Raw genomic sequence first — 88,769 nt, 5'->3', positions numbered from 1 at the left:
CGGCTTGGCCGCGCTGGACGCCATGGGTGCCGCCGCGCTGCTGCTCGACGAACACCTGCGCGTGCTGTTCGCCAGCGCCGCCGGCCACGCCTTGCTCGACGCGCCCCTGCGGCTGGGGCCGCCGCCCGCCCTGATGCGCGCCGTGCGCCTGGTCATTGCCAGCATGCACGGCGCGCCGCAATGCCAGTCGCTGCGCCTGCCGCGCGGCCAGGCCCCGGCGCTGGTGCTGACGGTAGCGCCCTTCCCCGCCTGGCGCACGCCGTGCGCCCTCGTCATCGCGCGCGATCCGGCCCTGTCGAACATGTCGATACCCGCGCTGCGCCAGCTGTTTGACTTGACGCAAGCCGAAGCGCAAGTGGGCCAGGCCCTGGCGCAAGGGGCCACCATCGAGGAAATCTCGGCCCGCTGCGGCATCAGCGTCAACACCGTCAAGACGCACCTGCACCACGCCTACCTGAAGACGGATACGCGGCGCCAGGGCGAACTGATCGCCCTGTTCCACGGCACGACGGCGCACCTGGCCGCCTTCAACGCCTGAGGCTGTGTCATCCGATCGGATGATGCGCGCCGCATCTTGCCTGCCTACACTTACAAGACCGGATGGCCGCGCCTTGCCAATGTGACAGCAGCGCACGCGGGCAAGCCGGTTCGATTTCCCTGGCACCCACATCAACATCGCCGCGCCGTCAGCGCACGGCGCCAAATTTCAAGGATGGGCTGGAAAATGAAAACATGGATCCTGGCCGGCACCCTGGGCGCATGCGCCCTGCTGGCAAATGCACAATCGCTCCCCGACAGCCAGACCGTCGTCATTCCGGGCGGACGCCTGCAGACGATAGAACTGCCGGCACACAGATACTTCATGAGTGCGGAAACGTTTTCCCCGTTCCGCGGCGGCTATGAGCTGTCCAACGGCCAGGTGCTCCACCTGCGCAATATGAGCAGCATCGGCGCCCTCATGTACGCGCGCATCGACAACCAGGAAGAACACCGCATCGTCGCCACCGGCAGCAACAGCTTCGTGGCGCTCGACCAGCAGCTGGCCATGCGCATCGACCTGCGCGACGATGGCAGCGTGGGCGGCGAAGTGCTGATGATGGTACCGGCCGAGAACCTGGCCAGCGGCGAGGTCGTGCCGGCCCACGTGCAAAACATGAGCCTGGCGTCGCGCTAAGCGGCAGGCGCCGGGCCGGTGCAGGCAGCACCAGCCCGCAGCGCATTCCGCATGGGTGGCAGCCATGAGCAGACAGTATTCTGTGCAACAGCAAAACGCGCTGACCCTCGCTGCCATCCGACAGACGGCGGCCTGGTGGCGCGCGCGGCCCCTGCCGGACGCCTTGCGCCAGTGCGCGGCCAGCCATGGCGTGGCGCTGGACACGGCCCTCATGCTCGACCTGCAACTGGCCTGGCCCGGCATGCCCGCCGTGTACGGCAAGCTGCTGAGCGCCGACGGCCGCTTCATTCATTTCGAGATGGATCTGGACGACAAGCTGCGCCCCCTGCCCGGCAGCGTGGCGTGGGACGACATCAGCCCCGGCTACGACCTGGCCGCGCACAAGCGCGGCACGGGCGTGGGCTATGGGATGTTGTGCAAGAAAGTACTGCAGGAATTGAATCGCGGCGCGTCCTAGCGGAACCGCCGCCTTCGCATGCTATGATCGGCGCCCCGATCATGAGACAAATGGCAACGCCACATGCAGCATCCATCCGGCAGTCAATCCCGATCCCTGCTGCGCCGCGGCCTGCGCCTGCTGGCCTGGCCCCTGCTGGCCCTGGTCAGCGCCGCCTGCACCAGCACCACGCGCCATCCTGCCAGCGAGCCCACGCCAGTCATCCTGCGCTTTACCTATGACGATGGCAAGCCGATGCGGCATGACGATTACCTGGCCCAGGCGCGCCAGGAAACGTATATCAAGTACTGCAGCAAGATAGGCAGCACCAGTGTCTGCGACATCGGCTCGGATCCACTCTTCACGGGCGGCGACGCCCCGCTGGACGCCAACGGCGAAGTGCGCGTCACCCTGCACTCGACCGGTCCCATCGGTAACAATCCGACCAGTCTTTGCATCAAGGGCAAAGGCTACGTCTTTGATTCCGGCGACTGGAAACGCGGTCCCTTCAGCCCCGGCCAGGTGATCGAGATCCGCTACAGGATACGCGAAGTGGACATGGCGTGCCCCTGGTCGTCGGGCACGCCGCCGTGGTGGGACAAGAGTTAAGCCAGCCGGAGCCGGCTGGCCCGGCTTTACTGCAACTCGAACTCCGCCGGAGTCAAGCCCAGCTCGCGCGCGATCTTGCTGGCCACGCGCTGCTCGTTGGCGTCGAAATTACCGTCCGACGAAGCGACGGCGATGATCATGCGCACCAGCAGGCGCGACGCCTCCACATTCGACTTCATCTTGCCCAGCGCCTGATAGGCCTTGGCTTCACCGATATCCTTGTCGAACTCCAGCTGGCCGACATACTCCTGGAAAGCCTTGATGACATCGCTGGTGGTAAACACGGATAGCGCGTCATTGCTTTCAATAAACTTCACCATCTTCTGCTTCTCTTCCGCACTGACGCTGCCGTCGGCCATGGCGATCAGGGCCGAGCCCGCCATCGCGGCGTTGAGGAAATCCTTGTTCTTGTACTTCAAGGCCTCGGTTTTCAGTTCGCTTGCCTTGGTCTTCAGTTTGGACAGAAAGGAATCGAAACTCATGGTGTACCTCCGGGTTGGTTGATTCATATCGAGCGGCAAGTCTTGCCGCCACCAGGGATAGTTGAGGGTGCAAGCTTGAAATACAAGCAAGGGATAAGCTTAAGTGAGCCAACGGTATTGACCTCACCCACAGGCAAAAAGCCGGGGTCAGTCACTTCGTGATCGTAATGCCCCCCATTGGGGGACATTACCCCTGTAGGGTCTGACCCCAGTTTCTGCCTTGGGGTGAAATTCAGTCAACGCCACACAAACCAGCACAAACCACCACAAAACCCCAATCACATAAAATTAGCTTATTTGCAGTTGAAAAATATGTAACTTCATGGCAGCATGGAATTACATTTTCTTTACTGCAAGGTTGTGATGGACAAGCAATTGCTGCTGATTTGCGCGCTGACGTTCATCATCCACCTCATCGGCACCCTCGCCTACTCCGTGCGCATCGCCGGCATCCGCACGCGACGCATCGCCGTCTCGCTGGCCCTGTTCAGCATTCTGATGCTGCTGTCGCGCACGTCGAACTCTTTCCTGGGGCCATTCCTGGCCAAGCGCGTGGAAACGGGCATCGACCAGCACGTGGCCGCCAGCACCCTGCTGGCCGACTTCCGCTGGCTGCTGTTTTCCGCCAGCCTGGCGACGATACTGGGCGCAATCCTGATCCCCACCTTCCAGCGCGCCTTCTGCCGCGCCGTCGAACACTTCCAGGTGCACAGATCGGTACCGAAACTGCTGCTGCACGCCGTTTTCAAGGGCGGCTTGTCCTACCTCAAGACCTCCGCCAGCCTGCCCAAACCCGCCAACGTCACGGGCCTGCGCCAAAAATCCGGCGTCTCTATATCCATGACAGCCATGAACGTCATCGCCACGGCCCTGTGGACGGTGGGCGTCTTCGCGGCGTTGTATGCCGGCGTGCTCGACCCCAGCGTGCGCGTCACCTCCAGCACCCTGTCATCGATCATCAACGGCGGCGCCACTATCATGATGGCCGTCTTCATCGACCCGCACATGTCGGGCATGACGGATGACGTTATCGAAGGAAGGATCGAAGAATCGCAGTTCAGGCGGGCGGTGGTATGGCTGGTGGGAAGCCGATTGGCGGGCACGCTGATCGCGCAGTTTTTGCTGGTGCCGTCGGCGGTGGTGATTGTGGGGGTGGCGAAGGGACTATAAGCCTATGAAATAATTCAAAATATATTTTAAATAAAATGAAGAAAATAGAAGCAAAAAAAACACCTTAATAATCCAACTACCAAATAAAAATACAAATCAAACAAAGGTACGTCATGAGAATTAATATAAAAAATTGCAACAATATAGATGAAGCAAATATATCCGTAGAAATTGGAAGACTAAATATAAAATACGGCGCAAACGGAACAGGAAAAAGCACTATTGCAAAAGCCATTGAATTAACATCAAAAAAACCTATCGATCTAAGTTCTTTAATACAATTCAAATTCAGAAGCCTCCCAGAAGAAGAAAGAAAAATCCCCTCAATTGAAGGAATCGAGGCCTTTAAATCAATTTCAGTCTTCAATGAAGATTATGTTAGCCAATTTGTATTTAAGCAAGATGAAGTTTTAAAAAATAGTTTCGACATATTTATAAAAAATCAAAACTACAAAGATAAGATGTTAGAAATACAAAATATAGTTTCCGAAATAAAAGAAACTTACGAAAATGATTCTAACATTGATGATGCAATTAAAGATCTATCCGATTTAGAGGACAGTTTTGGGAAGTCACAAACAGGATACTCAAAGGCAGGTCGAATCGGCAAAGGCGTTGGCGGCGGCAATAAGATAGAAAATATTCCTGCAGCAGTCGAACATTACAAGAATTACATAAAGAGTGAGTGCAATGTAAAATGGATAAAATGGCAAATAGAAGGCAATGAATTCTTAGAAATATCCACAGAATGTCCTTACTGCGTCGCACCAACAGATAAAAAGAAAGAAAGCATTCTTGCAATTAGCAAAGAATATGATGCAAAATCAATTGAACACCTTGTAGCCCTTCAAGGAATTATTTCAAGACTCGGAAAATACCTTAGCGAGGAAACCATTCGTCTATTGACCCCAATAATTAATAACAAAGATGGTTTAACAAAAGAAGAAATTGGCTACCTTACAGGACTGAAAAATCAAGTAACAATTCTAAAGGAAAAATTGAGAGATATAAAATCCATCTCATTCTTCTCTCTAAGGGATTCAGGAAAAGTGCAAGAACATCTAGAAAATTTAAAAATAAATATAGAATTGCTTCCATTATTAAATTCGGAAGAGTCGAGAAAAATCATTGAAGAGGTCAATGCCTCATTAAATATTGTCACTATCAAAGCAGGAAAACTGCAAGGCGAAGTAAATAAGCAAAAGAATGGAATTGAGACAGCAATATTAAAATACAAATCAGAGATAAATTCATTTTTGCGATATGCTGGGTATAAATATGTTGTTGAAATACAAGCAGAAAATGAAGAATACAAAATGAAACTTCGACACGTTGATTTTTCCGAAAATATTCAAAATGGAAATCTTCATTTAAGTTACGGAGAAAGAAACGCATTTTCAATTGTGCTTTTTATGTATGAATGTCTAACGAGAAACCCTGACCTAATTATTCTTGACGATCCAATTTCATCGTTTGATAAGAGTAAAAAATTTGCAATTCTAGAAATGCTATTCAGGGGAAAGGATAGCTTTCGAGGAAAAACGACGATCATGCTTACCCATGATATTGAACCAATAATTGATATGGTAAAAAGCTTAAGCCACACTTTTCAGCCAAGCCCATTAGCTTGTTTTCTAAAAACAAAAAAAGGCATTATCGAAGAACTAATTATAGAGAAAAACGATGTGACAAGTTTCGGTCAAATATGTGACGAAAATATGGCACTTTTAGACAGCGATATCATTAAAATAATATACTTAAGGCGACAGCAAGAGATACTCAACGATAAAGGGATTCAGTACCAACTACTATCAAATTTATTGCATAAAAGGCAGGTTCCCATGCTTAAAGAAGATGGTACAGAAAGGATTATGAGTGAACAAGAAATCGATTGTGCGACAATCAAAATTCGAGAAAAAATCATCTCCTTTGACTACGAAAAAATACTTGCCGAAATAACAAACAATGACAAAATGACGTTCGCATACGAGAATGCGCGCAACAGTTATGAAAAATTACAAATTTTCAGAATAATAAATAATGAAAACCACGAAAATGATGTTGTCAAAAAGTACATAAATGAATCATTCCACATTGAGAATGACTACATCATGCAGTTAAATCCACATAAATATGATTTCATTCCAGAGCATATTATCTCTGAATGCGACCTGTCATTTAAATAAATTTCGCCCATAAAAAAGCCGCTGTCTCCCGACAGCGGCTTTCTCATTCCTACTCCAGCAGCAGCGCCTTGAACCAAGACGCCGCGCTGAAAGCGAACTAATTACCCCACAAACTTCCGTGCATTCCTGAACATGCGCATCCACGGCGAGTCCTCGCCCCATGCTTCAGGGTGGTAGGACTGCTGGACGCTGCGGAACACGCGCTCCGCGTGCGGCATTAACACTGTAAAGCGGCCGTCCGGCGTAGTGACGGAGGTGATGCCTTCCGGCGAGCCGTTCGGGTTGTACGGGTACGCTTCCGTGGCGGCGCCCTTGTTGTCGACGAAGCGCATGGCTTTGGTGACCTGGGTGATGTCGCCCGTTTGCGAGAAGTCGGCGTAGCCTTCGCCGTGGGCGATGGCGATGCCGGCCTGCGTGCCGGCCATGCCGTTGAAGAAGATCGATGGGGAATCCATCACTTCGACCATGGCAAAGCGGCCTTCGAATTTCTCCGACTTGTTGCGCGTGAACTTAGGCCAGGCGTGGGCGCCGGGGATGATCGACTTCAAATTGCTCATCATCTGGCAGCCGTTGCAGATGCCGAGGCCGAAGCTGTCCGTGCGGTTGAAGAAGCGCGCGAACTGTTCCGCCAGGCTGGCGTTGAACAGAATCGTCTTCGCCCAGCCTTCGCCCGCGCCCAGCACGTCGCCGTACGAAAAGCCGCCCACGGCGATGACGCCCTGGAAGTCGTCCAGTTTCACTCTGCCCGCGATCAGGTCGCTCATGTGCACGTCGACAGCCGTAAAACCTGCCTGGTGCATCACGTAAGCCGTCTCGATATGCGAGTTGACGCCCTGCTCGCGCAGGATGGCGACACGGGGACGCACGCCGGTGGCGATGAATGGCGCGGCGATGTTGTCGTTCTGGTCAAACGTGACGATAGGCGACATGCCCGGATCCTGCACGTCCAGCAGGCGGTCGTATTCGGCGTCCGCGCAGGCCGGGTTGTCGCGCAGGCGGGCGATGCGCCAGCTCGTTTCGCTCCACAGGCGGTGCAGGTCCGCGCGCGGCTGGGTGTAAATGAGCTTGGCGTCGCGCGTGAATTCGATCACGTCGCGGTCATTCAGTTTGCCGATGATATGGCTGCAGGCGCCCAGGTTGAAGGTGCGCAGCACGTCCATGACGAGCGACTTTTCTTCCGCGCGCACCTGGATCACGGCGCCCAGCTCTTCGCTGAACAGGGCGCGCAGGGTCAGTTCGTTGCGGCGTTCCGCCACCTGGCCGGCCCAGTTCTTGGCGTCGCCCCAGTCGCTGGCATGCTCGCCTTCCATGGTCAGCATGTCGAGGTTGACGGACATGCCCGTGTGGCCGGCGAAGGCCATTTCCGTCAGGGTGGCGTACAGGCCGCCGTCCGAACGGTCATGGTAGGCCAGCAGCTTGTCGTCGCTGTTGAGCTTCTGGATGGCGGCGAAGAAGCCTTTCAGGTCTTCCGCGCTGTCCACGTCCGGCGTTTCATTACCCAACTGCTGCAACACTTGCGCCAGCGCCGAGGCGCCCAGGCGGTTCTTGCCGCGACCGAGGTCGATCAGGATCAATGACGTGTCGCCCTGGTCCGTTTTCAGCTGCGGCGTGAGCGACTTGCGCACGTCCGTTACCGGCGCGAACGAGGAGACGATCAGGGAGACCGGCGACGTGACGGATTTCGCCGCGCCCGTGTTCTCGTCTTTCCACGTCGTGCGCATCGACAGCGAATCCTTGCCGACGGGGATGCTGATGCCCAGCGCCGGGCACAGGTCCATGCCGACGGCCTTGACCGTGTCGTACAGGGCCGCGTCCTGGCCAGGCTGGCCGCAGGCGGCCATCCAGTTGGCGGACAGCTTGATGTCGGAAATATCGGCAATCGCGGCGGCGGCGATGTTGGTGACGGCTTCGCCCACGGCCATGCGGCCCGAAGCTGCCGCGTCGATGACGGCCAGCGGCGTGCGTTCGCCCATGGCCATCGCTTCGCCCAGGTAGCCCTCGAAGCTCATGGTGGTGACGGCGCAATCGGCCACCGGCACCTGCCACGGTCCCACCATCTGGTCGCGCACGGTCATGCCGCCCACGCTGCGGTCGCCGATGGTGATCAGGAACGATTTGTCGGCCACGGTCGGCAGCAGCAGCACTTTTTGCGCTACATCAACCAGGTCCATGCCCGTCAGGTCAATCGCCGGGAAGTCGTTGGCCACGTGGACCACGTCGCGCTGCATCTTCGGCGGCTTGCCCAGCAAGACATCCATCGGCATGTCGACCGGTTCATTGCCCAGTTCCGGGTCGATCAGTTTGAGCTGGCGTTCTTCGGTGGCCACACCCACGGCGGCGAACAGGCAGCGTTCGCGTTCGCACATGGCTTTGAACAGGGGCAGGCTTTCCGGCGCAATGGCGAGGACGTAGCGTTCCTGCGATTCATTGCTCCAGATTTCCTTCGGCGCCATGCCCGATTCTTCCAGCGGGATCTTGCGCAGGTCGAAAATCGCGCCGCGCTTGGCGTCGTTGGTGATTTCCGGGAAAGCGTTCGACAAGCCGCCCGCACCCACGTCGTGGATGGAGATGATCGGGTTGTCCGCGCCCATTTGCCAGCAGGCGTTGATGACTTCCTGGGCGCGGCGTTCCATTTCCGGATTGCCGCGCTGGACGGAGTCGAAGTCCAGGTCGGCCGTGTTGCTGCCGGTTGTCATCGACGAGGCGGCGCTGCCGCCCATGCCGATGCGCATGCCCGGGCCACCCAGCTGCACCAGCAGGCTGCCGACGGGGATGTCGTTCTTGTGCGTGTGCTGCGCCGAGATATTGCCGATGCCGCCCGCGATCATGATGGGCTTGTGGTAGCCGAACACGGCATCTTTGTCTGCGCCGACGTTCTGTTCATAGGTGCGGAAGTAGCCGCCCAGGACAGGACGGCCGAATTCGTTCGAGAACGCGGCGCCGCCCAGCGGGCCTTCGATCATGATCTGCAGGGGCGAAGCGATGCGTTCCGGCTTGCCGTATTGATCCGCCTCAGTACGCGCGGCCAATGGCGCCGTCACGGAAGCGGCCGTTTCCCAGCTGCGCACGGCGTCCGGCAGCGACAGGTTCGATACCGTAAAACCCGTCAAACCGGCCTTCGGCTTGGCGCCGCGGCCCGTCGCGCCTTCGTCGCGGATCTCGCCGCCCGCGCCCGTGGAGGCGCCAGGGAAAGGAGAGATGGCCGTCGGGTGGTTATGCGTTTCCACCTTCATCAGCGTGTGCGTCAGTTCCGTGGAAGCCGCGTATTCGTGGCTGGCGCCGCGCGGGTAGAAGCGCGAGACCGTGGCGCCTTCCATGATGGACGAGTTGTCGCTGTAGGCGACGATGGTGCCCTTCGGCTGCAGTTCGTGCGTGTTCTTGATCATGCCGAACAGCGACTTGGGCTGCGCCACGCCGTCGATGGTCCAGTCGGCGTTGAAGATCTTGTGGCGGCAATGCTCGCTGTTCGCCTGCGCAAACATCATCAGTTCCACGTCCGTCGGGTTGCGGCCGGCCTTGGTGAAGGCGGCGTCCAGGTAGTCGATTTCGTCTTCCGACATCGCCAGGCCCAGCTCGACGTTCGCCGTTTCCAGCGCGGCCTTGCCCTGCCCCAGCAAGTCGATCGATTCGAGCGGACGCGCTTCCAGCGTGCGGAACAGGTCCCTGGCGTCGTCGGCGCTGCGCAGCACGGATTCCGTCATGCGGTCGTGCAGCAGGTCGGCCACGGCCTGTACCTGCTCGTCCGTCAGTTTGCCGGCGCCGATGGCGCTGCCCAGGATGCCCGATTTCAGGTTGATGCGGAAGGCGATGCCGCGTTCGACGCGCTTGATGTGCGCCATGCCGCAGTTGTGCGCGATGTCGGTGGCTTTCGAGGCCCACGGCGAAATCGTGCCGAAACGGGGGATGACGAAGAATTCTTCGGCAGCGCCTTCCGTATTGTCAGCGTGGGCCGGCTCGCCGTATGTCAGCAAGGCGCCAAGGCGCGTGCTGTCGTCGGCCGTGAGGGGCGCGCTGGCATCGATGAAATGGACATAGCGTGCTTGTACGGCAACGATCGCAGGCGAGACGGCTTGCAGTTGGCTTAACAGACGGTGGCTACGGAAATGGGACAGGGCATTGGAACCCGGCAGTATCAACATGGTTGGAAGGTGGTTGATGCAGCGTGGCTGCGGGTTAAAGGTAGGTATGACAATATCTTTCGTACGGCAAATTTCCTTTGCGCGCATTATACCCGTTTTACCCCTGCTTTATTACCGGAACTTATGGCTTTGCGGCCATTTTGCCCCTGAAACCGGCAGTTTTTGCCAACTTGCAACATCCCCGCTCCGGTTCGGCCACGCCCTTGCCGATCGACACCAATACAGGCGTGCTGCCGTGCGCTGTCGCCGCCAGGCGCGAGGGGCATGGCGGCGGCGCTGGCGCAAAGATCAGCAACGCGCATGACGGGTATCAACACCGGACAGAGACAAGCCGCCCGCTACGGCCTTGCGCATCCTGGCCGCGGCATGGCGCGGCAGCCAACGATAGTTGCTTTTAGAATACTATCACGCTAGTCAACTGCGCGCCGAACGAGAGGCGCAGCGCCCTTGCGACAGCTGCCCATGTCGTGAAATACAACGCCGGACGCCGCCGGGCACGCCTGCCCCCGCGCCCGATGCCCGATTGCATGCATTTTGCTGGCAAGGCCGGGCGGCTTTGCAGTATGCTGACAAAAAACAATTCTGCCAGGCACATACAAGAATGGCGCCGCGGATGACCACACAGATGAACGAGAGCTGAACAATGCCAGAACATAGCGACTTATCTGTCCTGATCGTCGACCCGAACCCCAGCATGCGGGGCAATCTGCACAATATGCTGAACCAGGCGGCCATCACCAAGGTGGAATACGCGATCAATTCCGGCACGGCCATCCGCCTGCTGACGAAGAAGCCGTTCGACATCATCCTGTGCGAATACGACCTGGGCAGCGGCACGGACGGCCAGGATGGACAGCAATTGCTGGAAGACTTGCGCCATCACAAACTGATCGGCCTGTGGACGATCTTCATCATGCTCACGTCGGAAGCCATCCACAGCAAGGTGATCAGCGCGGCCGAGCTGACCCCGTCCGACTATATATTGAAGCCGTTTACCGTCGATGTGCTGAGCGGGCGCATCGCGCGCGCCATCGAACGGCGCGCCCTCTTCCTGCCCACCTACCAGCTGATCGACAAGGGCGATTTGCGCGAAGCCGTGAAGAGCTGCCGCGCGGCCGAATTGCAGCACCCGCGCCTGGCGGCCGATTTCGCCCGCCTGCGCGCCGAGCTGCATTTGTCGCTCGGCGAATGGACGGAAGCGGAACAGATCTACGCCGACATGCTGGCCTCGCGCCCCATGGCCTGGGCCCACCTGGGACTGGCGCGCACCCTGTTCGAACAGCAGCGCCACGAAGAGGCGCAGGACGCGCTGCTGGAACTGGTGGAAGTCAATCCCCGCTACATGGCCGCCTACGACTTGCTGGCGAAAAACCACGAAGCCATGGGCCAGCAGATACAGGCGAAGAAAATCCTTGAGGACGCGGTGGCCATTTCGCCGCACATGGTGCGCCGCCTGCGCCACCTGGGCGGCATCGCCTTCGACACGGGCGACATAGGCGCGGCCGAGCGGGCCTACAAGCAGGTGGTCACCAAAGCCAAGTATTCGGAGTTCCGCGACCCGGAAGACCACGTCAACCTGGTGAAAACGCTGGTCAAGAAGGGCGACGCGCCACAGGCCAGCGGCGTGCTGCGCGACATGGAGCGCTCGCTGCGCGGCGACGCCAACGTGGAAGCGTGCCGCGCCATCTCGGCCGCCATGCTGCATGAATTGTCGGGCAACGACATCGCCGCCGCCAACGAACTGCAGCTGGCCGCCGCCGCCCTCGACGGCGCGCACGGCCTGTCGACCCAGCTGAAGGTGGGCCTCGTGCAGAGCTGCCTGAAGAACAACCTGGAGCAGGCGGCGTCCGAGGTCATGATGAAACTCGTCAATGAAGCGGACAGCGACGTGACGATGGAAGCGGCCGTGGACGTGTTTGAGAAAGCGGGCCGGCATGACCTGGCGCAAGGCATGGGCCAGCAAATCACGCACCAGGTGCAGGAACTGATGCAGGACGCGGCCAGCAAGGCGGAAAGCGGAGAGCTCAAGGGCGCCGTCTTCGTGCTGCGCCAGGCCCTGCGCAAGACGCCTGGCAACCTGCCCGTGCTGTTCGCTTCCGTCGACGCCATCTTGCGCCAGCTCAATATGCTGGGCTGGGAAGCGCCGCTGGCCGAACAGGCGCAGCACCAGATGCAGATGATCCGCAAGATCGACCCCAGGCATCCGCAGCTGGAGTCGCTCCGGCAGCAGTATGCGGCCACGCAGCACAAGTACGGTATTGCGACCTGACTGGCGCCTGCTCGCTGGCCTGTTTATCTTCCGGGGGGCGGCCCTGGAGGTCAGCCCCCACCCCCTGCTTTCGGGTTGAGCGCGCCTGACAACACCTTTTCATTAATCGAAAAGCAACAATCGCATGCGCCGGCCTGTGCCGAGCCTGGGCTGGCGCCCATGCGCACCCATGTGACAATGTGTGAATTTTTCCTCTTGGCAATTTGTTACCCTGCTGCTCGCAACCACGAGCCGCCCGGGCATGACGCGACGCTGTCGCAGTGCGTCTGGCTGTTTATGAAAATTAGCAATGAACAATCAATCGAAGGCTCTGCATGTATATTGTCACTCCCTTATTCTTTGTCGCAGGTGCTGCCCTGCTCATTTTCGGCTTCAGGAAAAACGATCGAAAACTGCTTGCCTTCGCAGCTTGTCTGTGGCTGGTCTGCGGCGCATGGGATGAATTTTCTGAAGGCTTTATCGATGGCGTGAACGCCAGCGCCCCGGCAGTGTCATCTTCGCCTGCGCCTTAGCAGGCACCACTTTTTAGCCAGGCTGGGCATGTAGCTTGCTTGGAGCCCGTTTGCGGCCAATAACAGACATAGCCGCATTGCGGACCAATGTCATAATCATTATTTTATAGTCCATATTCATGAGAATAATTTCCGCTGCGCTACTGCTATCGACCTCCTTGCTGAATACTCAAGCTCAAGCGGGACATAACGAGGACTGTGATCGCCCCGAATTCGCACAGCAGTATGCTGCAGGCTTTAAGGGCGAATTGAATGGCGCGCTAGAAAAATTCAAAAACCAGGATAAGTACTACCGCGCCAAGCTGAATGGGATGAAAGCTGTGCTGATTAAAGCAGGTACATGGACAGAGGTGGAGGCTTCAGTCTTTATGGTCAAGGCCAGCATTACCGATGACGACGCCAGAGCGCTGGAGGCCGAACGCAAGAAAGCTGCCAGCGATTTCAAGGTACAACTATTGTCATTGGACGGTATTCCTTTCATGGCTGGTGGCAACAAATCTGCTGAAATACGTGCCAACTGTTTGCTTGGACCAACTACCATCAGTAAAGCCGATGTTTTATATGCTGCGTTAGAACGAGCGTGGAAACTGCTCGAATCCAAGATCGCAACAGAGGCGCAAGCGAAAAATGTCACCTTGCCATAAGTTATATTGGTTCGGATATATCACTAGCGGAGGTTCGGTGGGCGAACTATACAAGTGACGAGCTTCCGTCAGTCGTGGCACGCGTGGTCAATGCCCTTATTCATTCCGGCTGCAAGGTCGGATTCGGTAATCCGGACGATAAAGAGTGGCAATCCGACATAGCCGTACTGAACGTAGAAAATCCCGGCGCCGAAATCGCAGCAAGGTGGCTTGCGGAACCAGAAAATGTTGAGTTTCTGATGTTTTCATGTCAACGTGGCAAGCGAGCATAGACATATTCAGTACCTGCCGCTTTGGGGCATATAGTCGCTAGCGACCGAAGTCGGCCAGAAGCGGCCAGAAGCGCCATTGGACCGCAATCAGAGCAAAGAATGGAAAGAATTGATGGTTCGACTTGACTGTTCTGGTATCACCTTCGCCTCGCAACTTGACGAACGACATTTGTTCGAGTGGGGCATGCAAATTTCGGGCACGCTTCGCTGGGAGCAGGATGCTCTTGTGATGAAATCTTCGAACCTCAGTCAAGCGTCCTTGCGGGACTTGCTAGCGCTTTTTGCCCGGTATCAAATACCCATGAAACAGCTGGCTCAGTTTAGAAATGCCAGGAATGAAAGTTGGTTTGCTGCTCCGAAAATGTATTGGTATATACAGGTTTTCGGCTAGGCGGTAATCGGCCAAAAACGGACTTTGAAGCATCAACCGAAACCGACCTTTTAACTCGGTATAACGAACGATCACACTAAATTATGGGACTACTCCGTCAATCAGCAGCAAGCCTAAGAATTTTTGGTGACAAACTCCAGCCGGCGGAAATCTCGCGCATGTTGAAATGCGAACCAACCCAAGCAAGAGTAAAGGGAGAAGTGATCAAGTATCCTTCTGGAAGGGAGCGAACAATGACCTGCAGGAGTTGCTTTCTTACGGCTGATAGGACGGAGCCGGAAGACCTTGATGGTCAGATCAAATGGTTGATGGCCAAAATGACTGACGATCTCATGGTCTGGCAGGCCCTGACCTCTTCCTGTGACGTAGACATGTTTTGTGGCGCGTTCATGCAGAGCACGAACGACGGCCTCTCCCTCAGTCCGGAAACCATGCTTGCGCTTGGTTCACGCGGAATCAAGTTCGATCTCGACATCTATGGTCCTCATGACGTTAGCGATGGCGACGATTAGCTGAACAACGACTTTGAACTTGAGAAGTCGATCTGTAAACGTCCGCTTTGGGGTCCAAACCGCCGTACATGACGGCCTTCGAGGACGATAAAGCCGGCGCTGACGTCACGTGCTGCACGCACGCCGTGAGCACCCAGCGGGCCTTGTATCTGGCCATGTGCGCATTCCAGGTCGCCTGACCGGGCGCAGTGCCCAGCGTATCGGCGCCGCGCCGGCTTGGCCGTGGGTGTGCGCCGGTCACCGTCGTACCCGGCGCGCAGGGCCGGCACTTCCCGCCCGCGCAGCGGTTAGATCAACGCTCGCCCCTGAGCGTGTAGACAGGCTTGTCGGACTCCCCCTTCTCGGCCATCGCCAGCACGCGCTGCAGTTCCTTGCGCTCGTCGCCGTCCTTTTCGGACGACACCAAGTTGCGCAGGATGGCGACATGCGCCGTCTGCAGCGCCTGCGCCGCGGGCACGGCGATGTCCGGTTTGACGCCGACGTGCTCCCAATTGGTCTTGGTGACGAAATTGGTCGTGCGCGAGGTGGGAATCACGACCACGATGCCCTGCCCCACGCTGAACCGGCCCACGGGATTGGAGCCGCCGCCCGTGGTTTCCCCGACCACCGTGCCGCGCTTCTGCGCCTGGAAGCTGTAGGCGCAGTCTTCCCCGCCCGAAAACGTGCGGGCCGACGTCAGCACGTACACGGGCTTGTCGTAACGCTGGGCGACCGTCGCCACGGTAAAGATCTGCCGTGTCGTATCGCTCGGGCGATTGTATATGTCGATCAGGTGACGCTCGTCGCCGAGCGGGAAGAAATGGCTGATCAGGTAAGCCACGCTGGACGGGCTGCCGCCGCCGTTGCGGCGCAGGTCGAGGATCAGCGCCTCCGTTCCCGCCATCAGCGACATGGCCGCCGAGTAGGCCGGGCCGACGAATTCCGTGCGCCCGAAGCCGCGCAGCTCGATGTAGCCGACGTTGCCGGGAAGGCGTTCGACCTTCTCGATGCCATAGCCCCAACGCCCGGCCTGCTCGCGCGCTTCGTCCATCCTGGCGCGCGCGGGCACCTCGGCGGCGTTGCCGCGCTCGCGGAAACCTTGGTCAAGCATGGCGCCGAAATGCAGGTCGCCGCTCAATGCGCGCAAGTCCTGCGCCAAGGCCGCACTGAACGCCTGCGCGCTGGCGGCGCTCGCATAGCCCCCTTCGGCATTTTTCCTGGCGATCGCGCTGCCGACCCGTTCGGCCACGGCGGGATCGATGTAATTCGCGTTCATTTTCTCCGCCAGCGCCTGCACGACCGCGGCGCGATCGGCTGCTTTCAAGGCGGCGTCCTGCGCCGCGAAGGCGGGCAACGACAACAGGGCACCCAATACGACGCCTGCGACAAACTTCCTTTTGCCTGACATATCTTTCCTCCAAGTTGGACTACGAATCGTCTTATCGTTGTGTGAAAAAGTGCGCACGACGATGGTGTGCACAGTCACGATTGCATGCAGCCATGGTAGCATGATTTACATAAGCACTTATATATAATGTTGATTAATTGAACATGCTGCGGCCACTCAGAATTGAACTGACTGCCGCTGCGCTGTCAAATGAGGTACAGTCGTGACGGACCGTAGCCGCAGGAATGAGGCGCCGCCTGCCCATTCCCCCTGGTCCGCCCTATTCCACCCTGGCAAGGAGGCACCATGAACAAACAGATCATCCTCAACCTGCCCGTGAAGGACCTGGACAAATCCCGGGCCTTCTTTTCCGCTCTCGGCTTTGCCTTCAATCCCCGCTTCAGCGCAGAGAACGCGGCGTTCATGCACATCGTCGGCGATACCATCCAGGCCATGCTGACGACCGAACCCTTCTTCCAGTCCCTGATCGACAAGCCGGTGGCGAATGCAAGGCAAGCCAATGAAGTCGTCATTTGCCTCAATTGCGAAAGCCGGGAAGAGGTGGACAGCCTGATCGCCAGGGCCGCTGCCGCCGGCGGCCGCATACCGCATCCGCCCGAGGACCATGGCTTCATGTATGACCAGGGCTTCGAGGATATCGATGGCCACCTGTGGAACCTGGTCTGGACGGCGCCGGAAGCGGCACGCTGAGCAAGTTGCGGGCATTGCCTTGATCAGCGGCCGCGCTGCCGCGCCAGCAGGCGCAGGATCAGTGCATGCCACAGTTGATCCGCATGGCGGGCGCTGCTGACGACGCCAATTGACGCGGGAACCTGATTTTTGGCGGGGATGAAGCGATGGCGGGGACCAAGGGAGACAGGCCCGGCGGGCCTGCCCCCTTGTCAAATTACTCAGCCAACGACGCCATGTCGATGACGAAACGATATCTGACGTCGCTTTTGACGACGCGCTCGAACGCCTCATTGATATCCTGGATGCGGATGATCTCGATGTCCGAGACAATATTGTGCTTGCCGCAGAAATCCAGCATTTCCTGGGTTTCCTTGATCGAACCGATCATGGAGCCGGACAGGCTGCGGCGCGCGCCCACCAGGCCGAAGGCGCTGATCGGCGGCACGGCGCCGTCGGGGATGCCGACGATGACCATGTTGCCGTCCACTTTCAGCAGGTTGATGTACTGGTTCCAGTCGATGGCCGCGCCCACGGTGCAGATGATCAAATCAAACGTGCCGGCCAGCTTGCTGAACGTTTGCGCGTCGTTGGTGGCGTAGTAGTGGTCGGCGCCCAGGCGCAGGCCGTCTTCGCGCTTCGACAGGGTCTGGCTCAGCACCGTCACTTCGGCGCCCATGGCGTGGGCGATTTTCACGCCCATGTGGCCCAGGCCGCCCATGCCCAGGATGGCCACCTGCTTGCCAGGGCCGGCCTTCCAGTGGTTCAGCGGCGAGTACAGGGTGATGCCGGCGCACAGCAGGGGCGCGGCCGCGTCCAATGGCAGGTTGTCGGGAATCGACAGCACATAGCCTTCCTTGACGACGATGCTGTCCGAATAGCCGCCCTGCGTGGCCGTCTTGCCGTCCGCTTCGACGCCGTTGTAGGTCTGGATCAGGCCCGGCATGTACTGTTCCAGGTCCACGTTGCGCGTCTTGCAGGTGGTGCAGGAATCGACGAAGCAGCCCACGCCCACGTGGTCGCCCACCTTGAACTTGCTCACATTGGCGCCGACAGCCGTGACGACGCCGGCGATTTCATGGCCGGGCACCATGGGAAAGGCGGAACCGCCCCATTCGTCGCGCGCCTGGTGGATGTCGGAATGGCACACGCCGCAATATTTGATCGAGATGGCCACGTCGTCTTCGCGCGGGGCGCGGCGCTCGAACGTGAACGGTTGCAGTGCGGAGGCGGGGCCCAGTGCGGCGTAGCCTTTGGCGATGGTGCTCATGAAAACTCCTGTATCTGTAATGTGTGACGAGGGGAACGCGTGCCATGCATGCGATTGCACAAGTGTGCCCGAGATGCCGGTCCGCCGTTACCGCGATCCTGCAAGACCTTTGCACGATCCTCCAAATCTGCGTAAGATCAAGCCCCGCCCTCCCCGCCTGACGCATACTGCCCCCATGTCCGCACAGATCCTCCCGCAAGATGAAATCGCCGCCCTGATCAGCCGCCATGCGCCGCGCAACGGCGACTACGCGACGGCCATCGCCAACCTGACGTTCCACCGCCAGTCCTCGGTCACGGAGTCGCTGTTCCACGCGGCGCGCCCCAGCGTGGCCATCATCGCGCAGGGCGCGAAGGACGTCACCCTGGGCAGCGACACCTTCCACTACAGCCGCATGCAGTATCTGCTGACGTCCGTCGACCTGCCCGTGCAGGTGCGCGTGGCGCAGGCAAGCGAGGAACAGCCGCATCTGTGCGTGGTGCTGGGCATCGACATCGCCGACGTGGCGGCCCTGCTCGACAGCGAAAGCGCCGGCGGCGCGGTTGGCAGCGCGCAGCAGAAGATCCTGCCCGCCACGCGCGGCATTTCCGTCAGCGACGTCTCGCCCGAGCTGCTCGACGCCATGCTGCGCCTCGTGCGCCTGCTCGACAAACCGGGCGAAATCGCCGCCCTGGCGCCCTTGATCCGCCGTGAACTGACCTACCGCCTGCTCAACGGCCCCGTGGGCGCGCGTTTGCGCCACATGGCGCTGGCCAGCAGCCAGTCGCACCAGGTGGCGCAAGCCATCGACTGGATCAAACACCATTACGCGCAGCCGCTGCGCATCGAGCACCTGGCCGGCATGGCGAACATGAGCATGTCCTCGCTGCACCACCACTTCAAGGCGATTACGGCCATGACGCCGATGCAGTACCAGAAGCTGCTGCGCCTGCAGGAGGCGCGGCGCCTCATGCTGGTCGAGCAGATCGACGCCGGCACGGCCGGCTACCGCGTCGGCTACGCCAGCGAATCGCAGTTCAGCCGCGAATACAGCCGCCAGTTCGGCCGCGCGCCCATGCGCGACGTGGGCCTGGTGCGCGCGCAGCTGAGCGGGGCCAACGCCGGCGCCGGTACCGCCTATTCCGGCTTGCCGTAGCCGCCGCCGCCCGGCGTCTCGATGACGAACACGTCGCCGGGGTGCATGGCGGTCTTGCCGATATGCGCCAGCTGCTCCACCGTGCCGTCCACGCGCTCGACGTAGTTGCGCCCCAGCGCGCCCGGCGCGCCGCCGTCCATGCCGAACGGCGCAATAATCCGGTTGTTCGACAGGATGGCGGCCGTCATCGGTTCCAGAAAGCGCACCCGGCGCACGCCGCCGTTGCCGCCCTGCCAGCGCCCCGCCCCGCCCGAACCGGCGCGGATGCTGTAGCTGTCGAGGCGCACGGGGAAGCGCCATTCCAGGATTTCCGGGTCCGTCAGGCGCGAATTGGTCATGTTAGTCTGCACCACGTCCGTGCCGTCGAAGCCGGGGCCGGCGCCCGAGCCGCCCGATATCGTCTCGTAATACTGATATTTCTCGCTGCCGAACGTGAAATTGTTCATCGTGCCCTGCGAGGCGGCCATGGCCCCCAGCGCGCCGTACAGGGCGTTGGTGATGCAGGTCGAGGTTTCCACGTTGCCCGAGACGACGGAGGCCGGGTACTGCGGATTGAGCATGGAGCCGGGCGGGATGATGACGGTCAAGGGCTTCAGGCAGCCCGCGTTCAAGGGAATGTCGTCGTCGACGAGGGTGCGGAACACGTACAGCACGGCCGCCATGCAGACGGCGGACGGCGCATTGAAGTTGTTCGGCAGCTGGGCGGAGGTGCCCGTGAAGTCGATGACGGCGCTGCGCCGGGCCGCGTCGACCGTGATCGCCACCTTGATCTGCGCGCCGTTGTCCAGCGCCAAAGCATAGCTGCCGTCCTTAAGGGTGGTGATGACCCGGCGCACGGCTTCCTCCGCATTGTCCTGCACGTGGCCCATATAGGCTTGCACGACTGGCAAGCCGAAATGCGCGACCATGCCATGCAGCTCCTCGGCTCCCTTCTGGTTGGCCGCCACCTGGGCGCGCAGGTCGGCCAGGTTTTGCCGGGGATTGCGGGCCGGCCAGCTGGCGCCCGCCAGCAGGGCCAGGGTTTCCGCTTCGCGCATCGCCCCCGTGGCGCCGTCGACCAGCTTGAAATTGTCGATCAACACGCCCTCTTGCTCGATGCGCGTGGAGTCGGGCGGCATGGAGCCTGGCGTGGTGCCGCCGATGTCCGCATGGTGGCCGCGCGAGCCGACATAGAACAGGATGGCCTCGCCGTTTTCATCGAACACGGGGGAAATCACCGTCACGTCGGGCAGGTGCGTGCCGCCGTGGTACGGGTCGTTCAGCATGAAGACGTCGCCGGGCCGCATGGCGCCCGCATTGCGCGTCATCACGGTGCGGATGCTCTCGCCCATGGAACCGAGGTGCACGGGCATGTGCGGCGCGTTGGCGATCAGCTGGCCTTGGGCGTCGAAGATGGCGCAGCTGAAGTCCAGGCGCTCCTTGATGTTGACGGAATGGGCCGTATTCTGCAGGCGCAGGCCCATCTGCTCGGCGATCGACATGAACAGATTATTGAAAATTTCCAGCATCACGGGGTCGGCCTGCGTCGCTGTTGGCAAACCCTTGGCGACGCGCGCGGGCAAGGCCTCCACTCTGCGCAGGATCAAATGGCCGTGCGCCGTCACCTCGGCGCGCCAGCCCGGCTCGATCACGGTGGTGGCGTTGGCGTCGCTGACGATGGCCGGACCGTCGATGGCGTCGCCGGGACGCAGGCTGTCCGCCGCATACAGGCCGCTGTCGCGCCAGGCGCCGGCGCAGTACATGGCCACCGTTTCCATGGGCGCCAGCGCGCCTGCGCGGGGCGCATGGGCCGGCGCGGCCATTGGCGGCGCATCGGACGCGCCGATGGCTTCCACGGAAATGGCTTCGACGACCAGCGCGCGCGCCGGCATGAGGAAGGAAAAGCGCTTTTTGTACGCCGCTTCGAACTGCGCCTGCATGCCAGGCACCGTATCGAACGGCACGACGAGGGCCGTATCCGTGCCTTCGTAGCGCAGGTGCACGCGCGGCACGAGCGCGATGCGGTCAAGCGCCACGCCCTGGCGCAGCAAATCGCCGCGCGCCAGTTCACCCAGGGCCGCGACATCGCGCGCCAGGGCCGGATATGCGCCCAATGCCGCTTCGACGGCCTGTTCGCGCATGGCGCTCTGGTCGGCCAGGCCCATGCCGTAGGCCGACATCACCCCCGCCAGGCTGTGGATGAAGACGGTGCGCATGCCCAGCGCATCGGCCACCAGGCAGGCGTGCTGGCCGCCCGCGCCGCCAAAGCTGGTCAAGGTATATTCGGTGACGTCGTGGCCGCGCTGCACGGAAATCTGCTTGATGGCGTTGGCCATATTGCCCACGGCGATGGCGATATAGCCTTCGGCCACCTGTTCCGCGGTGGTCGCCGCGCCGCCGCTGGCGCTCGCCGCGCGCGCCAGCGCTTCGAACTGGGCGCGCACGGTGGCCGCATCCAGCGCTTCGTCGGCATCGGGGCCGAAAACGCGGGGGAAGAAGGCCGGCTGCAGCTTGCCCAGCATGACGTTGCAGTCGGTGACGGCCAGCGGGCCGCCGCGCCGGTAGCTGGCCGGGCCGGGATTGGCGCCCGCGCTGTCCGGCCCCACCTTGTAGCGGGCGCCGTCGAAATGCAGGATGGAGCCGCCGCCCGCCGCCACCGTGTGGATGCTCATCATCGGTGCGCGCATGCGCACGCCGGCGATCTGCGTCTCGAACACGCGTTCGAACTCGCCCGCGTAATGCGACACGTCGGTGGACGTGCCGCCCATGTCGAAGCCGATGACCTTGTCGAAGCCGGCCAGCGCGCTGGCGCGCACCATGCCGACGATGCCGCCGGCGGGGCCGGACAGGATGCTGTCCTTGCCCTGGAAGGCGCGCGCATCCGTCAAGCCGCCGTTCGACTGCATGAATTGCAGGTGCACGCCGGGCAGCTCCATCGCCAGCTGATTGACGTAGCGGCGCAGGATGGGCGACAGATAGGCGTCGACGACGGTGGTGTCGCCGCGCGCCACCAGTTTCATCATGGGGCTGACCTCGTGCGACACGGACACCTGCGTAAAGCCCGCCTCGCGCGCCAGCTGCGCCAGGCGCGCCTCGTGCGCGTGGTAGCGGTAGCCGTGCATCAGCACGATGGCGATGGCGCGCGCGCCGCGCGCATGCGCGCGCCGCAGCGCCGCGCTGGCCGCATCCTCGTCGAGCGGCATGACGACGTCGCCGTGGGCGCCCATGCGTTCATTGATCTCGATCACTGCGCCGTACAGCAGTTCGGGCAAGATGATCTGGCGCGCAAACAGCTGCGGGCGGTTCTGGTAGGCGATGCGCAGCGCGTCGCGGAACCCCCGCGTGATGGCCAGCACGGTCGGCTCGCCCTTGCGTTCGAGCAGCGCGTTCGTCGCCACGGTCGTGCCCATCTTGATGGCACCCAGCCGCTCCACGGGCAGCGGCGCGCCCGGCGCAAGGCCCATCAGCTGGCGCATGCCGGCCAGCGCCGCGTCGCGGTACTGGCCAGGGTTTTCCGACAGCAGCTTGCAGGTGGCCAGGCTGCCGTCAGGACGGCGCGCCACGATGTCCGTAAAGGTGCCGCCCCGGTCGATCCAGAATTGCCAGTCCATCGTCCTGCCTCCCGCGCTATGTGAGATGGCTATTGTAGCCGCACAATTTGCGGCACGCGGCAGGCGTGCGCGCCTTGCCTTCCGCGCCGATCAGCCTTATGTTGAAGGAATACTGACTAATGGAAGACGCCATGACCCTGATCGACTCCGCCACCCCGCTGTACACCATCGCCGACATCCGCGCCATCGAACAGGCGGCAGCGCAGGCCTTGCCGCAGGGCGCCCTGATGCAGCGCGCCGGGCAGGCCGCCGCCAGCACCGCCCTGAAGCTGCTGCACGGGCAGGAAGACCGCGCCAGCGCGGGCCACATGCGCGCGCTCGTGCTGGCCGGCCCCGGCGACAACGGCGGCGACGCGCTCGAAGCTGCCGCCCACCTGGCCGGCAGCGGCATCGAAGTGCTCTTCTGGCTGGCGCCCGCGGCGCACGCCACCTCGCCCGAACGCGAAGTGGCGCTGAGCCGCGCCCGCAACAGCGCCGCGCGCTGCATGGAGGCGGCCACCAGCACGGCTGCGGCCGCCGTGGCCGCGGCGCCATGGAACCTCGTCATCGACGGCCTGTTCGGCATCGGCGCTACGCGCCCCCTGGACGGCGAATGCCGCGACATGGCGCAACTGGTCAACAAGCTCGATTGCCCCGTGCTGGCGCTCGACGTGCCCAGCGGCCTGCACGCGGACACGGGCGCCGTCGACGGCGTGGCCATCCGCGCCACGCACACGCTGACCTTCATCGGCGACAAGCCGGGCCTGCACACGGCGCATGGCCGCGACCATGCGGGCGAAGTGGAAGTGGCGGCGCTGGCGATCGATCCCGCCCTGCTGCCGGAAGCCAGGGCGCAGCTGGGCGGCCTGCACCTGTTTGCGCGCCATTTGCTGCCACGGCGCCAGAACACCCACAAGGGCAGCTACGGCAGCGTGGCCGTCATCGGCGGCGCGCAAGGCATGGCCGGCGCGCCCATCCTGGCGGCACGCGCGGCCCTGCATGCGGGCGCGGGAAGAGTGTACATCGCCTTTCCCGACGCACCGCCCGCGTTTGACAGCGGCCAGCCGGAACTGATGTGCCGCCGTGCGCAGGACGTGGATTTCTCGGGCCTGCACTTTGCCGCGCTGGTGGCGGGACCGGGCCTGGGCGACGACGCCGATACGGTGGAGCTGCTGCAGCGTGCCATTGACAGCGACAGCCCGCTGCTGCTGGACGCGGACGCGCTGAACCTGATGGCGGCCGAGCCGGAGCTGCAATCGGCGCTGGCCGTGCGCACGGGCGCGGGCGCGACGATATTGACGCCGCATCCGCTGGAGGCGGCGCGCCTGCTCGACCTGACGGTGGCCGAGGTGCAGGCCGACCGCCCGGGCGCGGCGCGCCAGCTGGCGGCGCAGCTGGGCGTGATCGTCGTCCTGAAAGGATCGGGCACGGTAATCGCCGCGCCCGATGGCGGCATCGTCATCAACAACACGGGCGGCCCCGCGCTGGCGACGGCCGGCACGGGCGACGTGCTGTCCGGCCTGTGCGGCAGCCTGCTGGCGCAGGGCTGGCCGGAATGGGAAGCGGCGCTTGGCGCCGTATGGCTGCACGGCGCGGCCGCCGATGCGCTGGTGGCGGCGGGCAACGGCCCCATCGGCCTGACGGCCGGGGAACTGATCCCGGCCATCCGCAAGCTGATCAATGCCTTGTCGGCATGATCACTGCTCTAGATCAAACGGCCTGCTGAGATCGTAATCGTCCGGCCGCAGCGGGCCGCAATCGAATTGTCATGCGTGACCAGCACCAGGGTCGAACCCCGTTCACGGTTCAGCTCGAACATCAGCTGGATCACGGCTTCGCCGGTGGCGGCGTCCAGGCTGCCCGTCGGCTCGTCGGCGAACAGCAGCGGCGGCTCCGTCACGAACGCGCGCGCCAGCGCCACGCGCTGCTGCTCGCCGCCGGACAGGTATTTCGGATAATGCTTCAGGCGGCTGCCCAGGTGCACTCTGCCCAGCATGGCTTGCGCCTTTTCCTTCGCATCGGGGTCGCCGCGCAATTCCAGCGGCAGCATGACGTTTTCCAGCGCCGTCAGGTGGGCCAGCAGCTGGAAGGACTGGAACACGAAACCGAGCTTGTCCTTGCGGAAACCGGCGCGGCCGTCTTCATCGAGGGCGAAGATATCGGTGCCGTCGAGCACCACCTTGCCTGCGCTGGGCGTGTCCAGCCCCGCCAGCAGGCCGAGCAAGGTCGACTTGCCGGAACCGGAGGCGCCGACGATGGCCAGCGTCTCGGCCGTTTGCACGGTAAAATCGACTTGATGCAGGATGGTCAGCTCGCCATCGGCATCGGGTACGCGCTTGGCCAGCTGGACCACTTCGATGGCCGGCCGGGCATTTTGGCCGTTTTGGCTGTTGCTTGCGGCGGGCTGCTGGGCGGCCCGCCGTGCTGCTGTCTCGGACGGGAGAAAACTGGTGGAAGTCGCTTTAGGGAATTCGGGCATGCTGATCTATCTTAAGAAATTTCGTGAACAAATAAGTGTCAAGGGCGGCAACCGCCTGCGGCGGCGCACCCTGTCCTTGCTTCCTGCGGCAGCCCTGCTCCTGGCGTCAGGCATGACGAACGCCTATTCTGCACCAAAAACGCTGCTGGTGCTCGGCGATAGTCTCTCGGCCGAGTACGGGCTGGCGCGGGGCACGGGCTGGGTGGCGCTGCTGGAACAGCGGCTGCAAGCGCAAAAGAACGACACGCGCATCGTCAACGCCAGCATCAGCGGCGAGACCACCAGCGGCGGCCGCGCGCGCCTGCCCGCCCTGCTGGCCAGGCACCGGCCGGACGTGGTGCTGATCGAGCTGGGCGCCAACGACGGCTTGCGCGGCTTGCCCGTGGCGGCCGCCGAAGCGAACCTGCGCGCCATGGGCGACGCGGCCAGGAAAACAGGCGCGCAGGTGGTGCTGGTGGGCATGCGCATGCCGCCCAACTACGGCCGCGCCTATGGCGAGCAATTTTATGGCGTGTACGGCAAGCTGGCAAAGGAATGGAAGGCGCCGCTCGTACCCTTCATGTTCGAAGGCATCGCCGACCAGCCGCAGCTGTTCCAGGCCGACCGCATGCACCCGAATGCCAAGGCGCATCCGGCGATCCTGAAAAATATCTGGCCACAACTGGCGCCGTTGCTGGGGGCGAAGTAAGCCGGTTCATAAGTTCACTCAATTTTCACCCCGAAGACCGAACTGCCGGGGTCGGACCCTGAGTGGCAAGACGCTCCAATGGAGCGTCTTGCCACCGCGAAGCGGCCGACCCCAGTCTTACGCCGGTGGCTTATATAAAGTTCCCGACTCGCAGACAAAAAAATAGCCGCTCAAGAGCGGCTATTTTTATGCGTGGAAACTAAATCTTACGGCGCTTCCGACGCTGGGGCGGCTGGTGCGGTGACCGGCTTGACGATCTTCACCTTGGCCTTGGCTTTCAGGTACTCAACGTAATCGAACATTTCCTGTTGCGCCAGGATGCCGCTGATCTGGTCTTTCTCTTGCTGGCGGCGCGCCGCATCGACTTGCGCCGGCTGCTGCACCTTGCCGATGCGGTAGATGCCGTAGCCCAGGGCTGGCAAGTCCACGCCCACGTAGGCTGGCAGCTTGCTCGTGTCGGCCTTCATTACTTGCGCGATGGCGGCGCGGTTGATGCCGTCAAGCTTGCTGCGCGACACCCATTGCGCCGCACCGAAACCGGTGGCGTCGCCCGACGCCTTCAGGGCCGCCAGTTTGGTTTCGCCGGCCTTCTTCGCCAGCTTTTCCGCTTCTTCCATGGTCACGCGCTGACGGATCATCGCTTCGACTTCGGCCAGCGGACGCTTCGTTGCCGGCTTGAACTCCACCACGCGGCCGGAAATGAGCACGTTCGGCGCCACGGTGACGGCTTCCGTGTTGCGCTTGTCCTTCAGCGAATCATTCGAGAAGATGGCGGCGAGGAACTTGGCGTTGTTGAACGGCGCCTTGCCCAGTGCCGGCGACGGCGTGCGCGACAGGTTGGCGACGCTTTCCACTTTCAGTTTCAGCTTGTCGGCCACCGGCTTGAGGCTGTCCGATTGCTCGTACACGGTATTGGTAAAGGTTTCCGCCATTTCCGAATATTTCTTGGCTGCAAATTGCTTGCGCAGGTCAGCCGTGATTTCGCCCCGTACTTCGTCCAGCGCCTTGACGTGCTGCGGCTTGAGCGAGGTGACGGTCAGGATGTGGTAGCCGAAATCGGAAGCGACGACGTCGCTGATCTCACCTTGCTTGAGCTGGTTGACAGCGCTCAGCAGCGGCGCCGGCAGGCCATCCTTGCCGATCACGCCCAGGTCGCCGCCCTGCTCGGCGGACGCCGGGTCTTCGGACTTGGCCCTGGCCACGGCGGCAAAGCTGGCAGGCGTCTTGCGCACGTCCGCGAGGATGGCTTCGGCCTTGGCCTTGGCGGCGGCCTTGTCGGCGGCCGATGCGTCTTTCTTGACTGCAACCAGGATATGGCTGGCCTGGCGCGCTTCCGGCGTCGTATAAGCTTTCTGGTTCTTCGTGTAGTAGCCGGTCACATCGGCGTCGGTGACGTCGACCTGCTCGCCGGCGGCACTGTCATCGAGCACCACGTATTCGATCTTTGCCTGTTCCGGGATGGCGAAGAACTTGCCGTTCTTTTCATAGAAATCCTTGACCATGGCGTCCGTGACCTTGACTTGCGGCACGTACTGGGCGAGCGGCAACAGCAGTTCCTGCACTTCACGCTCTTCCGAGGTGATGTCCGACAGGCGCTTGGCAACGGTGGCCGGCGCGAAGGCCGTGCCTTGCACGGCGCCGGCCAGCTGCTGCAGGGCCAGGTCGCTGCGGCGGCGCGCATCGTACATCTGCGGCGTCATGCCCTGGGCGGCCAGCATGGCCTTGTAGCGTTCCAGGTCGAATTTACCGTCCGGCAAGGTCAAGCCGGGGATTTCCAGCACTTCCTTCTGCAGCACGGCATCGCTGATGACGAGGCGGCTGCGGCCCACTTCGGCAGCCACGGCGCGCTCGGCGATCAGGTTGTCGAGGATGCTCTTGCGGGCTTCCGGCGTGTCAAACATTTTCTGGTCGAACTGCTCGCCCATCATCTGGCGGTAGCGGTCGATCTGCTGGCGTTGCGCTTCTTCATATTGCTGCTGCGTAACGACCTGGTCGCCGACCTTGGCGATGGTGTTCGCGCCGTCGCCGAAGCTTTGGTAGCCGCTGATACCGACCAGTGCAAAAGACGGGACGATGACCAGCATCAAAAGAAACTGCATCAAGCGTCGATGGGTACGAATAAATTCAAACATGGTCAGCCAATTCGGGATGAGTGGATCACTATAAAAAAAGGCGAACATGCGTTCGCCTTGATTTCTTCGGCGGAATGGACGGGACAGATGTCCACTTCCCCTTTAGATTCAACAACTTGGCGCTGGAACTAAAGCAGGATTCTGACGCCCAAGCCATTATCTCCTGATTCTACAATGCCCATAGCGCTATAGCAAGAGTAAATCAGGGCGCGCGCCCTGCCCCGGCGCCGCGTGCCGCGCCGCAAATCAGCGCACGCGCGCATGGCCGGCAAGACGGCAGCCTGGACATTAAACACGGCAAAGCTTAAAGCGGATTTAAATGCGCGCGCCCCCGATTCGAAAAAAGCGCGGCGGCGGAATTAAAAAGGGAAAGCGCAAAGATAATCGGGCGCATAAAAGAAAAACCCGCGCTGCTTATTCGGCAGCGCGGGTTTCTATATTCTGGCGGAGCGGACGGGACTCGAACCCGCGACCCCCGACGTGACAGGCCGGTATTCTAACCAACTGAACTACCACTCCTTGAGAGCGTATTTTTTTTGGCGGAGCGGACGGGACTCGAACCCGCGACCTCCGACGTGACAGGCCGGCATTCTAACCAACTGAACTACCACTCCGAAAAATACACAGTACTACTTGCATTTGCATCCAGGATCGTCATTCAAGGAACTCCGATCCTGAAATCGCGGCACCCGGAGGCGCCGCCAAATGTTTCCGGTGATTGTCACCTCACCGAAGTCCGTTAGTTTACAGCATCCTTCAAAGCTTTACCAGCTTTAAATTTCGGGACTTTTGCAGCTTCGATCGTGATCGCTTCTTTGGTACGCGGATTGCGGCCGGTACGCTCAGCACGTTCGCTCACCGAGAAGGTACCAAAACCAACCAGGGTCACGCTGTCGTTGTTTTTCAAAGTTTCCGTCACGCCGCCGATAACAGCGTCGAGTGCGCGCGCAGCGGCGGCTTTGGAAATGTCAGCTTTTTCAGCAATGTGGTCGATCAATTCAGTCTTGTTCACTAGCATCCCCAATTACAAAGGTATAAAACGTTTACCGTATCGTTGCGGCACTTTTGGCACCACAGCTGTCCGGCGAAAAAAATGTGCAGGCGTATTAAACAAGCCACACTGTATATGTGTCAAGCGCTTTGGGGGCGCAATTCACGTTTCAATATAAAACAAGCGCTCTAAAAGCGCTTGTTTGGGGAAAACAGGGGTAAAACGTTAGTGTTTTACTACCTCGCCGGCCGCGTCAGGCTTGGCCGCGGCGGCCGTGACAGCCTCCACCGCAGCGACTTCCGTCAACGCTTCAGGCATGCGCTCGAGGGCGATTTCCAGCACTTTGTCGATCCAGCGCACGGGGACGATCTCCAGCTTGTTCTTGACGTTGTCCGGAATTTCGGCCAGGTCCTTCACATTCTGCTCCGGAATCAGCACCGTCTTGATGCCGCCGCGATGGGCCGCCAGCAGCTTTTCTTTCAGGCCGCCGATCGGCAACACTTCGCCGCGCAAGGTGATCTCGCCCGTCATCGCCACGTCGGCGCGCACGGGAATGCCCGTAAAGACCGACACCATGGCCACCGTCATGGCCGCGCCAGCCGAAGGACCATCCTTCGGTGTCGCCCCTTCCGGCACGTGGATGTGGATGTCGCTCTTCTCGAACACGTCCGGCTTGATGCCCAGGCGCGCGGAACGGCTGCGCACGACGGTGCGGGCCGCCTCGATCGATTCCTTCATCACATCGCCCAGCGTGCCCGTGCGGATGACATTGCCCTTGCCCGGCATCGACACAGCTTCGATGGTCAGCAGATCGCCGCCCACTTCCGTCCATGCCAGACCGACCACCTGGCCCACCTGGTTTTCTTTCTCCGCGACGCCGAAATCATAGCGGCGCACGCCGAGGAATTTATCCAGGTTCTTCGAGTTGACGATGACTTTCTTGTCGGATTTCTTCAGCAGCAGCATCTTGACCACCTTGCGGCAGATCTTCGACACTTCCCGCTCGAGCGAACGCACGCCGGCTTCCCGCGTGTAGTAGCGGATGATGTCGCGCAAGGCCGACTCGGCCACCGAAATTTCGTCTTCCTTCAGGCCATTGTTCTTGATCTGCTTCGGCAGCAGGTAGCGCTGCGCGATGCTGGTCTTTTCATCTTCCGTGTAACCGGACAGACGGATCACTTCCATGCGGTCAAGCAAGGCCGGCGGAATGTTGTACGAGTTCGACGTGGCCACGAACATCACGTCGGAGAGGTCGAAATCGACTTCGATGTAATGGTCGGAGAACGTGTGGTTCTGTTCCGGGTCTAACACTTCCAGCAGGGCCGACGAGGGATCGCCACGGAAATCGGCGCCCATCTTGTCGACTTCATCGAGCAGGAACAAGGGGTTGCGCACGCCGACTTTCGACAGCGATTGCAAAATCTTGCCCGGCATCGAGCCGATGTAGGTGCGGCGGTGGCCGCGGATCTCGGCTTCGTCGCGCACGCCGCCCAGGGCCATGCGCACGAACTTGCGGTTCGTTGCGCGGGCGATGGACTGGCCCAGCGAGGTCTTGCCGACGCCCGGCGGGCCGACGAAGCACAGGATGGGGGCTTTGAGCTTGTCGACGCGCTGCTGCACCGCGAGGTACTCGAGGATGCGTTCCTTGACCTTGTCGAGGCCGTAGTGGTCGCCTTCGAGCACTTTTTCCGCATTCGACAGGTCGTTATTGACCTTGGATTTCTTTTTCCAAGGCAAGTTGACCAGGGTGTCGATGTAATTGCGCACGACGGTGGCTTCGGCCGACATCGGCGACATCAGCTTGAGCTTCTTCAGCTCGTTGGTGGCCTTGTCCAGCGCTTCCTTCGGCATCTTGGCCGAAGCGACTTTTTTCTCCAGCTCGTCGAGGTCGGCGCCGTCCTCGCCCTCGCCCAGTTCCTTCTGGATGGCCTTGACCTGTTCGTTCAGGTAGTACTCGCGCTGCGATTTTTCCATCTGGCGCTTGACGCGGCCGCGGATGCGCTTTTCCACCTGCAGGATGTCGAGTTCGCCTTCGAGCTGGCCCAGCAGGTGCTCGAGGCGCTTGGCCACGCTGAAAATTTCCAGGATGACTTGTTTTTGCTCAAGTTTCAACGGCAGGTGCGCGGCCACCGTGTCGGCCAGGCGGCCGGCGTCGTCGATGCCCGACAGCGAAGCGAGGATTTCCGGCGGGATCTTCTTGTTCAGTTTGACGTACTGGTCGAACTGCTGCACGATCGCGCGGCGCATGGCTTCGACTTCCGACTCGTCGCCCGGCTCGGACTCGAGCGGCGTCAGGTCGGCGATGAAGTGCGTCGGCGCATCGCTGATGTGGTTGATGCGGGCACGCTGCGCGCCTTCGACCAGCACCTTGACGGTGCCATCGGGCAGCTTCAGCATTTGCAGAATATTGGCGACGCAGCCAATTTCATAGATATCCGAAGGAGATGGCTCGTCCTTCGCGGCTGCTTTTTGAGCGGCAAGCATGATGCTCTTGCCCTGCTCCATCGCAGCTTCCAGCGCCTTGATCGACTTTGGACGGCCAACGAACAGCGGTATCACCATATGCGGGAAAACGACGACATCCCGCAACGGCAATAACGGCAGTTGAGTTTGCTCAGTTAATTTGGAAGTTGTCATGGCGTACCTTATAGAAAGCGTGTTTACGATGTTGGCGCTCGCTGCCAAAACACAAGACCGGCGAGAATAAATAATTCTGTGAAACAAACATAAAGTCTATTTCGCAAAACACACCCGCATGACGGTAACAAATGCAGTTATCACAGTAAAAAAGCCACGCGCAGCTAAGCGCCGCGAGTGGCTTTCCGATTGAAGCCTGCACTCATTGATTTAAATTGTACTGCCATGCCTTAAGGAATCAAAACCCTTTTTAAGCATTTGTCTCAGCAGTAATCAATTTTCTCCGGAGGCTTTGGCAGTCTCTTGATAAATCAACAAAGGTTTGGCGCCGCTGGTAATGGTATTTTCGTCGATGACGACCTTCACCACATTTTGTTCGCTCGGCAGTTCGTACATGACGTCCAGCAAAGCATGTTCCAGGATGGAACGCAGGCCACGGGCGCCGGTCTTGCGCGCCAGCGCCTTCTTGGCGATCGCGTGCAGGGCGGCCGGACGAATCTCCAGTTCCGCGCCTTCCATCTCGAGCAGCTTCGAATACTGCTTGATCAGCGCATTCTTCGGCTCGACGAGGATCTGGATCAGCGCCTCTTCCGTCAATTCCGCCAGGGTGGCGATGACGGGCAGACGACCGACCAGTTCCGGGATCAGGCCGAACTTGACCAGGTCTTCCGGCTCCGCCTGCAACATCAGTTCGCTGGCCGAGCTTTGCGACTTGCTGCGCACGGTGGCCGAGAAGCCGATGCCGCTCTTCTCGGAGCGGTTGGCGATCACTTTCGACAGGCCGTCGAAGGCGCCGCCGCAGATGAACATGATGTTGGTCGTGTCGATCTGCACGAAATCCTGGTTCGGATGCTTGCGCCCGCCTTGTGGCGGCACGGAAGCCATCGTGCCTTCGATGAGTTTCAACAAGGCTTGCTGCACGCCCTCGCCCGACACGTCGCGCGTGATGGACGGATTGTCGGACTTGCGCGAAATCTTGTCGATTTCATCGATGTAGACGATGCCGCGCTGGGCTTTCTCGACATCGTAGTTGCAGCTTTGCAGCAGCTTCTGGATGATGTTTTCCACGTCCTCGCCCACGTAACCGGCTTCGGTCAGGGTGGTGGCGTCGGCGATCACGAACGGCACGTTGAGCATGCGCGCCAGGGTCTGCGCCAGCAGGGTCTTGCCCGAACCGGTAGGACCGACCAGCAGGATGTTGCTCTTGGCCAGTTCGATGTCGTCTTTCTTGCCCAGGTGCTTGAGGCGCTTGTAATGGTTGTACACCGCCACCGACAGGATGCGCTTGGCAGTCTGCTGGCCGATCACGTACTGATCGAGCAAGGCGGCGATTTCTTGCGGCGTCGGCAGGTCGGATTTGGTACCGGTCACCGTCTCGATGCTCGACGTTTCATCACGGATGATGTCGTTGCACAGGTCGATGCACTCGTCGCAAATGAACACGGACGGCCCGGCGATGAGTTTCTTCACCTCGTGCTGGCTTTTGCCGCAGAACGAGCAATACAGTAATTTTTCGCCGCTAGAGGATTTTTTGTCTGACATAAGGCATTTTGGTTGGAACTGCATTAACAATATTGCAAAATCGCAAGCCGGATGGCGGTAGTTGCCCAAAAGGCCGCTACCCATGGCGCAAGTCAACAACGTGCACAAGCTCCATGCTACCCGAAATAAAAGCGAAACGCCCGAACGTTTGATCGCCCGGGCGCTTAATTACTTATCTAGCAATATCGGTAGGGGCTCATCAAGCGCGGCTGGTCAACACTTTGTCGATCAAACCATACTCAACGGCCTCGTCGGCGGACATGAAACGGTCGCGGTCGGTGTCCTTGGCGATCTGTTCGATCGACTGGCCCGTGCGCTCGGCCATGATGCCGTTCAAGCGCGTACGCAGGTAAAGGATTTCCTTTGCCTGGATCTCGATGTCCGACGCCATGCCTTGCGAACCACCGGACGGCTGGTGAATCATGATGCGCGAGTTCGGCAGCGAGAAACGCTTGCCCTTGGCGCCGGCGGCCAGCAGGAAGGCGCCCATCGAGGCGGCCATCCCGGTACACAGGGTCGAGACGTCCGGCTTGATGAACTGCATGGTGTCGTAGATGGCCATGCCGGCCGAAACCGAGCCACCTGGCGAGTTGATGTAGAGCGAGATTTCCTTTTCCGGATTTTCGCTTTCCAGGAACAGCAGCTGGGCGACAACCAGGTTGGCCATCTGGTCATTGACCGGGCCGACCATGAAAATCAAGCGTTCCTTCAGCAGGCGCGAGTAAATATCATACGAGCGCTCGCCGCGGCCGCTTTGTTCCACCACCATCGGCACCAGGCCGAGCATCTCTGTGTCCAGCGCCGGATTACGGTTCATACCTGTCATTTCATTTCCTTGTGAAGCAGTTAGAGGGCGCCGCCCCGGCCCTACGGCCGGGAGCGGCATCCGGATACCAACTGGTTTACGCTTGTGCGTTGCTTCCCATCAGTTCGTCGAAAGCAACTGCTTTCGTCGTGACTTTCGACAGGCCCAACACGTAAGTGACGACGTTTTCTTCCAAAACAAGGGCTTCGATCTCACCCAGGCGGCGACGGTCGCTGTAGTAGTACTTCAGCACTTCGCGCGGATCTTCGTAGCTTTGGGCGAAATCTTCGATCTGCGCCTTGACTTGCTCAGGCGTAGCCTGCAGCTTGTTGTCGCCGACCAGCTGCGACAGGATCAGGCCCAGGCGTACGCGACGCTCGGCTTTTTCCGCGAACAGTTCTGCCGGGAAAGGCACGTCCTTGACGTTCATGCCGCGCTGCGCCATGTCCTGGCGGGTCATTTCGGCCAGGCGCTCGGAATCCTGGGCGATCAGCGTTTTTGGCACTTCCAGCTCAGCAACTTTGATCAGCGCGTCCATGACGGCTTCCTTGTTGCGTGCTTTCACGCGGCCAGCGACTTCGCGCTGCAGGTTGACTTTGATGTCTTCGCGCATTTTGGCCAGGTCGCCATCGGCAACGCCCAGGGACTTGGCGAATTCGGCGTCAACTTCCGGCAGGTGCGCCCATTCCAGCTTTTGCAGCGTGATGGTGAACGAGGCGGTTTTGCCGGCCACGTCTTTACCGTGGTAGTCCTCTGGGAACGACAACGGGAAAGTCTTCGACTCGCCTACTTTCAGGCCCAGGGTCGCTGCTTCGAATTCCGGCAGCATGCGGCCTTCGCCCAGCACGAAAGCGTAGCCTTCAGCTTTGCCGCCTGGGAATTCAACGCCGTCGATCGAGCCGACGAAGTCGACGGTCACGCGGTCGCCGTTGGCAGCGATAGCCTCGCCGCCGTCGCCGTGTTCGCCAGCTTCGCCCTTGGTGTGGAAGTGCACGCGCTGCTTGCGCAGGATGTCGATGGTCTTGTCGATTTCGGCTTCCGACACATCGGCTTGCACGGTTTCGATTTCAACGGCCGTCAGGTCGCCGATGGCGACTTCCGGATACACTTCAAACGTGGCGTCAAAAGCCAGCTGGCCTTCGGCCGCTTCTTCTTTCGGCACGATGTTCGGGAAACCGGCCACGCGCAGGTTGTTTTCGTTGGCGGCGTCGTTGAAAGCGCGGCCGACTTTGTCGTTCAGCACTTCGGATTCGATCTGGTAGCCGTATTGTGCTGCGACCATTTTCAACGGCACTTTGCCCGGACGGAAGCCCGGTGCCTTAGCCGTACGGGCTTGCACTTTCAGGCGCTTCTCAACTTCCGTGCGGACGTCCGTCAGCGGGAAGGAGATCGTGATACGACGTTCGAGTTTGCCCAAGGTTTCGACTGCAGTTGCCATGTAAAAAATCGTCCAAAAAATAAACACTGTTGGTACGAGAGAAGAAGACCCGACCCCTTGCGCCATCACTGGCGGCAAGACCTGGGTCCAGCTTCACTCGCTCGCATATTCATCTGTAAAAGCATTGCAAGCAGGACGATGGACCTGGTCTACCCGGCTGAGGGAAAACCCGCACCAGGCACCAAACAATCCGCCGCTTGCAATGCTGCGACAGGGCTCCGAGCGTCCAGCCATGCTTCTCATTAAATCGCAGGGCCGGCCATCATTCGGTAAAGCGTGGCATTATAACAAAGGACTTCGGAGAAGTGGCTGGCTTTGCGGCCCGGCCACAGAGGATGCCAGCGGTGACGAACGAATCGCCACAGCCTGGGTCTGCCCTGTCTTTACTCTTGCCCCGGCATTCATTATTTCGCCAGAGACAGGCTTTCCAGCCTGCTTCGTTCATTAGTATATGCGAACTGGCGCTCCGTCCGAAACAAAGAAATGCGCTCACGGCGAAGATTTCGGGCAAAAAACCTTTGATTTGCCTCAATTTGGCCATTTTTCAGGCAAACCTAAGTCCCGGCCCTCCCCTCCAAGTGAATTTAAAGGAGAAAACATCATGAGCGACAGCACACCCGGCAGCGCCAGCAACGCCAAAGCCAAACTGCACATGGTCCTCGGCCGCCTGCTCGACGGCGTAACGGACGACGATCTGCAAAAAATCCAGACGGAAGTCGATGAAATGGAGTTGCGCATGAAGGGCGACGGCCACCACGACCACGACCACCCGACGGCCGCCTGACGCGGCGCCCGCCCGTGCACTCGCTGCGCGCCGCCCTGCCCGGCCCCGACGTGCTCGACGCCGTCGAAACGGCGCTGGTGCGGCACCGCGCCTTCGGCGACAGCGTCTATATCCGCGACCAGCTGGCCGTGGCCTACCGGCGACGGCTGCACAAGGTGGGTGCCAGCATGCCCGCGGCGCGGCAGCTGGCGCGGCGGCTCGACGGGGCGACGCCCGCGCGCCAACGCCAGCTGACCGGCGACACCGTGCTGCGCTGCGCCGTGCAGCACGCCATGCGCCAGCTGCACCTGGGCGACGACTACGGCTTGCCGCTGCCGCAATGCGCGGCCCTGTTCCAGGCGGCCAGCGCGCACCTGGACGCGGGCCTGCCCGGCGGCCCGCTGACGGCCCATCTGCCGCCCATGGCGCGCCTGCACCAAGAGCGGAAGCGGCGCGCCATGGGCGACAAAGACGCCGACGCGGGCAGCGAAGCAGACACGTACATATGGCATGCCTGGCAGGATGGCACGCCTTATGCTTCCGCTTTCCTTGCTGTGATGGAAGTCAATTACGGCGCGCCGCTGGCCACGCCCACGCCGCATGAACGGGCGCTGCTGCGCCGCGGCTTGTGCCTGCTGGAAACCCTGCTGCCCCGGCTGACGGCCAGCGCACTTTCTCACGTTCAACTGATCGCCCTGTTTCCCAAGCTGGGCGTCTGGCGCGGCAAGGCGTCCAGTTCGCAATTTCGCGTCAATGGCAGCCTCTTCCTGAACCAGGAACTGATCGGCAATCCCTGGTGGCTGGCCGAGCACTTGCTGCACGAAGCGCTGCACCAGAAACTGTACGACTTCCGCCACGGCCACAGCCTGCTGGCGCCCGGCTACGCGCGCGCGGACGGCGCCAGGGTCTGCTCGCTGTGGAATGCGCCCGATGATGACGGCAATCAATACTGGGATGCACACCGCACACTGGCCGCCTTTCACGTCTACGTCCATTTAGCGCTGCTGTGTTTGCTTGCAGAACGGCATGAAACGGCGCTGGCGCCCCTGTACGGCCCCATCGGCCAGCACATGAGCGGCAGCCGGCGCGCCATCGACCGCGCCCGCTACCTGGGCGAGCAATTGCACAGCACTAGCAGGCCGGAACTGGGGCTGGCCGGGCGGCACATGACGGACTGGCTGCTGGCCGTGCTCGACGCACTCGACACGCAACCGCGGCCCGCCGGCGCCACCGTGCATTTGCTGCTCGACCTGTATGAGCGGCAAAGCCGCAAGCTCGACACCTATCTGGCGCGCCAGCCGCCGCCGCGCGGCGACCTGCCCGTATTGCCGGCGCAACAGGAACTGGCGCAGGCGCGGGCGGCCCTGCACCTGCTGGACAGGGACATGCCGCCCTGCACCCTTGACGCGGCGCAAGGCTGGCCGCGGGCGCGGCAACAGGTGCTGCAGGCGCTCATGCCGCTGGCATACGATGTCACGATGATGGAAAGAGCCGGCTACCCGCAGGCGCAGGCGCTGATCATGCAGATGGTGCAACAGTCGAGCCGACAACTGGCCGCACTGGGCGCGCTGGGCTGAGGAATGGGCTGAGGAACACTAAGGAAAAACTTGATGGCGCTGCACGTCCGGGCTGGAACAACCCGGATTGGTGCGGATGGGGAGACTCGAACTCCCAAGCCGAAGCACTGGCTTCTAAGACCAGCGTGTCTACCAATTCCACCACATCCGCATCTTTTGTATGCAGCTTGTACATACCACTTTGCTGCCACCCCTGATTTTAACAACTCGGGAGCGATCTGGCTACCGCGGACTCATTGAGCAAGCCCGGAGCAAGCGCTCGGTAAAGCAAAGGCGGCATTCTACTGGATTTCCCAGAGGAATGCCGCCTTTTTTTTGCTGCGCCTGGGAGCAGCGCCACCGGCCAGTCGGCGGCATTTTCACCCCAAAAGCAAGCACCGGGGTCGCACCCTCAGGGTACGACCCCGGCATTTTCGCCGGCCGGGGGAACCGGCGCATGCGCCATGCGGCCACCCGCCAGGGCACTACACAGCTGGCGTACTCACTTCCCTTGCCGCCGCCTCCGGCTTCCTGACCCGGAACCAGGCCGCATACAGGGCCGGCAGGAACAGCAACGTCAATGCCGTCGCCAGGATCAGGCCGCCCATGATGGCGACGGCCATCGGCCCCCAGAAGACCGAACGCGACAGCGGGATCATGGCCAGCGCGGCGGCGGCGGCCGTCAGCACGATGGGACGGCAGCGGCGCACGGCCGAGTCAATGATGGCGTCCCACGGCGTGGAGCCGTCCTTGATGTCTTGCTCGATCTGGTCGACGAGGATCACGGAATTGCGGATGATCATGCCGAACAGCGCGATGACGCCCAGATTGGCCACGAAGCCCAGCGGACGGTGCAGCAGCAGCAAGGCAAACGCGGCCCCCGCCACGCCCAGCGGCCCCGTAAGGAACACCAGCAGCGAACGCGAGAAACTGTGCAGCTGCAGCATCAGCAAGGTAAAGATAATGAAGATGGCCAGCGGCAGATTCGCCGCGATCGACGCTTCCGCCTCGCCGCTGTCGGCCGCCACGCCTTTCACCGTGATGCGGTAGCCGTCCGGCATGGTGGCGCGCAAGGCGTCGAGCTGCGGCGCCAGCTGCGTCGACACGGTCGCGCCCTGGATGCCGTCGACCACGTCCGACTGCACGGTAATGGCCCATTCGCGCTTGTCGCGCCAGACGACACCCGGCTCCCACACGAAATGCACGCGGGCCAGCTGCGAGATGGGCACGGACTTGCCCTTTGCCGTCGGGATATTCGTGTCGTTCAGCACGGAAATCGTCGCCCGCTCCTCCAGCGGCTGGCGCACCTGGATATCGATCAGCTTGTTGTCTTCGCGGAACTGGCCGATGACGGTGCCCGACAGTATCGTATTGGCCGCCTGCATCACGGTTTTCGAGGTGACGCCCAGCGCGCGCATCTTGTCCTGGTCCAGGTCCAGGCGCAGCACCTTCACCGATTCATTCCAGTTATCATTGACGCCCAGGGTGTTCGGATTGGCGCGCATGAGGTCCTTGACCTGGTCGGCAATGGCGCGCACGCCGGCCACTTCCGGGCCCGTGACGCGAAATTGCACGGGATACGGCACCGGCGGTCCGTTCGGCAACAGTTTTACCCTGCCCCGCACTTCCGGAAAATCCTTCTTGAAGACGTCGATGATCTTCTGGCGCAGCTGTTCGCGGTCCGCCAGGCTCTTCGGCAGGATCACCACTTGCGACACGTTGGTCTGCGGGAAGATCTGGTCCAGCGGCAGGTAGAAACGGGGACTGCCCGTGCCCACGTAGCTGGTGACGCTTTCCACGCCGTCGAGCTTGCCCACAAAAGCTTCGAATTTCTTCACCTGCTTTTCATTCGCGGCAAACGTCGTGCCTTCGGGCGACCACAGTTCCACCATCAGTTCCGGACGGCTGGAATCGGGGAAGAATTGCTTTTCAATAAAGTTAAAGCCATAGATACCGAGCGCGAAGATGGCCAGGGTGGCGGCGATCGTCGTCTTGCGCCATTCCACGCACCAGGCCACGGTGCGGCGGAAGCGGCGGAAGTTGGGGGTATCGAACAATTCATGGTCGTTATGCGCGTGCGGCTTGACTTTCAGCAAGACGTAGCCGATGTAAGGAGTGAAGACGACGGCCACCACCCACGAGATGATCAGGGCCAGCGCATTGACGGAGAACAAGGAGAACGTATATTCGCCGGCAGCCGACTTGGCCAGGCCGATAGGCAGGAAGCCCGCCACCGTGATCAGGGTGCCCGTCAGCATGGGCATGGCCGTCGACGTGTAGGCGAAGGTGGCCGCGTCGAAGCGCGAGTAGCCTTCTTCCATCTTGCGCACCATCATTTCGACGGCAATGATGGCGTCATCGACCAGCAAGCCCAGCGCGATGATCAGGGCGCCCAGCGAGATCTTGTGCAAGTCGATGTCGAGCAGGCGCATGCACAGGAAGGTGACGGCCAGCACCAGCGGGATGGTCAGCGCCACCACCAGGCCGGGCCGCACGTCGATGCGCAACGGTTTCGTGTGCAAGCCCAGCGCGACAAAGCTGACGGCCAGCACGATCAGGATGGCTTCGATCAGGGTATGCACGAACTCGCCCACGGACGCGGACACGGCTTCCGGCTGGTTCGACACGCGCTGCAATTCTATGCCGACCGGCAATTCGCCCTTCATGCGCGTCACCGTCGCCTGCAAGGCCTTGCCCATGTCGATGATATTGCCGCCCTTTTCCATCGACACGCCCAGGCCGATCACTTCCTTGCCGTTGAAGCGCATCTTGTCCTTGGGCGGATCGACGAATTCACGTTTCACGGTGGCAAAGTCGCCGAGGCGGAAAGTGGTGCCGTTGGCGCGCAGTTCCAGGTTTTCCAGGTCCTTGACGGTGACCATGGCGCCCGTCACGCGCACTTGCAGATTGTCCGTCGGCGTCACCAGCACGCCCGTGGCGTTGATGCTGTTTTGCTCGGACAGTTGCTGCACGATGGCGTCAAAAGGAATGCCCAGCTGGGCAAACTTCTTGTGCGAAAAGATAACATTGATCTTTTCATCCTGCACGCCGAACAGTTCCACTTTCGACACCTGGCCCACGGCCAGCAGCTCCTGGCGCACCTTGTCCGCGTAATCCTTCATTTCCGCATACGTGAAACCGTCGCCGGACAGGGCGAAGATGGAACCGTAGGTGTCGCCGAACTCGTCATTGAAGAACGGGCCCACGACGCCGGCCGGCAAGGTGCCCTTGATGTCGCCGATCTTCTTGCGCACCTGGTACCAGGCGGCAGCCGTTTCCTTGGGCGGCGCCGATTCGCGCAGCTCCAGCAGGATCAGGGTTTCGCCCGGCTTCGAATAGCTGGTGATTTCATTGATGTACGGCGTTTCCTGCAGCTTCTTTTCCAGCTTGTCCGTCACCTGCTCGGCCATCTGCAGGGCCGTGGCGCCGGGCCAGTAGGCTTGCAGCACCATGGCGCGGAAAGTAAACGGCGGATCTTCGTCCTGGCCCAGGCTGGCGTAGCTGAGCATGCCGCCGATCAGCAGCACGGCCATCAGGTAGCGCGTCAGCGGAATGTGTTCGAGCGCCCAGCGCGACAGATTGAAACCGCCCTTCATTTGGCGGCACCCACGCTGACGGCGGCAGCGGCGACAGCGGGCTTGGCGGCCAGTTCGGCGCCGAGGATGGTCACTTTCTGGCCAGGCTTGAGCAGATTGACGCCGGCCGTGACCACGGTCTGGCCGGGTTTCACGCCCGAGGTCAGCAGCAATTCATTGCCGGCCACGCCGCCCACCATCACCGGCACCAGTTTCACGGCGCCGTTTTCCACCACCCACACGGAACTTTGCGATTTCTCATTGAACAGGGCCGTCAAGGGCACCTTGATCTGCGGCGTGGCCGATTGCGAGGCGAACTGCACCACGGCCGTCATGCCCAGGCGCGCCTGCGGCGCATCGGGGATGCTGACCTTGGCCACATAGGTGCGCGTGGCGGGGTCGGCCACGGGCGACACTTCGCGTATCTTGCCCGGCAAGCCCTGCTGCGGGTCGGCCCACAGGCGCACGGTGACGTCCTTGACCTTGCGCAAGGTCTCGACCTTGTCTTCCGGAATGCCGATCACGACTTCCTTCTCGCCGCTCCTGGCCACCACGACAACGGGCGTGCCGGGCGCCACCACCTGCCCCACTTCGGCCTCGATGCGCGTGACGACGCCGTCCGCATCGGCCAGCAGGCTGGCGTAGCCGGACTGGTTGGCCTGGCCCCGGTACAGGGCCTGCGCCGCTTCCACGTTCGCCTGCGCCGCCTTGTAGGTGGCGTCCTTGCCGTCAAGCACGGCCTGGCTGACGAAATTTTTCTCGCGCAAGTCCTGGTAGCGCTTCAATTCCGCGCGCGCCAGGTCGCGGCTCGTTTCCGCGCTGACCAGCGACGCCCTGGCCTGGGCCTGCGACAGCTGCAAGTCGACGGGGTCAAGCTGCATCAGCACCTGCCCCTTGGTCACGACGGCGCCCACGTCCACCTTGCGCGCGACGATCTTGCCGCCCACGCGGAAACCCAGTTGCGACGCCACGCGGGGCACGACCTCGCCCGCCAGTTCCGCATTCACATCGACATTACTACTAGACAACACAATCGCGCGCACGGGGCGCACGTCCTCGACTTTGACGGCCGGCTTGGAACAGGCCGCCAGGGTCATGGCAAGGGCGGCGGCAGCCATCAGGCGCAGGGCGGGAAGCGTGGGCGCGCCGGTCTCGCGGCGCAGGGTTTTCAGGGCAAACAAGGTATTTTCCTTTACTATGCGGGCTGTTGGATTTTTGCGTGAAGAAACTTTTTGCCTGCCAAATGCTGCTGGCCCAACTTTTTTACACGCGATATCCTTAAATTTGTGACAATATCAGTGGCGTCATCGGAGGCACTCCCGGCCCCTTACTGACTTTCTGGTTATTAATTATAATCGCGAGTAAAAGTTTTTAGTGACTTTTGCGTCATTAATCTCGAGATTAAAAAACTGCAACACTAAAGAAGCGTGTTCAATGCCTGTAGATCATTACGAAAATTTTCCTGTAGCATCATTTTTACTGCCGCGCCGCCTGGTGCCCGCCGTCGAAGCCATCTATGCCTTCGCCCGCAGCGCCGACGACCTGGCCGATGAAGGCGACGCCGCGCCGGCCGAACGCCTGGCCGCCCTGCACGCCTACGAGGCGGCCCTGGCACGCATCGCCCGTGGCGAAGGCCATGCGGGAGAGAACGCCGCCATGTTCGAGCGCCTGGCGGGCGTCATCGCCAGATTCCAGCTGCCGCTCAAGCCCTTCCACGATCTGTTGTCCGCTTTCAAGCAGGATGTGCAGACGACGCGCTACGCCAGCTTCGAGGAGCTGCTCGACTACTGCGCCCGCTCCGCCAACCCCGTGGGGCTGCTGATGCTGCACCTGTACGGCGCGGCCGATGAAGAGAATGTACGCGATTCCGATGCGATATGTTCAGCTTTGCAATTAATTAATTTCTTGCAAGACGTTGCCATCGACCAGCAAAAGGAACGCATCTACCTGCCGATGGAGGACCTGAGCCGCTTCGCCGTCTCGCCCGCCGCCTTCGAGCGGCCCGAGGCGCATGGCAAGTGGAGCGCGCTGATGCGCTTCGAGGTGGCGCGCACGCGGGCCCTGATGCTGTCCGGCGCGCCGCTGGCCCTGCGCTTGCGCGGGCGCATCGGCTGGGAGCTGCGCCTGGTGGTGCAAGGGGGCTTGCGCATCCTCGAATGCATCGAGGCCGTCAATTACGACGTGTTCCGCCGCCGCCCGAAGCTGGAAAAGCGCGACTGGCTGATCATATTCTGGCGCGCCCTGCGCATGTCGCGCAAAAGCCTGCGTCAAGAGACGCAAGTAAAAACGGCTTTTCCCCCGTCGGCCACTCTGTAAGACGATAGAATAGCGGCTTCGATCTGCAACCCTTGCTCTTTTGACTATGTCTCCCGACGAATACTGCCAACAAAAGGCCGCCCAGAGCGGCTCCAGCTTCTACTACAGCTTCCTGTTCCTGCCGGCCGAGCGCCGCAAGGCCATCACGGCCCTGTACGCCTTCTGCCGCGAAGTCGATGACACGGTCGACGAATGCACGGACGAAGCCGTGGCACGCACCAAGCTGGTCTGGTGGCGCAAGGAAGTCAAGGCCATGTACGAGGGCATCCCCACGCATCCCGTGATGCGCGCACTGGAGCCGCACCTGGCCGTGTATCAACTGGAAGAAAAGCATATGCAGGCCATCATCGACGGCATGGAAATGGACTTGAACCAGACCCGCTACCTCGATTACCAGGCCATGAGCCGCTATTGCTGGCACGTGGCCAGCGTGGTCGGTATCTTGTCGGCCAGCATCTTCGGCGCGACCCGCCCGGAAACCCTGCTGTACGCGGAAAAGCTGGGCCACGCCTTCCAGCTGACCAACATCATCCGCGACGTCGGCGAGGATGCGCGCAAGGGGCGCATCTATCTGCCGATCAGCGAATTGCAACAGTTCAATGTGACGGCGGCCGACCTGCTCAATGCGCGCCACAGCGAGAACTTTGAAAACCTCATGCGCTTCCAGGTGGCGCGCGCGCAGACAGCCTATGACGAGGCGTTCGCCCTGCTGCCGGCGGAAGACCGCCGCGCCCAGCGCCCTGGCCTGATCATGGCCGCCATCTACCGCACCTTGCTCAATGAAGTCGAGCGCGACGGCTACCACGTGCTGAAACAGCGCATCTCGCTCACGCCGATCCGCAAACTGTGGCTGGCGTGGAAGACCTGGGTTCGTGGCTGAGCGTAGCGTGAAGCAGCGCTGCGCCGTCATCGGCGCCGGCTGGGCCGGCTGCGCGGCGGCCATGGAACTGGCGCGCGCCGGCCATGCCGTCACCGTCTACGAGGCGGCGCGCACCCTGGGCGGACGGGCGCGCCGGGTCGACCGCGAAGGCAGCGTACTCGACAACGGCCAGCACATCCTGCTGGGCGCCTACACGGAAACCTTGCGCCTGATCAAGCTCGCAGGGCAAGACCCGGCCGAACTGATCCTGTCGCTGCCCCTGCAGATGCGCTATCCGGCCGGTTCCAACGGCATGGATTTCATCGCGCCGCGCCTGCCCGCGCCGCTGCACCTGGCCTGGGCCCTGCTGCGCGCCCAGGGCTTGCAAGGCGCCGACAAGCTGTCGCTGATGCGCTTTTCCACGGCCATGCGATGGATGGGCTGGCAGTTGTACCACGATTGCACGGTCAGCGAACTGCTGCAGCGCTTCGACCAGACGGAGACCTTGAACCGCCTGATGTGGCACCCGCTGTGCCTGGCCGCGCTCAACACGCCGCCCGCACGGGCCTCGGCCCGCGTCTTCATCAACGTGCTGCGCGACAGCCTGGGCGCGAGCCGCCGCCGCGCGTCCGACATGCTGATCCCGAAAACGGACCTGTCCGCCCTGCTGCCCGAGGCGGCCGCCCGCTACGTGGAACAGCATGGCGGCGCAGTGCGCACGGGCGCCAAGATCGGCGCCGTGCACGCATTGCCCGATGGCCGCTGGCGGCTCGATGACGGGGACGGCTTTGACGCCGTCATCGTCGCCACCTCGTCCGTGCAGGCGGCCGCGCTGCTGCAAGGCGTGCGCGACTCCCGCCTCGACGACGCCATTACCCGCATGCAAGCGTTCACGCCGGAAGCCATCAGCACCTGCTACCTGCAGTACGACGCCAGCGTGCGCCTGGACTTGCCGTTTTACGCGCTCGTCGATGCGCCGCAGCACCAGCACTGGGGCCAGTTCGTCTTCGACCGGGGCCAGCTCGACGCGCACCAGGCGGGCTTGCTGGCCGTCGTCATCAGCGCATCCGGCCCCGCCGCCGAGCAAGGCCACGGGCCGCTGGCGCAGGCGATCGCGGCCCAGCTGGCGCAGGTCTTGCGGCGCCCGAAGCTGGCGCGGCCCGCCTGGACCCAGCTGATCACGGAAAAGCGCGCCACCTTTGCCTGCACGCCCGATCTGCTGCGTCCCGGCAATGCCAGCGGCATGCCGGGCCTGCTGCTGGCCGGCGACTACACGGCCAATGACGACCGCACGCAAGATTACCCTGCCACCATCGAGGCGGCCGTGCGCAGCGGCGTGGCCGCGGCCAGGGCCGTCACCAAGGGCAAGGCGGCCAAACAGACTTGACGGTGCATCGTGCCCGGTTGCCGCTGGGCCCCAGCAAAGTGCATTCTGTCGCACCGTGCTGGTGCGGCGGCCGCCACCTGGGTACAGTTTGATCATCGACAAACCAATTGCCACGAGGAACGCCATGCACACCATCCCCCACCTGAAAACCGGCTTGATCACCGTTGCGCTGCTGGCCGGCGTGGCGCTGGCCGTGTTCATCGTGGCCGATGGCCAGCAAGGGCGGCAGGCGCCGATGCTGCTGAGCCAGGCGGGCATGCTGCTGCCGGCAGTCGGCTGACGCGGCGCCAGCGACCGGATACCATGACCATGCATAAACAAGACTATCTCGACGCGCTGCGGCGCGCGCTGGCGGGCTTGCCACCGGACCTGGTGGCCAAGACGCTCGATTACTACGAACAGACCTTCATCGAAGGCGCGGCGGCGGGCCGCAGCGAGCAGGAGATTGCCCAGGAGCTGGGCGACCCGAAAAAGATCGCCCTGACCTTGCGCAGCAACACCCACCGCCAGGCCTTCGAGCAGAAGAAAACCCCCGTCAACCTGCTGCGCCTGCTCGTCTCGCTGGTGGGCCTGGCCATCTTCAACCTCTTCATGGTGGTGCCGGCCGCCGTCTACGCGGCCCTGCTGGCCACCCTGTACGCCGTCGGCCTGAGCTTTTACCTGGCCGGCATCGCCATCACGGCCAGCGGCCTGTCCGGCGCCAACGAACTGGTGCTCGACGGCCCCCTGCGCCATATGCTGGTCCACGACGACGAGGGGGGCGAGCGGCGCGAAACGCGCATCACCATCGGCGACGCGGGCATCGAAGTGAATCATGTGCCCCTGCCCACCAGGGGCGACGCCGACGCGCCGGGCGCCTCATCGCGCGTGATGGAGCGGGCCGAAGCGCTGGCCGGCGGCGGCATCCGCATCTCGACGGACATGGACCGCGATGCGCGCACGACGCAAACCGTGTTCGGCATGGGCATGCTGCTGGGCGGCATCGCCATCTTCCTGCTCAGCCTGGTGGTCACGCGATACACCTTGATCGGCATCAAGCGCTACATCGCCATGAATATCTCCCTGCTCAAGGGTCACTAGAAAGGCTGCCATGAAACGCTTATTCAAAGTAGGCTTGTCCATGTTCCTGCTGGCCCTGGTGCTGATCGCCATGTCATATGCGGCGCTGCGCGCCAAGGGCATCAGCAGCCCCAGCAGCGCGGCGGGGCGCGCCGTGCGCAGCGATACCCGGCCCGTTTCCGCCAGCATCACCAGCATCGACCTGGCCGGCCCCATCGACCTGGTGCTGCGGCGCGGCGCCACGCCGTCGCTGAAAGTGAGCGGCGAGCAACGCCTGCTGTCGAACGTCGATACGACGCAGGACGGCACGACCCTGCATATCGGCCCGAAAGGCATGCTGTTCCACCACCGCCAGCCGCTGCAGGTGGAACTGGTGCTGCCGGCCCTCGTCCGCGTGGACGTACACGGCAATGGCGACAGCAAGATCACGGGTTTTTCCGGCGATAGTTTTATTTTGGAATTAATGGGTTCAGGCAACGTCAGCTTCACCGGACGCTACAAGCAGGTTGCCGCCACCGTCAACGGCAGTGGCGACCTCGACATCAATGCCGGCAACAGCGACAGCGTGGTGCTGGAAATGGTGGGTTCCGGCCGCCTGGCCGCCAGCGGCAACACGAAATTCCTGCGCGCCGACCTGAGCGGTTCGGGCGATATCGACGCCGAGCATCTGGCGGCCGACAAGGCCAGCGTCAGCCTGCAAGGCTCGGGCCAGAGCACCGTCTTCGTGCGCGACGCCGCCAACCTGACCCTGCGCGGCAGCGGCGACATCCACGTCCACGGCAACCCGCGCCAGCGCGATGCGCAAAAGAGCGGTTCAGGCGACATCATCTGGCATTGATGATGACGCAGCTCACAATCTACTGCGCGGCGTGACGTGCGGCTGGCGATGCTCGCTGCCTCGGCGGCCCCGTATTCAGTACAGCTGCGCTTCTCAGCCACAACTCGGGGCCGCTCGCTACGATTGTGAACAGCGTCGTGGCGCTAACGATCAAATGCTGTTGTAATTTCAAAAATTCCCGTCCAGCCAACTGACCGCCTGCTCGCCGGCCGCCTTGCCTTGCGCCAGGCAGGCCGTCAGCAGGTAGCCGCCCGTGGGCGCTTCCCAGTCCAGCATTTCCCCGGCCACGAACACGCCCGGCATGGCGCGCAGCATGCTGCCTTTGACGCCGTCGAAATCCACGCCGCCGGCGCTGCTGATGGCTTCATCGATGGGGCGCGGGCGCTTGAGCGTGACGGGCAGCAGCTTGATGGCGGCCGCCAGCCTGGCCTCGTCGGCGAAGTCGGCCGCGCTCAGGCATTCGCGCAGCAGGCCCGATTTCACCCCTTTGATGCCCAGCCGGCTTTGCAAATGGCTGGACATGGAGCGGGCGCCGCGCGGGCGCGTCACTTCCTCGAATACGCGCTCATGGCTGTGGTCTGGCGCCAGGTCGAGCCAGATGGTGGCGTGGCCGTCGCGCGCAATCTGCTCGCGCAGGGCGGCCGACAAGGCATAAATCAGGCTGCCCTCGACGCCGCCCGCCGTGATGACGAACTGGCCCTGGCGCTTGATCATGCAGCCATCGATGTCGCGCGCCGAAATGGCCACCGTCGCCAGCGGCTCGCCCGCATGGCGGCTGCTGAAATGCGCGCTCCAGTCCACGTCGAAGCCGCAATTGGCCGGCGCCAGCGCCTGCACGGCCACGCCCTGCCCTCGCAGCAGCGGCACCCAGGCGCCGTCGGAACCGAGGCGCGCCCAGCTGCCCCCGCCCAGCGCCAGGATCACGGCGTCAAAACGGCACAGACGCTCGCCGTCCGGCGTGGCGAAGGCCAGCAGGCCGTCCTGCCAGCCCGTCCAGCGGTGGCGCATGTGAAATTGCACGCCCGCTTCGCGCAAACGGTGCAGCCAGGCCCGCAGCAGGGGCGCCGCCTTCATGTCGGTCGGGAAGACGCGGTTCGACGAGCCGACGAAGGTATCGACGCCCAGGCCGTGCACCCAGTCGCGCACCTTTTGCGGGCCGAACTGGTCCAGCGCCGGCTTCACGCGCTGCGCCTGCCGGCCATAACGCGAGACGAAGGCCTGGTAGCCTTCCGCGTGCGTGATGTTCATGCCGCCGCGCCCCGCCAGCAGGAATTTGCGGCCGACGGACGGCATGGCGTCGAACAGCTCCACCCTCGCCCCCTGCTCGCTGGCCGCCTGGGCGGCCATCAGGCCGGCGGGGCCGCCGCCGATGACGGCGATGTGAAACGGAGGGGAACTGGAGTTGGTCATGGCAGGCTGGGAAGACGGTGAAAACCCCGGCATTTTAGTCGAGATTGGGCCGGACATGGCCCGCCGATGGCGATCTCGCCCAAAAATGAGGCATACTGCGCGGACGTGCCGCAGCGATCAGCGCTGCAACTTCACGCGACAACGCGACGACAAAAGGAGAAACACATGGGCGCAGGATTCTGGATTTCCCGCTATTTGCTGGCCAGTTCGATCTTATTCATCATCCTGACGGTGGTCGAATACAGCAAGGGCACGACCAGCCAGGCCGACATCCTCAGCGCTCTGGCCTGGTCGCTGGTGGCGTCGGCCATCTTCATCGGTTCGAAATACTGGCGCTACCGCAAGGCTGTCGCCTGCGCCGCCTGCGACGGGAACAAGCCGAAAACCAGGTCGCCATGAAAAAACGGCCACTTCGATGAAGTGGCCGTCTTGTTTGAAAAGCGGGATCAGCCGCCCGTCACGGGCGGGAAGAACGCCACCTCGTCGCCTTCAGCGATCACGGCATCGGCATCGCACATCACCTGGTTATGCGCCATGCGCAGCGCGCGGCCCTGCGCCAGCGCATGTTCCCAGTTGCCGCCGCGGGCGATCAGCAGGGTTCGCACCTCGCCCACCGTCAGCGGCCCGGCCACTTCCAGCACTTCCTGGGCCGTGCCCACCAGCTCGCGCACGCTGGCAAAAAAACGCAGATTGATCTTCATCAAGACTTCCTTAGTACAGCAATTCGTTAAACGGGATAAAGCGCAGCATGTCGCCGCGCGCAATCGACAGTCCCGGCGGGCAGTCGATCAAGCCGTCGCCCCACACGGTGGACGTCAGCACGCCCGAACTCTGGTTGGCGAACAGTTCCAGCGCGCCGTCCTCATTGACCTTGGCGCGCAAAAACTCGTTGCGCTTGTCCGCCTTCAGGCGCTCGAACGCGGCCGGCAGCTGGTAGCTGCGCGGCGCCAGATTGCCCGCCACGCCCTGCAGGCGCAGAATGAACGGGCGCACGAACAGTAAAAAGGTGACAAAGCTGGAGACAGGATTGCCGGGCAAGCCGACAAAGAAGGCGTCCCGTACTTCGCCGAAGGCCAGGGGTTTGCCCGGCTTGACGGCGATCTGCCACATGTTCAGCCGCCCTTCCGCTTCCACGGCCGGCTTGATATGGTCTTCCTCGCCCACGGACACGCCGCCCGAGGTGATGATCAGATCATTGCCCTGCGCCGCCTGGCGCAGCACGGCGCGCGTCGCTTCCAGGCTGTCGGGCACGATGCCCAGATCCGTGATCTCGCAGCCGAGGTTTTCCAGCAGTCCCCGCAAGGTAAAGCGGTTCGAGTTGTAGACGGCGCCCGGCGCCAAAGGCTCACCCGGCATGGCCAGCTCGTCGCCCGTGAAAAACACGGCCACGCGCAGCTTGCGCAGCACGGGCACTTGCGCCAGGCCCACGGATGCGGCCAGGCCCATTTCCTGGCTGCGCAGGCGCCGGCCCGCGCCGAGGATGACGCCGCCGGCGCGGATATCCTCGCCCTGGCGGCGCACCCATTCGCCCGCCTGCGGCACGTGGTTGACCGTCACCACGCCGTCAAGCACGCTGCACTGCTCCTGCATCACGACGCAATCGGCGCCTTCGGGGATCAGCGCGCCCGTGAAGATGCGCGCCGCCGTCCCCGGCTGCAGGGGCTGGCCCACGTGGCCGGCCGCGATGCGCTGCGACACGGGCAGGCTGGCCGCGCCGCTGGCGCAATCCTGCGCGCGCACGGCATAGCCATCCATCTGCGTGTTGTCGCGCTCGGGCACGTTCAGGGTCGACGTCTGCGCGGCCGCCAGCACGCGGCCGTTGGCGCGCATGGTGTCGACCAGCTCCACCTCGGTCACGGGGCGCGCCGCGCCCAGCATGAAGGCTTGCGCCTCGGCCACCGACAGCATGGGCTTGCGTTCTGCGATAGGCGCGCCCATCACAGCCCCGTATTGGCGGCGATGTACGCCTTCATTTTTTCCACGTCCGTGCCCATCACAACAAACTTCTGCGGCAAGTCCTCGATGTTTTCGAAGCCGTTTGGCCGTTCCGCGTCCACGCCCAGCGCTTCGAGGATGGTTTCGTTGAACTTGGCCGCCAGCGCCGTTTCCAGCACGATCATCGGCACGTTCGGCTCCAGGTGCTCGCGCGCCACCTTGATGCCGTCGGCCGTGTGCGTGTCGATGGTGATGCCGTAGTCGTCGGCCACGTCGCGGATGGTGTCGAGGCGGTCCTGGTGCGTGGACTTGCCCGACTTGAAGCCATATCTGGCCACCAGCTTGAACTCGTCGCCGTCGCTGCCCGGCTTGCCGGACAAGTCGAAGCCGCCGTGCGTTTCCACTTTCGTGAACAGGGCGCGCACGCGCTCGCTGTCGCGGCCCACCAGGTCGTAGACGAAGCGCTCGAAGTTCGACGCCTTCGAGATATCCATCGACGGGCTGCTCGTATGGTAGGTCTCGGCCGACTTGCGCACGCGGTAGACGCCCGTGCGGAAGAATTCGTCGAGCACGTCGTTTTCATTCGTCGCCGCCACCAGTTTCGAGATGGGCAAGCCCATCATGCGGGCGATATGGCCGGCGCAGATATTGCCGAAGTTGCCAGACGGCACCGTAAACGACACTTTCTGCTCATTGCTGGTGGTGGCCGCCAGGTAGCCGCGGAAGTAGTACACGACCTGCGCCACGACGCGCGCCCAGTTGATGGAATTGACGGTGCCGATCTTCTGCTGCGCCTTGAACGGCAGGTCGTTCGACACAGCCTTGACCATGTCCTGGCAGTCGTCGAACACGCCTTCGACGGCGATGTTGTAGATGTTCGGGTCTTGCAGGCTGAACATCTGCGCCGTCTGGAAGGCGCTCATTTTCTTGTGCGGCGACAACATGAAGACGCGGATGCCCTGCTTGCCGCGCATCGCGTATTCGGCCGCGCTGCCCGTGTCGCCCGAGGTGGCGCCGAAGATATTGAGTTCGGCGCCCGTCTTGGCCAGCGTGTATTCGAACAGGTTGCCCAGCAGCTGCATGGCCATGTCCTTGAAGGCCAGCGTCGGGCCGTTCGACAGCGCCTGCAGCATCAAAGTGGTCGATCCGCCCTTGACGAGGCTTTCTTCGAGCACGCGCAGCGGCGTGATGTCGGCCGCGTTTTCGCCGGCGCGGGCGTTCTTGTAGACTGCCTTGGTATAGGTTTTCGCCGTCAGCGCCTTCAGGTCCGCGGCCGGGATATCGGTGGCGAACTTCTTCAGGATTTCGTAGGCCAGGTCGGCATACGACAATGTGCGCCAGGCGTTGAGCTCGGCACCGCTGACTTGCGGGTAGTGTTCAGGGAGATACAGTCCGCCATCGGGGGCCAGGCCGCCCAGGAGGATGTCGGAGAATTGCTGCGGATTCGATGGCGCTTTGTCAGCGCGGGTAGACACGTAATGCATAAATTTGAAGAGTCCAGTTGAGCTGAGTGCGGTTGATCATGAATGGCAGCGGATATTATAGTGCGAGGCGGCGCCCAAGGCGAATCCGTCGCGTCTGCCGCGCGGCTGCGCGAGCGGCGGGATGTGCGGCTGTTGTCAAATGGCACAGCCTGTCAAGGGGAAACCATTTCCAAATGGAAATAACCGGCACCGAAATCAAGCCCGGCGGCAAAGACAGGCGCGCCTACTGGCGCCCCTGCCCGATTTGCGCCACACTGGTGCTTGTCGGCCCGCCTGCGGGTCATTCATGGAAGCGCTCATGTCGCTGAGTAAAAAACCGTATCTGCAAAGCGCCACGCTGCGCCCCGATGCTGTCGTTGATCTGGATCACTATCCGTTCACCATTCCCGCTATCCGCGACTTCGTGCACATGGATTTCCACCGCGACGTGACGTTTTTCGTGGGCGAAAACGGCAGCGGCAAGTCGACCATGCTCGAAGCGCTGGCCGTGGGGCTGGGCTTCGGCAAGGATGGCGGCACGCGCAACGTGCGCATCGCCCTGCCGTCGGACGAGGAATCGGGCCTGCACGCGCACTTGCGCCTGAGCAAGAGCTACAAGAAGCCCGACGACAGCTATTTCCTGCGCGCCGAGAGCTTTTTCAATGTCGCCACCTATATGGACGACATGCCCGAATACCTGGAAAGCTATGGCGGCAAGTCGCTGCACGCGCAGTCGCACGGCGAAGCGTTCATGGCGACCCTGATCAACAAGCTGCGGGGCAAGGGCTTGTATCTGCTGGACGAACCCGAGGCGGCCCTGTCGCCCAGCCGCCAGCTGGCGGCATTGTCCGTGATCCACCAGCTGGTGCAGGACGACTCGCAGCTGATCATCGCCACCCATTCGCCGATCTTACTCGCCTACCCGAACGCGAAAATCCTCATGTTTACGGGCGGCGGCATCCACGAGGTGGCCTATGAAGACACGGAACACTACGCCGTGACGCGCGATTTTTTGAATAACTACCCGCGCAGGCTGGAGCAGTTGTTCGAGGAGGAGTGAGGTGGTGGCTGTCGGTTTACTGCTTTGCTTATGTCGGCTTACGCCATGCGGGCTAAGCCGATCTACGCCGACGACACGATTTTAATGAGTCGCACGGGACGTCGCGGCGGTGCGAGAAACCGTAGCGAGCAAGCCCAATGTCGCGTTGAGTAGCGCAGCTGTACCAGGGTACAGCGAGCAACGCCAACGCGAGAGTGGGCTGCGCAGCAGGTTTATCGCGTCGCCCTCAACAAGCGGCGTGGTTGACGGTAATCACGTGCACGGCGAGCCCGCCCAAGGACGTTTCCTTGTACTTGTCCTGCATGTCCGCGCCCGTCTGGCGCATGGTTTCGATGACTTCGTCGAGGCTGACGAAGTGCGTGCCGTCGCCCTTCAACGCCAGCGAGGCGGCCGTAATCGCTTTCACTGCGCCCATGCCGTTGCGCTCGATACAGGGGATTTGCACCAGGCCGCCGATGGGGTCGCAGGTCATGCCCAGGTGGTGCTCGATGCCGATTTCGGCCGCGTTTTCGATCTGCTCGTTCGTGCCGCCCAGGGCCGCCACCAGGCCGGCCGCCGCCATGGCGCAGGCCACGCCCACTTCGCCCTGGCAACCCACTTCGGCGCCCGAGATCGAGGCATTGCGTTTGCACAACATGCCGATGGCGGCCGCCGTCAGCATGAAGCGGCGCACGCCGCCGACCGGGTCGCTGGGGCGGCAATCCTGCGCGTAGTAGCGCAGCACGGCCGGGATGATGCCGGCGGCGCCATTCGTCGGGGCAGTGACCACGCGCCCGCCGGCCGCGTTTTCCTCGTTGACGGCCATCGCGTACAGGCTGACCAGGTGCACGGCGTCGTGCGGCAAGTCGTTGGCGCGGTTGTCCGACGCCTTCGCTTCCTGCGCCAATCGCCACAGCTTGGCGGCGCGGCGCTTGACGTTCAGGCCGCCCGGCAGGTTGCCCGTCGTTTCCAGGCCGTGCGCGATGCAGTCGCGCATGACGTGCCAGATGCGGTCCAGGCCTTCATCGAGTTCCGCCTCGCTGCGCTTGACGCACTCGTTGGCGCGCAGCATTTCAGGGATCGACAGACCGCTTTCCACGCCATGCGCCAGCAACTGCTCCATGGTGTCGAAGGGGAAGACGACCCGCGCGCTGGCCGCCGGTTCCACGTCCGCGCCCGCCTGCGCCGCAGTTTGAACTTCTTCCGCTTCGCGGATAAAACCGCCGCCGATCGAGTAATACACCTTGTCGACGCGGCTGCCATCAAGCAGTTTCAGCGTAAAGCGCATGCCGTTCGGGTGCTCGGGCAAGGATGCGCTTTTATGCCAGATCAAGCCCGTGGCGGCCGTAAACGGCACCACGCGCGTGCCCAGCAGCGCGATCTCGCCGGCCGCCTCGATGGCGGCCAGCTTGCTGTCGACTTCGTCGGGCGCCACGTCCTGCGGCGTTTCGCCCATCAGGCCCAGAATGACGGCCTTGTCCGTGGCATGGCCCACGCCCGTCAGCGCCAGCGAGCCATACAGGGCCGCCTCGACGCCCACCACCTGGTCCAGCGGACCGTATTCGACCAGAAAACGCCGCGCCGCCACCATCGGCCCCACGGTGTGGGAACTCGACGGCCCGATGCCGATTTTAAACAGGTCGAATACGCTCATGTCCATATGGTGTCTCTTTATATTAGTATGTTTTTATCAATGTCCTGCGGACTTCAGGCCGCCTTGGCCGCCTGCCCCGCATCGACATGGGCCAGCATGTCGGTGACCATCTGCTCGACGCCGATCTGCGCCTTCCAGCCCCAGTCCGCGCTGGCCTTGCTGTCGTCCAGGCTTTGCGGCCAGCTGTCGGCGATGGCCTGGCGGCTGTCCGGCTTGTAGCTGATCTTGAAGTCCGGCACCATGCGCACGATGGCTTTCGCCAGCTGCTCGGGGTTGAACGACACGCCGGCCACATTGTAGGACGAACGGATCTTGATCGATGCCGCTGGCGCGTCCATCAGTTCGATGGTGGCGCGGATGGCGTCGGGCATGTAGATCATCGGCAACGTGGTGTTCGCATCGAGGAAGCAGTCATAGCGCTCGCCGCGCAAGGCTGCATGGAAGATGGCGATGGCGTAATCGGTGGTGCCGCCGCCCGGAGGCGATTTGTAGCTGATGATGCCCGGGTAGCGGATGCTGCGCACGTCCACGCCATACTTGTTGAAGTAGTACTCGCACAGGCGCTCGCCGGCCAGCTTGCTGATGCCGTACATCGAGGTCGGGTCCATCACCGTCATTTGCGGGGTGTTCACTTGCGGCGTATTCGGGCCGAAGGCGGCGATCGACGATGGCCAGAAGATGCGCAGCGGCTTGCCCGCTTCGCCCCGCTCGCGCGCCAGTTCCAGGATATTGAGCAAGCCGTCCATGTTCAGGCTCCACGCCTTCAGCGGGGCCGCCTCGCCCGTGGCCGACAGCATGGCCGCCAGCTGGTACACCTGGGTGATGTTCTCGTCGGCGATGATCCGCGCCAGGCCGTCCTTGTCCAGCACGTTCAGCTGCGCGTAGCGCTTGGCCTGGTACAAATTGTTCGTGCCGATGTCGCTGGCGATGACGTTGTCCGCGCCGTGCTGCAGCGCCAGCGCGCCCACCAGTTCACTGCCGATTTGGCCGTTTGCGCCGATAACTAAAATGCGTTCCATAGTCTTGTCCTGATATCTTGTAAGTTATTGTTATTTATTACTAATTACTGGCAGTGGTCGTCGGCAGCAGGCCCAGTTCCTTGCCCGCCTGCTCGAAGGCGGCCAGCACCTGCACCAGCTGTGCGCGGGTGTGCGCGGCCGACAGCTGCACGCGGACCCTGGCCTGGCCCATCGGCACGACCGGGTAGAAGAAACCCGTCACCAGCACGCCCAGTTCATACAGGCGGGCGGCGAATTTCTGCGCCACGGGGGCGTCGAACAGCATCACGGGAACGACAGGATGGGTGCCCGGCTTGATGGTAAAGCCGATGCGCTCGATCTCGCTGCGGAAGAAGGCCGTGTTGTCATGCAGGCGGTCGCGCAGTTCCGTCGACCTGGCCAGGCGCTCCAGCACCGACAGCGAAGCGCCGGCGATCGATGGCGCCAGCGTGTTGGAGAACAGGTAAGGACGCGATTTCTGGCGCAGGGTGTCGATGACTTCCTTGCGCGCCGAGGTAAAGCCGCCCATGGCGCCGCCCAGGGCCTTGCCCAGGGTGCCCGTGATGATGTCGATGCGGCCCATCACATTGTGGTGCTCGTGCGTGCCGCGGCCCGTCGCGCCCATGAAGCCGGAAGCGTGGCATTCGTCGATCATCACCAGCGCGCCGTACTTGTCGGCCAGGTCGCAGATCTTGTCGAGTTGCGCAATCGTGCCGTCCATCGAGAACACGCCGTCCGTGACGATGACTTTATGGCGCTTGCCGGCGGCAATGGCCGCCTGCAGCTGCACTTCCAGGTCGGCCATGTCGTTGTGGGCATAGCGGTAGCGGCCGGCCTTGCACAGGCGGATGCCGTCGATGATGGAAGCGTGGTTCAGCGCGTCGGAGATGATGGCGTCGTTTTCATCGAACAGCGGTTCGAACACGCCGCCGTTGGCGTCGAAGGCGGCCGCGTACAAAATCGTGTCTTCGGTGCCCAGGAAGGCGGAAATCGCCTGTTCCAGTTCTTTATGCACGGTTTGCGTGCCGCAGATAAAGCGCACGGACGACAGGCCGTAGCCGTATTTTTGCGTGGCGGCAATAGATGCTTCCTGCGTCTGCAGGTCGCCGGACAGGCCCAGGTAGTTATTCGCACACATATTGATCAGGGTACGGCCATCGTCGCACACCACTTCAGCGCCTTGGCGCGAGGCGATCACGCGCTCGGGCTTGTACAAGCCCTGCTGGCGCAGTTGATCGAGATTCTGTTGCAGACCGCTGAAAAAGGTGTTCTTCGCTTGCTCGCTCATGATATTCCTTGTGTCCCTGATGTAGGCATGTGGTGTGCGTGTGGTTTCAGCCGCCATAGGGAAAAAGCCGCCGCTTGACCGGTGCGCGCACAATGCTGTACCGTGAAGCGCTGTTTGAAGTCTACACGTTTCCGTGTTTTTCCTCAAAATCCACTATTTCGAACTGAAATTCAATATAGTGGATATTACCCAAGCCTTTTGAACTTTGCAAGCTACCTGCCGATGAAAACCAGCGTTTCGACCAATTCTCCCCCTGAAGTGGGTGCCACACTGCAACGGCTGCGCCTGGCGCGCGGCCTGACACTCGAGGATTTGTCGCGCATCGCGGGCGTGTCGAAGTCCATGCTGTCGCAGATCGAGCGCGAAAAAGCCAATCCCACCATCGCCATCACCTGGCGCCTGGCCAACGCCCTGGGCGTGCAGATCGGCGAATTGCTGTCGAGCGCCGAAAAAGCCGTGGAAACCATCCGCATCACGGATGCCCACGAAACCCCCACGCTGCCCGGCGACCACGCGGGCTACGTGCTGCGCATCCTGGGACCGATGGAGCTGGCCGGCAAATACGAATGGTATGAAGTGACCCTGGCGCCCGGTGGCGAACTGGCGTCGCAGCCGCACGATCCGGGCACCACCGAGCATTTGACGGTCATCCATGGCAACCTGGAACTGGAAGTGGGCACGGCGAAGAAAAAGGTCAAGAATGGCGGCACGGCGCGCTATCCGGCCGATTTGCCGCATATCATCCGCAATCTTGGAAAAACCGAGGGCAAGGCCCTGCTGGTGGTGATCCATCGCTAAGGCACGCCAGCAGTGCGCAATATGTCCATATGGCTATGCTAAGATTTTAGTATAGACAAGATTTCCAGGCCTGGATGTCTTCGCAGAGCGTCGCGGCACATCCCGGCTCGTCCCTGCGCCGCACTGCGCGCGGCATCCAGGCTTCCACTGTTTTTATGGAGCCCACGCGATGACCATTTCCGACAGCACCACCACCTTCCACAACAAGACAGTCGTCCAGTACGACCCGGACCTGCCCTTCGACGCCTCGCCCGGCATCGTCTACCGCCTGTCGCTCGAATACGACGACGAGCGCAAGATGGATGAACTGATCGCCGGCTTCCTCGCCAAGGCCGACAAGGGCGCGCTCGAAGCGCTGATCATCGGCATGTGGGGCGACCCGTACGAATCGGGCGCCGACGAGGTGATGGCCGCGCTGATCGCCCATGCCGCCGAACTGCCGAAGCTGCGCGCCCTGTTCATCGGCGACATGACGTACGAGGAATGCGAAATCTCGTGGATCGTGCAAGGCAGCTACAAGCCCCTGCTGGACGCCTTCCCGCTGCTGGAGGAATTGCGCATCCGCGGCGGCAATGAACTCGTCATCGAACCGTTCGCGCACCAGCACCTGCGCCGCTTTACCATCGAAGCGGGCGGCCTCGATCAAAAGATCGCCGAAGCGCTGGCGCAATCGAGCATGCCGCAGCTGGAACACCTGGAACTGTGGCTGGGCACGGACGACTATGGCTTCTCGGGCGATGTGGACCTGTACCGCAAGGTGCTGGCGCAGCTGACCGTGCCGACCTTGAAATATCTGGGCTTGCGCGACGCGGAAATCGCCGACGACCTGGCCGTCTGGCTGGCCGAGGAACCGCTGGTGGCGCAGCTCGACACGCTGGACCTGTCGCTGGGCACCATTGGCGACCTGGGCGCCGTGGCCGTGCTCAATCACACGCAGCTGGGCAAATTGCAGCGCCTGGACCTGTCGCACCACTACATTTCCGAGGAAAACCAGGCGAAACTGAAGGCGCTGCCCTTCGAAGTGGTGCTGGACGACCCGCAGGAAGCCGATGAAGACGACGGCGAAAGCTACCGCTACGTGGCCGTCGGAGAATAAGCGGATTCACCCTTTGCACACGCATCTCACCCTGCTGGCGACACAGGGCAGCAAGCGCGCGCGCCTGATGCAGGCGGCGCGCGCGCAACTGCGCCTGCCGCCGGCGCAGGTGCTCGAATGGCGCGACTGGCTGGCGCAGCCGGCGCTGCTGCATGAAGCCTTGCGCCAGCCTGGCCTGCTTAAGATCGAGCCGCCCGGCGACGATGCCGCCGCTCACCTGCTCTTGCTGCAGGCGGGCTGCCGGCTGCTGGGCCGCCCGGCCGCGCGCGCGCCCGAACACGGCGAACTGCTGGCCATGGATGCGTGGTTTGCCGGCTTTACTTCCGCCATGACTGCCCTGGCGGCGCAACTGCTTGAGCTGCCGCACACGCGCGTGCTCAATGCGCCGGCCGACATCAGCCGCATGACGGACAAGCTGGCCTGCCAGCGCCACCTGACTGCGCACGGCATCGCCATTCCCACCCTGCTCGGCCCCGTGCACGGCTACGAGCATCTGCAGGCGCTGCTGCACGAGCATGACCTGGACCGCGTCTATTTGAAACCGCGCTATGGCTCGTCCGCGTCCGGCGTCGTCGCCTACCGGCGCAACCGGGCCGGGCGCCAGCAAGCCACCACCTCGGCCGCCTTGCAGCATGGGGACGGCCAGACGCGCTTGTTCAATGTCAAGCGCATGGCGCGCTACGAAGCGCGGCACGACATCGCGGCCCTCGTCGACGCGCTGGCCGCGCAGGAGCTGTACGCGGAAGCGTGGCTGAACAAGCCCCGCTGCGGCGACAGCCATTACGACCTGCGCGTCGTGACCGTGGCGGGCCAGCCCGCGCACCGCGTGGCGCGCATCGGACAGCAGATGATGACGAATCTGCACCTCGACAACCGGCGCGGCGACGCGTCCGGCCTCTTGAACGCAGCCGACCTGGCCGCGCTGGAACAAACCGCCGCCCAGGCCGCGCGCGCCTTCCCTGCCAGCCATGTGACGGGCTACGACCTCGTCGTGCGCCACGGCCAGGCCCATGTGCTGGAGGCGAACGCCTTCGGCGACCTGCTGCCCGGCCTGCTCTGGCAAGGCATCGATACTTACACTGCGCAACTGGCCCATGCTTAAAGAAACACCGATCATCCCCGACATGCACGCCGTCGTCGGCAGCCACGACATCGTCTTCCTCACGCTCGACACCCTGCGCTATGACGTGGCGCAAGCGCTGTACGAGGCGGGCGAATTGCCCGTGCTGGGGCGCTTTTTAGCACCGGGCGGCTGGGAGCGCCGCCACTCGCCCGCCACGTTCACGTATGCGGCGCACCAGGCCTTCTTCGCGGGCTTCTTGCCCACGCCGGCCGCGCCGGGCCGCCATCCGCGCCTGTTCGCTTCAGCCTTCGCCGGCAGCGAGACGACGTCGCCGCACACCTACGCCTTCGAGCAGGCGGACCTGCCTGCCGCGCTGGCCGCGCGCGGCTACCGCACCATCTGCATTGGCGGCGTGGGCTTCTTTAACAAACAGACGGCGCTAGGCTCCGTGCTGCCGTCGCTGTTCCAGGAAAGCCACTGGAGCGCCGGCATGGGCGTGGCCGGCCGCCATTCGACGCAAAAACAGGTAGCGCTGGCCATAGCCCGCCTGGCGGACGGCGCGCAGCGCACCTTCCTGTTCATCAATGTCAGCGCGCTGCACACGCCGAACCGCGCCTACCTGCCCGGCTGCCGTGCCGACAACCTGGATAGCCATGCGGCCGCCCTGCGCTATGTGGACGGCGCACTGGCGCCCTTGTTTGCCGCCTGCGCCGCGCGCGCGCCCACGTTTGCCATCGTCTGCTCGGACCACGGCAGCGCCTACGGCGAAGACGGCTACCGGGGCCACCGGGTCGCCCACGACAGCGTGTGGAATATCCCGTATGCGCACTTTTTCATTCAACCAGATTCGACAGCCTCAAAACAGCCACCCCAGGAATCCCCACCGTGAACCCATCCGAACAACCGGGCACCCTGGCGCAGCGCATGCGCCACACGCCCTACCAGGCGTATTCCTATTCGTATCCGCACAAGGCGGCCTACCGCGCCCTGCCGCAGGCGGCGCCGCTGGCGCCCCTGTGGGCGCGGCAGGACCGCTCCGCCCTCTTCGCCTACATCCATATTCCGTTCTGCGAGATGCGCTGCGGCTTTTGCAATCTGTTCGCCATGGCACGCCCCGGCGCCGACATGGTCGAGCGCTACGTGCGGCAAGTGCTGGTGCAGATGCGCGCCCTTGATGGCGCGCTGGGCGAGCGGCGCTTCGCCCGCTTCGCGCTGGGCGGCGGCACGCCCACCTATCTGTCGCCGGCGCAGCTCGATGCTTTGCTGTGCGGCGCGCGCGACATCCTCGGCATTGACCTGCAACAAACGCCGGCCGGCATCGAGGCGTCGCCCGAGACCATCACGGCGGAACGCCTTGCCGTATGCCGCGCGCACGGCATCGACCGCGTCAGCCTGGGCATCCAGAGCTTTGCCGCCGGCGAGATGCGCGCGCTGGCCCGTCCGCAGCAGAACGCCACCGTCCAGCACGCCATCGGCCTGATACGCGCGGCCGGCTTTCCCACCCTGAACCTGGACCTGATCTACGGCATCGCGGGGCAAACCGTCGCCAGCCTGCTGGCCTCCATCGACAGCGCGCTGGCCTTCCGGCCCGAGGAAATCTATCTGTATCCGCTGTACGTGCGCGAGCAGACGGGTCTTGGAAAAGTGGCGCGCCGCCAGGGCGCGCAGTCGCTGTCCCCCATCATGCTGGCGCAGGACGGCGACAGCCGCCTGGCCCTGTACGCGGCCGCGCGCGACCATTTGCGCGCCCGGGGCTACGAGCAGGTGTCGATGCGCATGTTCCGCGCCCCCCATGCGCCGGAGCAGGACGGTCCGTCGTACTGCTGCCAGAATGACGGCATGGTGGGCCTGGGCGCAGGCGCCCGCTCGTACACGGCCAGCCTCCATTACTCCAGTGAGTACGCCGTGGCGCGCCTTGACACCATCAACATCATCGACAACTACCTGGCACTCGACGAGGCGCGCTTCGCCCAGGCCGAACACGGCTACGTGCTCGGTGGCGGAGAACAGCGCCGTCGCTACGTGATCCAGTCGCTGCTGACGCAGCCAGGCCTGGACCGCGACGCCTACGCGGCCCGCTTCGGCAGCCGCTGCGAAGCGGACTTGCCCCAGCTGGCCGAGCTGCACGCGCTGGAACTGGTGGAGGAAGACGGCCCGCTGCTGCGCCTGAATGACCGGGGCTACAGCTACGCCGACACCATCGGCCCGTGGCTGGCCTCCGAGACGGTGCGCGCGCTGATGGCCGAAGGCGGCCAGGCGTGCTGACGGCGCAAGCGCCAACGCTGTCGCTGCTGTACCGGGGCACGCTTTCGAGCTGCAACTACGCCTGCGGCTACTGCCCGTTCGCCAAGAAGCGCGACAGCCGCGCCGCGCTGGCCCGCGACGCGCGCGAGGTGGCGCGTTTTACCGGCTGGGTGGCGGCGCAAGCGCGCCCCATCGGCGTGCTGTTTACGCCCTGGGGCGAGGCGCTGGTGCGGCGCCACTACCGGAGCGCGATGCAGACACTGGCGGCGCTGCCCCACGTGCGCCAGGTGGCGCTGCAAACGAATCTGTCCGGCCCATTGAACTGGCTGGAGAGCATGGACGGCCTGGAAAAGGTCGGCCTGTGGTGCACCTACCACCCGGACCAGACGACCTTGGCCCGCTTTCTCGACCGCTGCGCGAAGCTCGATGCCATGGGCGTGCGCTATTCCGTCGGCGTGGTGGCCATGAACGAACACCTGGACGCCATCGGCGCCCTGCGCGCGGCCTTGCCGGCCCACGTCTACCTGTGGCTGAACGCCTACGACCGCCGCGGCCCCGGCTATTACAGTGGGGAAGATCTGGCCTGGCTCGACGCCGTCGACCCGTGGTTCGCGCAAAACCGCCGCCCTTCGCCCTCGCGCAACAAACCGTGCCTGGCGGGCGAAGCGTCGCTGTCCGTCGATGGCGATGGCGAACTGGCGCGCTGCCACTTCGTGCCCGAGCGGCTGGGGAATTTATATGCGGATGACCTGGCCGACATGCTGCAGGAACGCGCCTGCCCGCGCTTCAAGTGCGACTGCTATATCGGCTATGCGCAGCGCAAAGATTTGCCGTTCCAGACGGTGTTTGGGGAGGGGGTATTGGCGAGAATTGCGCCGTTGCCGTGACCTGGCCCGCCCCAAAATGGCCATCAACTCGACCTTTAAACTTTAAAATATCGCTCAATTGCTTGGAACGGGAATAAACGTTCCTATGTATACATAGGGCGCCAAGTCAAATACCTTTGCCAGTTCAGCTGCATCATATACATTAATACCCGGTGTAGCTGACAATGCAGATGTGACCATCGCAAGACGCCAAGATGAATTGGACTGCAGCCCCTTTCTATGCTCATTTCTGGTAAGAAAGAACTGGGGCGAAGGACCGGCTGTCCCTTTGACCTCCACATGCAGATTCAACTTCCCCTTTGTAAAAGCGAAATCGTAACCACAAGGCAAGTGCGTGACGCGTTTGCATGTAAATCCCCGTTTCGCATAATATTCGATAACGACACGCTCCGCCGCCATCTCAACTTTTTTCCGATGTTCAGCTGTACCAAAACCTTTCAAGGGATCAGCAGCATCAAGCTCGGGATTGGGCAACTTTTCATCGTCAGGATTTTTGACCGCAAACGGAGCCAACTCCTTTATTCTGCTTTCGAGGAGATGAAGAACACGTTTCTTGCTTTCATTCGTATCGACGTCTGGCCCCGCCAAAAAAGAATATTTCCCCTGCCTTACGGTAGGATCAGAGAATGGCCTAGTTCGGTATTCTGGCGGAACAATATGCACGTTCTTACTGCTTATGCAATATGACCAATCGTAGCCTGGGCTTCCGGATTCACCGCGCTGGCTCATGACACCGGCAGGCGGTGCCAGCCATTCCCCATGTAATGTAGCATTCTCATACCAACCGACGATATGGATACCCTTATGTTTCGGATTTTTCGCCAGACAAATAACGGTCCAACCATCTGGATCATTATTTGAGGGGGTATATAGCTTATTTTGTGGCGGAACATAGCAGTAAAATCTTCCGTCGGGACCAGGATTAAAATTAAAAGCTTCATGTCCCGGCCCTCTTATCTTGCTATTTTTTTTGCCTTTTAGCCAACTAAAATTTCCATCAACTGGCTCGCCTCGATAATAGTCGGACCAACCAAATTTCACCCACAAAACTTTTTTCATTATTAAAATCACCCGTTAATTTTAAATTACTCATAAATTAACTCAATCATACTTTATTTATTTTAGAAACATCATCTCAGCAAGGAAATTATTGAAAGTAGAATAAAAAAAACGCGGGCCAACTGCGCCCGCGCTCTTTACCTTACAGCAAGTACAGCATTACTGCACCGATTTACTGCGCCGCCACCTTGGCCGGCTCAGCCGCCGTCACCGGCGCCATCTTCAGCGAACGGCTGAGGAAGCCCCAGCGGTCGGCCACTTCTTCGATCTGCTTGGTCGTCGGCTTGCCGGCGCCGTGGCCGGCTTTGCTGTCGATGCGAATCAGCACGGGTGCCGCGCCGCCTTGCGCTGCCTGGGCGGCGGCGGCGAACTTGAAGCTGTGGGCAGGCACGACGCGGTCGTCATGGTCGGCCGTCGTGATCATGGTGGCCGGATAGCAGCCGCCCGCCTTCAGGTTGTGCAGCGGCGAGTATTTCACCAGCGCCTTGAACTGTTCGGCATCGTCCGACGAACCATAGTCAGGCACCCAGCCCCAGCCCACGGTGAACTTGTGGAAACGCAACATGTCGAGCACGCCCACCTGCGGGATGGCCGCGGCGAACAGGTCCGGACGCTGCGTCATGGCCGCACCGACCAGCAGGCCGCCGTTGCTGCCGCCGCCGATCGCCAGCTTCGATGGCGAGGTGACCTTGTTGTCTACCAGCCATTGCGCCGCGCCGATGAAATCGTCGAAGACGTTTTGCTTGTTCAGCTTGGTGCCAGCCTGATGCCAGGCTTCGCCGTATTCTCCGCCGCCGCGCAGGTTGGCCATCACGTAGACGCCGCCCATTTCCACCCAGGCAAGATTTGCCACGGAGAAGCTCGGCGTCAGCGACACGTTGAAGCCGCCATAGCCGTACAGATAGGTCGGGTTGGAGCCGTCGAGCTTCATGCCTTTTTTCGAGACGATGAACATCGGCACCTTGGTACCGTCGCGGCTGGTGAAGAATTGCTGGCGCGTTTCAAAGGCGTTCGGGTCGAAATCGACCTTCGGCTGGCGGTACACGCTGCTCTTGCCCGATTTCATGTCGTAGCGGTAGATGGTCGCCGGCGTCGTGAAGCTGGTGAACGAGTAAAACGTTTCCGTGTCGCCACGCTTGCCCGCGAAACCACCGGCCGAACCGATGCCCGGCAAGGCCACTTCGCGCACCAGCTTGCCATTCAGGTCGACGATCTTGATTTGCGTTTGCGCATCCTTCAAGTAATCGAGCACCAGCTGGTTGTTGATCAGGTTGACGGCAACCAGGGTTTCCGCCGCCTGCGGCACGATTTCCTTCCAGTCGGCGGGCGCAGGTTTGCGCGTATCGATGGCGATCACGCGCGATTTCGGCGCCTTGTTGTCCGTCTTGAAGAAGAACACGGGGCCGTCATTGTCGATGAACGAGTACGATGCGTCGAACGCTTCCAGCAAGCCGACGACCTTGGCGTTCTTCTGGCGCAAGTCCTTGTAGAAGATGCGGTTCTTGCGTTCCGTGCCCTGCGTGGCCGTGATGATCAGGTAATTGCCGTCATCGCTGACGGTGCTGCCGCCAAACGCCCATTCCTTCTGGTCGGGACGGTCGAAGACGAGCACGTCATCGCTTTGCGGCGTGCCGATCTTGTGGAAATACAATTTCTGGAAGTAATTAATATCGGCCAGCTTGGTGGCTTCGTTCGGCGCGTCATAGCGGCTGTAGAAGAAACCGGTGTTGTCCTTGGTCCACGAGGCGCCCGAGAACTTGGCCCACTTGATGTGGTCCGTCAAATCCTTGCCCGATTCGATGTCGCGCACTTTCCACTCGTTCCAGTCGGAACCGGAGGCGGACGTGGCGTAGGCCAGGTATTTGCCGTTCGGGCTGATCGAGGTGCCGGCCAGCGCCACCGTGCCGTCGGTGGACAGGGTGTTCGGGTCCAGCAGCAAACGGGGCTCGTCCGTCAGCTTTTTCACCGTGTACAGCACGGCCTGGTTCTGCAAGCCGTCGTTGCGGCTGTAGAAATAGCGGCCGCCCTGCTTCGTTGGCGTAGAGAAACGCTCATAGTTCCACAGCCGGGTCAGGCGCTGCTTGATCGCCGCGCGCTCGGGGATGGTGCCCAGGTACGATTGCGTCAGCTTGTTTTGCGCCGCCACCCACTCGCCCGTCTCGGCGCTGTTGGCGTCTTCCAGCCAGCGGTAAGGGTCGGCGATGGTGGTGCCGAAGTAGCTGTCTTGCTGGTCGACTTTTTTGCTCACAGGATAAGTCACGGGAGCGCCGTCGCCGGCCGGGCAGGATTGCGCCATGGCATTGCCACCGAAAGCGGCCAGCATGCTGAATATGAGGGTTGCACTACGTAATTGCATGGGTTGTTTGTCTCATTGTTGGATGTCGAGGAAAGCAGGCGGCTCTGCCAGACGCCGCGGCTGCCCATGTTGACTTTCGCCAAGAGAAATCATAGCGCGGATTGGCACTTTTAAAACACAGTTATCCGGCACAATTGCCATCTTTTATTTGGGTGATGCACGGACTAGACCGTGATAAATCGCGTTTTTGGCCGCTATCGGCAAACTGCGGACGATTGGCGGACAGGCAAGAAACATTGTCAAAAGCAAATACATTTCATCAAGCTGTCATATTTCATCTTTATTATCGGCAACATGTTCATGGCCCGTCCAGCGGCCATGCCCCCACGTCCTCCTATGCACACTCTCGCCCTCCCCACCGCCCCCGCCGCGCCGGCCGCCGCGCCGCCATCGAATGTGGCTTACCTGAAACCGCCCGCCGCCACGGGCATCGAGGGAACGGACGCGCTGCACGAGATCCTGGCCGAACGCAAGCTGAGCGCCCTGTTCCAGCCCATCATCCACATGCACAGCGGGGAAATCATCGGTTACGAAGGCTTGATACGGGGGCCGTCCGACAGTCCCCTGCATGCGCCGATGAATCTGTTCAAGGTGGCGCGCGCACACGACCTGACCCTGGAAGTGGAACACCTGTGCCGCCAGGTGGTGCTCGAGCGCTTTGCTGAACTGCAACTACCAGGAAAACTATTCCTCAACGTCAGCCCGGAATGTTTGTTGCTGCGCAATGCGCGCCATGGCGAAACCCTCGAATATATCGAGCACATCGGCATCAACCCGGACCGCGTCATCATCGAACTGACGGAAAACCAGCCCACGTATGACTACGAGCTGATGCGCGAAGCAGTGCTGCACTACCGCAACATGGGCTTCCAGATCGCCATCGACGACCTGGGCGAAGGTTTTTCCAGCCTGCGCCTGTGGTCGGAACTGCGGCCTGAGTACGTCAAGATCGACATGCATTTCATCCAGGGCATCAACAACGACCCCGTGAAGCTGCAATTCGTGCGCTCGATCCAGGAAATCGCGGAAAAATCGGGCACGCTGGTGATCGCCGAAGGCATCGAGGCGCAGACGGAATTGCTGGTGCTGCGCGACCTGGGCGTGGCCTTCGGCCAGGGCTATCACCTGGGACGGCCGAACATGGTGCCGGCGCGCGCGCTGCCGGCCGAAGTGGTGCAGGCGCTGGGGCGCAACGGCGTGGCCGTGTATCCGCAGCGCAGCAGCCTGGAAAAGAACGGCGCCACCATCCGCAAGCTGCTGAACAAGGTGGCGGCCGTCTCGCCGGACAGGAACAATAACGAGGTGTACGACATTTTCCTGAAGGAACCGAAGCTGATGATCATTCCCGTCGTCGACGACGGCGTGCCGCTGGGTCTGATCAGCCGCTTCGAAATGATCGATCACTTCGCCCGCCCCTACCAGCGCGAACTGTACGGCAGGAAATCGTGCAGCCTGTTCATGGACGCCAATCCCCTGATCGCCGACCACGAGACGAGCTTGCAGGAACTCAGCTACACCATGGTGCAGTCCGACGCCCACCACCTGTTCAACGGCTTCATCATCACCGAACATGGCCGCTACCTGGGCATGGGCACGGGACACGACCTGATGCGCGAAATCACGCAGATGCAGATCAACGCGGCCCGCTACGCCAACCCGCTGACGCAGCTGCCCGGCAACGTGCCCATCAACGAGCACATCGACCGCTTATTGCACAGCGGCAGCCGCTTCTGGGTCTGCTATTGCGACCTCGACCACTTCAAGCCCTTCAACGACGTGTACGGCTACCGCAAGGGCGACGACGTGATCCAGCTGACGGGAGAAATCCTCAGCGGCCATTGCGACCCCAACCGCGACTTCATCGGCCACATCGGCGGCGACGATTTCATGATCCTGTTCCAGAGCGAGGACTGGGAAGCGCGCTGCCAGGCCATGCTGGAGCGCTTTGCCGCCGCCATCCTCGCCTATTACAGCACGGGCGACTGCGAACGGGGCGGCTACATCAGCGAAGACCGGCAGGGCAAGAAAGTGTTTTATTCACTGATCAGCCTGTCGCTGGGCGTGATCAAGGTCGAGGCGCACCAGTACTACACGCACCACCAGATCGCCACGCAGGCGGCGGAAGCGAAGAAACAGGCAAAGAAAATCCACGGCAACAGCCTGTTCCTGGACCGGCGCCAGGGCCGGTAGCCGGCGGCGGAACGGGGATCAGATGCGCACGAGGCCGGCAAATGCATTGCGGCTGCGCGCATCGGGCAGGAATGCCAGGCTGATGCGCGCGCCGTCGCGCCGCGCCAGTATCCGGTAGCCGCCCGGGGGCAAGTCCATGAACAGGCCGCTACAGGCCGCGTCCGGCTCCAGGCCGCCGCCCGTGACGTCCTCGCCGGCGCCGATGAAGACGCGGCCCGAGACGACGGCGAGATGCACGCTCGCCTGCGGATCGGCCAGTCCGGCCAGCACCTCCAGCGCATACGCGCCGTCGCCGCCCAGATTGAAAAACGCCGCCTGGCCGGCGTTGACGGCCGCCAGTTCCGCGCAGGGGAGGCTCCACCAGTCGCAGTCATCGTCGAGCTTGTGGCGCAGGCCGGCAGGATCGAATACGCACAGGGTGGCCGTATCGGTAAAGAAAGTGAAGGCGACAGGCGCCATGGCCGGCATCAGTCCTGCCGCGGCGCCGGCCCCAGCAGCGGCTGGCTGGCCACGTACGCGGCGCTGGCTCCCGCATCCCACGGAAAATGGCCGTCGCGCGACGGCCAGACGATCTGGTACAAGGTAAAATCATTGCCCTGGTAATACCAGCGCGCATAGCCGACCCAGTCGCGGTAGCGCGCCTCGGGCACGCGCACGAACGCGCATGGGTGGCCCTCGAGCAGGGCGCCCGTGGTCTGCGTAAAATCCGCGATGGCGCCGCTGCGCGCGGCGTCGAGCGCCACGTCGACGATCTGCTGGGCCGTCGCCTGCGGCAAGCCCATGATGAGGAATTCGGGCAGGCCGAAGCTGTGGCAAGCGCCTATCGTGAACGTGTAGCCGGGCCCTTCTTCGTCGCCGCCGATATGTACGCAATGCCAGCCATATGTAGCGATGTCATCGATGACCTTTTGTTCAGATGCATCTTCGCCTGCCTGCCTCACCATGCTCCACCTTTCATTGTGCCGTCTCATGCTCCATGCCCCGTCGATGGGCATTCTGAACGGCAATTATCGCATGGGTGCCGCAGCGCCGCATCAGGCGCGCGGCGGGTGCGCCTGGCGCCATTGCCGCGCCAGTTCCTGCGCCTCGTGCAGGGCATCGGGCGCCAGCCTGCCGGCCGTGGCGTCCCTGGCGCCGCCCGCCGTGCCGTCGCCGCCGTCGGCCGACAGCGCCAGCCACATGTAGGCGCGCACGGCATCCTTGTCCACGCCACGGCCGCCGTTGTACATGCCGCCCAGGTTGTACTGGGCCAGCGCATGGCCCTGCTCGGCCGCGCGCGCGTACCAGTGCACGGCCAGGCCGTCGTCCTGCGGCACGCCATGGCCGTTCGCGTACATCACGCCCAGGTTATTCTGCGCGCTGGCGTCGCCTTGCTCGGCGGCCGTGCGGTACCAGCGCACGGCGCAGGCCTCGTCGCGGCTCACGCCCTGGCCGTTGGCGTACATCACGCCCAGGTTGAACTGGGCGTTCGACGCGCCCTGGGCGGCGGCCCGGGCGTACCATTCGAGCGCCTGGTGCAAGTCGCGGGCGATGCCGCGTCCGCCCGCGTACATGCCGCCCAGATTGTATTGCGCCATGCAATGGCCCTGCAGGGCGGCGCGGCGGTACCAGGCGACGGCGCGCGCCTCGTCCTTGTCCACGCCCTGGCCCCGCGCCAGCATCACGCCCAGGTTGAACTGGGCGTCGGCATCGTCCTGCTCGGCCGCGCGCTGCAGCCAGGCAAAGGCGCGCAGCTGGTCGGGCGCCACGCCCCGGCCTTCCGCATACGCGACGCCCAGTTGCCGCTGCGCCACCGCCAGGCCTTGCGCGGCCGCCTGGCGGAACCAGGCGACGGCCTGCGCATCGCTTTGCGCCACGCCCTGGCCCCGCTTGTAGACGAGGCCCAGGTTCAGCTGCGCCTGGGCGTCGCCCTGCAGGGCCGCCTTGCGGAACCAGGCCAGGGCCAGCGCATCGTTTTTTTTCGCGCCCAGGCCCTGCGCATAGGCTTCGCCCAGCAGCGACTGCGCGCTGGCCACGCCCTGTTCGGAAGCGCGGTAAAACCACGCCAGGGCCAGCTCGTCGCTTTGCAGCACGCCGCGCCCCTTGCGGTACATCTGCCCCAGGTTTTGCTGCGCCGAGGCATCACCCTGGGCCGCCGCGCGGCGGAACCACAGCACGGCCTCGTCGTCGCTCTGCGCCACGCCGCGCCCGTGGTAATACAGGGCGCCCAGGTGATTCTGCGCGAAGGCCAGCCCCTGCAGCGCCGCCAGGCGCAGCCAGACGAAGGCGCGCGCGTCGTCATGCGGCACGCCCTCGCCCTTCTTGTACATCAGCCCCAGGTTGAACTGGGCATAGGGATTGCCCTGCTCGGCCGCCGTGCGAAACCAGATATATGCCTGATGGCTATCTCTGGCAGTATGGTGCTTGTCCATGTGCGCCCCCATCCACATTGCGCTTGCCGGCAGCACGCGCAAAACGGCGGCCCGGGGCGGCGAAATCGTGTGTTGCTTAAATTGTAAATTCGATGGGCGCGAAGGACTTGAGCGAACTCAAAAGAAATAACAAAATTATATCAATTTGATGAGTCCGCTTGGGGGGCATGGGATAGTGCACGCCGGAACCGGCGCGCGGCGGCCACTATCGGCGCGACGGGTGCTTTTGCAGGAATTGCGGCACTTTCGCCGCCGCCAGCTTGTTCAGCGACACGAGCAGGTCGGCGTCGAGGTCGGCGATGCCGTAGTTGCTGCGCAGGTGGCGGCCGATATGAATCAGCACTTGCGCCGCCACTTCCGCATCGGACTCGGCCCTGTGGGCGGCGCTCCTGAAGGCGATGCCCAGCTGGCCAGACAGCAAGCCCAGCTTGTAGCTGGACAGGCCGGGAAACACGCGGCGCGACAGTTTCAAGGAACACACGAGCGACGCGTGCGCCGGCGTCAGGTTCAGCCTGGCGCTTTCCGCGCGCAGGAATTTTTCATCGAAGCTGGCATTGTGCGCCGACAAGGCGTCGCTGCCTATAAAGTCGAGCAACTGCGGCACGACTTCGGCCACGGGCGGCGCCTGGTCCACCATGGCCTGGGTGATGCCCGTCAAGCCCGTGATGAACGAGGGAATACGCGCATTGCAGTTGATCAGGGTCACATAGCGGTCCGTGATCTGCCCGCCCTCGATGCGCAGCGCCGCCACTTCCGTGATGCGGTCGCCCATGTCGGGAGACAGGCCGGTCGTCTCGAAGTCGATCATGACGATCGGTTTGTCAAATACATGCATGGGGCGCTCTTTCATGGGTGCAACAGTGGAGGTATCGATACCATGCGCAGGGCAAGGCGCGGCTACGCCGCCATGCACATTTTATCAGCCGAACTTGCGCACGGCGTCCAGCGCCAGGCCCGCGCCGATGCTGCCGAACAAATCGCCTTCGACCTTGCGCGCGGCCGGCACCAGGGCGGCGATCTTTTCGCGCAGCAAGCGCACGCCGGAAGAGCCGCCCGTGAAGAACACGGTGTCGACGGCTTCGGGCGCCACGCCCGCGTCGCGCAGCAGGCGCAGCACGGTTTCTTCCACGGAACCGCACAGGTGGCCGATGGCGTCGTCGAATTGCGCGCGTTTGAGCAGCAGGCTTTGCGCGGGCGACAAACGGTCCAGCTCCAGCTGCACTTCGGCCGCGTCGGACAGGGCAATCTTGCCCTCTTCCACCTTCATGGCCAGCCAGTGGCCGGCCCGCTCGTCGATCAGCGTTTGCAGCCGCTTCACTTTGTCCTGTTCGCGCGCATCGCGGCATACGTCGGCCAGCTGCACCCAGATTTTCTTGGTATAGGCCAGGTTGATCGTATGCCAGGTGGCCAGGTTGAAATAATAGCTGGACGGCACTTCGCTATTGTTGTGCAGGCGGCTGCCATAGCCGAGCAAAGGCATGACGGAAGACAGGCTCAGGTATTTATCGAAGTCCGTGCCGCCGATGTGCACGCCGCCCGTGGCGAGGATGTCGTCGCGGCGCTCGGCCTTCTTCGCCCGCTCGGGCGACAGGCGCACGAGCGAAAAGTCGGACGTGCCGCCGCCGATGTCGGCGATCAGCACCAGCTCTTCCCTGTCGATTTGCGACTCGTAGTCGAAGGCGGCGGCGATCGGCTCGAACTGGAAAGCGACGTCCTTGAAGCCGACGGAACGGGCCACTTCGGCCAGCGTGTCCTGCGCCAGCTGGTCGGCCTGCGCATTGTCGTCGATAAAGAAGACGGGACGGCCGAACACGGCCGAGGTGAATTCGCGGCCGGCGGACTGCTCGGCGCGGCGCTTGACTTCGCCGATGAATTGCGACAGCAGCAGGCGGAACGGCAGCGCGCGGCCGCCCACTTCCGTCTGGCCATCGATGAGACTGGTGCCCAGCAAGCTTTTCAGCGAGCGCATCAAGCGCCCCTCGTAGCCGGCCAGATAGCCGGCCAGCGCCGCGCGGCCAAAACTGACTTCCTCGTCTTCCGCATTGAAGAAGACGACGGACGGTAAGGTCGTCTTGCCATCTTCCAGGCCAAGCATGGTGCTCTGCCCGGGACGCGCCCAGCCTACCGTGGAATTTGACGTGCCGAAATCGACGCCGCAAGCATTGGCCATGTCGACCCTTCCCTGAATAAAGGGGCGTTATGTTATCAGAATGGGCGCCATTGCACCAGAAAAATACTTGCGCCGCTAACCAGACAACAAACTTGCTCTGCATCAAGTACCCGCCGCGCGCAAAAGCTACTCTTGGGAGTGATGCCATGCAACTCGGCAAACTCCCGGAGATCCGTCGTGCCCCTCGCCCCCTTGCGCCGCCTGCTCCCTGACCTGCACCTGACGCCGGCCGTGGGCCAGGACGCCGGCGGCGCGGACGTGCTGCCCGAGATCGCCACGCTGGCCTGCCAGGCCATCGACGCGCGCTACGACAAGGCGGGCGTGGCGCAGTCCGGCAGCGCCAGCCTGTCCACCACGCGCGGCAGCCTGTTCGGCGACAGCGCCTGCAGCCAGGCCCTGCCCGCCAGCTTGATCTTTAACAATGGCAATTTGCCGCGCAGCTATATCCAGTCCGCCAACACGGGCGTGGCCACCGTCACGGCGGCCGTGGCGGGCGGCCCCTCGGCGCAGACGCGGCTGGAATTCGTCGCGCCCCTGAGCGGCGCCAGCAAGCTGGCCGTGCAGGCGGAACCGGCCGTGCTGCGCGCCAATGGCGCGGGTACCGCCGACAACGCCAGCACCAGCATGAGCACCATCGGCGCCGTGGTGCGCGACGGCCCGGCAAACAACCTCGTCAAGAATGCGCCCGTCGTATTTAGCATCTTGAGCGACCCCAGCGGCAGCTACCTGCGGCAGGCGGGGGCCGTGCCGACGGGCAGCGACGGCCTGGCGCGCGCCAGCTACGTGGCGGGCCCGGCCGACAGCGGCAGGGACGGCGTACTGCTCCAGGCGCGCATCGAGGGCGCCACGCAGGCGGCGGCCACGGCCCTCGTGCGCCTGACGGTGGCGCGCCAGGCCCTGTCGATCAGGCTGGGGACTGGCAATCAGGTGCGCGAATACTCGGCCAGCGTGCTGCAGCAGGAGTTTTCCGTGTTCATCTCCGACAGCGCCGGCAACGCCGTCCCCGGCGTCGCCGTCACGGCCGCCGCCTGGCCCAGCCGCTATGCCAAGGGATATTATGTGTGGCAGCCGGACAAGCCCGAATTCCCCGACACGGGCGTGTGGCGCCTGGCCCTGCCCCACTACAGCTGCGCCAACGAAGACGTGCTGCGCAACGGCATCTACGACGCCGCCTACGACAGCAATGGCAACGGCGTGCTGGACCCGGGCATACCACTGACCGTCAGCGCCAGCGGCGTAAGCGATGCCCTGGGCATGGCCACCGTCACCGTCAGCTATCCCCGTAACTATGGTTCCTGGGTGCAAGTGGCACTGACCGTGCGGGCCACGGTGAGCGGCACGGAAGCGAGCGCCACGGCGGCCCTGCCGCTGGCCACGCTGGCCAAGGACTTCAGCGAACGCCGCGTGCCGCCGCCGGGGCGCGACAGCCCCTACGGCAGCGGCCCCTGCGACAGCGCCGATTGAACGGGGAATCGGGCTGGGGCCGCGGCATGCATACCACTTGCCATTAAATCAAATTTTTTGCAACATGGATAAGAAAACAGTCTTGCCATATGGCAATCTTTTACGCTATGCTCATTTCTCCCCGCCCGGGCCGCCACAAGCGGCCGGGCCTGCAGGAATACTTTGAGACAGGTTGCTTGCCAGACCAATATGCGAAAAAAGAATACTGTAGCCCGGACGCCCGGCACCATCCCCGCCACCCGCGTCCCGCCCAGCGCCGGAAGGCGCGTGACCTCGTATGACGTGGCCCTGCTGGCCGGCGTGTCGCAGTCGGCCGTGTCGCGCTGCTTCAAGCCCGGCGCCAGCATTTCGCCGGCCACCCACGCCAAGGTCATGCAGGCGGCCATCCGCCTCGACTACATCCCCAACGCGGCCGCGCGCAGCCTGATCACGCGGCGCTCGAACCTGGTAGCCGTCATCATTTCCAACCTGGCCAATCTGTATTATCCGCAAGTGCTGTCCGACCTGAGCCAGCAGATCGCCCGCCAGGGCAAGCGTTTGCTGCTGTTTACGCTGGAGCGCGAGGCGGACGTCGGCAGGATACTCGGCGATGTGTGGCAATACCAGGTGGACGGCGCCATCGTGGCCGCCGGCCTGTCCGACGAGCAGATGGCCGAGTTCGCCCGCCGCGACGTGCCGCTGGTGCTGTTCAACCGCAGTCCCCGCGAGCACGCCGTGCACGCCGTGCTGTGCGACCAGGCGGAAGCGGCGCGCCTGCTCGTGTCGCGCCTGGCCGAGGCCGGCCACCGCCAGTTCGCCGTCATCGACGGCCCCGGCGACTCGGCCGTTGCCCAGGAGCGCAAGGCGGGCGTGCTGGACCGGCTGTTCACGCTGGGCTTGCCCGCCCCCATCGTCGTCAGCGGCAATTATGATTACGCCAGCGGCGGGCGCGGCTTGCGCAAGGTCATCGACCGCCTGGGCCGCGTGCCGGACGCCGTCATCTGCGGCAACGACATCATGGCCATCGGCTGCCTGGACACGGCGCGCCACCAGATGGGCATCCAGGTGCCGCTGCAGATGTCCGTGGCCGGCTTCGACGCGCTGGAAGCGTCGGGCTGGCTCAGCTACGACATCACCACCCTGCGCCAGCCCGTGCAGAAGATGGCCGCGGACGCCGTCGCCATGCTGGGAGAGTTGATGGAACGGCGCGGCGGCAGCGCCGAGCGGCGCCGCTACTGCTCGTATCTGGTCGAGGGGAGCACGGCAAGGCTGACCTGCGAACCAGCATACATGGCGCAGCGCCTGGGCATGATGGCCGCCGCCTGAAAAACGCCCGTGGCGTTGTTGCCGGGCTTACTCTTGTCCTGCGCCGTACTCGCGGACTGTCTTCCGGGCGGCGCCTGGCCCCGGGCGTTGTGCAGACGTTCCTTCTTCGCATGCAAGATACAAAAAAACATAATCCGCATAAAAAAACCTCGCATCGCTGCGAGGTTTTTTGAGTTCTGCGGCAATGAGTATCAACCGAAGATCTTGCCCTTGAGCATATTCAAGCCCTGGCTGACGAGGTCATTGCCTTCCGGTACCTGACCGTTCGGCGTCAGCTTGTCGATCAGCTGCGGCAGCAGGGCCGCCAGGCCGCCCGAGGCCGCGTCCGGGGCGACGCCCGCTTTTGCGGCGATCTCGGTGATCGTGTCGGCGCCCAGCGCATCCTTGATCTGCTCGCCGGAGACGGGCGCGTTCGCGCCGGTGCCGATCCAGCTGGCCACCTGGTCGCCGAGTCCGCTTTCCTGGAATTTCTGCAGCAGGCCGGGCAAGCCGCCATGCTGGTTGACCAGGTCCATCACGCTGGCCATCAGTCCCGACGGGGCTTCCCCCTCCGCGCCCTTGTTGCCCAAAGCGCTCATTGCCTGTCCTGCAAGTTGGTCTAGCAAACTCATCGTAATCTCCTGAACGCTGTCATTTAGTGCCGCGCGCAGCGGCGTCCGGTTTGGCCGGCGACAATTCGCCGACACGGGCAATAATTATACTATGAATAATTATAATGCCATATTTACAATTTGACGGGCGACTCAAAAACAGGCTCGGCAGCAGCCTCCCACCTCCATCATATTTAGTTCGATACAACATGCAAGCGGAAATTGACGATTTGCAAAACCGTGTAGAATAAATTTTCCTACTTACTGAGGAGTATCAATACATGAACATCAATAAAGCGGTAGACAAGGCCTACGAAAAAAAGACGTTCAAGGAAATCGCCGATGCGCCTGTCGATGCGCTGCAAGGCGTGAGCGAGAAGGATGCGGAGCTCCTCAAGCAGGCATTCAATATCAAGACCGTGCGCGACCTGGCCAACCTGAAATACTCGAAGTGGGCGCGCGCCATCGTCACCCTGGCCGATACGGAAGAATAAGAGCGGCCTTGCCCCAGGCCGGCCCGCCAGCGCAGCCCGCCCTTGCCGGCGGGCTTTTTCATGTGGCGGCCACGACGGCGGACAAGCCCGTCTCCACGCCGCGCTCCGCCTGACGCCGCCGCGGCCCGCTGGGGCGGCAAGGCCCAGCCAGGGATCGCGCAATGGCGGCGAAGGTGCGCACGCCCACAGTCGGCGCCGGCGCCCGCGCGTAGACTGGGCGCATTGCCACCATCAGGATGACGCCATGCCGCACGCGCCGCAACAGCACAAGCAACGATACGAGCCGCGATGCAAGCCACAAGGCGAAGCACCGGACGCGCAGCGGCGCGAGGATGAAGGCGACCTGTCCGACCTGCTCAGCGAACTGCGCATCCTCTTGCCCGGCGCGCAGACGCTGACGGCCTTTCTCTTCCTGCTGCCCTTCAATGGCGGCTTCGCGAAGATCGTGCAGGCGGAAAAGATCGTCTTCCTGGCCACCTTCTTCTTTTCCATGGCCAGCCTGGTGCTGCTCAGCGCGCCCGCCATCCAGCACCGCGTCATGCGTCCCCTGCAAGACCGCGAACGCTTCAAGCGCACGGCCGACCGCATCATGATGTGCGGCGCCTTTTGCCTGGCGCTGGCGTTCATCCTCGGCACCAACCTGGTGATTTCCGAGGTTTTCGGCCACATCGCCGGCATCGTCGCCTGCACGCTGATGGGCTCGCTGACCATCGGCCTGTGGTGGTGGCTGCCCCTGCGCCTGAAGCGCGCGCGAAAAATCTAGACGGCCACGCCCCCTGCTCCGGCAAGGTAGAGGGAAAAATCCGCGTCAGCGGACGCAAATTCACCTGCGCCAGGCCGGCCGCAGCGGCGTGCGTTAGCTGGACCTCGGCAGCGCGCGCACGACGACGCCGGCCGGCGCGTGCTGGCGCACGGGTCACCTGGTCGGACCGCTGCACGCCGGTTTGCGTGCGCGAGCAGGAAGTCACGGCGCGGCTCCACGGCATCTGGGTGACGGGATTGAAAGCGCTGCGGCACGCGCTGGCAAATTAAGAGCATTTCCGCCACAGCCGGGTTTTCTTCGCCGGCCCCGTGGCGGAATCGCATACATTCCGTGTTATCGTTAACAACAAGAGCAAGCGCAGGCGTGTGCAGTGCAGCATATTTTGGCCGCCGCCCGGCAGCACTTGCCCGAATCTTTTACAATATTGTCTGTGGGCAGCTTTTCCAGCCCGAAAAGCGGGGCGGTTTCCTACTCCTTGCCTTTCTTCACTTCGCATCCGGTGGCGCATTGCCACCCCTGCGGCTGAGCCACAGCACGCAACTTCACCAGTTTTATCCTTACCCTGCCAATAAGAACATGCACGCCTCTGTAGATCCATTGATTCCGCGCGTCACCGCGCCTTTTGGCGCCGGATACGCCGACCTGGCCCTGGCCATCGGCGGCCTCGCCATCGGCACGGGCGAATTCGCCTCCATGAGCATCCTGCCCGTCGTGGCCGACGACCTGGGCACGACCTTGCCCCAGATGAGCCACATGATCAGCGCCTATGCGCTGGGCGTGGTCATCGGCGCGCCATTAATCACCATCTTCCTGGCGCGCATGCCGCGCCGGCTGATGCTGATCTGCCTGATGCTGATGTTCGCTGGCGGCAACTTGCTCAGCGCCATCGCCCCCAATTACGGTTTGCTGGTCGTGGCCCGCTTCGTGGCCGGCATCCCGCATGGCGCGTATTTCGGCGTGGCAGCCCTGGTGGCGGCCGCCCTGGCCGAACCGGACCGGCGCGGCCAGGCCGTCGCCCGCGTCCTCATGGGCCTCACCGTCGCAAATATCTTCGGCGTGCCGCTGGCCACCTACATCGGCCAGACCCTGGGCTGGCGCTCGGCCTTTTTGCTGGTCGCCGCCCTGGGTTTATTGACCATGCTGATGGTGCGCATCTTCGTGCCCATGGTCGCCGCCGGCGATTCGAGCCCGCGCCGCGAACTGGGCGTGTTCCGCCGCCTGCAAGTGTGGCTGACCCTGCTGATGGTGGCGATCGGCTTCGGCGGCATGTTTGCCGTCTACACATTTATTACGCCCACCTTGCTGGAAATCACGAAAGTCTCGCCCCTCGTCATCTCGATCCTGCTGGCCATCATCGGTATCGGCATGACGGTCGGTAATTTGATCGGCGGCTGGCTGGCCGACCGCTCGCGCCTGTGGACGATCTTCGGCGTGCTGCTGTGGAACGTGGCCGCCCTGGCCGCGTTTACCTATACCAGCAGCAATGTCTGGCTGACGGCGATCAACCTGTTCGCCATCGGCGCCGGCATCGCCGTCGCCCCGGCCGTGCAGACGCGCCTGATGGACGTGGCCGGCGACGCGCAAACCGTGGCCGCCGCCCTCAACCATTCCGCCTTCAACATCGCCAACGCCCTGGGCGCCTGGGCCGGCGGCATCGCCATCGCCATGGGCATGGGCTTGCGCTCGACGGGCTGGGTGGGCGCCATGCTGGCCTGCGGCGGCATCGTCGTGCTCGGCATTTCCGTGCTGGTGGAAAACCGCAGCCGGAATCTGGGCGGCGCGCAGCCGGCTTGATGCATTCAACGAGCGGCGGCCCGTCCAGGCTGCCGCTCGTGCGCGAGCGTTAGCCTTCGGCGGCAAACGCCACCGCCGCCTCGCAGTGAATCGCCGTGGTATTAAATAGCGGCAAGTCGACATCGCCCTGCCCGATCAGCAGCGGTATTTCCGTGCAGCCCAGTATCACGCCCTGCACGCCTTGCCGCCGCAGTTTCCCGATGATGTCCAGGAAGATGTTCCGGCTGGCGTCGGTAATAATATTCTGCACCAGTTCCGTATAGATAATGTCGTGCAGGATTTCCTGGTCGGCCGCATCGGGCGTCACCGTCACGATGCCCTGCTGCTCCAGCGCATCGTGATAAAAGCGGCCCGCCATCGTCTGCTTGACGCCCAGCAGGCCGACCTTGCGCACGCCCGCCTCCCCCACCCTTTTCGCCGTTTCCTCGACGATGCTGATAAAAGGCAAGCCGATGCGTGGCACGACGGCCGGCGCGAAACGGTGCGCGCCATTCGCGCACAGCAAAAAGAAGTCCGCACCCATGCCTTGCAGGCGCTGCCCTTGCGTGACGAGGAATTGCTCGATGGCGCGGGAATCGGGCTGCGCCGCGTGCGCGACGAAATCGGCCTGGTCGATGCTGACCAGCATGATGCGCGCGCTGTGCGCGGGACCGATGCGCGCCACCAGCATTTCATTGAGCAAGCGGTAATATTCCAGGGTGGATGCCCAGCCGATGCCGCCGATCAAGCCTATCGTTTTGTGTTGCACGTCAACTCCAATCAAAATGCATGGCGCAAATTATATGTTGAGGCAAGTCAAGCAGACGCGGGGACAGGCTTATGCGATATCAAAACGCTCGCCCGGCAGCGCGCGCGGGCCATAGCGCACGGCGGAGGCATCGTCGGACTTCTTGACAGACTGCGCACCGGACGCCAGATTATCCCGTTCAAACTGGCGCAACTCCCGCAGCAGTGCGTCCAGCTCCGTTTCACGGCAGCGGCGCACCAGCCCTTCCATGGAATACAGGCCATAGGTATCGACCAGCCGGTAAAAGCCATCCGTCATTGCCAGCAGTTGCGATTGCCTGTCCATCTCAAACGCATACTGCCTGGCCTTGAATTCCCCTTGCGGATACATGCACAGTATGCCCGGCGCCGCGTGCAAGTTCTGAAATGCGCGCCGCTCGCGCAGCATCGGCAGCAAGGCCGCGAATACCTGCGCCTTGTCCTCGATACCCTGCGCTGTTAGCTGCGCAATGGCCGCTTTCAGTATGTCCTCCTGCGCATTCTCATAGGGATCGATATCACGCACGTCCCCGGCTGCGTTCGAGACAAACACCTTGCAATCGCCGAGGGCATATATCTGGACAGCGGCGCCGGCGTCACCTTCGACAATACGCGCCCACGTCACGGCGGCAATGGGATAGGCATAGGCAGGAATGTGCGCCAGATCAAGACGCGCCTGCACCTGGCGCTGCAAACCCGCCAAGGCCAGCTTGATGCTGTCGTCCTGGCTCAGTCCGGGCGCGACCACCTCGCTCAACAAGGCGGCAAAAGCCGACACGAACCAGGCGGCATCCCCCGCTACCGTATCGAAATAATTCTTTTCGGACACCGAGCTGGCGCCATCAAAAATCAGGATATCCACGATTCCCGCATTGTGCGCATAAACTGTTATCAGATCTTCATTATTCTTTGCGCCGGCGGCATCGGATACGTGGACAATTTTCATCAGTTGCATGGATTCTTCTATTAAGGATTGTTGGCAAGGCCGGTGCGGCTATCAGCCACCCACGACATCATGCCGGTCTGACGTCGCGCGGCTGTATTCGCCCCCGAACGCAGCCAGGCTCTCCGCCTGCGCCCACAGGCTGGCGATATAGTGGAATTCATCCTCGAACGGCTGCGCAAATTCGGGCACGTCCATCGCATACTCGCAATTGCGGCTCAGCATGACCAGCCAGTCCGGATAATCGAGCGCCGGGTACAGGCGGGTCAGGATGGCGTCGAGCGACGCCACGCTTTCCCGGCCTGTCAGATAGGCGGCGCGCAATTCGACGAGGTATTTTCCCGCCAGGAACTGCTCACTGAACCGCTGCACACCCCGGTAGCGCTCGATGATGGCCTCGGCCAGCGGCAGCACCTCATCGCGGCCGCGGGCGCTGGCCAGCAGCACGACTTCCAGGTCGTCGCCTTCCTCATCCAGGCGCAAACGCTCCACGGCCCAGTCCACGCAGCGGTCCGCCGGGCCAAAACCCATGCGCAGCTGGAAAAAGGCAATTTCCAATTCTGTCAGTTGTTCCATGTCTTTCCATTCAATACCGGTGACGGCCATGCCGACACCGGGTGCGCTTCGCTTGCATCCCGTATCGCGGTTGCAAGCATTTGTTCACCGCCTGCCGCTGCCGCGCAAGGCCGACAGCCAGCGCCGCCACCGCCCGGGCACGCCGCCGTTGTCTGCCGATTCGCGCCAGCAGTCGTCATAGGGCCACAGATCATCGTGCGCCTCGGTGCAACTGACCAGGCATCGCTGCGTCAGCAGCTCAATTCTTTCCGCCAGGGTCAGCGCCGGAAACCGGCCGGCACCTGCCGCATCGGCCCCCTTAGCCGCCAGATCGCACTTGCCATCCACATTGTAAAGCCGCGTATCGCCGACGACATAGTCGCGGCGGAAAGACGTGCGCCATTGCGAATTACTGCCCCACCCATGCGACAGGTCATTGACAGGGCGTCCCTTGCGACGGTCAGCCCAGTACAGCGTCGATGCGTCGGCGATACCGGGCTTGAAAACAGTCGTGCCGGCGCAGACATCGACGCCGCCACGCGAAAACAGCATGTTGCCGAGCATGACGCACGGCCATCGCCACGCCAGGATCGCGGCGGGCGCATGCGCGGACCCAGCGGGCTGCAGTGCGACTATCTCATGATAAAAAGGCGAAAATTGCGCCGGCCGCAGCACCGTCATGCCCAGCGCCTCGACGAAAGCCTCATACCCGGCCAGCGACAGCGGCGGCCCGGCCCAGCCTTCCCCATTGCAGCGCCCCTGCTGCAAGGGCAAGAGCAGCAGCTGGCACAGTCGGCTGAACGCGTGCAATACCCACAACTCCTCCCTGCTCGCCGGCGGAACGGGATTTCCTTGCCTTTGCGCAAATGAGCGCAGCCAGGCCAGTACCTGCGGATGATCGCGCAGCCAGGGAAGGAGCAGGCTGGCATACACGCCATCGCCAGCATAATTGAGCAAGGCATCGTGCAGCGCGCGTACGCCATCGAGCAAGTCAGGCAGATGCCACTCTTCCTCGATCACGCTGCGCGATGATTGTCGCGGACACTGCGGCGGTTGACAATGCATATCTCGCTCACCCCGCCTGCAGCATCTTTTGCAACACCGCATCGAGCTCATAAAAATCCACGGGCTTGGTGAGATGTAAATCAAAGCCCGCGTCGGACGCCATCTTGCGGTCCTTGTCCTGGCCCCAGCCCGTCACGGCCACGAGGATGGCGTGCCGGCCGCAGGGTTCGCTGCGCAGCAGGCGCGCCACGTCGTAGCCGTTCATGTGCGGCAGGCCGATGTCGAGCAAGATCACTTGCGGCAGGAAGGTTTGCGCCGCCGCCATGCCGGCCGCGCCATCGTAGGCCGTGCGCACCTCGTAGCCGAGGATGTCGAGCGCCAGCGCCAGGCTTTCGGCCGCGTCGGCGCTGTCGTCGATGACCAGCACCTTGCCCTCGCGCGTGCCGGCCAGCAGGCGGCGGTCCGGGGGTGCGGCCGGCTGCAGGGGCACGGCGGGCAGCGGCAGGCGCAGCTCGAACGTGCTGCCCTTCCCTACGCCGTCGCTGTGCGCGCTGATACTGCCGCCATGCAGTTCGGCCAGACCGCGCACGAGCGACAGGCCGATGCCCAGCCCGCCCTGGGCCCGCGACAGGGCCGGTTCCAGCTGCGAAAACAGCTCGAAGACGGTGTCCAGGTGGCCCGGCGCGATGCCGATGCCCGAATCGCGCACGCTGATGCGCACTTCGTCATCCGTGCAGGCGACGGCCAGCCAGATGGCGCCGTTGGCCGGCGTGTACTTGACGGCGTTGGTCAGCAGGTTGGCGATCATTTGCGCCAGGCGCGTGGCGTCGGCGTCGAGCCAGACCGGCTGCGGCCATTGCGCCACATGCACCTCGTGGCCCGACTGCGCGGCCAGGCTGGCCACGCAGTGCAGCGCCGCTTCCACCACGGGCGCCAGTTCCACGCTGGCGCGGCGCAGTTCCAGGCGGCCCCGCGTGATGCGCGACACTTCCGTCAAGTCGTCGACCAGGTGCGTCATGTGGCCCACTTGCCGGCCCAGCACGTCGCGCGCCCAGCGCAGCTGCGGGTCGTCCAGCTGCGCCAGGCGCAGCACTTCCAGCACATTGCGGATCGGCGCCAGCGGGTTGCGCAGCTCGTGCGCCAGGGTCGCCAGGAACTCGTCCTTGCGGCGGTCGGCGGCCGCCAGCTGGCTGTTGAGCACGCCGGCCTCCCGGCGCGCCAGCTGCAGCTGCTGCTCGTATTTACGCCGGTCGCTGGCGACAAAGACGGCGATTTCGTCGTAGGCCACGCCGTCGTGCACGCGGCGCACGGCGTTGAACAGCATGGGCAGCGCCTGCCCCTGGCGCTGGCGCATGTCGAGCAGCACTTCCGACACGCTGCCCTGCACCTGCATCAGCGGCAGCCAGTGCGTCTGGTGGAACACGCGCCCGCCGATGCTCAGCAAGTCCTGCAAGGTCTTTTTCCCGATCAGTTCGCCAGCGCCATAGCCGAGCCAGCCGCAAAACGTGGCGTTCGCCTGCACGATGGTGCCGTCGCTGGCGCACAGCAGCAGGCCGCATGCCGCGTGCTGGAACAAGGTACGGGTATCAGGCAGGGAAGGCATCGCGTGCCGCATTACAGCTGCAGGCCGTCGAGAAAGCCCCGGATGGCGCCGTAACTGGCGTCAGGCGCGCTCATGTGCGGGCAATGGCCCACGTTCTCGACTACGTGCAGGCTGCTGTGCGGCAGCATCTCGCGCAAATACTGGCCCACGGGCGGCGGCGCGATGAAGTCGTCGCTGCATTGCACGACCAGGGCCGGCGTGCGGTTGTGCGGCAGGATGGCGCGGTGGTCGGACAGAAAAGTGGCTTGCGCGAAATGCCGGGCGATGGCGGGGTCCGTGCGGCAAAAGCTGCTGGCCAGATCCTCGCCAAGCGCCGGCTGGCCGGGCGCGCCCATGATGGCCGGCGCCATGCCGGCGGACCAGCCCAGGTAATTGCTGTCCATGGCATCGAGCAAGTCGTCGATATCGGCGCGGCTGAAGCCGCCCCGGTAGCCGGCTGCCGCATCGTCGACATAGCATGGCGACGGCGCCAGCATGACTTGCGCGGCAAACAGCTCCGGTTCGGCGATCGTGGCCAGCAAGGCGCTCATGGCGCTGACGGAGTGGCCGACGCAGATGACGGGCCCGCCGCCGACGGCATGGATGACTTGCCGCAAATCGTCGCCATGGGCGTCCAGGCGCGCATAGCGGTCGAAATCATAGGCCGCGAGGTCGGAAGCGCCGCTGCCGACCAGGTCGAACAGCACCGTGCGGTAACGGGGGCGGAACAGCGGCTCCAGGTAGCGCCACATGGTCTGGTCGCAGCCAAAGCCGTGCATGAATACCATCGTGGTCGCCGCACCCGCCTGCGGCGCGGCGCTGCGTTCGCTCACGCGGATATTATTACGGTCTTCTATACGCATGTTCGTCCTGAGTATTGCCACATGGAACTCAAATTAGCATCTTGCTAGCATCTTAGCATGCGCGATTTGACCTTGGGCAACACCATTGGCGCTGGACAAACGCCGCGCCCAGGCGGATAATGAGAACGATTCCCATTATCAAACTACCAGGCCTATGCCTGGCGTTTCCTGTGCGCCGCCATGGCGCCTGCTGGCGGCAGCAAGCCGGTTTTTGTTGAAGGTTTGTACCGCATGCGCGCTTTCTGGACTGTCATACACCGCTGGGCCGGTCTCACCATCGCCCTCTTCCTCATCGTCGCAGGCCTCACGGGCGCCGTCACCTCGTGGGACCATGAGCTCGATGCATGGCTCAACGCCGACATCATGGACACGCCGGGCCGCGGCCCCCTGCAGCAACCATTTGCGCTGGCGCAAACGGTGGCCGCCGCCGACCCGCGCGCGCAAGTCAATTACATGACACTGGGCCTGGAAGCAGGCCATGCGGCCGCCTTCATGGTGCGCCCGCTAACCGATCCCGCCACGAACAAGCCGTTCGTGCTTGGCTACGACACCGTCTACATCGATCCCGTCACGGCGCAGATCACGGGCACGCGCGATTCGACGGCCATTTCCCTGTCGCGCCGCAGCCTGATGCCGTTCTTGCGCCACCTGCACTACAGCCTGCACGTGCCGGCGTTCTGGGGCACGGACCGCTGGGGCTACTGGCTGATGGGGACGGTTGCCCTGATCTGGCTGCTCGACAGCATGGTGGCCCTCTACCTGACCACGCCGCGCCGTTTGCGCCCGCGCGCCCCGGACGCGGCGCCGTGCCACCGCGACGCCGCCAGCTGGCGGCAACGGTGGAAACCGTCGTGGGCGGTGCGCTGGGCGGCCGGCGGCTACAAGCTCAATTTCGACCTGCACCGCGCGGGCGGGCTATGGGCGTGGGCTTTCATCATCGTGATCGCCTTCACCTCGTTCTCGCTGAACCTGTACCGCGAAGTCTTCTATCCCCTCATGTCGCTCGTGTCGACCACCACGCCGGGCCCGTACGAAACGCAGACGCCGGCGCCGTACGGCAGCTACCTCACGCCCGTGATCGGTTTTGAACAGGCGGTGGGCATTGCGAAAAAGCAAGCTGCGCAGCGCGGCATCACGGCGCCCATCGGCGGTATTTATTATGGCGGCAATTATTCGTTCTACAACGTCTCGTTCTTCGACCCGGCCGACGAATTCGGCGCGGCCGGCATGGGCCTGTCGAACCTGTACGTCGACGGCATGGACGGCAGCATCATCGGCCAGCACCAGCCATGGGAAGGCACGGCCGCCGACGTCTTCGTGCAACTGCAATTCCCCCTCCACTCGGGCCGCATCCTCGGCTTGCCAGGGCGCATACTGATGTCCTGCATGGGCCTCATGGTGGCCATGCTGTCGGTGACGGGGATTGTTATCTGGGAAAGAAAACGCCGGGCGCGCCGGCTGCAGGCGCATAAAAAGACTGTGGCCGCCGATTAAGCGGCGCTATCGCGCTCCCGTCCCACCAGCGCCAGCAGGCTGTCGCCCCGGCTGCCGTCGCAGCAGACGGCCACGCCATCGGTGAAATCGGGCGCCGTCAGCCGCGTCAGCACGCTGCCCGGCGGCATTTCCAGCGCCAGCCGGGCGCCCCGCTCCCACGCCAGGCGCGCGGTAGCGGCCCACTGCACGCGCTGTGCCATGTTGGCGGCCAGGCTGTCGCGGATGCGGGCCGGGTCGAACAGCGCGCGCGCCGCGCTGCTGCTCAGGTAAACAAGCTGTGGCCGGCGCATGGCCACACCGTCGAAAGCCGCGCGCAAGTCCAGCGCGGCGCCTTCCAGCAGCGGACTATGCGACGGCACGCTGACGGCCAGGCGCCTGGCCTTGCCGGCGCCATGCGCCAGGGCCAGCGCCATCACGGCGTGCAGGGCGGGTTCGCTGCCGGCGATGGCGATCTGGCGCGGCGCATTCAGGTTGGCGACATACACGGGCGTGGCGGCGCCGTGCACCCGGGCCAGCAAGGGTTCGAGTTGCGCCAGATCAAGGCCGACGATGGCCGCCATGCCGTAGCCGGCGGGATACGCCTGCTCCATCAACTCGCCGCGCCGCGCCACCAGGCGCACGGCGTCCGCATAATCGAGCGCGCCGGCGATGACGGCGGCCGCATATTCGCCGATGGAAAAGCCGGCCACCATGTCGGGCCGCGCGCCGCGCGCCGCCAGGGAGCGCGCCATGGCCACGCCGGCGATCAGCAGACACAGTTGCGCGGCCCGCGTCGAGGCCAGCGCGCAAGCCGTGTCCAGCGCCAAAGGATCGTGGCCCAGCACGGCCGCCGCCTCGGCCAGGGTTTCGGCCACCGCGGCATCGCCGGGCAGCGCATGCAGCATGCCCGGGTATTGGGCGCCCTGGCCCGGAAAGGTAAACAACACGCTCATGCCGGCTCCCACGGCGTGGCCGTCAGCACGGGCCCCTGATCCGTCTTCAGCAAGACCCTCCCCCGCCCCGCCGCCCACTCGGCATACGCAAAGCCGCCATGGCCCGTGTCGATCTGCAAATCCAGCCGGCACGCGGTGACAGCCGCCGCGATGGCGCGCAGGGCCTCGGCCTGGGCGGCGTCCGGCGGCGCGGCCAGGCGCAGCACGAGATCGAGGTCGCTGTCGGCGCGCAGCACGGGCAAGCCGCTGGCCAGGGCAAAGCCCACGC

Annotated in this window: 75 protein-coding genes and 3 tRNA genes; 38 read left to right on the top strand and 40 right to left on the bottom strand. The window is 62.8% G+C overall.

Features of this window, described 5'->3' with window-relative positions; translation table 11 throughout:
• The 4 genes from CBW50_RS10675 to CBW50_RS10660 all read left to right on the top strand — a co-directional run.
• On the top strand, nt 1–538 hold a 538-nt coding region (locus CBW50_RS10675), incomplete at its 5' end, for a helix-turn-helix transcriptional regulator (RefSeq protein WP_139842468.1).
• A 186-nt stretch (nt 539–724) separates the two neighbouring features.
• On the top strand, nt 725–1,174 hold the full coding sequence (locus CBW50_RS10670) for a hypothetical protein (protein WP_086145509.1): 450 nt from the start codon (nt 725–727) through the stop codon (nt 1,172–1,174).
• Between the two features lie 82 nt (nt 1,175–1,256).
• Complete coding sequence (locus CBW50_RS10665; protein ID WP_086145508.1) at nt 1,257–1,631, top strand: hypothetical protein; 375 nt, start codon at nt 1,257–1,259, stop codon at nt 1,629–1,631.
• 63 nt (nt 1,632–1,694) lie between these two features.
• The gene (locus CBW50_RS10660) at nt 1,695–2,219 is read left to right on the top strand and encodes a hypothetical protein (protein WP_086145507.1); all 525 of its coding nucleotides are present in this window, start codon (nt 1,695–1,697) and stop codon (nt 2,217–2,219) included.
• Nucleotides 2,220–2,245: 26 nt separating this feature from the next.
• Here the strand turns inward: CBW50_RS10660 and CBW50_RS10655 are convergent, their stop codons facing one another.
• Nucleotides 2,246–2,701: a tellurite resistance TerB family protein gene (locus CBW50_RS10655; RefSeq protein ID WP_046685140.1), complete on the bottom strand. Its 456-nt coding sequence runs from the start codon at nt 2,699–2,701 to the stop codon at nt 2,246–2,248.
• A gap of 363 nt (nt 2,702–3,064) precedes the next feature.
• Between CBW50_RS10655 and CBW50_RS10650 the strand changes: the two genes are divergently transcribed.
• Together CBW50_RS10650 and CBW50_RS10645 are read left to right on the top strand one after the other, a co-directional pair.
• Complete coding sequence (locus CBW50_RS10650) at nt 3,065–3,871, top strand: lipid II flippase Amj family protein (RefSeq protein ID WP_086145506.1); 807 nt, start codon at nt 3,065–3,067, stop codon at nt 3,869–3,871.
• 113 nt (nt 3,872–3,984) lie between these two features.
• A complete protein-coding gene (locus CBW50_RS10645) occupies nt 3,985–6,057 on the top strand; it encodes an AAA family ATPase (protein WP_139842467.1) in 2,073 nt (690 codons plus the stop codon).
• 101 nt (nt 6,058–6,158) lie between these two features.
• Here CBW50_RS10645 and purL read toward each other — a convergent pair whose 3' ends face one another.
• Entirely contained in the window at nt 6,159–10,196 is a 4,038-nt protein-coding gene (purL, locus tag CBW50_RS10640) for a phosphoribosylformylglycinamidine synthase (RefSeq protein WP_086145505.1), read from the bottom strand.
• Between the two features lie 643 nt (nt 10,197–10,839).
• On the opposite strand from purL, the gene CBW50_RS10635 reads away from it, so the two are divergent.
• The 5 genes from CBW50_RS10635 to CBW50_RS10620 all read left to right on the top strand — a co-directional run bounded on the left by CBW50_RS10635 (nt 10,840) and on the right by CBW50_RS10620 (nt 14,796).
• A complete protein-coding gene (locus CBW50_RS10635) occupies nt 10,840–12,465 on the top strand; it encodes a tetratricopeptide repeat-containing response regulator (protein WP_086145504.1) in 1,626 nt (541 codons plus the stop codon).
• 75 nt (nt 12,466–12,540) lie between these two features.
• A complete protein-coding gene (locus tag CBW50_RS29330; protein WP_172404729.1) occupies nt 12,541–12,936 on the top strand; it encodes a hypothetical protein in 396 nt (131 codons plus the stop codon).
• Nucleotides 12,937–13,135: 199 nt separating this feature from the next.
• Complete coding sequence (locus CBW50_RS10630; protein WP_086145503.1) at nt 13,136–13,621, top strand: hypothetical protein; 486 nt, start codon at nt 13,136–13,138, stop codon at nt 13,619–13,621.
• A gap of 348 nt (nt 13,622–13,969) precedes the next feature.
• A complete protein-coding gene (locus CBW50_RS10625) occupies nt 13,970–14,284 on the top strand; it encodes a hypothetical protein (RefSeq protein WP_139842465.1) in 315 nt (104 codons plus the stop codon).
• Between the two features lie 83 nt (nt 14,285–14,367).
• On the top strand, nt 14,368–14,796 hold the full coding sequence (locus tag CBW50_RS10620) for a DUF4279 domain-containing protein (protein WP_086145501.1): 429 nt from the start codon (nt 14,368–14,370) through the stop codon (nt 14,794–14,796).
• 292 nt (nt 14,797–15,088) lie between these two features.
• Here CBW50_RS10620 and CBW50_RS10615 read toward each other — a convergent pair whose 3' ends face one another.
• On the bottom strand, nt 15,089–16,099 hold the full coding sequence (locus CBW50_RS10615) for a S41 family peptidase (RefSeq protein WP_172404727.1): 1,011 nt from the start codon (nt 16,097–16,099) through the stop codon (nt 15,089–15,091).
• 369 nt (nt 16,100–16,468) lie between these two features.
• Between CBW50_RS10615 and CBW50_RS10610 the strand changes: the two genes are divergently transcribed.
• Nucleotides 16,469–16,873, top strand: coding sequence for a VOC family protein (locus tag CBW50_RS10610; RefSeq protein ID WP_086145499.1), 405 nt, complete (start codon nt 16,469–16,471; stop codon nt 16,871–16,873).
• Between the two features lie 196 nt (nt 16,874–17,069).
• On the opposite strand, the gene CBW50_RS10605 is transcribed toward CBW50_RS10610, so the two are convergent.
• On the bottom strand, nt 17,070–18,122 hold the full coding sequence (locus tag CBW50_RS10605) for an NAD(P)-dependent alcohol dehydrogenase (protein WP_086145498.1): 1,053 nt from the start codon (nt 18,120–18,122) through the stop codon (nt 17,070–17,072).
• Between the two features lie 175 nt (nt 18,123–18,297).
• On the opposite strand from CBW50_RS10605, the gene CBW50_RS10600 reads away from it, so the two are divergent.
• Nucleotides 18,298–19,257 (top strand): AraC family transcriptional regulator, encoded by a 960-nt coding sequence (locus CBW50_RS10600; RefSeq protein WP_086145497.1) that lies wholly within the window; start codon nt 18,298–18,300, stop codon nt 19,255–19,257.
• On the opposite strand, the gene CBW50_RS10595 is transcribed toward CBW50_RS10600, so the two are convergent.
• Nucleotides 19,239–22,847, bottom strand: a complete 3,609-nt coding sequence (locus tag CBW50_RS10595) for a hydantoinase B/oxoprolinase family protein (protein WP_086145496.1) — start codon at nt 22,845–22,847, stop codon at nt 19,239–19,241. The genes CBW50_RS10600 and CBW50_RS10595 overlap by 19 nt on opposite strands.
• Nucleotides 22,848–22,978: 131 nt before the next feature.
• Between CBW50_RS10595 and CBW50_RS10590 the strand changes: the two genes are divergently transcribed.
• Nucleotides 22,979–24,523, top strand: a complete 1,545-nt coding sequence (locus CBW50_RS10590) for an NAD(P)H-hydrate dehydratase (protein WP_086145521.1) — start codon at nt 22,979–22,981, stop codon at nt 24,521–24,523.
• Between the two features lie 8 nt (nt 24,524–24,531).
• On the opposite strand, the gene CBW50_RS10585 is transcribed toward CBW50_RS10590, so the two are convergent.
• Entirely contained in the window at nt 24,532–25,179 is a 648-nt protein-coding gene (locus tag CBW50_RS10585) for an ABC transporter ATP-binding protein (RefSeq protein ID WP_216356343.1), read from the bottom strand.
• Nucleotides 25,180–25,303: 124 nt separating this feature from the next.
• On the opposite strand from CBW50_RS10585, the gene CBW50_RS10580 reads away from it, so the two are divergent.
• Nucleotides 25,304–25,993, top strand: coding sequence for an arylesterase (locus CBW50_RS10580; RefSeq protein ID WP_086145495.1), 690 nt, complete (start codon nt 25,304–25,306; stop codon nt 25,991–25,993).
• Nucleotides 25,994–26,199: 206 nt separating this feature from the next.
• Here CBW50_RS10580 and CBW50_RS10575 read toward each other — a convergent pair whose 3' ends face one another.
• The 8 genes from CBW50_RS10575 to tig form a co-directional block, all read right to left on the bottom strand.
• Complete coding sequence (locus tag CBW50_RS10575; protein WP_172404726.1) at nt 26,200–28,125, bottom strand: SurA N-terminal domain-containing protein; 1,926 nt, start codon at nt 28,123–28,125, stop codon at nt 26,200–26,202.
• A gap of 442 nt (nt 28,126–28,567) precedes the next feature.
• A tRNA-Asp gene (locus CBW50_RS10570) sits at nt 28,568–28,644 on the bottom strand.
• An 18-nt stretch (nt 28,645–28,662) separates the two neighbouring features.
• Nucleotides 28,663–28,739 (bottom strand) — tRNA-Asp (locus CBW50_RS10565).
• 125 nt (nt 28,740–28,864) lie between these two features.
• Entirely contained in the window at nt 28,865–29,137 is a 273-nt protein-coding gene (locus CBW50_RS10560) for an HU family DNA-binding protein (protein WP_010398442.1), read from the bottom strand.
• A gap of 204 nt (nt 29,138–29,341) precedes the next feature.
• Nucleotides 29,342–31,753, bottom strand: a complete 2,412-nt coding sequence (gene lon / locus CBW50_RS10555) for an endopeptidase La (RefSeq protein WP_071323759.1) — start codon at nt 31,751–31,753, stop codon at nt 29,342–29,344.
• A 273-nt stretch (nt 31,754–32,026) separates the two neighbouring features.
• Nucleotides 32,027–33,295: an ATP-dependent Clp protease ATP-binding subunit ClpX gene (gene clpX / locus CBW50_RS10550; protein WP_010398446.1), complete on the bottom strand. Its 1,269-nt coding sequence runs from the start codon at nt 33,293–33,295 to the stop codon at nt 32,027–32,029.
• 199 nt (nt 33,296–33,494) lie between these two features.
• Nucleotides 33,495–34,121, bottom strand: coding sequence for an ATP-dependent Clp endopeptidase proteolytic subunit ClpP (gene clpP, locus CBW50_RS10545; RefSeq protein ID WP_034751013.1), 627 nt, complete (start codon nt 34,119–34,121; stop codon nt 33,495–33,497).
• Nucleotides 34,122–34,197: 76 nt separating this feature from the next.
• Nucleotides 34,198–35,538: a trigger factor gene (gene tig / locus CBW50_RS10540; RefSeq protein WP_086145519.1), complete on the bottom strand. Its 1,341-nt coding sequence runs from the start codon at nt 35,536–35,538 to the stop codon at nt 34,198–34,200.
• A gap of 601 nt (nt 35,539–36,139) precedes the next feature.
• Between tig and CBW50_RS10535 the strand changes: the two genes are divergently transcribed.
• Nucleotides 36,140–36,322 (top strand): hypothetical protein, encoded by a 183-nt coding sequence (locus CBW50_RS10535; RefSeq protein ID WP_086145493.1) that lies wholly within the window; start codon nt 36,140–36,142, stop codon nt 36,320–36,322.
• Nucleotides 36,323–36,336: 14 nt separating this feature from the next.
• On the top strand, nt 36,337–37,878 hold the full coding sequence (locus CBW50_RS10530) for a hypothetical protein (RefSeq protein ID WP_086145492.1): 1,542 nt from the start codon (nt 36,337–36,339) through the stop codon (nt 37,876–37,878).
• Nucleotides 37,879–37,946: 68 nt separating this feature from the next.
• On the opposite strand, the gene CBW50_RS10525 is transcribed toward CBW50_RS10530, so the two are convergent.
• The 3 genes from CBW50_RS10525 to CBW50_RS10515 form a co-directional block, all read right to left on the bottom strand.
• Nucleotides 37,947–38,029 (bottom strand) — tRNA-Leu (locus tag CBW50_RS10525).
• A gap of 313 nt (nt 38,030–38,342) precedes the next feature.
• On the bottom strand, nt 38,343–41,453 hold the full coding sequence (locus CBW50_RS10520) for an efflux RND transporter permease subunit (protein ID WP_086145491.1): 3,111 nt from the start codon (nt 41,451–41,453) through the stop codon (nt 38,343–38,345).
• Nucleotides 41,450–42,613, bottom strand: a complete 1,164-nt coding sequence (locus CBW50_RS10515; RefSeq protein WP_086145490.1) for an efflux RND transporter periplasmic adaptor subunit — start codon at nt 42,611–42,613, stop codon at nt 41,450–41,452. Before CBW50_RS10515 ends, CBW50_RS10520 begins: the two co-directional genes overlap by 4 nt.
• Nucleotides 42,614–42,866: 253 nt before the next feature.
• On the opposite strand from CBW50_RS10515, the gene hpnC reads away from it, so the two are divergent.
• From hpnC to CBW50_RS10490, 6 genes are all read left to right on the top strand, one after another.
• Nucleotides 42,867–43,748 carry a squalene synthase HpnC gene (gene hpnC, locus CBW50_RS10510; protein WP_086145489.1) on the top strand — a complete coding sequence of 294 codons (882 nt, stop codon included), beginning with the start codon at nt 42,867–42,869 and terminating at the stop codon, nt 43,746–43,748.
• A 46-nt stretch (nt 43,749–43,794) separates the two neighbouring features.
• Complete coding sequence (gene hpnD / locus CBW50_RS10505; protein ID WP_086145488.1) at nt 43,795–44,628, top strand: presqualene diphosphate synthase HpnD; 834 nt, start codon at nt 43,795–43,797, stop codon at nt 44,626–44,628.
• Nucleotides 44,621–45,994 carry a hydroxysqualene dehydroxylase HpnE gene (gene hpnE, locus CBW50_RS10500; protein WP_086145487.1) on the top strand — a complete coding sequence of 458 codons (1,374 nt, stop codon included), beginning with the start codon at nt 44,621–44,623 and terminating at the stop codon, nt 45,992–45,994. Before hpnD ends, hpnE begins: the two co-directional genes overlap by 8 nt.
• A gap of 124 nt (nt 45,995–46,118) precedes the next feature.
• Nucleotides 46,119–46,274 (top strand): hypothetical protein, encoded by a 156-nt coding sequence (locus tag CBW50_RS29325; protein ID WP_157792394.1) that lies wholly within the window; start codon nt 46,119–46,121, stop codon nt 46,272–46,274.
• A 29-nt stretch (nt 46,275–46,303) separates the two neighbouring features.
• On the top strand, nt 46,304–47,074 hold the full coding sequence (locus tag CBW50_RS10495) for a DUF1700 domain-containing protein (RefSeq protein WP_086145518.1): 771 nt from the start codon (nt 46,304–46,306) through the stop codon (nt 47,072–47,074).
• Nucleotides 47,075–47,084: 10 nt separating this feature from the next.
• Nucleotides 47,085–47,891, top strand: coding sequence for a head GIN domain-containing protein (locus tag CBW50_RS10490; RefSeq protein WP_086145486.1), 807 nt, complete (start codon nt 47,085–47,087; stop codon nt 47,889–47,891).
• A 168-nt stretch (nt 47,892–48,059) separates the two neighbouring features.
• On the opposite strand, the gene CBW50_RS10485 is transcribed toward CBW50_RS10490, so the two are convergent.
• Nucleotides 48,060–49,301 (bottom strand): TIGR03862 family flavoprotein, encoded by a 1,242-nt coding sequence (locus CBW50_RS10485; protein ID WP_086145485.1) that lies wholly within the window; start codon nt 49,299–49,301, stop codon nt 48,060–48,062.
• 165 nt (nt 49,302–49,466) lie between these two features.
• On the opposite strand from CBW50_RS10485, the gene CBW50_RS10480 reads away from it, so the two are divergent.
• Nucleotides 49,467–49,700 (top strand): hypothetical protein, encoded by a 234-nt coding sequence (locus tag CBW50_RS10480; protein ID WP_086145484.1) that lies wholly within the window; start codon nt 49,467–49,469, stop codon nt 49,698–49,700.
• Nucleotides 49,701–49,747: 47 nt separating this feature from the next.
• Here the strand turns inward: CBW50_RS10480 and moaD are convergent, their stop codons facing one another.
• The 3 genes from moaD to thrC are packed head-to-tail and all read right to left on the bottom strand — an operon-like array spanning nt 49,748 to nt 52,720.
• Nucleotides 49,748–50,002, bottom strand: a complete 255-nt coding sequence (gene moaD / locus CBW50_RS10475; protein WP_086145483.1) for a molybdopterin converting factor subunit 1 — start codon at nt 50,000–50,002, stop codon at nt 49,748–49,750.
• Nucleotides 50,003–50,012: 10 nt separating this feature from the next.
• Nucleotides 50,013–51,239 (bottom strand): gephyrin-like molybdotransferase Glp, encoded by a 1,227-nt coding sequence (gene glp / locus CBW50_RS10470; protein ID WP_226935628.1) that lies wholly within the window; start codon nt 51,237–51,239, stop codon nt 50,013–50,015.
• Nucleotides 51,239–52,720: a threonine synthase gene (gene thrC / locus CBW50_RS10465; protein ID WP_086145482.1), complete on the bottom strand. Its 1,482-nt coding sequence runs from the start codon at nt 52,718–52,720 to the stop codon at nt 51,239–51,241. Before thrC ends, glp begins: the two co-directional genes overlap by 1 nt.
• Nucleotides 52,721–53,018: 298 nt before the next feature.
• On the opposite strand from thrC, the gene CBW50_RS10460 reads away from it, so the two are divergent.
• Nucleotides 53,019–53,759 (top strand): AAA family ATPase, encoded by a 741-nt coding sequence (locus CBW50_RS10460; protein ID WP_172404725.1) that lies wholly within the window; start codon nt 53,019–53,021, stop codon nt 53,757–53,759.
• 226 nt (nt 53,760–53,985) lie between these two features.
• Here CBW50_RS10460 and CBW50_RS10455 read toward each other — a convergent pair whose 3' ends face one another.
• From CBW50_RS10455 to kbl, 3 genes are read right to left on the bottom strand one after another with little or no spacing between them, the layout of a single operon-like run.
• A complete protein-coding gene (locus CBW50_RS10455) occupies nt 53,986–55,398 on the bottom strand; it encodes an L-serine ammonia-lyase (RefSeq protein WP_086145480.1) in 1,413 nt (470 codons plus the stop codon).
• A 47-nt stretch (nt 55,399–55,445) separates the two neighbouring features.
• Entirely contained in the window at nt 55,446–56,411 is a 966-nt protein-coding gene (locus CBW50_RS10450) for an NAD-dependent epimerase/dehydratase family protein (protein WP_086145479.1), read from the bottom strand.
• Nucleotides 56,412–56,451: 40 nt separating this feature from the next.
• Nucleotides 56,452–57,678 carry a glycine C-acetyltransferase gene (kbl, locus tag CBW50_RS10445; RefSeq protein ID WP_086145478.1) on the bottom strand — a complete coding sequence of 409 codons (1,227 nt, stop codon included), beginning with the start codon at nt 57,676–57,678 and terminating at the stop codon, nt 56,452–56,454.
• A gap of 222 nt (nt 57,679–57,900) precedes the next feature.
• Here kbl and CBW50_RS10440 point away from each other — a divergent pair, with 222 nt between their 5' ends.
• The 6 genes from CBW50_RS10440 to CBW50_RS10415 all read left to right on the top strand — a co-directional run bounded on the left by CBW50_RS10440 (nt 57,901) and on the right by CBW50_RS10415 (nt 63,766).
• Complete coding sequence (locus tag CBW50_RS10440; RefSeq protein ID WP_076568821.1) at nt 57,901–58,476, top strand: helix-turn-helix domain-containing protein; 576 nt, start codon at nt 57,901–57,903, stop codon at nt 58,474–58,476.
• Nucleotides 58,477–58,645: 169 nt separating this feature from the next.
• Complete coding sequence (locus tag CBW50_RS10435; RefSeq protein WP_086145477.1) at nt 58,646–59,572, top strand: STM4015 family protein; 927 nt, start codon at nt 58,646–58,648, stop codon at nt 59,570–59,572.
• 13 nt (nt 59,573–59,585) lie between these two features.
• The gene (locus CBW50_RS10430; protein WP_086145476.1) at nt 59,586–60,674 is read left to right on the top strand and encodes an STM4014 family protein; all 1,089 of its coding nucleotides are present in this window, start codon (nt 59,586–59,588) and stop codon (nt 60,672–60,674) included.
• On the top strand, nt 60,667–61,524 hold the full coding sequence (locus CBW50_RS10425; RefSeq protein WP_086145475.1) for an STM4013/SEN3800 family hydrolase: 858 nt from the start codon (nt 60,667–60,669) through the stop codon (nt 61,522–61,524). The genes CBW50_RS10430 and CBW50_RS10425 overlap by 8 nt, the downstream gene beginning before the upstream one ends.
• Nucleotides 61,521–62,900, top strand: coding sequence for an STM4012 family radical SAM protein (locus CBW50_RS10420; RefSeq protein WP_216356341.1), 1,380 nt, complete (start codon nt 61,521–61,523; stop codon nt 62,898–62,900). The genes CBW50_RS10425 and CBW50_RS10420 overlap by 4 nt, the downstream gene beginning before the upstream one ends.
• A complete protein-coding gene (locus CBW50_RS10415) occupies nt 62,894–63,766 on the top strand; it encodes an STM4011 family radical SAM protein (RefSeq protein ID WP_086145474.1) in 873 nt (290 codons plus the stop codon). Before CBW50_RS10420 ends, CBW50_RS10415 begins: the two co-directional genes overlap by 7 nt.
• A gap of 54 nt (nt 63,767–63,820) precedes the next feature.
• Here CBW50_RS10415 and CBW50_RS10410 read toward each other — a convergent pair whose 3' ends face one another.
• Together CBW50_RS10410 and CBW50_RS10405 are read right to left on the bottom strand one after the other, a co-directional pair.
• A complete protein-coding gene (locus CBW50_RS10410; RefSeq protein WP_086145515.1) occupies nt 63,821–64,825 on the bottom strand; it encodes a DUF3883 domain-containing protein in 1,005 nt (334 codons plus the stop codon).
• A gap of 172 nt (nt 64,826–64,997) precedes the next feature.
• Nucleotides 64,998–67,181 carry a prolyl oligopeptidase family protein gene (locus CBW50_RS10405; protein WP_216356340.1) on the bottom strand — a complete coding sequence of 728 codons (2,184 nt, stop codon included), beginning with the start codon at nt 67,179–67,181 and terminating at the stop codon, nt 64,998–65,000.
• A gap of 336 nt (nt 67,182–67,517) precedes the next feature.
• On the opposite strand from CBW50_RS10405, the gene CBW50_RS10400 reads away from it, so the two are divergent.
• A complete protein-coding gene (locus CBW50_RS10400; RefSeq protein WP_226935626.1) occupies nt 67,518–69,371 on the top strand; it encodes a GGDEF domain-containing protein in 1,854 nt (617 codons plus the stop codon).
• Between the two features lie 18 nt (nt 69,372–69,389).
• Here CBW50_RS10400 and CBW50_RS10395 read toward each other — a convergent pair whose 3' ends face one another.
• The 5 genes from CBW50_RS10395 to CBW50_RS10375 form a co-directional block, all read right to left on the bottom strand.
• Nucleotides 69,390–69,830, bottom strand: a complete 441-nt coding sequence (locus CBW50_RS10395) for a DUF6386 family protein (protein WP_139842464.1) — start codon at nt 69,828–69,830, stop codon at nt 69,390–69,392.
• Nucleotides 69,831–69,838: 8 nt separating this feature from the next.
• Complete coding sequence (locus CBW50_RS10390) at nt 69,839–70,315, bottom strand: DUF4262 domain-containing protein (RefSeq protein ID WP_086145471.1); 477 nt, start codon at nt 70,313–70,315, stop codon at nt 69,839–69,841.
• Between the two features lie 90 nt (nt 70,316–70,405).
• The gene (locus CBW50_RS30180) at nt 70,406–71,782 is read right to left on the bottom strand and encodes a tetratricopeptide repeat protein (protein WP_086145513.1); all 1,377 of its coding nucleotides are present in this window, start codon (nt 71,780–71,782) and stop codon (nt 70,406–70,408) included.
• Between the two features lie 205 nt (nt 71,783–71,987).
• The gene (locus CBW50_RS10380; protein ID WP_086145470.1) at nt 71,988–72,617 is read right to left on the bottom strand and encodes a PolC-type DNA polymerase III; all 630 of its coding nucleotides are present in this window, start codon (nt 72,615–72,617) and stop codon (nt 71,988–71,990) included.
• Between the two features lie 84 nt (nt 72,618–72,701).
• A complete protein-coding gene (locus CBW50_RS10375; protein WP_086145469.1) occupies nt 72,702–73,952 on the bottom strand; it encodes an Hsp70 family protein in 1,251 nt (416 codons plus the stop codon).
• A 177-nt stretch (nt 73,953–74,129) separates the two neighbouring features.
• Between CBW50_RS10375 and CBW50_RS10370 the strand changes: the two genes are divergently transcribed.
• Together CBW50_RS10370 and CBW50_RS10365 are read left to right on the top strand one after the other, a co-directional pair.
• Complete coding sequence (locus tag CBW50_RS10370; RefSeq protein WP_139842463.1) at nt 74,130–75,416, top strand: hypothetical protein; 1,287 nt, start codon at nt 74,130–74,132, stop codon at nt 75,414–75,416.
• Nucleotides 75,417–75,683: 267 nt separating this feature from the next.
• Nucleotides 75,684–76,721, top strand: coding sequence for a LacI family DNA-binding transcriptional regulator (locus CBW50_RS10365; protein ID WP_253251923.1), 1,038 nt, complete (start codon nt 75,684–75,686; stop codon nt 76,719–76,721).
• A 191-nt stretch (nt 76,722–76,912) separates the two neighbouring features.
• On the opposite strand, the gene CBW50_RS10360 is transcribed toward CBW50_RS10365, so the two are convergent.
• A complete protein-coding gene (locus CBW50_RS10360) occupies nt 76,913–77,332 on the bottom strand; it encodes a YidB family protein (RefSeq protein WP_086145466.1) in 420 nt (139 codons plus the stop codon).
• A 260-nt stretch (nt 77,333–77,592) separates the two neighbouring features.
• Here CBW50_RS10360 and CBW50_RS10355 point away from each other — a divergent pair, with 260 nt between their 5' ends.
• The 3 genes from CBW50_RS10355 to CBW50_RS10345 all read left to right on the top strand — a co-directional run bounded on the left by CBW50_RS10355 (nt 77,593) and on the right by CBW50_RS10345 (nt 80,362).
• Nucleotides 77,593–77,805: a hypothetical protein gene (locus CBW50_RS10355; protein ID WP_034751103.1), complete on the top strand. Its 213-nt coding sequence runs from the start codon at nt 77,593–77,595 to the stop codon at nt 77,803–77,805.
• A 244-nt stretch (nt 77,806–78,049) separates the two neighbouring features.
• Nucleotides 78,050–78,568 carry a DUF6328 family protein gene (locus CBW50_RS10350; protein ID WP_226935625.1) on the top strand — a complete coding sequence of 173 codons (519 nt, stop codon included), beginning with the start codon at nt 78,050–78,052 and terminating at the stop codon, nt 78,566–78,568.
• 576 nt (nt 78,569–79,144) lie between these two features.
• The gene (locus CBW50_RS10345) at nt 79,145–80,362 is read left to right on the top strand and encodes an MFS transporter (RefSeq protein ID WP_086145465.1); all 1,218 of its coding nucleotides are present in this window, start codon (nt 79,145–79,147) and stop codon (nt 80,360–80,362) included.
• Between the two features lie 49 nt (nt 80,363–80,411).
• On the opposite strand, the gene CBW50_RS10340 is transcribed toward CBW50_RS10345, so the two are convergent.
• From CBW50_RS10340 to CBW50_RS10315, 6 genes are all read right to left on the bottom strand, one after another.
• Nucleotides 80,412–81,110: an aspartate/glutamate racemase family protein gene (locus tag CBW50_RS10340; protein ID WP_157792395.1), complete on the bottom strand. Its 699-nt coding sequence runs from the start codon at nt 81,108–81,110 to the stop codon at nt 80,412–80,414.
• A 69-nt stretch (nt 81,111–81,179) separates the two neighbouring features.
• The gene (locus tag CBW50_RS10335; protein ID WP_086145463.1) at nt 81,180–82,082 is read right to left on the bottom strand and encodes a hypothetical protein; all 903 of its coding nucleotides are present in this window, start codon (nt 82,080–82,082) and stop codon (nt 81,180–81,182) included.
• Between the two features lie 42 nt (nt 82,083–82,124).
• Nucleotides 82,125–82,646: a hypothetical protein gene (locus CBW50_RS10330; RefSeq protein ID WP_139842462.1), complete on the bottom strand. Its 522-nt coding sequence runs from the start codon at nt 82,644–82,646 to the stop codon at nt 82,125–82,127.
• Between the two features lie 84 nt (nt 82,647–82,730).
• Nucleotides 82,731–83,645, bottom strand: a complete 915-nt coding sequence (locus tag CBW50_RS10325) for a hypothetical protein (protein WP_099375434.1) — start codon at nt 83,643–83,645, stop codon at nt 82,731–82,733.
• 52 nt (nt 83,646–83,697) lie between these two features.
• A complete protein-coding gene (locus CBW50_RS10320) occupies nt 83,698–85,233 on the bottom strand; it encodes an ATP-binding protein (protein WP_086145460.1) in 1,536 nt (511 codons plus the stop codon).
• A gap of 11 nt (nt 85,234–85,244) precedes the next feature.
• Nucleotides 85,245–86,075, bottom strand: coding sequence for an alpha/beta hydrolase (locus CBW50_RS10315; protein ID WP_086145459.1), 831 nt, complete (start codon nt 86,073–86,075; stop codon nt 85,245–85,247).
• Between the two features lie 231 nt (nt 86,076–86,306).
• Here CBW50_RS10315 and CBW50_RS10310 point away from each other — a divergent pair, with 231 nt between their 5' ends.
• Nucleotides 86,307–87,569: a PepSY domain-containing protein gene (locus tag CBW50_RS10310; RefSeq protein ID WP_086145511.1), complete on the top strand. Its 1,263-nt coding sequence runs from the start codon at nt 86,307–86,309 to the stop codon at nt 87,567–87,569.
• Here CBW50_RS10310 and mdcH read toward each other — a convergent pair.
• Nucleotides 87,566–88,501, bottom strand: a complete 936-nt coding sequence (gene mdcH / locus CBW50_RS10305; protein ID WP_086145458.1) for a malonate decarboxylase subunit epsilon — start codon at nt 88,499–88,501, stop codon at nt 87,566–87,568. The genes CBW50_RS10310 and mdcH overlap by 4 nt on opposite strands.
• Nucleotides 88,498–88,769 (bottom strand): phosphoribosyl-dephospho-CoA transferase MdcG domain-containing protein (locus CBW50_RS10300; RefSeq protein ID WP_301178806.1); only part of this gene is annotated, 272 nt, incomplete at its 5' end. The genes CBW50_RS10300 and mdcH, both read right to left, overlap by 4 nt.

The organism is Janthinobacterium sp. GW458P (genome assembly GCF_002127585.1).
Classification (GTDB): Bacteria; Pseudomonadota; Gammaproteobacteria; order Burkholderiales; family Burkholderiaceae_D; genus Janthinobacterium.
Note: the sequence above shows the minus strand (reverse complement) of the source record. Positions and strands in the feature narration are given on the sequence as shown.

What these genes read in the sequence shown, in the direction of transcription:
- CBW50_RS10460 (WP_172404725.1), top strand. Translation starts at nt 53,019, where the DNA reads ATGTCGCTGAGTAAAAAACCGTATCTGCAAAGCGCCACGCTGCGCCCC.
- CBW50_RS10330 (WP_139842462.1), bottom strand. Translation starts at nt 82,646, where the DNA reads ATGGAACAACTGACAGAATTGGAAATTGCCTTTTTCCAGCTGCGCATG.
- CBW50_RS10645 (WP_139842467.1), top strand. Translation starts at nt 3,985, where the DNA reads ATGAGAATTAATATAAAAAATTGCAACAATATAGATGAAGCAAATATA.
- CBW50_RS10620 (WP_086145501.1), top strand. Translation starts at nt 14,368, where the DNA reads ATGGGACTACTCCGTCAATCAGCAGCAAGCCTAAGAATTTTTGGTGAC.
- moaD (WP_086145483.1), bottom strand. Translation starts at nt 50,002, where the DNA reads ATGAAGATCAATCTGCGTTTTTTTGCCAGCGTGCGCGAGCTGGTGGGC.
- CBW50_RS10635 (WP_086145504.1), top strand. Translation starts at nt 10,840, where the DNA reads ATGCCAGAACATAGCGACTTATCTGTCCTGATCGTCGACCCGAACCCC.
- CBW50_RS10600 (WP_086145497.1), top strand. Translation starts at nt 18,298, where the DNA reads ATGTCCGCACAGATCCTCCCGCAAGATGAAATCGCCGCCCTGATCAGC.
- tig (WP_086145519.1), bottom strand. Translation starts at nt 35,538, where the DNA reads ATGGCAACTGCAGTCGAAACCTTGGGCAAACTCGAACGTCGTATCACG.
- CBW50_RS10655 (WP_046685140.1), bottom strand. Translation starts at nt 2,701, where the DNA reads ATGAGTTTCGATTCCTTTCTGTCCAAACTGAAGACCAAGGCAAGCGAA.
- CBW50_RS10355 (WP_034751103.1), top strand. Translation starts at nt 77,593, where the DNA reads ATGAACATCAATAAAGCGGTAGACAAGGCCTACGAAAAAAAGACGTTC.
- CBW50_RS10320 (WP_086145460.1), bottom strand. Translation starts at nt 85,233, where the DNA reads ATGCCTTCCCTGCCTGATACCCGTACCTTGTTCCAGCACGCGGCATGC.
- lon (WP_071323759.1), bottom strand. Translation starts at nt 31,753, where the DNA reads ATGACAACTTCCAAATTAACTGAGCAAACTCAACTGCCGTTATTGCCG.
- mdcH (WP_086145458.1), bottom strand. Translation starts at nt 88,501, where the DNA reads ATGAGCGTGTTGTTTACCTTTCCGGGCCAGGGCGCCCAATACCCGGGC.
- CBW50_RS10660 (WP_086145507.1), top strand. Translation starts at nt 1,695, where the DNA reads ATGCAGCATCCATCCGGCAGTCAATCCCGATCCCTGCTGCGCCGCGGC.
- CBW50_RS10360 (WP_086145466.1), bottom strand. Translation starts at nt 77,332, where the DNA reads ATGAGTTTGCTAGACCAACTTGCAGGACAGGCAATGAGCGCTTTGGGC.
- CBW50_RS10395 (WP_139842464.1), bottom strand. Translation starts at nt 69,830, where the DNA reads ATGGCGCCTGTCGCCTTCACTTTCTTTACCGATACGGCCACCCTGTGC.
- CBW50_RS10425 (WP_086145475.1), top strand. Translation starts at nt 60,667, where the DNA reads ATGCTTAAAGAAACACCGATCATCCCCGACATGCACGCCGTCGTCGGC.
- glp (WP_226935628.1), bottom strand. Translation starts at nt 51,239, where the DNA reads ATGGGCGCGCCTATCGCAGAACGCAAGCCCATGCTGTCGGTGGCCGAG.
- CBW50_RS10335 (WP_086145463.1), bottom strand. Translation starts at nt 82,082, where the DNA reads ATGCAACTGATGAAAATTGTCCACGTATCCGATGCCGCCGGCGCAAAG.
- CBW50_RS10535 (WP_086145493.1), top strand. Translation starts at nt 36,140, where the DNA reads ATGAGCGACAGCACACCCGGCAGCGCCAGCAACGCCAAAGCCAAACTG.
- CBW50_RS10435 (WP_086145477.1), top strand. Translation starts at nt 58,646, where the DNA reads ATGACCATTTCCGACAGCACCACCACCTTCCACAACAAGACAGTCGTC.
- CBW50_RS10485 (WP_086145485.1), bottom strand. Translation starts at nt 49,301, where the DNA reads ATGACCAACTCCAGTTCCCCTCCGTTTCACATCGCCGTCATCGGCGGC.
- CBW50_RS10575 (WP_172404726.1), bottom strand. Translation starts at nt 28,125, where the DNA reads ATGTTTGAATTTATTCGTACCCATCGACGCTTGATGCAGTTTCTTTTG.
- CBW50_RS10610 (WP_086145499.1), top strand. Translation starts at nt 16,469, where the DNA reads ATGAACAAACAGATCATCCTCAACCTGCCCGTGAAGGACCTGGACAAA.
- CBW50_RS10650 (WP_086145506.1), top strand. Translation starts at nt 3,065, where the DNA reads ATGGACAAGCAATTGCTGCTGATTTGCGCGCTGACGTTCATCATCCAC.
- CBW50_RS10315 (WP_086145459.1), bottom strand. Translation starts at nt 86,075, where the DNA reads ATGCGTATAGAAGACCGTAATAATATCCGCGTGAGCGAACGCAGCGCC.
- CBW50_RS10400 (WP_226935626.1), top strand. Translation starts at nt 67,518, where the DNA reads ATGCACACTCTCGCCCTCCCCACCGCCCCCGCCGCGCCGGCCGCCGCG.
- CBW50_RS10590 (WP_086145521.1), top strand. Translation starts at nt 22,979, where the DNA reads ATGACCCTGATCGACTCCGCCACCCCGCTGTACACCATCGCCGACATC.
- CBW50_RS10490 (WP_086145486.1), top strand. Translation starts at nt 47,085, where the DNA reads ATGAAACGCTTATTCAAAGTAGGCTTGTCCATGTTCCTGCTGGCCCTG.
- CBW50_RS10310 (WP_086145511.1), top strand. Translation starts at nt 86,307, where the DNA reads ATGCGCGCTTTCTGGACTGTCATACACCGCTGGGCCGGTCTCACCATC.
- CBW50_RS10580 (WP_086145495.1), top strand. Translation starts at nt 25,304, where the DNA reads ATGCTGATCTATCTTAAGAAATTTCGTGAACAAATAAGTGTCAAGGGC.
- clpP (WP_034751013.1), bottom strand. Translation starts at nt 34,121, where the DNA reads ATGACAGGTATGAACCGTAATCCGGCGCTGGACACAGAGATGCTCGGC.
- CBW50_RS29325 (WP_157792394.1), top strand. Translation starts at nt 46,119, where the DNA reads ATGCACACCATCCCCCACCTGAAAACCGGCTTGATCACCGTTGCGCTG.
- CBW50_RS10595 (WP_086145496.1), bottom strand. Translation starts at nt 22,847, where the DNA reads ATGGACTGGCAATTCTGGATCGACCGGGGCGGCACCTTTACGGACATC.
- CBW50_RS10450 (WP_086145479.1), bottom strand. Translation starts at nt 56,411, where the DNA reads ATGGAACGCATTTTAGTTATCGGCGCAAACGGCCAAATCGGCAGTGAA.
- CBW50_RS10605 (WP_086145498.1), bottom strand. Translation starts at nt 18,122, where the DNA reads ATGAGCACCATCGCCAAAGGCTACGCCGCACTGGGCCCCGCCTCCGCA.
- hpnD (WP_086145488.1), top strand. Translation starts at nt 43,795, where the DNA reads ATGTCTCCCGACGAATACTGCCAACAAAAGGCCGCCCAGAGCGGCTCC.
- CBW50_RS10410 (WP_086145515.1), bottom strand. Translation starts at nt 64,825, where the DNA reads ATGAAAAAAGTTTTGTGGGTGAAATTTGGTTGGTCCGACTATTATCGA.
- CBW50_RS10520 (WP_086145491.1), bottom strand. Translation starts at nt 41,453, where the DNA reads ATGAAGGGCGGTTTCAATCTGTCGCGCTGGGCGCTCGAACACATTCCG.
- CBW50_RS10480 (WP_086145484.1), top strand. Translation starts at nt 49,467, where the DNA reads ATGGGCGCAGGATTCTGGATTTCCCGCTATTTGCTGGCCAGTTCGATC.
- CBW50_RS10390 (WP_086145471.1), bottom strand. Translation starts at nt 70,315, where the DNA reads ATGGTGAGGCAGGCAGGCGAAGATGCATCTGAACAAAAGGTCATCGAT.
- CBW50_RS10350 (WP_226935625.1), top strand. Translation starts at nt 78,050, where the DNA reads ATGCCGCACGCGCCGCAACAGCACAAGCAACGATACGAGCCGCGATGC.
- CBW50_RS10455 (WP_086145480.1), bottom strand. Translation starts at nt 55,398, where the DNA reads ATGGACATGAGCGTATTCGACCTGTTTAAAATCGGCATCGGGCCGTCG.
- CBW50_RS30180 (WP_086145513.1), bottom strand. Translation starts at nt 71,782, where the DNA reads ATGGACAAGCACCATACTGCCAGAGATAGCCATCAGGCATATATCTGG.
- CBW50_RS10440 (WP_076568821.1), top strand. Translation starts at nt 57,901, where the DNA reads ATGAAAACCAGCGTTTCGACCAATTCTCCCCCTGAAGTGGGTGCCACA.
- kbl (WP_086145478.1), bottom strand. Translation starts at nt 57,678, where the DNA reads ATGAGCGAGCAAGCGAAGAACACCTTTTTCAGCGGTCTGCAACAGAAT.
- CBW50_RS10670 (WP_086145509.1), top strand. Translation starts at nt 725, where the DNA reads ATGAAAACATGGATCCTGGCCGGCACCCTGGGCGCATGCGCCCTGCTG.
- CBW50_RS10375 (WP_086145469.1), bottom strand. Translation starts at nt 73,952, where the DNA reads ATGGCCAATGCTTGCGGCGTCGATTTCGGCACGTCAAATTCCACGGTA.
- CBW50_RS10345 (WP_086145465.1), top strand. Translation starts at nt 79,145, where the DNA reads ATGCACGCCTCTGTAGATCCATTGATTCCGCGCGTCACCGCGCCTTTT.
- CBW50_RS10380 (WP_086145470.1), bottom strand. Translation starts at nt 72,617, where the DNA reads ATGCATGTATTTGACAAACCGATCGTCATGATCGACTTCGAGACGACC.
- CBW50_RS10405 (WP_216356340.1), bottom strand. Translation starts at nt 67,181, where the DNA reads ATGCAATTACGTAGTGCAACCCTCATATTCAGCATGCTGGCCGCTTTC.
- CBW50_RS10495 (WP_086145518.1), top strand. Translation starts at nt 46,304, where the DNA reads ATGCATAAACAAGACTATCTCGACGCGCTGCGGCGCGCGCTGGCGGGC.
- purL (WP_086145505.1), bottom strand. Translation starts at nt 10,196, where the DNA reads ATGTTGATACTGCCGGGTTCCAATGCCCTGTCCCATTTCCGTAGCCAC.
- hpnC (WP_086145489.1), top strand. Translation starts at nt 42,867, where the DNA reads ATGCCTGTAGATCATTACGAAAATTTTCCTGTAGCATCATTTTTACTG.
- clpX (WP_010398446.1), bottom strand. Translation starts at nt 33,295, where the DNA reads ATGTCAGACAAAAAATCCTCTAGCGGCGAAAAATTACTGTATTGCTCG.
- thrC (WP_086145482.1), bottom strand. Translation starts at nt 52,720, where the DNA reads ATGCATTACGTGTCTACCCGCGCTGACAAAGCGCCATCGAATCCGCAG.